The sequence below is a fragment of the Aromatoleum evansii genome, assembly GCF_045689615.1.
Taxonomy (GTDB): domain Bacteria; phylum Pseudomonadota; class Gammaproteobacteria; order Burkholderiales; family Rhodocyclaceae; genus Aromatoleum; species Aromatoleum evansii.
Genome location: NZ_CP141259.1, coordinates 4,544,998 through 4,657,786, shown reverse-complemented (window position 1 = coordinate 4,657,786; position 112,789 = coordinate 4,544,998). Strand labels below are relative to the sequence as shown.

Sequence of the window (112,789 nt, the reverse complement as noted above, 5' to 3'; positions counted from 1 at the left end):
GCGCGTAGCGCGTCTCCTTGGTGCCCGGTGCGCGCGGCAGGGCGTCGGCCATCGGCGGGTATTTCTCCGCGAGATGCTCCAGGACCGCCTCGACTGCAGCGATGTCGTCGAAGCGGTGCATGCGTTCGGCACGCTGGCGGATCTCCCCCGCCGTCTGGGCGCCGCGCAGCAGCAGCACGGCGAGGACGGCCTGTTCGGCCGGCGGCAGGGAGTGGCGCAGGCGCACGAGGTGCTCGTACTTCGATACGCGTCCGCTCGCCTGGTCGCGCCGCGATACCAGCTTGCGCGCCATCAGGCTGTCGACCGCGCTCTGGACTTCGCCGTCCGACAGGCTCATCACGGGCTCGCGCCCCGTCAGCTGGTTGCAGCCGGTGACGATGCCATTCAGCGAGAGGGGATAGGCGTCCGGCGTCACGAAGGCTTTTTCGATCAGCACGCCCAGCACGCGGGTCTCTATCGGATCGAGGTCGAAGCCGTCGGTGGCGGAGTCGGGGGCGCTTTGCTCGGTCATGGTTATCGTTGGTGTCGGGAGCTCGGGTGGGCAATGATAGCCGAGCGCCGTTTGCCTTCGGTTAGAATTCCAAGACTTGCTTCCGCGTGACGCACTGCCGATGCAGCGTGCGCCCGAACCCTGAGCCGAGGACACCATGCCCCAATACCGTTCCCGTACCTCCACCGCCGGCCGCAACATGGCGGGCGCCCGCGCATTGTGGCGCGCCACCGGCATGAAGGACGGCGACTTCGAAAAGCCGATCATCGCCGTCGTCAACAGCTTCACGCAGTTCGTGCCGGGGCACGTGCACCTCAAGGACCTCGGCCAGCTCGTCGCGCGCGAGATCGAAGCCGCGGGCGGCGTCGCCAAGGAGTTCAACACCATCGCCGTCGATGACGGCATCGCGATGGGCCACGGTGGCATGCTGTATTCGCTGCCTTCACGCGAGCTGATCGCCGACAGCGTCGAATACATGGTGAATGCGCACACCGCCGATGCGATGGTGTGCATCTCCAACTGCGACAAGATCACCCCGGGCATGCTGATGGCCGCGCTGCGCCTCAACATCCCTGCGATCTTCGTCTCCGGCGGGCCGATGGAGGCCGGCAAGGTCAAGTGGGAAGCCAAGGTCATCTCGCTCGACCTCGTCGATGCGATGGTCAAGGCCGCCGACAGCCACTGCTCGGACGAAGAGGTCGACGCCGTCGAGCGCTCCGCCTGTCCGACCTGCGGTTCGTGCTCCGGCATGTTCACCGCCAACTCGATGAACTGCCTCACCGAGGCGCTGGGCCTGTCGCTGCCAGGCAACGGCACCGTGCTCGCGACCCACGCCGACCGCGAACAGCTCTTCCGCAAGGCCGGCCGCACCATCGTCGACATGGCGCGCCGCTGGTACGAGCAGGAGGACGCGGCGGTCCTGCCGCGCTCGATCGCGAGCTTCAAGGCCTTCGAGAACGCGATCAGCCTCGACGTCGCGATGGGCGGCTCCACGAACACCGTGCTGCACCTGCTGGCCGCCGCCCGCGAGGCGCAGGTCGATTTCACGATGGCCGACATCGATCGCGTCTCGCGCAAAGTGCCCTGCCTGTGCAAGGTCGCGCCCGCGGTGGCCGACGTGCATATCGAGGACGTGCATCGCGCCGGCGGCATCATGGGCATCCTCGGCGAGCTCAACCGCGCCGGGCTGCTGCACGCCGAAGTGCCGACCGTGCATAGCAAGACCCTGGGCGAAGCGATTGCGCGCTGGGACATCATGCAGGCGCACGACAACGCCGTGTTCGAGTTCTACAAGGCTGCGCCGGGCGGCGTGCCGACCCAGGTCGCCTTCTCGCAGAACCGCCGCTGGAACGAGCTCGACATGGACCGCTCCAAGGGCATCATCCGCGACCGCGCCAACGCCTTCACGCAAGACGGCGGCCTCGCCGTGCTGTACGGCAACATTGCCGAGAAGGGCTGCATCGTGAAGACGGCCGGTGTCGACGAGTCGATCTGGAAATTCACCGGCAAGGCGCGCGTGTTCGAGAGCCAGGAAGCCGCGGTCGAAGGCATCCTCGGTGACAAGGTCGCGGCGGGCGACGTCGTGATCATCCGCTACGAAGGCCCGAAGGGCGGCCCCGGCATGCAGGAGATGCTGTACCCGACCAGCTACCTGAAGTCCAAGGGGTTGGGCAAGGAGTGCGCGCTGCTCACCGACGGCCGCTTCTCTGGCGGCACCTCGGGCCTCTCGATCGGCCACGCCTCGCCGGAAGCCGCATGCGGCGGCGCCATCGCGCTGGTCGAGGAGGACGACACGATCGAGATCGACATCCCCAACCGCAGCATCCGCCTCGCGGTGAGCGACGAGGAGCTCGCCCGGCGCCGTGCCGCGATGGAGGCGAAGGGTAGCCAGGCATGGAAGCCGGCCAATCGGCAGCGTGTCGTGTCGGCGGCGCTGCAGGCCTATGCGGCGCTCACGACCAGCGCCGATACCGGCGCCGTGCGCGACGTCACCCAGGTGCAGCGCTGACGCGATGACCCGGCGCGCGGCTGGCGACGGCGGCAGGCACTGACATGCTGGGCTGGCTGAAGCGCCTCTTCGGCAGCGAGCCCGCCCGGCCGGCGTTTTCGCCGGCCATTCCCCCTTCGCCGCGCGAGCCGCAGCCGCCGCCGCCCGCAGTCCCACCCGAGCCTCCGCCCCCGGCGGCCGTGCACGGCGTTCCGCCCGCCATCGACGAGGAACTCCGCAGCGCGGACGCCTCGCTGTCGCTGCTGTGTCGCAGCGAGGTACTCGACCGCGAGCAGAACCTCACCGGCTACGCCTTCGAACTGCGCGAAGACGTCGCCGGGCGCGTCCGCGCCACCGGGCGTCGCGCGCGCGATTTCATGGATGGCCTGCTGGTCGAGCAGATCGACCGCTATGGACACGGTGCGGCGCTGAAGGCCCGCCGGCTGTGCCTGAGGGTTTGGGAGGGATTCCTCGCGCATCCTGCGCTGGCGCGGCTGCAGGGGCTCGATGCGACCCTGCTGGTGCGCCCCGAATTGCCCGTGCGCGCAGCTTCTGCCGAAACGCTGGCGTGCGCCGCCCGCCTGCGCGAGGCCGGGGTGCACATCGTGATCGATCACGGCGAACCCGGGCCGTGGCTCGACAGCGTGTTGCCGCAGGCCGATGCGGCGCTGTTCCGCATGGGATTCTGCCTCCCCGAGGACCTCGGTCTTTACATTCGTGCGGTGCGGCAGCGGCGTGCCGATCTGCCCGTGTGGGCCTGGGAGGTGGGCACGCCGGACGAGTTCGAACTCGCGGCCAGGCTCGGCTGCGCGGCGTTCTCCGGCGGATTCGTGACGCGTCGCGAGGACTGGAAGGGAAACTCCCTGTCGCCGCACGGCATGCGCCTTGCATCCCTGCTGCAGCGCCTGCGCAGCGGCGTCGATACGCAGGAGATCGCCGTCATTCTCAAGCACGACCTCGCGCTGGCGTATCGCTTGCTGCGTTACGTGAATGCCGCCGCGTGGGGGCTGAACCACCACATCAGCTCGGTCGAGCAGGCCATCCTCGTGCTCGGTCAACAGCCGCTGCAGCGCTGGGTGTCGATGATGCTGCTGGGTAGTGCGCGCAGCGCGCCGGGCGCCGCGGTGGTGATGGAGGATGCGCTCGTGCGCGGCCGCATGCTCGAACTCCTGGGCGGGCTGCGCGGTGAACGCGATCCGGCCGCCCAGCTCTTCGTGCTGGGGCTGTTCTCGCTGCTCGACGTCGCGCTGAAGGTGCCGCTGGAGGACGCGATCAGGCCCCTGAAGTTGCCCGATGCGATGCAGGATGCGCTGTTGCACCAGCGCGGGCCGATGGCGCCTTACCTCGAGCTGGTGCTCGCATTCGAGCGCGGCGATGCACAGCGCGTGACGTCGTTTGCCGATGTGCTGGGCATCGATGTCGGCGAACTGAACCGGCTGCAGTTCGAGGCGCTCGACTGGGTGCATTCGGCCGAAGCCTGATCGCATACCTTTTGCCTTGACCGTCCCGCGGTCGGCCTCTACCATCCCGCCGATGGACGCAGAACTGAACAAGCTCGAGAATCAGGTCGAACAGATCGTCGGCCTGCTCGAATCGTGCCGCGCGGAAGGGCGCGAGCTGCGCACGCGCGTCGTGCGCCTGGAGGCGGAAAACCGTGTGCTGGCGGACAAGGTCCGGCTCGCAACGGAAAAGCTCGAAGCCCTGCTCGCGCAGTTGCCGGAATCCTGACATGGCCACCGACACCCTCGACATCTCCCTGCTCGGGAAGACCTATTCCGTCGCCTGCCGGCCGGAGGACCGCGAAGGGCTGATCGCGGCCGTCGCCTTCCTCGAGGAAAAACTCAACAGCCTTGCGGCGCGCACCAATGCGTCCGGCGAGAAGCTGGCTGTCATGACCGCGCTGAATATCGCGCACGAATTTTTGCAGTTTCAGCGCTCCGGCGGGTTTGACATGCAGGCCGCAAAGCGTAGAATCGGTCTCGTGAATGCGCGGCTCGATGGAGTCATCGCGCAGCAGGAAAAGCTTTTCTAACAGGTAGTTAGCGCGGGTTGGCGCGTATGTAAGGTCAATCCCCGCTGTGTCGTCGAAGTCGTAGATTCCTTGGACCAATGTCGAGAGACTTGGTCGCGGACCATGGACACCGCAGGTGTGCACGCCCCTAGCCGGGTGAGCCTGATGCGGAAGGAAAGCGACCTCCCTGAACCCCAGGTTCAGGATGCCGGCGGAGGCGACACTGCGGGGGCCAAACGAGAGAGGCGCGGATTTCGATCCGCGCCTCTTTTTTGCTTTTGTTTGTCGAGCAGTGCCCTGCGACAATCCTGTCCTGAGCGAAGTCGAAGGGTTCAGGGCGAACAGGCTTGTTTCAGTGCCGGCTTGTTCAGGGGCCGGGACGCCGCGGAGCGGATTCCGCGCAGCTTGTGAAAGGGAACTAATGGAATTCGATGTGTGGTGGCTGAGCTACCTCGCGCTGGGCGCCTTCGTGGGATTCTTCGCCGGCCTGCTGGGGGTGGGCGGCGGGGGCATCATGGTGCCGGTCCTGGCTTCGCTGTTCGTCGCGCAGGGGATGCCGCGGGACAATGTCGTGCATCTGGCGCTCGGCACCTCGATGGCGGCGATCGTGATGACCTCCATCGCCAGCCTGCGCGCGCACCACAGGCACGGCGCGGTGCGCTGGGACATCGTGCGCTTCATCGCGCCGGGGATCCTCGCCGGCACCTTCGCGGCGACCTTCGTCGCCTCGCGGATCGAGTCCAAGCCGCTGGCGATCTTCTTTGCCTGCTTCATGGCCTACGTGTCGTTGCAGATGCTCGCCAACGTCAAGCCCAAGCCCTCGCGCGAGCTGCCGGGGCCGGTCGGGATGAGCGCGGTGGGGGCCGGCATCGGCGGAATTTCCGCGCTGGTGGCGATCGGCGGCGGTTCCCTGTCGGTGCCCTTCATGACCTGGTGCAACGTGAAGGTGCATCACGCGATCGGCACCTCGGCGGCAATCGGTCTCCCGATTGCGCTGGCGGGCACGGTCGGCTATCTGGTAAACGGCTGGGGCAGCACGGGAATGCCCGCATACAGCCTCGGTTTCATCTACCTTCCGGCGCTGGTGCTGATCAGCGTCGTGAGCACCTGGACCGCGCCGCTGGGCGCACGGCTCGCGCACCGGCTGCCGGTCGCGGTGTTGAAGAAGATCTTCGCCGGCGTGCTGATGCTGCTGTCGGCGAAGATGTTGCACGCGCTGTTCTTCTGAACGGCGACGTGGAAACCATGGAGCGGATGCAATGAGCTGGAACATGTGGCTGGCGTTTCTTGCCGCGGCGGTCGTGATCGCCGTGTCGCCGGGACCCGGCGCGGTGCTGAGCATGGCGACGGGCCTGCGTCACGGTTATGCGGTGGCGTTGCGCGCGATCCTGGGGCTGCAGACGGCGCTGCTGATCCAGCTTGCGATCGTCGTGCTCGGCCTCGGGGCGGTGCTGGCGGCGTCGGCGACGGCCTTCCTGGCGGTCAAGATCGCCGGGGCTGCCTACCTGATCTGGCTGGGCGTGCGCAAATGGCGCGCGCCGGCGGAGCTGCTCGACGACGGCGCCGAGGCGCGCGAGGCCCGCGGCATGTTCCTGCAGGGGCTGCTCGTGAATCTCACCAACCCCAAGGCAATCGTCTTCATGGTCGCGCTGGTGCCGCAGTTCATCGATCCGCAGCTGCCGCAGTGGCCGCAGTTCTTCATCATCGCGGCGACGATGGTCGGCACCGACATGGTGGTGATGTCCTGCTATGCGCTGCTCGCCGGACGCTGCCGGCGCTGGCTGAGCAGCCCGCGCATGATGAAGGCGCAGAACCGCGTGTTCGGCGGGATGTTCGTTGCGGCGGGTTCGCTGCTCGCCGCATCGTCGCGCTGAGCACTAGCCTGATTACCTGCTGCCGGGAGTCATCCCGTCCAGCAGCGTGCGCAGGTTGTGGCGCATCATCGCCACGTAGGTCGGCGCCGGTCCGTCGGCTGCCGACAGCGCATCCGAGTACAGCGTTCCGCCGAGGCGCGCGCCGCTCTCCTTGCGGATGCGCTCGATCAGTCGCGGGTCGCTGACGCTCTCGACGAAGACGGCGGGCACCTTCTCGCGCCGGAGCTGGCGGATGAGCTGGGCGACGCCGGCCGCCGAGGGTTCCGACTGGTTGCTGATGCCCGCCGGGGCGAGGAAGCGTACGCCGTAGGCGTGGGCGAAGTAGCCGAAGGCATCGTGGGCGCTGACGACCTTGCGCCGCTCGGCGGGGACCGCGAAAAGGGCGCTGCGGATTTCCGCATCCAGCGCCTTCAGTTCCGCCGCATAGCGGATGGCGTTGTCCCGGTAAGCCTTGGCGTTGGGTGGGTCGGTCTGTGCGAGGGCGTCGGCAATGTTGGCGACATAGCGCTGCGCACGCGCGACATCCTGCCATGCATGGGGATCGACGGCGTCCTGGTGGGACCCCTTGCCGTGACCGTGCGCGTCGTCGTGCCCGTCGTCGGCTGCGATGGGCTCCACGCCCTGGCTGGCGACGAGGAGGGGGCCCTTGTAGCCGGCGGTCTGGGCGAGCCGTTCGAGCCAGGGGTCGAAGCCGAGGCCGCTGACGACCACCAGTTGCGCGGCGCCGATGCGGCGGGCGTCGGAGGGGCGTGGCTGGAAGTTGTGCGCGTCCTGGTCCGCAGCGACGAGCGTCGTGACCTTGACCCGATCTCCTCCGACCTGGCGGATGAAATCGCCGACGATGCTGAAGCTCGTGACCACCTCGAGGGGGGCTGCCTGGGCGGGGAGGGCTGCGATGCCGAACAGTACGAGGAGTGACGCAACGAGGGGGGCAAGCAGGCGCTGCAGGAGGTGGCGCATGGGCGGCGTGCGGAAGGTCAGGATTCGAGGTGGGGGCGGCGGTCGAGGCGTGCGCCCAGCATGCCGCCGGGGGCGAGGATGAGCGAAATCACGTACACGATGCCGGTCACGAGGATGATGGCCGGGCCGGCCGGTACGTCGGCGTGAAAGGAGGCGAGTAGCCCGCCGATGCCGCTGGCGAAGGCGATGACGACGGCGAGGCCGAGCATCGTGGGCAGGCGCTTGACCCACAGGCGCGCCGCGGCCGAAGGCAGGATCATGATGCCGACCGCCATCAACGTGCCCAGCGCGTGGAAACCGGCGACGAGGTTCAGCACCACGAGCACGAGGAAGCCGTAGTGCGCGATCGGGCTGGCTGCGCTGACGCCGCGCAGGAAGGCGGCATCGAAGCATTCGAGCACCAGCGGGCGGTACAGCAGCGCGAGCGCGACGAGGGTCGTCGTGGTGATCGCGCTGATGAGCAGCAGCGAGGCGTCGTCGAGCGCCAGCACCGAGCCGAACAGCACGTGCAGCAGGTCGAGGTTGCGTCCGCGCAGCGACACGATCATCACGCCGGTGGCGATGGATAGCAGGTAGAAGGCGGCGAGGCTGGCGTCCTCCTTCAGGATAGAGGAGCGCGCGACAAGTCCCGCCGCGAGCGCGACGACGATGCCGGCGATGATGCCGCCGACCGTCATCGCCCCCAGCGACAGGCCGAAGGCGAGGTAGCCGAGCGCCGCGCCGGGCAGGATCGCGTGCGCCATCGCGTCGCCCATCAGGCTCATGCGCCGCAGCAGCAGGAACACGCCGACGGGCGTCGCGCCCAGTGCGAGCGCGAGGCAGCCCGCGAGCGCGCGGCGCATGAATTCGAAATCGGCGAAGGGGCTGAACAGGATTTCCGCGATCATGCGGCCTCCGCTTCCGGGCGGTGGCACACCGGAGCGGTGGCGTCGAACTCGCCGGCGAGGCGGCGAGCGGTGGCGAGGCGTTCGGGGGTGAGGATCTCGCCGGTCGGGCCGAAGCCGAGGCATTCGCGCGCCAGCAGCAGGGTTTCGGGGAAGTGCTGCCGCACCAGCGTGAGATCATGCAGGACGGCGAGGATGGTCCGCCCTTCGGAATGCCACTGCAGGATCAGCGCGATGAGATCCTCGATCGTGCGTGCGTCGATGGCGTTGAAGGGCTCGTCGAGCAGCAGGAGGTTGGCGTCCTGCAGCATCATCCGCGCAAAGCGTGCGCGCTGCAGCTGGCCGCCCGACAGCGTGCCGATCTGCCGCGCCTCGAAGCCGGACAGCCCCACCGCGGCGAGCGCTGCGCGTACGCGTTCCGCCTGGCTGCGCCCAAGGCCGCGGAAGGGGCCGATCTCGCGCCACAGTCCCATCGCCACCATGTCGAACACGGACACCGGAAAGCTGCGATCGAGTTCGCTCTGTTGCGGCAGGTAGGCGATGCCTTCCTTGCCCGCGTGCACGAGGAACTGTCCCTGCAGGGGCTTCAGTTCGCCGGTCAGTGCCTTGAAGAGGGTGGACTTCCCGGCGCCGTTGGGGCCGACGATCGCGACCAGCGCGCCGCGGGCAACGCGGCAGCGGAGGTGGTGGATGGCCGGGTGGCGGTCGTAGCCGAGGGTCAGGTTGTCGAGTTCGAGGATGGTGTCACGCGGGTTCATGCGAGCGCCCATCCTACGGTGAGCCACAGCACGGCCGCGGCAGCGGCCGCCAGGGTGATGCGCGCGCCCACGCCGAGCTGCAGCGCGGTGCCGGGGAATGCGGCGGTCGGTGCGGCGCCGTGCGCGTGGTCGCCGTCGTGCTCATGATGGTGATGCGCATGCGCCAGCGCGCTGCTCGATGGGGAGGACATGTTCTCTTCTTGTCGGGGCATTGTTGTCTTGAGGGGCGAAGGCCTGTTGGGCTCAGGCCTTCGCCCCGCGCTGGCGTCCGCAGTCGGCACAGGTGCCGTGGAACACCAGTTCGGCGCGGTCCGGCTCGAATCCGGCGGGCAGCGTGAATTGTTCTTCGGGGCGGATCGATTCGAGGCACAGCACGTGCCCGCAGCGGTCGCAGTGAAAGTGCGCGTGTTGGCTGCGCGTCTCGCCGCCCGCCTTGAAGCGGCGCGCGCGGTCGGGGCCGATGACGCGATGCGCGAGCCCCTGCTCGACGAGCCAGTCGAGCGTGCGGTACAGCGTCACGCGGTCGTGTGGCATGCCGTCCGCGGCGAGCTGTGCGGCGATGTCGTCGTGGTTCAGGGAACGCGGACTGTCCTGCAGGATCTCGAGCACGGCGATGCGCGTGCGCGTGACGCGGCCGCCGCTGGCGGCGATCAGATGGGCGGCAGGGGAAACGTCCGGGCTGGGCATCGCGGGCGGAGAACGGGTTGGCTAATGCAACATTGTAGCATTAGCCGTCGGCGAGCCGCCGATGCGCCGCTCAGCTTTCCTGCAGTGCGCCGAGCTCGCGCTGCAGCAGCTCCGCGTCGCCGAGATTGAGTTCGAGCAGCCGGCGCAGGTGGGTGACGCTGTCCAGGTCGATCTCGCGGCACGCCATCCCGATGCAGCCGTTCGCGGTGTGCGCGACGTCGCCCTCCATGCGGATCGTGGCGCCTTCGTCGTCGAGGGCGATCTCGAGCAGGCAGCGTTCGCCGGGGCTCGGGAGCGGGTCGCTGGCGCTCCGGATCAGCGCCCCCTTGAGCGACAGATCGCTGACTTCGCATTGAAGCTCGCGGTCGCCGACCAGCAAGCGGGCGCCGGAGTTGAAACGGATGCGGGAAAAATGCCGGCGTTGCGCTTGCGCCATGGCAGGATCCTGGAAAGTGGGATGACGGGGGCACGGTGACAAGTGCCGATGCCCGATTCTGGGACGGAGTCGTCCTCCTCGCAAGCATGCGCTGCGGCGGACCGATCCGCTGCGGGATTTCGCAGCGCAGTGCGAAGTCTGCGCAGCCTGTCACGTACCGGATTCCGGGGAGGTGGGAGAATTTACCCGAATGAAGCATCTTGTTACGCTTGCACAGAAAATTGCCGGCGTGACCCGGTGCGGGGCGTCGTGATCACAGGGCGGGAAATTGCGTGGCAGAAGTGTTTGAACTCAATGGCGTGTTCGCACGCGCGGAAAGCGATGCGAAAGAGATGCATGCGGACGCCGATGCGCTGCTCGATTGTCTCCTGCTGATCGCCAGGGCGCACGGCGCGGCGACGACGCGGGATGCCGCGCTGGCCGGGCTCCCGCTGGAAGACGGGAGGCTCAATCCAGCGTTGTTCGCACGTGCTGCGAGGCGTGCCGGGCTGAGCACCAAGCTTGTTCGCTGCGCGCCCGAAAAGCTGAACCCTTCTCTGCTGCCCGCCGTGCTCCTGCTCAAGGGCGAGAAAGCGTGCCTGCTGCTCGGTTGGAGCGAGGACGGCGAGCGTGCCCGGGTGGTGTTCCCCGAACTGGGCGAAGCCGCGGTGGAGATGTCGCGCGCGGAGCTCGCCGCGCGGCACGAGGGGCATGCGATCTACGCCCGTCCGACGTTCCGCTTCGACGCGCGCACGCCGGAGGTGAAGCCGGTCAGGCGCCAGCACTGGTTCTGGGGGGTGATCGCGGAGAACGGGCCACTGTACCGCGACGTGCTGCTGGCGGCGTTCATGATCAACCTGTTCGCCATCGCGATGCCCTTGTTCGTGATGAACGTGTACGACAGGGTGGTTCCGAACCACGCGATCGAGACCCTGTGGGTCCTCGGCCTCGGCGTGCTCATCGTGCTCGCCGGCGATCTCATCCTGCGCACGATGCGCGGCTACTTCGTCGACCTCGCGAGCAGTCGTGCCGACGTGAAGCTGTCGGCCGCGATCATGGAGCGTGTGCTCGGACTGCGCATGGAGCAGCGGCCCGAGTCGGCCGGCTCCTTCGCCGCCAACCTGCGGGCCTTCGAGTCGGTCCGTGACTTCATCAGCTCCGCCACCGTGGTGGCCTTCATCGACGTGCCATTCGCGCTGGTCTTCCTGCTCGTCATCGGCTGGATCGCCTGGCCGCTGATGCTGCCATTCCTCGTCGGCGTCGTCCTCCTGCTCGTGTACGCGATGACCGTGCAGGGGCGCATGCACGAGCTTGCGGAGACGACCTACCGCGCGGGCGCGCAGCGCAACGCGACCCTGGTCGAAGGGCTCGTGGCAATGGAGACGGTGAAGGCGGTGTGCGCAGAAGGGCCGATTCAGCGCAAGTGGGAGAAGAGCGCGGCCCTGTTGGCGCGCGTCGGCACCCAATTGCGCCTGCTGTCGTCGAGCGCGATGAATGGCGCCGCGTGGGTGCAGCAGGCGGTCAGCGTCGCGATCATCATCCTCGGCGTCTATCTGATCCGCGACAGCGAGCTCAGCATGGGTGGCCTGATCGCGTGCTACATGCTGTCGTCGCGCGCGATGGCGCCGATCGGCCAGGTTGCAGGCCTGCTCGTCCAGTACCACAACGCGTCGACCGCGCTGAGCTCCCTCGACAAGCTGATGAACCAGGAGGTGGAGCGCCCGGACGACACCAGCTTCATCAGTCGCAAGAGCTTCAGCGGCGAGATCGAATTCCGCAACGTCGGTTTCCAGTATCCCGGCCAGGAAAACCCGGCCCTGTCCGACATCTCGCTGCGCATCCGTGCGGGTGAGCACGTGGGCATCATCGGTCGCGTCGGTTCGGGCAAGACGACGCTGGAAAAGCTCATCCTCGGGCTGTACCGTCCGACTTCCGGCGCGATCCTGATCGACGGCATCGACCAGCGCCAGCTCGATCCGGCCGAATTGCGCCGCCACATCGGCTACGTGCCGCAGGACGTGACCCTGTTCTACGGCACGCTGCGCGAGAACATCACGCTGGCCAGCCCGCTCGCGGACGATGCCGACGTCTTGCGCGCGGCGGAGACCGCGGGCGTCACGGAATTCGCCAACACCCATCCGCAGGGGTTCGACATGCAGGTCGGCGAGCGCGGCGCCTCGCTCTCCGGCGGGCAGCGCCAGTGCGTGGCGATCGCGCGGGCGGTGATCCACCAGCCGCCGATGCTGCTGCTGGACGAGCCGACTGCGTCGATGGACTTCACCAGCGAGGAGGAGCTCAAGCGTCGTCTGCGCGGCTTTGCGCAGGGGCGGACGATGATCGTCGTCACCCACCGAACCTCCCTGCTGGAGCTGGTCGAGCGCATCATCGTCATCGACGGCGGGCGGATCGTCGCCGACGGCCCCAAGGATCAGGTCGTCGATGCCCTGCGCCAGGGGCGGGTCGGGAGGGCCAAGTGATGAGCGAGATCGGTCAGCAATCCTTCGAGCGCATCGGGAATGTATCGGAGCGCGTCGGCAAGCCCCTGAGGCCGTGGTTCGATCGGCTGTTCGCGCGCTTCCTTCCCGAGACTTCGGCGAACGGACGCCTCGACTGGGCGGCGGACGCCGATTGGGCCCTCATCCAGGAGGAGCCGCTGCGCGCGCGCATGCTGCTGCGTGTTGTCGCCGTCGTGTTGCTCCTGCTGCTGCTGTGGTCCGCGTTCGCGCCCGTCGACGAGGTCACGCGTGGCGAGGCGAAGGTGATTCCTTCCTCGCAGGTGCAGATCATCCAGAGCGTGGACGGCGGGGTGGTCGAGGAGATGCTGGTGCGCGAGGGGCAGACGGTCGAGGCCGGGGACCTGCTGCTGCGCATCGATTCGACGCGTTTCGTCGCCTCTTTCGCGGAGAACCGCTCGCAGTACTTCGCCTTGCGCGCCAAGACCGCGCGGCTGGAGGCCCTGACCTCGGGCTCTCCCTTGAACATGCCCCCCGACGTCTTGCGTGAAGCGCCCGAGATCGCGGACCACGAGCGGCGCCTGTACGAATCAACGGTCGCGGAACTCGACGCTCAGCTGTCGATCGCGCGACAGCAGCTCACGCAACGCCAGCAGGAACTCAACGAAGTGCGTGCGCGCCACGCGCAGAGCAGCAGCGGCCTCGAACTGGTGCAACAGGAGTTGAACGTCACGCGGCCGCTGATGAATTCCGGGGCGGTATCCGAGGTCGAGATCCTGCGCCTGCAGCGCGACGTTGCACGCCTGCGGGGCGAGCGCGATCAGGCTGCGGCGCAGATGTCGCGCATCCATTCCGCGATCTCCGAGGCCACGCGCAAGATCCAGGAGGTGGAGCTGAACGTGCGCAACGTGCAGCGCAATGAACTTTCCGACACGATGGCCAAGCTCGGCGCCCTTACCGAGGGCGGGCGCGCGCTGGAGGATCGCGTCAAGCACGCGGAGGTGCGTTCGCCGGTGCGCGGCACGGTCAAGCGCCTGCTGGTGAACACGGTCGGCGGCGTCGTGCAGCCGGGCAAGGAGGTCGTCGAGATCGTGCCGCTGGACGACGCGCTGATCCTCGAAGCGCAGGTCAAGCCCAAGGACATCGCCTTCCTGCGACCGGGACAGAAAGCCCTGGTCAAGTTCACCGCCTACGATTTCGCGATCTACGGCGGCCTCGATGCAGTCGTCGAGCATATCGGCGCGGATACCGTCACCGACGAGAAGGGCAATGCCTTTTACACTGTACGCGTGAGAACCCTGGAGTCGAGCCTGGGCGAGAGCCTGCCGATCATTCCGGGCATGGTGGCGGAAATCGACATCCTCACCGGCAAGAAGACGATTCTTTCCTATCTGCTGAAGCCCGTCCTGCGGGCCAAGGCGAATGCACTGTCCGAACGATGAGTCAGAACCTCTTTCTCTGCTCCGGAACGGCCCGCCCGTCGGCGCGATGGCTGGACGCGTTTCCCGAAGGCGTCTGCCACGAGCAGGCGGGCGTGCTTGCCTCCGCCCGCCCGGGTGATGTCGTCTGGGTCGAGGCTGCTCACGACGACTGGCTGGACAGGCTCGGCGCCCTGGTGAAGCGGCTGCCCGGCTGTCACCTCGTCGTCGTCAGCATGACGCCCGACAGCACCGAGGCGCTGGCGGCTCTCGACCGCGGTGCGCGCGGGTACTGTCATGCGCTGGCGGTCCCATCCATGTTCCGGGACGTCGAACTGGTCGTCCGCCACGGCGGCCTGTGGGTCGGTCCCGACCTGATGGCCCGCGTCGTCGGCGCTGCCGGGCGTGCGCTCGCGCCGCAGGCGGAGGTGCAACCGCCGTCCTTGTCCGAGCGCGAGGCCGAAGTGGCCCGCGAGGTGGTCAACGGCTTGAGCAACAAGGAGATCGCAGCGAAGCTCGGCATCACCGAGCGCACCGTGAAGGCCCACATGGGCGCGATCTTCGAAAAGCTCGGGGTGCGCGACCGGCTGCAGCTCGTGCTGCGCCTGTCCGAGCATCACGACCTTTCACTGCCGGTGCATTGATGATGTATATACGACGTGACCCCGAGGGGAAGATCATCGCCGTCAGCCGCGAAGCGGTCGATGGTGACGGCTGGAGCGCCGCAGGGGCGGACGACGCCGACCTGCTCGGGTTCGGGCGCGACATCATCGAGGGTACGAACCCGATGGGCGCCACCGACCTCGGCCTCGTGCGCGTCCTCGAGGATCTGATCGAACTCCTCGTCGAGCGCTCGCTGATCCGTTTTACCGACCTGCCGGTGCCCGCGCAACGCAAGCTCATGGAGCGCCGCGGCGCCCGCGAGGCGATGCAGCATCTGAGCCTGCTCGACGATGACGGCGTGATCTGAACCGCCGCCCCGTGGTCGGTGGGCGGGCTGCGCTACGCCGACTATCCTTCGCGCACCGCCGGTCCCGTCATGCCGTCGATACCGAGGCCCGGCAAGGCCTCCTGTTCCGCTGCGGACGCCACGCCTTCGGCAATCGTCATCAGTCCGAGCGAGTGCGCGATCATGCACAGCCCGCGCAGGAAGGCCTGGTTGCCGGCATTCGTGTCGATGCCGCGGATGATGGCCGAGTCGATCTTCACATAGTCGAGCCCGAGTTCGTGCAGGTCGCCGAGTTCGCCGAAATGCGCGCCCACGTGCTCGATGCCCACGCGGCAGCCCAGGGGTTGCAGGGCCACGCACATGGTGCGGAACTCCGCCAGATGGCGCAGCGCACCGTACTCCGGCACCTCGATCCACAACAATTTGGCCGTTGCCGGATCGGCCTGCAGCAGGGAGAACAGCTCCCCGCGGAAGTTCGCGTCGCGCAGTGATTCGGCCGATACGTTGATGCCGCGCTCCCGGCCGTCGTGCGCGATGGCGCGCAAGGCCGCGCGCACGACGGCGATGTCGAAGCGCGGCATCAGCCCCAGGCGCGCGGCGTGCGGCATGAAATGACCCGCAGGCTGCCAGGTGTCGTCGAGCTGGATGCGGATCGGCGCTTCGTCGTGCAGCAGGCGCCCGCCGTTGGTCACTACCGGATAGGCGCCCAGGCGCACGCGGTCGTGCTCGAGTGCCGACAACAGGGCCGCCCGCCAGGACTGGAGATCCGGGTAGGGAGCAGGGGCGCCGCCGCTTTCCACGCGCAGGCTGCGATCCCCGGTCTGTTCGGCCGTCGCGAGTGCGCCGTCCGCACGCGCGAGCACTTGGGAGCGGGCTTCGCCGGCGGCGTAGTTCGTCGCCGCCACAGGCAGGCCGACCAGCACATCCTTCAGGTGCGCGTCGAGCGTGTCGTGAAGCGCGCGCGCCAGTTCGCGTGCCAGCACGTCCGCATCCTCGCGGCCGGGCGCCAGCAAGGCGAAGTCGCTGCCGTTCATGCGCCCGGCTTCCCAGTTGCCGTTTGCGGAAGTGAAATCGGCAAACCGCTCCCCCAGGTCGCGCAGCAGCCGGTCGGTCGCCTCCCGACCGATGCGCTGGTTCAGTCCCGCCAGGTCGCCCACGCGCGCAAGCAGCAGCGTTCCGGCCGCATGCGCGTCGTCGCGGGCAAGCGCGGAATCCAGCTGGTTGAGGAACTGGCTGCGGTTCAGCAGCCCGGTCATCTCGTCGTGCTGCGTCTGGCGCCGCAGCTGTTCGAGGCGCCGCGCCTCCTCCGCAAGGATGGTGCGCACGCGATCCGACAGCGTGTTCATCGCGCGCACCACGCTGCGGAACTCCCGCGTGCTGGGTTCGGGGGTCGTGACGAAGCGCCGTCCGCCGATCGCTTCGGCCTGCTCGACGACGCGGCCGAGGGGGCGGGTGATGTGCTTGATGATCAGGGTGCCGATCAGGCCGGTGAGCACTCCGCCCAGCGCGAACCATCCCAGCAGCTGCAGCGTCCCTTGCCACAGGGCGGTATAGGCGTAGCGCTTGTGGCTTTCCAGCGTCAGTGTGCCGAACTGGCGCCAGCCATCCTGCACCTGCGCAACACCGGCATGCGCCTCGATCGGGATGAGTCGGATGAACCACTCGGGTGCGCCGTCGAGGACGCCTGCATATTCGCGTTCCGCGAGAACCTCGCCCGTCGGGCTGGTCAGCCGGATCAGGCGGTAGTGTCCGGCGTCGAACTGCGCCGAGATCTGCAACTCCACGGTCACCGCGTCCTTGGGCATCTGCGACAGCGACAAGGCGAGCGAGGTGGCGTTGTCGAGGTTCTTCACCTGCAGTTGCTGCTCCAGGTAGTGCCGCGCGGACAGCGTGCTCACCACCAGGCTGCCGCCCAGGGCGATGAGGGTCACGATCGCGATGGCGATCCACAGCTGCTTGATCAGGGACATGACATGGGTTCTCCGGAAATCCTGGCCGTGGCGGCAATCATGGCAAACCGTCCTCGCGCATGCGTTCGAGCACGCTGCGCCAGCGCGACAGCCGCGTCGTCGGGTCGGCGGACGAGCTGGTCGCGCCGCTCACCCACAGGCCCTCGGCATTGAAACTGAAGATCGGGAAAAGGTCCGGCCGGCGCGACGCGGTGCGGATGTCGCCGATGAGGTTGTCGAGCACCAGCGGTTCGTCCGCGGGCGAGGGGTAATAGCCGAGCACCATGTGCGCCTGCGAGATGCCGCTGCCCGGTGCGCCCATGCTGGCGCGGACATAAATCAGGCGCAGCTTGTCGGCCGGGATGCCCAGCAGGCGCAGGCTCATGTATTTGGCGATCGAGAAGTCCTCGCAGTCACCGGCCCTGCGGCCGAGCGTCTCCAGGGGCGTGGCCCAGTAATCCTTCTGCTGCCAGATCACGCTGTCGTCGTCGAACGCGGTGCGGCGATTGAAGAAGGTGTTCACCCGCTGCAGCTTTTCCTGCTCGTCGAGCGCGGCCGCGTCGCCGAGCATCTGGCGCCATGCGCCGACCGACTCCACCGCTTCGGCACCATAGCGTTCACGCGCCAGGCGCAGCATGCGGTCCAGGTCCGGTGCGGCGAACGACAGGCCGAACAGCAGGCTCGCGATTGCCGCGAGGCTGATCACGACTGCAGACAGCGCACCCGGAAAAGCGTGCTGTCTGCGCGGGCAAGGGGCTCCTGTCATCGCGTCGGGGGGCATGGTGTCATGCCCATTATCAGCCACCAACGTCATCCGAGGCGTCGTCCTGCGCCCGCTTTCGGTATTTTCGCCTCGCCAGTGTTGCGTAGTTGGCGTTCTCGGGTTGGTGGCCGACTGTAATATTCATTTACAACATCAATTATGCAGTGCACGCCGCACAGGATGGCGAAGGAATCGCGTATATTCCGAGTGCATAGGCGTGGCGCTAACTGGAGAAAATATGAAAACGTGTCGATCCGTGATTGCGATGGCCGTGCTGGCCGCGCTTCCGTTGCTTGCAACGGGGGCCGGGCCGGATGCCCTGCGCGATGCGGCGCGCAAGGCGGTAGTGGCCAATCCCGAAGTCCAGGCGACCTGGAACGCGTTCCGTGCGGCACGCGAGGATCAGGAGGTTGCACGTGCGGGCTACCTGCCGCAGGTCGATGCCGTCGGCAGTATCGGCCGCGAGCAGCAGCATCGCTCAGGCGAAGGTGCCGATGGCACCGACACCTTCACCCACCGCAACCTCACCCTGTCGCTCAACCAGATGGTGTATGACGGCTTCTTCACCCGCAGCGAGGTCGCCCGCTTCGGGTTTGCGAAGCTGACGCGCTACTACGAACTGGTGGACGCCTCCGAAGGGGCCGCACTGGAAGCGGTGCGGGCCTATGGAGATGTCATGCGCTACCGCGAGCTCACACGCCTCGCGCAAGCCAATTACGTCCAGCACAAGCAGATCTACGACCAGATCGCCGAGCGCGCCGGTGCCGGAGTCGGCCGCCGCGTCGACCTCGAGCAGGCGACCGGACGCCTTGCGCTCGCCGAATCCAACCTGCTCACCGAAGTGTCGAACCTGCACGACGTGAGCGCGCGCTACCAGCGCATCGTCGGCGAGGTGCCGCAGGACGCCATGCCCGGCCTGCCGGTCGGGACGGCGCTCGGGCAGATCCCGCCGACCGCCAAGGACGCCCTGCGCACCGCCTTCAACACCAGCCCGGCCCTGAATGCCGCCGTCGAGAACGTGCGCGCCAGCCAGGCCCTCATCGATTCGCGCCGTGCCGCCTTCCATCCGCGCCTCGACCTGCGCGCGCGTCAGGCGCTCGACTACAAGCTCGACGGCTTCGATGGTCATTCGCGCGAAGCGGTCGTCGAACTGGTGCTCAGCTACAACATCTTCCGCGGCGGCGCCGACGACGCCCGGCTGCGCCAGGCCGGCGACCTGAGCAATCAGGCCAAGGATCTGCGCGAGAAAGCCTGCCGCGACCTGCGCCAGACCCTCGCGATCGCCTACAACGACGTGCAGCGCCTGCAGGAACAGATGCGCTACCTCGACCAGCATCAACTGTCGATCGAGAAGGCCCGTGAAGCCTATCGCCGTCAGTTCGATATCGGCCAGCGCACGCTGCTCGACCTGCTGGACACCGAGAACGAGTACTTCCAGGCCCGGCGTGCCTACGTGAATGCGAGCTACGACCAGATCATCGCCCAAGCGCGTGCGCTGTCGGGCATGGGCCAGCTGATGGGCACGCTCGGCGTCGCACGCGAGGACCTGCCGACACCGGCCGAGCTTGGGCAAGACCGCAGCGGCATCGACCCCGAGACGATGTGCCCGCCCGACGCCCCGGTGCCGATGAACATCGACAAGGCTGCGCTGCTGTCTGAGGCAATGAAGGCCGTGGGTTCGGTGCCTCCGGCCGGCACCACGGGCAAGTAAAGAAGCGGGTAAGGGCCGACCGTTGTCACCTTGCCGCCGGCCTCCTCACGGGGGCTGGCGGTTCTGTGTCCGGGAGAAGCATTCGGTACGGTGGAACCCTCTGTTGCGGCCTCGGTCCATCGGACGCGATCCCGTACAATCCGCCGCATGAATCCAACAGTTTCCCCCGCGCATGGCGCCGAGTCTTCGCCCTTGGGCAAGCCGGCAGACTATTGCGACACCTATTCTCCCGGTCTACTGTTCCCGATTGCACGTCAGATCAAGCGCGACGAGATCGGCATCCTTCCCGGAAGGCTGCCCTTCGTCGGCGAGGACCTGTGGAACGCATACGAACTGTCGTGGCTCAATCCGCGCGGCAAACCCGTCGTTGCGCTCGCAAGCTTCCGCGTGCCGGCCGATTCGCCACGCCTGATCGAGTCGAAATCGCTCAAGCTCTACCTAAACTCCTGCAACCAGACGCGCTTCGACAGCGTCGATGTCGTCCGGGCGACCTTCGTGCGCGATCTCTCCGAAGCCGCGGGCGCGCCGGTCGCAGTCGAGATCCAGCCGCTGGGCGCGGGGCCCGTGCGTGTGATCGCTCCGCCGCCGGGCGAGTCGCTCGATGGCCTCGATATCGACATCGACACCTACCAGCCTTGCGCGGACTTCCTGTCGGCGGCCAGCGGCGGCGTCGAGGTCAGCGAAACCCTGCACTCGCACCTGCTCAAGTCCAACTGCCTGGTGACCGGCCAGCCCGACTGGGGCTGCATCGTGGTGCGCTATACCGGGCCGGCGATCGATCGTGCCGGCCTGTTGCGCTACATCGTCTCGTTCCGCAAGCACAACGAGTTCCACGAGCAATGCGTCGAGCGCGTCTTCTGCGACATCATGCAGCGCTGCAAACCCCGGGACCTGGCTGTGTGGGCGCGCTACACGCGCCGCGGCGGTCTCGACATCAATCCGTTCCGCTCGACCGGACGCTTCCTCGCACCGGAAAACGACGCCGAAGTCCGCCAATGACCCCTTGACCGTCGGTTTGTCGCGGCTGCATGCGTCGGCGTCGCAGGAGTGCGTTAGCATCGCGTTTTCACACAAGGGGAAGGGTATGGTCGGGGAGCAGAATAATGGACCCAAGCGTGCAGGCCTGCGGCAAGCCGCACTGATCGGGGCCGCGTTCATCTTGGCCTGTGCAGCCGCTCCTGCGCTGGCCGAGCGGCCGATGGCGGTGGATGATGCGGCCACCGGCGAGAAGGGCAGCGCAGAGCTGGAATTCGGCTGGGTGCGTGACGACAAGGAACGCGGCGGCGAGGCGTCGATCGCCTACATCCCGGTCGACAAGCTCAAAATCGAACTCGGTTATTCGCACACGCGCGACCACCAGCCGGGACCGTCGCTGTGGGCGCACGGAGTGGGCGTGGCGGTGAAATGGGTGCCCCTGCAGGCCGAAACGGGCCTGTCGGCCGGCCTCAAGTACGACTACGAGCGGGCCCGCGTCGACCTCCGCGGCGAACCGGATGAGGTCGCCCGCGCAAACACGCTTACCGCCTTGTCGAGCTGGGGCTTCGCGTCGGGCCAGCGCGTGCACCTGAACCTCGGTCGGGAATGGGTGCGGGTCAGCGGCACGAACGAGGTCGTCAACATCTGGGGTATCGGCTTCGAGCAGCCGCTGGGCGACCGGCTGACCCTGGGCGCCGAAGTGTTCGGTGCGGAGGACGCACGCCCGGACCGCCAGATCGGCCTGCGTTACGAAGTCGTCGACGGCTTCACCGTGTCCGCAGCGATCGGGCGGGGCAGCGACCGCAATATCGCCAATGTGGGGTGTGCCTGGGAGTTCTGACGCGCGCATTCGTGTCAACGCTCCTCCGGTGAGGGGCGTTAATTGCATGGGTCGGACGATCCGGCGAGGCTGCAGGGGACGCCAAATTGCAAGACGCGTTTTCCGGGTAGTCAAGGCGGGGATGCTTGGTTTAATATCCGGCCGGTTTCACACCACCATCTAAAGGAAAAGAGCATGAAAGTTTTCGTTGCTGCCGCGGTTGCCGCGGGCCTTCTCTCCGCCGCTCCGGCTTTCGCTTCCGCTGACCTGGCCAAGGCCAAGAACTGCCTCGCCTGTCACGCCGTAGACAAGAAGCTGGTCGGCCCGTCCTACCAGGACGTCGCCAAGAAGTACGCTGGCGACGCTGGTGCGGCTGCCAAGCTGGCCGAGAAGATCCAGAAGGGTGGTTCGGGTGTCTGGGGCACGATGCCGATGCCGGCCAACCCGCAGGTCAACGCCGAAGAAGCCAAGACCCTGGCTGCCTGGGTCCTGTCGCAGAAGTAATCGGCTCCGGTCGATGCAAAAAAGCCAGCCCGCGGGCTGGCTTTTTTTCGTCTGCCAGTCGGGCGCTCAGGACTGCAGGCTGTCGGCGAAGCCGAGCGCGCCGACGATCGCGCGGTTGATCTGCTCGGGCGCGAGCTGCAGCTCGGCCGCCTGCTTCTGCAGTTCCGTCGCGTCGAAGGACTCGCACAGGCGCGCAAGCTTGAGGAAGGGGGCGTAGGGGCCCTGCTCGAGCAGCAGCGCATCGGTGATCGCCGAGGGTAGGTGCATCTCCTCGAGTACGCTCTGCATCGACGTGCCCAGCAGGGCGTTGAGCAGCGAGAAGGCGCCTGTGATGAACAGGTTGTCGAGCTCCGACTTGTCGAAGAAGGATGCGCCGATCTGCTCCATGAAGCGCCCGCGCGCGATCGAGGTCTGCATCATCGCCGGCGCCCCCGGATCGCGGCTCGCGCTGACCAGCAGCAGCGACAGCCACTTGTTCAGGTTGGTGTAGCCGAGGATGCTCACCGCGTGGCGGAAGGACTGGATCTCGCAGCTCAGGCCGAAACCCGCCGAGTTGATGTAGCGCAGCAGCTTGTACGACACAGCGACGTCCTGCCGCAGCACCGCCTCGATCTCCTTGATGTCGGCATTGTTGCGCACGAGGTTAAGGAGTCGCACGATCTGCGCGTGCGCGGGTGACAGCTCCTTGGCTGCCGGGTTGCCGTACAGGAAGAACCAACCCGAGGCGCCGTCGAAGCCCGCCTGGACGGATTCCTGGAAGGCGTTCACGTTGGGTAGCCCCCAGGCGAGCGTGATGCCGGGCGAGCCGGCCGGTGTCGCGTGCCGGCGGCGGTCCATCAGCACGAAGCGCCAGTCGATGTCCGGCGGCAGGGCGGTGCCCGGGGCGAACCAGCTCAGGCACATGCTGATCCCGGCGTCGCGCAGCTGCGGCAGCAGCGCCTGCGCCTGCGGATGCGCGAGTGCCTGCGCGGGGATCTCCACCATCGCGTTGGGGGGAGCCTGCCAGTTCATCAGCTCGGGTGTCGGCACCAGCCGGCCGAGGCAGACGAACACCGTGTGGTGGGTCGGCCAGATGTCCGCGAGGCTGTTCAGCGTCTCGACCACCGCGCCGATGTTGGGCCCGTGGGCGACGAGCCGGTTCGCCGTGATCGCACGATTCCGGTTGACGACGGGTTCGCGGGTAAGGATCGTGGTCTGGGTCATGAGCTCAGCGTGCGTCGGTGGCGAAGGTAAAGGCGTCGGCGAAGAACGCGTCCGGCGGCAGCCCGCACTGTGCGGCAAGTTCGTCGCGCGCGGCGTCGATCATGGCCGGTGATCCGCAGGCATAGACTTCGTGCGCCGACAGGTCGGGCAGGTCCTCGATCACTGCGCGGTGCACGAGCCCGGTGCGCCCGTGCCAGTCGTCCGCGGCTGCCGCTTCGGACAATACCGGAATGTAGCGGAAGCCGGGCAGGGATTGTTCCCACGAGCGCGCGAGCTCGTCCATGTAGAGACCGGGACGATTGCGCGAGCCCCAGTAAAGCGTCATCGGTCGCGCAATGCCGGCATGGATCGCGTACTCGACGATGCTCTTGATCGGTGCGAAACCGGTTCCGCCAGCAATCAGCACGACTGGCGCCCGCGACTCCTCGTGCAGGCCGAAGCTGCCGAGCGGTCCCTCGAAACGCAGGATGTCGCGCTCCTTCATGCCGTTGAAGACGTGTTCGGTGAACGCGCCGCCGGGCACGAGGCGCACGTGCAGTTCCATGGCGTCCTCGCGATGCGGGGCGTTCGCGATCGAGAAGCTGCGACGGCGGCCGTCGGCGAGCAGGAAATCGACGTACTGGCCGGCGCGGAAGCGGAAGGGCTCGCTCGCGGGGAGCTTCAGTTCGATCACCATCACGTCCGGCGCGGCACGGGTCAGGCGCTGCACGCGACACGGGAGCTTCTTGATCGGGATGTCGCCGGCGCGGCTCACGTTGCGCGCCTCGAGGGTCAGGTCCGAATGCGCATGGGCGCTGCAGAAGAGCGTCATGCCGGCGGCGCGGTCCGCGTCGCTGAGCGCGGTCGCCGCGCCGGTGAGGGTGACCTCGCCGCGGATGACCTTGCCCTTGCACGCGCCGCAGGCGCCGTCGCGGCAGCCGTAGGGAAGTACGAGGCCTGCGGCGAGGGCTGCCTCGAGGATGGTCTGGTCCGCATCGGCCTGGAATTGCTGGCCACCTGGCTCGAGTGAAATCTGGAACGACATCGGGCGTGAGATAATCCGTCGATGAAAAGAATATTGATCGTCGGCAGCGGTGACGTGGCCCGGCGCGCGATTCCGTGGCTCGTGCAGCGCTTCAGGGTGTTCGCCCTGGTGCGCGATGCAGGCGGGCTCGCCGGATTGCGTGCGCTCGGCGTGACGCCGGTGTTCGCGGATCTCGACGACCGGCGCAGCCTGCGGCGCTTGGCCGGGATCGCGGATGCTGTCATGCATTTCGCGCCTCCCCCCGACCGCGGCACGCGGGATACCCGTACGGCAAGACTGCTGGCGGCACTTGCGTGCGGGTCGAGTCTACCACAGCGCCTCGTCTATATAAGTACGACGGGCGTGTATGGCGATTGCGGCGGTCGGTATATCGACGAGAGCCAGCCCTGCCATCCGCAGACCGCGCGGGCACAGCGTCGCGTCGATGCGGAGCGTCGGCTGCGCGGTTTTGGCGCGCGCAACGGCGTGCGGGTGAGCGTGCTGCGTGCGCCGGGCATCTATGCCGGCGATCGTCTGCCGGTGGCTCGCCTGGAGCGTGGCGAGCCGGTGCTGCGCGCGGAAGAGGACGTCCACACCAATCACATCCACGCCGACGATCTCGCGCGCCTGGCATGCCTCGCGCTTTTTCGCGCCGGGGCGGGACGCGTCTACAATGCCGTCGATGATACCCGCATGAAGATGGGCGAGTATTTCGACTTCGCCGCCGATACCTTCGGCCTGCCGCGGCCGCAGCGTCTCTCCCGCGCGGAACTTGCGTCACGCCTTTCGCCGATGGCCTTGTCCTTCATGGGCGAGTCGCGCCAGCTGGACAATCGCCGCATCCGGCGGGAGCTGCGGGCGCGCCTGCTGTACCCGACCGTGCGCGAAGGCTTCGCCGCGGCGCTCAATCGCAAACAATCAAGTTAGGAGTAGTCGATGCTGGTAGTGAAAGCCCTGCACATTTCCTTCGTCGTCGCCTGGTTCGCCGGCCTGTTCTACCTGCCGCGCCTGTTTGTGAACCACGCGATGGTGGATGATGCAGCGACGCGCGAGCGGCTCGCGCTGATGGAGCACAAGCTCTATCGCTTCATGACGCCGCTGGGCATCCTCGCGGTCGTGCTCGGCTTCTGGCTGTGGTTCGGCTATGGATTCTCGGGCGGCTGGCTGCACGCCAAGACCGCGCTGGTGAGCTTCCTGATCGTCTACCACCTGTACTGCGGCAGGCTCGTGCGCGATTTCGCCGCCGGGCGCAACACGCGCAGCCACAAGTGGTACCGCGTGTTCAACGAGGTGCCGGTGCTGGTGTTGTTCACGGTCGTGTTCCTGGTCGTGCTGAAGCCGTTCTGATCGGCCTCGTCCGCGCGCTGTTTCCATTTTCGTCCGCTCTGAATTTCTCTGGTCCTCATGTCCGAATCCTTCTTTTCCCCCTGTCCGCGCGGTCTCGAGCCGATGCTTGCCGAGGAACTTGCCGCGCTCGGGGCGCGGGACGTCGAGGCAACCCATGGCGGCGTCGGCTTCTCCGGCGACTGGCAGACCTGCTATCGCGCCAATCTCGAGAGTCGGCTCGCCACCCGCGTGATGTGGCGCCTCGCGCAGGGACGCTACCAGTCCGAAGAGGACATCTACCGGCTCGCCTATGGCGCGACCTGGGCGAAATGGTTCACCGTCGACGACACGATCCGCATCTACGTGACGGCGAAGCAGTCGCCCCTGAAGAGCCTCGAGTTCATCACGCTGAAGATCAAGGATGCGGTGTGCGATCACTTTCGCACCGTGACCGGCAAGCGCCCCAGCGTCGATACCGCGGACCCGGCGGTGCGCATCCACGCCTTCCTGACGCGCGACCGTGTCACGCTGTATCTCGATACCTCCGGCGAGCCGCTGTACAAGCGCGGTTACAAGCCCGCCGCCGTCGAGGCGCCGCTGAAGGAGAACCTCGCTGCGGGCATCCTGCGCATCAGCGGTTGGCAACCCGGTGAGGCGCTGATCGACCCGATGTGCGGCAGCGGCACTTTCCTCATCGAGGCGGCGCAGATTGCGCTCGACATCGCGCCCGGTCTCGGGCGCAGCTTCGCGTTCGAGCGTTTCCGCCATTTCGACCGCGCAGCCTGGGCGGCCATACGCAAGGCCGCGGAGGGGCGGCGCAAGCCGGTGCGGCCGCTGCGGATCTATGGCTCGGACGTGGTCGGCGAACAGGTGCGGCGCACGCGCGTGAATCTGCAGTCGGCCGGGCTGGCCGACTGCGTGACGCTCGACCGCGCGGACTTCCTGACGCGCGAGGCGCCCGCTCCCGAAGGCGTGATGGTGACGAATCCGCCCTACGGCGTGCGCATCGGCGAGGCGGAGGAGCTGGCGGCGCTGTATCCACAGTTCGGCGACGCGCTGAAGAAGCGCTGGAGTGGGTGGCGCTGCTATTTCTTGAGTGCGGATGCGGCGCTACCCAAGCTGATCGGCCTGAAGGCGAGCAAGCGCACGCCGCTGTTCAACGGCGCGCTCGAGTGCCGCGTGTTCGAGTACAAGATGATTGCCGGTAGCAATCGGCGCAAGGCGGCGGAAGAGGGCTGACGACCGAGAAGTCCCGTGGGAGCGGCTTCAGCCGCGAATCGGCCCGTTCGCGGCTGAAGCCGCTCCCACGAAGTCGGTTGCCGGATTCGACATGAGCGGAATCCGGCCGCGCAGTAGATTTATTCGCAAACTCAAACGATGTCGAGGTGCTGGATCCCTGATACGAGATCCTTCTCGCCGAGCTTGCTGTTGAGCTTGATCTGCAGGCGCAAGTCGTTCACCGAGTCGGCGTTGCGCAGGGCGTCCTCGTAGGTGATCCGCTCCTCCTCGTAGAGGTCGAAGAGCGCCTGGTCGAAGGTCTGCATCCCGAGTTCGCGCGAGCGCTTCATCACTTCCTTGATGCCGGGCACCTCGCCCTTGAAGATCAGGTCGGAGATCAGCGGCGAGTTGAGCAGCACCTCGACGGCCGGCACGCGTCCCTTCTCGCCCTTCTTCGGCAGCAGGCGCTGCGAGATCAGCGCGCGCAGGTTGAGCGAGAGGTCCATCAGCAGCTGCTGGCGGCGGTCTTCCGGGAAGAAGTTGATGATGCGGTCGAGCGCCTGGTTGGCGCTGTTCGCGTGCAGCGTGGCGAGGCACAGGTGGCCGGTCTCGGCGAAAGCGATCGCGTAGTCCATCGTTTCGCGGTCGCGGATTTCGCCCATCAGGATCACGTCGGGGGCCTGGCGCAGGGTGTTCTTCAGCGCCGCTTCCCAGGTGTCGGTGTCGATGCCGATCTCGCGCTGCGTGACGATGCAGTTCTTGTGCAGATGCACGTATTCGATCGGGTCCTCGACGGTGATGATGTGGCCGTAGGAGTGCTCGTTGCGGAAGTCCACCATCGCGGCGAGCGAGGTCGTCTTGCCGGTACCGGTGCCGCCGACGAAGATCACGAGACCGCGCTTGGCCATCGCGACGTCGCGCAGCACCGCGGGCATGCCCAGATCGTCGAAGGTCGGGATCTTCTGCGCGATCGTGCGCAGCACGAGGCCGACCTTGCCCTGCTGGATGAAGGCGTTGGCGCGGAAACGGCCGATGCCCGCGGGCGAGATCGCGAAGTTGCATTCCTTGGTCGATTCGAACTCCGCGGCCTGGCGGTCGTTCATGACCGCGCGCGCGAGCTCGGCGGTGTGCTGCTGCGTGAGCGACTGGTTGGACTGCGGGATGACGCGTCCGTCGACCTTGATCGCGGGCGGGAAGCCGGCGGTGATGAAGAGGTCGGAGCCGTTCTTCTGCACCATCAGCCTGAGCAGGTCGTGCATGAACTTGAGGGCCTGATCGCGTTCCATGTGTTGCGCTCCAGCGGAATTTCGGGGTGCCGCAAAAAAGAATTATGTTCCTCGCGCGCGCCGGAGGGAACGGCGCGGCTGGCGGGACGCGACGGCGGGTGTGACGTGGTGGTCGTCCCGCTGCGCGGGGCAGAGATCAGCCGAAGTTGTCCTTGTTCTGCGCCTTCATCTTGGCTTCGGCGGGCGACACGATGTTGCGGCGCACGAGATCGAGCAGGCACTGGTCCAGCGTCTGCATGCCGACGTTCTGGCCGGTCTGGATCGACGAGTACATCTGGGCGATCTTGTTCTCGCGGATCAGGTTGCGGATGGCGGGGGTGCCGATCATGATCTCGTGGGCGGCGACGCGACCCTGGCCGTCCTTGGTCTTCAGCAGGGTCTGCGAGATGACGGCGCGCAGCGACTCGGACAGCATCGAGCGCACCATCTCCTTCTCGGCGGCCGGGAAGACGTCGACGATACGGTCGATGGTCTTGGCGGCCGAGGAGGTGTGCAGGGTGCCGAACACCAGGTGGCCCGTCTCGGCGCCGGTGAGTGCGAGGCGGATGGTTTCGAGGTCGCGCATTTCGCCGACCAGGATCACGTCCGGGTCCTCGCGTAGCGCCGAACGCAGCGCGTTGTTGAAGGACAGCGTGTCGCGCGCGACTTCGCGCTGGTTGATCAGGCAACGCTTCGACTCATGCACGAATTCGATCGGGTCCTCGATGGTGAGGATGTGGCCGTATTCGTTGTCGTTGATGTGGTCGACCATTGCCGCGAGCGTCGTCGACTTGCCCGAGCCGGTCGGCCCGGTGACGAGCACGATGCCACGCGGCTGGTTGGAGATGTCCTTGAAGATCTTCGGGCAGTTGAGCTCCTCGAGCGTCAGCACCTTGGACGGAATGGTCCGGAACACGGCGGCCGCGCCACGGTTCTGGTTGAAGGCGTTGACGCGGAAGCGCGCGAGGTTGGGCACCGCGAACGAGAAGTCGCACTCCAGCACTTCCTCGTACTGCTTGCGCTGCTGGTCGTTCATGATGTCGTACACCATGGAGTGCACGTCCTTGTGCTCCATCGGCGGCAGGTTGATGCGCCGCACGTCGCCATGCACGCGGATCATGGGCGGCAGGCCGGATGAGAGATGGAGGTCGGAGGCCTTGTTCTTGACCGCAAAGGCCAGCAGTTCGGTGATGTCCATGGATTCTTCGACGGAATTCGGAAGGGTGCGCGCGGAAAGGCCGGCTGCGGCGCGATGCTATACTCGCCCGGGCCGGATTTTCGAGACCAGTGCCGCCGCTATATGACAACAATCGCCGCCAACTTGCAAGCCGTGCGCGAGCGCGTCGCCAATGCCGCGATCGCCGCGGGGCGCCGGCCCGGGGAGGTCGCGCTGCTGGCCGTCAGCAAAACCTGGCCGGCATATTGCGTGGCCGAGGCGGCCGATGCCGGGCAGCGCCTGTTCGGCGAGAACTACGTGCAGGAAGGGGTGGCGAAGGTCGCCGAACTGAAGGCGCGTGGATTGGAATGGCACTTCATCGGGCCGCTGCAGAGCAACAAGACGCGCCCCGTTGCGGCGCACTTCGACTGGGTGCATTCGGTCGACCGCCTGAAGCTCGCCGAGCGCCTGTCCGAGCAGCGCGACGCGGAGACGGCGCCGCTGAACGTGTGCATCCAGGTGAACGTGAGCGGCGAGGCGAGCAAGAGCGGGGTGGCGCCGGACGAGGTGCCCGGACTTGCGCGGCAGGTGGCGGCCTTGCCGCGGCTGCGCCTGCGCGGACTGATGGCGATTCCCGAGCCCGACGGCGACGAGGCGCTGCTGCGCAGCCGCTTCGCGACGCTGCGTCGGCTGCGCGACGAACTCAATGCTGCAGGTTTGGCGCTCGACACGTTGTCGATGGGGATGTCGCACGATCTCGAACTGGCGATCGCCGAAGGGGCGACCATGGTGCGGGTGGGCACCGCGATTTTCGGAACACGCAAGGCGCGTGAGGAACGGACATGACGGGAAAGGACGTGGCGGAACGGATCAGGATCAGTTTCCTGGGGGGCGGCAACATGGCGTCGGCGCTGATCGGCGGCATGCTGGAGCGCGGCTTCGCTGCGGCCGACATCCAGGTGGTGGAGTTGCAGGAAGAAGGGCGCAAGCGCCTGGAGGAGCGTTTCGGCGTGCGCGCGGTGGGCGCGGTCGATGACGCGCTGCTCGATTGCGACGTGCTGGTGCTGGCGGTGAAGCCGCAGCAGATGAAGGCGGCGCTCGCGCCGCTGGCGGGCCGGCTGGCGCGCCAAGTGGTGGTGAGCATCGCCGCCGGACTGCGGCTGGCGGACATCGGCCGCTGGTTGGGCGGCTACGCGCGGCTCGTGCGGGTGATGCCGAACACGCCGGCGCTGATCGGCGCGGGGGTGTCGGGGCTGTATGCGGACCCGTCGGTGGACGCCGCCGGGCGCGCCGCGACCGAGCGCGTGCTGGCCGCGGTCGGCAGTACGGCGTGGATCGCCGATGAGGCGCAGATGGATGCGGTGACGGCGGTGTCGGGCAGCGGTCCGGCCTATGTCTTCCACTTCATCGAGGCGCTGGAGGCGGCCGGCGCGTCGCTCGGCTTCGATGCGGCGACGGCACGCAAGCTCGCGATCGACACGGTGCTGGGCGCGGCGAAGCTCGCGGCCGGCTCAGACGAGGCGCCGGGCGTGCTGCGCGAGCGCGTCACCTCGAAGGGCGGCACGACCGAGGCGGCACTCGCGAGCATGAAGGCATCGGGCTTCTTTGACGCGATCGCCGCCGCGGTGAAGGCCGCCGAGGTGCGCGGGCGCGAACTCGGCGAACAACTGGGCAAGGACTGACGCGATGCTGGGCAACGTACTGCTGCTGGTCCTCGACACGGCCTTCGGCTTCATCACCCTGATGCTGCTGGCACGCTTCTTCATGCAGTGGCAGCGCGTGTCCTTCCGCAACCAGGTGGGAGCCTTCGTCGTTGCGACCACCGACTGGATCGTGCGGCCGCTGCGCCGCGTGATCCCGGGCGTGATGGGGCTCGATCTCGCGAGCCTGCTGCCGGCGTGGGTGCTGCAGACGCTGTTCGTGTTCATCGAACTGTCGCTGCGCGGCGCAGCGCTCAACGGCAATCCCGGTGGCCTGATCCTCGGCCTGTGGGGGCTGGGGCTGCTGGAAGTCGCCCGCATGGCGATCTACCTGGTGTTCGGCGTGGTGCTGATGTCGGCGATCCTGTCGTGGGTGAGCCCGCATGCGCCGGCCGCGCCCGTCTTCCACAATCTCTCCGCGCCCTTCCTGCGTCCGTTCCGGCGCATCCTCCCGCCGATCGCCAATGTGGACCTGTCGCCGCTGGTGTTGCTGCTGGTGCTGCAGATCGTGCTGATGCTGCTGGGCGGGCTGCGCGGGAATTTCGCGTCGCTGCTGGTCGGGTGAGCATGGAATGGCTGCGCGAGGCGGCCGACGGCGGCCTCGTGCTGACGCTGCACATCCAGCCGGGCGCGAAGAAGACCGAATTCGTCGGCCTGCATGGCGAGGCGATGAAGATCCGCCTGGCCGCGCCGCCCGTGGACGGTAAGGCGAATGCGGCGCTGTGCGCCTTTCTCGCCGACTTCTGCAAGCTTCCGAAATCTGCCGTGACGCTGCTCAGCGGTGAGACTTCGCGAGCCAAGCGGGTGCGCATAGCGGGCGGCGACGCAGGGCTCGCAGCACGACTCCGCCTCCTCGGCTAGACTGCCTCTACGGCCTCGGGAGGGCGGCGCGCCCGCGACCGTTCCCCCTGCCTGCCGGCAGCCGTCGGCGGGCGCGCAGACGCGACGGAGGTGCGCGATGTCCGATGATGGCCGGGCGGCACTGGAGAGGGCATATGCGCATGCCCTCGGATTCGACGAGGCGCGACGGTCGCGTTCCCCGAACGTGCTAGCCGGCGTCGAGGCCCTGCGCGCCGCGCTCGACGGGCCGACGCCGGAGCAGGGTACATCCGCCGCGGTCGTCATCGACAATCTGATACGCGGTGCCGAACCGGGCGTGATGGGGACGACCGGCGGGCGATTCTTCGGCTGGGTCATCGGCGCCTCGCATCCGGCGGGGGTTGCCGCCGACTGGCTCACCAGCCTCTGGGGACAGAACGGCGGCAGTTTCTACGCGGCGCCCGCGAACGCCGTCGCCGAGCAGGTCGCGGCGCGCTGGTTACTCGATCTGCTGGGGCTGCCGCCCGAGTCGTCGGTCGGCTTCACGACCGGCGCGACGATGGCAAATTTCGTCTGTCTCGCGGCGGCGCGCAACAAGCTGCTGCGCGAGGCGGGCTGGGACGTCGAGGCGGACGGCCTGCATGGCGCCCCGCCTTTGCGCGTGTGCATCGGGGACGACGCGCATGCGACGGTTTTTTCGGCGTTGCGTTATCTGGGCTTGGGATATCGGCGCGTGACGCGGGTCGCGACGGACGCCGCCGGCCGGATGGACGCGTCGGCCTTGAGCGATGCGCTGTCGGGCGAGCTCGGGCCGCTGGTCGTAATCGCGCAGGCAGGGCAGATCAACACCGGCGCGTTCGATCCGTTCGACGAGATCGCCGAACTCACGCACGAGTGTGGCGGGTGGGTGCATGTGGACGGGGCCTTCGGCCTTTGGGCTCGGACCTGTCCGGAGCGTGCGGCGCTCGCCGCGGGCGCGGAGAAGGCGGATTCCTGGGCGACCGACGGCCACAAGTGGCTTCAGACGCCCTACGACTGTGGCTATGCAATCGTGCGCGACGCGCAGGCGCATCGCGAGGCGATGACGGTCGGGGCGAGCTATTTGCCGACGACGGGCGAGGATATCCGCGATCCGCTGCATTTCGCGCCCGAGCTATCGCGCCGGGCTCGTGGCTTCGCAACCTGGACGATGCTGCGCGTGCTGGGGCGTGAGGGGATCGCGGCGATGGTCGGACGGCATTGTGCGCTCGCGCGGCGCATGGCCGACCGCTTGGCGGCTGAGTCGGGGATCGAAGTGCTTAACGACGTGGAACTGAATCAGTTCGTCGTGCGCTTCGGCGCAGCGGCTGGGTCGCCGGAGGAGGGCGATGCGCTGACGAAGGCGGTGATTGCGCGCACCCAGGCGGCGGGCGTGTGCTATGTCGGCGGCGGAAGCTGGCGAGAGCGCTGGGTGATGCGGGTGTCGGTGATCTCATGGCCGACGACGGAGGCCGATGTAGATATGTCGACCGACTCGATCATCGCGGCGTGGCGCGAGGTGAACGAGAGGGGCGTGGGTTGAAACGGGCGCCCGCAGCCGGGCGCCCGTGCGGCACGCGCAGCGATCTCAGCCCAGTTCGTGCATGACCTGGCCTTCGACCAGGGTGTAGTGCACGCGGCCGGGCAGTTCCAGGCCGAGGAAGGGCGTGTTCTTGCCCTGGCTGCGCAGGTTGTCGCGGCTCACGGTGGTGTGGGCGGCGGGGTCGAACAGGCACAGGTCGGCACGCGCGCCGGGCGTCAGGTGGCCGGCCTTGGTGATGCCGACGATGCGCGCGGCATCCGAGGTCACGCGCGCCAGCGCCTTCACCAGCGGCAGGCCCGTCTCCTGCGCCCACTTGAGGGTGAGCGGCAGCAGCAGTTCGAGGCCGGTCGCGCCGGGTTCCGATTCGCTGAAGGGGGTGAGCTTGCCGTCGTCGTCCACCGGCGTGTGGTCCGAGCACAGCGCGTTGATCCGGCCGTCGGCGAGCCCCTGGCGCAGCGCGTCGCGGTCGCGCTGGCTGCGCAGCGGCGGCACGAGGTGGCAGTTGCTGTTGAAGTAGCCGATGTCCATGTCGGACAGGTGCAGGTGGTTGATCGACACGTCGCAGGTGATGTCCATGCCGTCGGCGCGGGCCTGCTCGACCAGCGCGAGGCCTTCGGCGCTGGACAGGCGTGTGACGTGCAGCCGCGCGCCGGTGGCGCGGGCGAGCTGGATGTAGGTGTACAGCGCGATCGTCTCAGCGGCGACGGGAATGCCGGGCAGGCCCAGGCGCGAGGCGACCTCGCCGTCGTGCGCGACGCCATTGCGGCCGAGGAAGGGCGCGAGCGGTTGCAGCCAGACGCGGAAACCGAAGGTCGCGGCGTACTGCATCGCGCGCATCAGCACGTTGTTGTCGACGATGGGCACGTTGGCCTGGCTGAAGGCGACGCAGCCGGCTTCCACCAGTTCGGCCATCTCGGACAGGCGCTCGCCCTTGAGACCGATGGTCAGCGCCCCGACCGGGTAGACGTGGGCGCGATTGAGCTTCTTCGCGCGGTAGCACAGCATCTCGACGAGACCGGGTTCGTCGAGTGCGGGGTCGGTGTCGGGCGGGATCGCGAGGCTGGTGACGCCGCCGGCCATCGCCGCGTCCATCTCGGATTCGAGCGTCGCGCGGTATTCGAAGCCGGGCTCGCGCAGGCGCGCCGCGAGATCGATGAGGCCCGGGGCGACGACGAGATTGGCGGCGTCGATCGTGCGCTCCGCGGCGAAACCGTCCGGCGCCGCGCCGGTCGCGACGATCTTGCCGTCGGCGAGATACAGGTCGCGCTGGTCGTCGAGGCCGTTCGCGGGGTCGATGACGCGGCCGTTGGTGATGCGGATCTTCATTACTTGTTGCTCCCTTGCTGGCCGGCCAGCATGCTCATGACGGCCATGCGGACCGCGATGCCGAAGGTGACCTGGGGCAGGATCACGGCCTGCGCGCCGTCGGCGACGGAGGAATCGATCTCGACGCCGCGGTTCATCGGTCCCGGGTGCATGACGATGGCGTCGGGCTTGGCGAGCGCCAGCTTCTCGGCGGTGAGACCCCACACCTTGTAGTATTCCTGCGGGGTCGGCAGCAGCGCGCCGTTCATCCGCTCGTTCTGCAGGCGCAGCATCATGACGACGTCGACGCCCTTGAGGCCCTCGCGGATGTCGTGGAAGACGCGCACGCCCATGCGCTCGACCTCGGTCGGCAGCAGCGTCTTGGGGCCGATGACGCGTACCTCGGGCACGCCCAGCGTGGTCAGCGCGGCGATCTGCGAGCGCGCCACGCGCGAGTGCAGCACGTCGCCGACGATCGCGACGGTGAGGTTCGTGAAGTCCTTCTTGTAGTGCCGGATGGTGTACATGTCGAGCAGGCCCTGCGTCGGATGCGCATGGCGTCCGTCGCCGGCATTGACGACGTGGATGTGGTCGCGCCCGGTCGCGAGGAGATGCTGCGCGATCAGGAAGGGCGCGCCGCTCGCGGCATGGCGCACGACGAACATGTCGGCCTGCATCGCGCACAGGTTGTCGACCGTATCGAGCAGGCTCTCGCCCTTGGCCGTGGAGCTGGTCGATACGTTGAGGTTGACGACGTCGGCCGACAGGCGCTTCGCGGCGATCTCGAAGGTCGTGCGGGTGCGCGTGGAGTTCTCGAAGAACAGGTTGAAGATGCTCTTGCCGCGCAAGAGCGGCAGCTTCTTGACTTCGCGTTCGGCGACTTCGGTGAACGGGGCGGCGGTGTCGAGGATCGCGGTGATGACGTCGCGCGGCAGGCCGTCGATCGTCAGCAGGTGCTGCAGTTCGCCGTGTTTGTTGAGCTGGGGGTTATGCATCGATCAGCCTCAGGGTGAGCGCGCCGGCAGCGTCGGTCTCGAGCTGCAGGTTCTGGCTTGCGGGCAGGGGTTGGGGCAGGGTGAGGGCGCAGTAGCGCGCGGCAATCGGCAACTCGCGGCCGCCGCGGTCGACGAGCACGGCAAGGTCGACGCGCGCGGGGCGGCCGAAGTCGAACAATTCGTTGATCGCGGCGCGCGTCGTGCGCCCGGTGTAGAGCACGTCATCGACGATGATGACGTGGGCGGCTTCGACGTCGAACGGGATCTCGGTGCGCTTGGGCTGGGGATGCAGGCCCTTGGAGCCGAAGTCGTCGCGATAGAAGGACACGTCGATCGAGCCGGTCGGGTGCTTCAGGCCGAGGGCCTGGTGCAGGCGTTCGGCCAGCCACACGCCGCCCGTGTGGATGCCCACCAGTGCGGTGTCGGGCGTCACGTGCGGCCGCATCTGCTCGACCAGGGTCTGGAAGAGCGCTTCGGCATCAAGCTTTTGCATGTTGGAGGGTGTCCAGGAAGTGTTGCAGGATGATCTGGGCGGCGACTGCGTCGAGCACCGGCTTGCGTGCTTGCCAACTGCGCTGCCCCGCTTCCTCCAACGCGGCTTCGGCCGCGGCGGAGGACAGGCGTTCGTCGCTTTCCATGACCGGCAGGCGATAGCGGCCGTGCAGCTGGTTTGCGAAGCGGCGGCAGCGGGCGGTCATTTCGTGCGGAGTGCCGTCGAGGTGGCAGGGGATGCCGACGACGAGGCCGACGGGGCGCCACTCGGCGATGAGTTTTTCGATGGCGGCGAAGCGCGGCGCGTTGGCCTCGCCGCTGATGGTCACGAGTGCGCTGGCCCGGCCGGTCTCGAGTTCGCCGACGGCGACGCCGAGGCGCACGAGACCGAAGTCGAAGCCGAGCAGGGTGCCGCGCGCGGGGAGGTCCGGGGTTGGCCGAGGTTCGGGCGCGGCCGCCTCAGGCATGCCCGGCCGTCTCGCTGAGGTTCGTGAAGTCGATGCCGAGCTTCTGCATGGCGGCGGCGAGGCGCTCCTCGGGCGGCAGGTCGAAGACGATGGAGAGATCGGCGCGCACGGTCAGCCACGCGTTGTCGGCGATCTCCTGTTCGAGCTGGCCGGCGGTCCAGCCGGCGTAGCCCAGCGTCACGAGCACGTCGGCGGGCTGGCCGGTGCTGCCGATGGCCTGCAGGATGTCGCGTGAGCTGGTCAGGCCGGCTTCGTCATTCACGTTCAGGGTGGAGTGCCATTCGCCCGCGGGCCGATGCAGCACGAAGCCGCGGTCGGTCTGCACCGGGCCGCCGAAGTACACCGGCTGGTCGGCGAAGCCCGCGGCGTCGAGCGGCAGTTCGACGCGCTCGAAGAGCGTGGCGAGCGTCATGTCGATCGGCCGGTTGACGATGATCCCGAGCGCGCCCTGGTCGTTGTGCTCGGCGATGTAGGTCAGCGTGCGCGAGAAATTCGGATCGGCCATGCTGGGCATGGCGATCAGGAAATGATGCGTGAGGTTCGACATGATTTCGCTCATGGCTGCATTTTAGCCTCTCGCGCGCGGCATGGAGCAGGAACCTGTGCGGCATGGGTGCGTCAGAATGCGACTTTCCGAATTCCCGGGTTTCTTCATGTCCTCAGCTCTCGTGTGGTTTCGCCGCGACCTGCGCAGTTTCGATCACGCTGCGCTGTATCACGCGCTGCGTCGCTTCGGGCGGGTCCATTGCGTCTTCGTGTTCGATACGGAGATTCTCGACGCACTGCCGAGCCGCAGCGACCGGCGCGTCGAGTTCATCTGGCGCAGCGTGCAGGAGCTCGACGCTGCGCTCGACGCCCTGTCGCGCCGGGCGGGCGGGAGCGGATCGGGCCTGATCGTGCGACACGGGCGCGCCGATGAGCTGATCCCGGCCCTGGCGGCGCAACTCGGCGTGGAGGCGGTGCTGAGCAATCGCGACTACGAACCGGCGGCGATCGCGCGCGACCGGCGCGTGGCGGAGCGGCTTGCGGAAGCGCGGATCGGCTTCGAGGACTTCAAGGACCAGGTGATCTTCGAGCGAGACGAGATCCTGACCCAGGGCGGCCAGCCGTACAGCGTATTCACGCCCTACCGCAACGCGTGGCTGAAGAAGCTCGACGGCTTTTATGTGCAGGCCTACCCGGTGGAGCGCTACGCCGCGCAGCTCGCGCCCAAGGCCGCGGGCGAGCGCGTGCCCGGCCTCGAGGAGCTGGGGTTCGTGCCGACCAACCTCGCCGGGCTGCGCATGCCGACCGGCATGAACGGCGGCCGGGCGCTGTTCGCGGACTTCGCCGGGCGCATCGGGCGCTATCGCGAGGCGCGCGACTTTCCCGCCGTCAAGGGCGTGTCCTACCTGTCCACGCACCTGCGCTTCGGCACCGTGTCCGTCCGCGAACTGGCGGCGTTCGCATGGGCCGACGGCGGCGCCGGGGCGCAGAGCTGGCTCGGCGAACTGGTGTGGCGCGACTTCTACCACATGATCCTGTGGCACCACCCACGCGTCGTGACGGGGAGCTTCAGGCCCGAGTACGACCGGATCGCGTGGGACGCGGCGCCGGAGCTGTTTGCGGCGTGGTGCGAGGGACGCACCGGGTATCCGCTGGTCGATGCGGCGATGCGCCAGCTCGACGCCACGGGCTACATGCACAACCGGCTGCGCATGATCGTGGCGTCCTTCCTCACCAAGGACTTGGGCGTCGACTGGCGGCGCGGCGAGCGCCATTTCGCCGACCATCTGCTGGACTACGACCTCGCGGCCAACAACGGCGGATGGCAGTGGGCGGCGTCGACGGGCTGCGACGCGCAGCCGTATTTCCGCATCTTCAATCCGGTCACGCAGTCGCTGCGCTTCGATCCGGAGGGGCGCTTCGTCCGTCGCTACCTGCCGGAACTCGCGCGCGTGCCGGACAAGTACGTCCATGCGCCGTGGAAGATGGGCGCGGCGGACCAGACGGCTGCGGGCGTGCGTATCGGCCGGGACTACCCGGTGCCGGTGGTCGATCACGCCACGGCGCGCGAGCGTACGCTCGCGCGCTTTGCCGTGGCGCGGGACTGAGCCGGGCGGCGCGATCAGGCCTCCGCGCGCGCCTTCCCGGTGTAGTGCTGCAGCAGGGCCAGCAGCTCGCCTTCCTCGTAGGGTTTGCCGAGATACTCGCTGGCGCCGATCTTCTCGGCCAACTGGCGATGCTTGTCCGCCAGGCGCGAGGTGATCATGATCACCGGCACGTCGCGCGTGCGCTCATCGGCGCGGATGTTGCGCAGCAGGTCGAAGCCGTCCATGCGCGGCATCTCGATGTCCGACAGGATGACGTCGGGCACCGACTCGATCAGGCGCTCCAGCGCCTCGACGCCGTCCTTGGCGGTGATCACGCGATAGCCTTCGCGTTCGAGCAGGCGGCCGGTGATCTTGCGCACCGTCAGCGAGTCGTCGACGACCATCACGGTCGGCTGGACGACCTGCGTCGCCTCGACCGGCGCGGCGGCACCCGGCGCCTGCGCCGCGCTTTCCGCCTCCGCGAGGCTGCGGCTGGCGAGCGCGACCGGGTTGAGGATCAGCACGATCTCGCCGTCGCCCAGCACCGTCGCGCCGGAAATGCCGACCACGCGAGCGAGCTGCGGGCCGGCGTTCTTGACGACGATTTCCTGGTTGCCGCGCAGCGCATCGACGTGCAGCGCGAGCGTCTGGGCGCCGGCGCGCAGCAGCAGCACCCAGTTGAAGCGCTGCTCCTCGGGCTGGCTCGCCGCGTCGCCGAGCAGGCGCGGCAGGTAGCGATAGTTGAAGTGCATGTCCTGCCAGTCCGTGCCGCCGGCGGCGCGCAGCTCCCGCAGCGCCCCGGCCTTCAGCTCCATGACCTGCGCGACCATGCTCGAGGGGATGGCGTAGGTACGCCCGCCCGCGCTGACCAGCAGGGCCTGCGTCACGGCCAGCGTGAGCGGCAGGTAGATGCGGAATTCCGTGCCGGCGCCGCGCGTCGAGCGGATGTCGATGCGCCCGCCCACCGCCGCGGTCTCGGACTTCACGACGTCCATGCCGACGCCGCGGCCGGACACCGTGGATACGTTGCTGGCGGTGGAGAAGCCGGGGAGGAAGATCAGGTTCGTCAGGCGGCGCTCGTCGGCGATCTCGGCCGGCCCGAGCAGGCCGTTAGCACGTGCCCGCTCGGCGATGCGTTCGTAATCGAGGCCGGCGCCGTCGTCGGCGAGGCTGATCGCGATTTCGTTGCCTTCCTGGCTGACGCTCAGCGTGATCTGGCCGATCTCGTTCTTGCCGGCGGCGCTGCGCGTCTCCGGGGCCTCGAGGCCGTGTGCGATGGCGTTGCGCAGCAGGTGTTCGAGCGGTGCGGTGATATGTTCCAGCACGCTGCGGTCGATCTCGATGCGACCGCCGCGCAGGTCGAGGTTGGCGCGCTTGCCGAGATCCTTGGCCGTCTGGCGCGTGACACGATAGAGGCGGTCGGCGAGGCTGTCGAAGGGCACCATGCGCACCTGCATCAGCGCCTGCTGCAGGTCGCGCGACAGGCGGGCCTGGCTGTTCAGCGCGAGTTCGGCGCCGTCGAGGTTGCGCAGCAGGCTCTGTTGCACGGTCGTGACGTCGCCGACGCTCTCCGCCATCATCCGCGTGAGCTCCTGCAGGCGGGTGTAGCGGTCCATCTCCAGCGGATCGAAGTCCCCCTCGCTGGTGCCGGTATGGGCGATGCGCGACTGCATCTGCACGTCGGCCTGGATCTCGACCTCGCGCAGCTGGTTGCGCAGGCGGATGACGTTTTCGGTCAGGTCCAGCAGCGAGCGGCGCAGCGTGCGCAGTTCGCCGGCGATGCGGGTGCGGGCGATGCCGATCTCGCCGGCTTCATTGACGAAGCGGTCGACGGTGTCGGCGCGCACGCGCAGCGTCGCCGTCGCGCTGGTTTCGCCCTCGGTCGGCGCGGCTTCGGGCGCAGCCACGGAGACCGCGACTTCGGTCGCGCCAGCGGCCGCCGGCGTTGCCGGGGCGGGTGTGCCGGTGAGCGCGCCCATCATCTGCTCGGTGCGGTCCAGTCCGCCGACGAGCTCGTCGATCATCTCGGCGGCGTCGCGCCCCGCTTCGCGGCCGGCTTCGAGCTGCGATTCGAGCTGGTGCACGTGCTCGCCGAGGCTCATCGCGCCGGCCATGCGCGCGCTGCCCTTGAGCGTGTGCAGCAGGCGGGCTGTCGCCTTGGCGTGATCGGCCGAGGGGTCGCCACTGCTCCAGCGTCGCAGCGTCGCGTGCAGATCGGCAAGCAGTTCCGCGCCTTCCTCGAGGAAGACCGGCAGGAGCTGCTCGTCGAGATCGTCGGCGACGGTCGCCGCGGGGGCTGCGGCCTCGGGGGCTTGCACAGCGGCGGACGGCTGTTCGGGAACCTCCTCCTCGATGACTGCGCCTTCCGGCTCGAAGCCGACGTCGAGGGCGAGCGTGCGGCCGATGCCGTCGAGCTGCTCGATCAGTTCGGGCACCTCGATCGGCATCTGGCGCAATGCAACCTGCGCGACCATCGCCTCGAGGGTGTCGTTGGAGCTCTTCATGACCGCGGACTGCTCGGCGGTCGGCGGGTGGGCGCCCTCTCGCAGGCGCTCGATCGCGTGCTCGAGCGCGCGTGCGAGACCTTGCACGCTCATCAGGCGCGTGGTGCCCGAGATGCCGGCAAGCGTGTGCGCGGCGCGCAGGGCGGCTTCGGCCGGGATCAGGGTGGGGTTGGCCGCGAGGCGGCCAAGTTCGTCGCGCAGGGTGCCCAGATGGTGCCGCGCCTCTCCGAGGTACAGGTCGTAGAGCGGGCGGCTGATCTCGTTGTCGCCGACGTGGACGACGTCGCGCTCGATCGGCACCTCGAGTTCCTCGAGGTCGACGGTCGCCTCCTCGATCTCCTGCGGTGCTTCGCTTGCGGCAGGGGTTTCCTCGGCAAAGGGCGTTGCGAGTGCGCCGGTCTCTTCCAGCTCGAGAGGCTCGATGGCGGCGGGGGGCTCCTCCTCGAGGGGCTCTTCCAGTTCCACCGCCTCTTCGAGATCGATGCTGTCCTCGAGATCGAGCACCTCCTCGAGTTCGGCCAGTTCCTCGAGTTCCTGTGCCTCGGCGGCGTCGGCCGCCTCCGCCTCTGTCAGCGGGATGGGCTCCTCGATTCCGGTCGTCCGTTCCAGCGCGACGTTCGTCTCGAAGCCGGGCCGCTCCCCGGTCGCCGGCGGAAGTTCGAGTTCGGGCAGGGCTTCGAGCGTGATCGCTTCTTCGGGTTCGGCGGTGAAATCGAGCGCTGGCGGCTGTTCCGCTTCCGCGGCGGGGGGCGTTGCGCCCGAGGGCTCGCCGGTTGCCAGGTCGCCGGTTTCGAGGGGGAACAGGAGCTCTTCGCCGATTACTGCCGACGGCGCTTCTTCCAGTTCCTCGAGTACGAAGGTCTCTTCAGCGGCGGGCTCGAGGGATATTTCCTCGAATGTCGCCGTCTCTTCCGGCTGTGCGATTGCACCGCTCGTCCGGAACTCGTCGAGCTGGCTCGTCTTCGGTGCGTACTCGCTCCCGGCCGCAGCTTCGAAGCCTTCGCCGGCCTCTTCCTCGTCGAGCGCGATTTCCTCGCCCGGCGCCTCGAGTTCGAGCGCCTCGAGGGATTCCTCGACGACGATCTCTTCCTCTTCGGCCGCCGGGGCTGTGACCGGCAGGATCTCGCCGCTTGCGGCCTGTTCGAGCGTCGCGAAGGCGAGGGCGGCCTCAGCGGCTGCCGCGGGTTCGGCGGCAGGCGTCGCCGCACCCTGGGGCGCCGGCTCGCTGATCGGCGTGTCGCTGCTGCGCAGGCGCTCGGCTTCCGCCATCAGGGCGGCGACGTCGCGTGCCTGGCTGCCTCCCGCCTCCAGATCGGAGACCCACGCGGAGAAGCTCTCGCAGGCATCCCCGATGAGATGGTGAAGGGCCGGGGTCGGCGGCCATTCGAGCTGGAGCCAGCGGTTGAGGGTCTGCTCCAGCCCCCAGGCAGCCTCGCCGAGATCGCGTAGGCCGACCATGCGGCCGCTGCCCTTGAGTGTGTGGAAGCCGCGCCGGATCGACGTGAGGTGCTCGGCGTTGCCCGGTGCCGTGCGCGACAGCTCGACCTGCTCGGCGATGTTGGCGAGAACCTCGTGGGCTTCCTCGATGAAGATCTCGAGCAGTTCGGCGTCGATTTCCGCGGCACTGGGCGCCGCTGCGGGCGGTGTCGTCGGGGTTGGCGCCGGAGCAAGCGCAGGTGCCGGTGTCTCGGGCGGCAACTCGATCGGAGCGAAGTCGACGTGGATCTGGGGCGGGCTCGGCTCGGCCGGTTCGAGCGGCGGCTGGAAGTTGAGGTCGGTTTCGACTTCCTCGATCGGGAGCGGAGCCTCGAGCGCTGCCTCCTCGACGGCCGGCGCTGCGGGCGCGGGAGCTTCAGCGGGCGCCGCAGCGGCGAGTTCCTCCACTTCAGCCGCGGGCGTCGCAGCGGCAGGGGGCTGCTCGGCCGCGGAGGGCGCTGCCGCTACGCCGGCTGTTGTTGCCGTGGTGGCCGGCTGAACCACTTCGGCGAAGCGCGGCAGCTCGATCGTCAGGGCGGCCGCTTCGGCGCTTGCCTGCGCGCGCCGGGCGCTCGGGTCGAGGAAGGCCTGCAGGTTCGCCGGGCCGTGCTGCAGGGCCTGGACGTAGAAACCGAGGGCCGACAGGCGCTGCGCGAGTCCTTCGAACTGGCCTGCTTCCGGCTCTGCGTCGCTCGCTGCGAGCCGGGCAACGGTGCCTGCGGCGTCGTGCACGAGCGCGATCGCGTCGGGGTCGCCGATCAGGGTCAGCGCCCCTTCCACCTGCTTGAGCGGCGTCGCGAGATTCTCGAGCGGTGCGCGCTTCTGCTGGTTGCGGAAGAAGTCGTCGAGGATCTGTTCGACCTGCGCGAGGCTCGAGAGGATCTCCCGGGCCAGCTGGCCGACCGCTTCGCGTTCCTGCAGGCGGCGTGCCGTCTCGACCGTCGGCGAGTGCTCGGCAGGTTCGACCGACTCGCCGCGCGTCACCGCGCCCAGGCGGCTGACGGTGTCAGCGACCTGCGTCGAGAAGCCCGCGTCGGGCACGACGCGGTCGAGCGCTCCTTCCGCGAGCAGTAGCGCGGTGGCGACCTCGATGGCGACCTTGTCGGTGTTCTGCAGCGGGTCCTTGCGCAGCCAGCGGACGAACTCGATCAGGGCTTCGAGCAGGCGATCGAGTGCGGGCCGCCCGAGCTGAGGCGCCTGGGCCGCGACATCGGCGAGGCCGCCGGCGAAGCGCGGCAGGGCGGCGGCATGGCCTTCCGAGAACTCGTCCCACGCGTGTTTGGTGGCGGACATCGAGGTCTGCAGCGACTTGAGCAGCGGCGCAAGCGGCGTGACGCTGACGGTCGAGCCGGCCTCGGGAATCAGGGCATGGGGGTGCCAGGTGTCGCGCACGGCCTGCTGCTGGGCGGTGCGGGCGGGGGCTTGTGCGACCCAGTACAGCAGTTCGCGGATGAAGCGATCCGGTATCGCGACGGGCGCATCGGCAAGCCGTTTGAGCTGCGCATCGAGCTGCGAGCACAGACGCTTGACCTCGGGCTGAGCCGGCAGGTCGCCGTGCGCCAGCGCTTCGAGGAAGGCCTGCGCGGCGTACCACAGGTTGGTGACGGGGGCGCCGGTATGCAGTACCTCCATGCCCTTGACGGCGTCCAGCATGGCCGAAGGGCCGGCCGAGTCGTTGGGCGTGCGTAGCCACTGCAGCAGGCCGCGCTGGAACAGGGCGCGCTGCGCCCGCAGCTGCGCCTGACGGGCTTCGTCGGTCAGCGTGACGCTGGCGATCTGGCGGCGTGGCGGACGTTGCGTGAGGTCGGGGAAGAACAGTTCGGCCGGCGTGACCGGGTCCGCGCTGCGGATGGCGTTGATTTCGCGGTACAGCGGCAGCAGGCGCAGCGGCTGATCGGCCGTGCCATGCACCAGCTCTTCGATGTAGTTGCCCATCGTCGCGAGCGCGCGCCGCGCCAGGGCGATGGTCGCTGCATCGATGGGGCGTTCGCCGCGGGCAAGCAGCCCGAGCGACTGGTCGAGCGAGGAGGCGAACTGGGTGAGGCCGTCCAGGCCGACGATCGAGAGCGCGCCGCGCACCTGATGCAGGTGGGTCTGCGCGAACTGCAGGCGGCCCGGGGCGTCGGATGCGGATAGCGCCTGTTCGAGCGACTCGTCGGCCCGCGCGAGGGCGAGGTCGATTTCGTTCTTGACCCAGGTGAGCGGGCCCAGATCCAGTTCAGAGGGGTGCGTCATGGCCGGTTCCCGAGCGAGGGGCGAGTGCGTCAGACCTTGAAGCCCGACACCGAACCCTTGAGTTCGACGGCGAGGTCGGCGAGCTGGCCGACCGACACGGCGGTCTGGCGCGTGCCGGTCGCGGTCTGTTCGGTGATCGCGAGAATTTCCTTCATGGTTTCGGCGACGCGGGTCGCGGTGGCTGCCTGGTGCTGCGTGTCACTGGAAATCTGTTCGATGAGGCGCGCGGCCTCGGTCGACACCTCGCCGATCTCGGCCAGCGCCTGGCCGGCAGCATCGGACAGCTGCGCGCCTTCGACCACGTCGCGGGTGGCGTTTTCCATCGAGCCGACGGCGTCCTTGGTGTCGGTCTGAATCGTCTTCACGATCGCCGCGATCTGCTTGGTCGCCTCGGCGGAGCGCTCCGCGAGGCGCTGCACTTCTTCCGCGACGACGGTGAAGCCGCGGCCCGCTTCGCCTGCCGAGGCGGCCTGGATGGCCGCGTTCAGCGCGAGGACGTTGGTCTGTTCGGTAATGTCGGAAATCAGTTCGACGATCTCGCCGATCTCCTGCGAGGATTCGCCGAGGCGTTTGATCCGCTTCGAGGTTTCCTGGATCTGCTCGCGGATGCCGTTCATGCCCTTGATGGTGTTTTCCACGGCGCCCGCGCCCTTGCGTGCCGATTCCAGCGAGCGCCGCGCGACCTGGGCGGAGCGCAGGGCACGTTCGGACGATTCCGTCATGGTCTTGGCCATCTGCTCGACGGTTGCGCCGACTTCCTCGATCTCGCGCGATTGCCGTTCGGTCGCGCCGAGGAGCTCGGTGGAGGTCTTCTGCGCGGATTCGGTCGCCTGCGTCACGCGCGTTGCGGCGTCGTTGATGCGGCGCACCAGCACCGAGAGTTCCTCGATGGTGTAGTTGACCGAGTCGGCGATCGCGCCGGTGATGTCTTCGGAAACGGTGGTGCGTACGGTGAGGTCGCCGTCGGCGAGATCGCCCATCTCGTTCATCAGGCGCAGGATCGCCTGCTGCGCCATGTTGCGCTCGTTCTCCGCGGTGCGCTGGTGCTGTTCGGCTTCGTGCTGGCGCGCGGCGAGTTCGCGGTTGTTCACCTGCGCCATGCGGCTCAGGGCCATGAGGCCGACAATCGCGGCGAGCGCGACGCCGAGCGTCGCCGGCGACAGGCCGCCGGTGGCGCCGGACAGCGCCGCGGAGAGTTCGCTAGCGCTGCTCGACAGCGGCTCGGACGCGCCGAAGATGTCGCTGCCGGCCTTCTTCGCCTGCACGAGCGTCTGGATGTGCTGCAGGATGTCGTCGACGGCGTCGAGGGTCTCGGTGGCGCCGGTCGCGAATTCATTTACGCGTCGCCGCCCTTCGGGATCGGTGGTGGTCGCGCGCAGCTCGTTGATCACCTCGGTCAGCGACTTGGCATCCTTGCCCAGCGCGAAGGCCGTTTCCGGGTCGATCGCGTTCGCGACCAGCAGCGCGTTGGCGTTCTTGGCGATGCGCTGCGTCAGCACGACGCTGTTCGTGGCGGCCGTGACGTCGCGCGCATTGCTGCCGACGCGCGCCTGTACGATCTGCCGCGCCTGTTCATACAGGGACTCGTTCTGCTGGTTGATCGTGGCGACCGAGCGGTTGAGCACGAGGAGATTGCTTTCCTGGGCGATCAGCTGGTTGGCGAGCTCCGCGGTGGGGCGCCATTTTGCCGCGAGGTCTTCCACCCGCGGCTGTACGTCCGCGGGCGCGGCCGGGAGGCTGCGGCCTTCGATGTCGCCGCCGTTCGCCAGGGCGTCCAGCAGCGCGGTGAAGCGGTTCGTGCTCGTGCGCAGCTCGGCGAAGGCCTGCGTGTTGCCTTGCAGGGAGAGCTGGGCGGCCTTGGCGATGCGCTGCGCGGTGGTTTCCATCTCGCCTGCCGCGGCGATGTAGGCCGTCGCGTTGCCCGACTGGCGGTACTGGTAGTAGAGCAGGCCCAGACCCACCATGGACGCTGCGGCGAAGACCGTGGCGAGCATGCCGAAGCGGTTGGCAGCGTTGCCTGCCCGCTTGCCGCCGCCCTTCGCTGCTGCCGGTTCGGGGCTGCGCCGCGGCGGGACCGCCTCCATGATGGTGGTGGCGAGGGGCGCGCCTTCCGGGTCGGCCTTCTTCTTTTTCTTGAAGTTCAGCGTCGGAAGCTTGAGGGCCATGGTGTGTGCTCCGCGAGATCGGATGATGGGTTGCCGTGAAGGTTTGGGAAATGGGGCGCGTGCGTGCTCACTCGAGTCCGGCCTGCAGGAAGCCGCGTTGTGCGAGCAGCGTCGGCACGTCCAGCCGCAGCCAGTGCTGGTCGCGGGTGTCGAGCAGGCGCTCGGCGACCCAGGGGCGATCGTCCGCGCCGCCATCGGGATCGACATGGAAGTCGTCCGGGTTGCGCAGTCCGAGGGCGCTCGAGATCAGCAGCGCGCAGTTCGTGCCGTGGCGTGCGCCGACCAGCAGCAGGCGCGCAGATCCGCCGGGCGGGGTGAGCGGTCCGTCATGAAAGGCGGAGAAATCGACCACGCTGAACAGCGTGCCGCGCACGTTCGCGAGGCCGCGAAACCAGTCGTGCGTGAGCGGCACGGGCGCGAGCGGCGGGGCGGGCAGTATCTCGCCGCTGTCGGTGAGGTTGATCAGCCAGTTTTCGCGCCCCGCCCGCACGCCCAGCAATGCGCGGCGGTTGCCGCTCTGTGCTTCGGCAAAGCGCTTCACCAGGTCTTCCTGGAATTCGCGCAGGCTGAGTCGCTTGGTCATCGAGCGTCAGCCCAGCGCCTGGATGCGTGCGAGGAGATCCGCGGGGTTGACGGGCTTGACGAGGTAGTCGTGCGCGCCCTGACGCATCCCCCAGATGCGGTCGGTCTCGAGACCCTTGCTGGTGCACATGATGATCGGGATGGCGCTCGTGGCCTCGTCGCGCGAGATGGTGCGCGTGGCCTGGTAGCCGTTCATGCCGGGCATGACGACGTCCATCAGGATGAGATCGGGCTTTTCGCTCTTGCTGCGCGCAATGGCGTCTTCGCCGCTTTCGGCGGTGACGACCTGGTAGCCTTTCGCAGTCAGCAGCTCGGTCAGGGCGAGGCGTTCGGTCGGGGAATCGTCGACCACCAGAATCTTCTTGATCGGCATTGCGATGAGTCTCCAGTCAAAGGCCCGTGCCGGCCTTGCGCGCGGCATGGGTGGCGACCGCCTTGAGCAGGCTGTCCTTGGTGAAGGGCTTGGTGAGGTATTCGTCGGATCCGACCATGCGGCCGCGCGCGCGGTCGAACAGGCCGTCCTTGGACGACAGCATGATCACCGGGGTCGCGGCGAGCTGCGGATTTTTCTTGATCAGCGCGCAGGTCTGGTAGCCGTCGAGCCGCGGCATCATGATGTCTACGAAGATCACGTCGGGATGGTGGTCGGCGATTTTCGCGAGGGCGTCGAAGCCGTCTTCCGCCAGCAGCACCTGGCAGCCCGAGTTGGTGAGAAAAATCTCGGCGCTGCGGCGGATGGTGTTGCTGTCGTCGATCACCATCACCTTGAGTCCGGTCAGATCCATGGCTTCAATCCTTGCTGGCGTGGCCGGCGTGGTGGCTGCGCGCGCGCTCCGGCGTCGCGCACGTGCTGCGAGATGCCGCTTGTGCCGGTGCGGCGATGCATCCACATGTCTTCGGGAGCATGCGGCGAAGGCACTGCTTCGCGCCGGCGGCATGCGGGCCGCATCCCCGTGTCCCGTCCGATGGCCGCGGCGTTGTCGCAAGCGCCCCCGTCAGGGTGGCCGATGAGCGCGCGCGCCGGATGCTTCCGGTATGGGGGCGCGTATTGGCCATCTGTAAGCATGCTCCGGGCAAATTGGCTGTAAAATCCGCCGCATCTTACCGCATTTTTCATGCCGTGCCAGAACAGGCGTCTGGCGTAACCGGCAGATTCCGTCATGCCCCTCGGATTCACCGCAGTTCCCCCTGTCGTGCTGTGCTTCGCCACCAGCGACGCGACCGCCGGTGCCGGCCTCCAGTCGGATGTCCTGACGCTGGCGAGCATGGGATGTCATCCCCTGTCCGTCGTGGCCGCGATCGCGGTGCGCGACACGCGCGGCGTCGAGGAGCTGCTCGCGCTGGATGCCGATGCGGTCGATTCGCAGGCGCGGGCCTTGCTTGAGGATATTCCGGTGCAGGCCTTCAAGCTGGGCCTGCTCGGCAGTGTCGAGAATGTCGCGGCGATCGCCGAGATCCTTTCCGATTATCCCGATGTCCCGCTGGTGCTGGAGCCGGCGCTGTCCATCGTCGATGGCGAGGAAGCCGCGGGCGAGGACATGCTGGCGGCGCTCGCGGAGCTGGTGCTGCCGCAGGTGACGGTGCTGGTCGCCAGCCGCAGCGAGGTGTTGCAGCTTGCGGCCCTGACGCCGGAAGGCGACGACGGCGACGATGAGGACGGCGAATTCGTCGATGCCGACGAATTCGATGCGCTCGGCGAGATCTTCGAGGGCGGCGAAGCGGACGACACGGACGACACGGACGACGACGACAGCGAGGAGGACGAGGCCCTGTCGCTGGCGGATGCGATTGCGCGCGTGCTCGGGCGCGGCGTGCAATATGTGTTGCTGACCGGTGCCGGTGAGCCCGGGCCGCAGCTCGTGAACGTGCTGGTGGGCCGCGAGGGCGTCGTGCGGACGGATGCGTGGGAGCGACTGCCGGGGCCCTTCCTCGGGGCCGGGGCGACGCTGGCGGCGGCACTCGTGGGCGCGCTGGCGCAAGGCATGGCGGTGGCCGAGGCGGTGCGCGAGGCGCAGGAATTCACCGTGCAGGCGCTGACGAGCGCGTATCGGCCCGGCATGGGCATGGCAATCCCGGATCGCTTCTTCTGGGCGCGGGCAAACGAGGATGAAGATGGCAAAGCGTGACTTCGCCCTGCGCGGTCTCTATCTGATCACCCCCGACACCGCCGACAGCGCGGCCTTGTTGGCGGGAGTCCGCCGGGCGCTCGCGGGGCGGCCGGCCCTCGTGCAGTACCGCAGCAAGCATGCCGATGCGGCGTTGCGGCGCGAGCAGGCGGCGGGCGTTGCCGCGCTGTGCCGGGAGGCCGGCGTGCCCTTCATCGTGAACGACAGCCTCGAGCTGGCCCTCGCGCTCGAAGCGGACGGCGTGCATCTCGGGCGCGACGACGGCGACCTGCGCGCGGCGCGCGCGGCGCTGGGACCGGGGCGCATCCTCGGCGTGACCTGTTACAACGAATGGGAGCGGGCCGAGGAGGGTGCCGCGGCGGGGGCCGACTACATGGCTTTCGGCGCGGTGTTCGCGTCCTCGACCAAGCCCGCGGCGGTACATGCGCCGCTCGATCTGCTGACGCGCGCGCGGCGCGAGCTTGAGCTGCCGGTCGCGGCGATCGGCGGCATCACGCTGGACAATGCGCCGCAGGCGATCGCCGCAGGGGCGGACCTGCTGGCGGTGATCGCCGACGTGTTCGACTATCCCGATCCGGGCGCCCGCGCGGCCGCATATCGTGCGGCCTTCGGCCTGCCCGGCTGAATTCTCCGCGCCCGGCGCGGTCCTTCTTCCACCATTGCCAATAGACGAGTGCACACCGACATGACGAGCAAGAACGAAATCCTCTTCCAGCGAGCCCAGGCAACCATCCCGGGCGGCGTCAATTCGCCCGTGCGGGCCTTCCGCTCGGTGGGCGGTTCGCCGCGCTTCATCGAGCGCGCGCAGGGCGCGCGCGTGTGGGATGCGGACGGCAAGGACTATATCGACTACGTCGGTTCGTGGGGCCCGGCGATCACCGGCCACGCCCATCCGGCCATCGTCGAGGCGGTGCGCGAGGCGGCGCTGCGCGGCTTGTCCTTCGGGGCGCCGACCGAGGCCGAGGTGGAGATGGCGGAGCTCATCTGCGAGCTGATGCCGTCGATCGACATGGTGCGGCTGGTGAGCTCCGGCACCGAGGCGACGATGAGCGCGATCCGTCTCGCGCGTGGCTTCACCGGGCGCGATGCGATCATCAAGTTCGAGGGCTGCTACCACGGCCACGCCGACAGCCTGCTGGTGAAGGCGGGCTCGGGCCTGCTGACCTTCGGCAATCCGTCCTCCGGCGGCGTGCCGGCGGACTTCGCGAAGCACACGATCGTGCTCGACTACAACGACCTGGGGCAGGTCGAGGACGCGTTCAAGGCGCGCGGTGGCGAGATCGCCGCGGTGATCGTCGAAGCGGTGGCCGGCAACATGAACCTGATCAAGCCGCTGCCGGGTTTCCTCGAGGGGCTGCGCGAGCTGTGCACCAAGTACGGCGCCGTGCTGATCTTCGACGAGGTCATGACCGGCTTCCGCGTCGGAGCGCAGGGCGTGCAGGGGCTCTACGGCATCACGCCCGATCTGACGACGCTGGGCAAGGTGATCGGCGGCGGCATGCCGGTGGGCGCCTTCGGTGGGCGTCGCGACATCATGAACCACATTGCGCCGCTGGGCTCGGTGTATCAGGCCGGCACGCTGTCGGGCAGCCCGGTCGCGGTCGCGGCCGGTCTCGCGTCCCTGAAGCTCGTGCGCGAGCCGGGCTTCTACGACGCGCTCGCCGTGCGGGCGACGCAACTCGTGGACGGCCTGTCGGCCGCCGCGCGTGATGCCGGCGTGAGCTTCTGCGCCGATTCGGTGGGCGGCATGTTCGGCCTTTACTTCGCCGAGCGCGTGCCGCGTTCCTTCACCGAGGTGATGGCCTCCGACCGCGACACCTTCAACCGCTTCTTCCACGCGATGCTGGAGGCGGGCCACTACTTCGCGCCCTCGGCCTTCGAGGCGGGCTTCGTGTCGGCGGCGCACACCGCGGCGGATATCGACGCGACGATTGCGGCGGCGCGCGAGGTGTTCGCACAGCTGGACTGAGGGGCGCACGTCTATGTGGGAGCGGCTTCAGCCGCGAATGGGCGGTATCGCACGCTGCCGGGCTGATTCGCGGCTGAAGCCGCTCCCACAGGAAAATTGGCGCCCTACAGCAGGAACAGCGTCGCCAGCCCGAGGAAAATGAAGAAGCCGCCCGAGTCGGTCAGCGCGGTGATCAGCACCGAACCGCCCATCGCCGGGTCGGCGCCGAAGCGCAGGCGCACCATCGGGATCAGCACGCCGGCGCAGGCGGCGAGCAGCAGGTTGAGCGTCATCGCGGCGGTCATCACGGCGCCCAGCGAGGCGCTGCCGTAGAGGACCCACGCGAGGATCCCGAGCAGCCCGCCCCATACCAGGCCGTTGACGACGGCAACACCCATCTCCTTGCGCATCAGGCGCTGCATCGCGGACTGCTCGACCTGCCCCATCGCGATTGCGCGCACGATCATCGTCACCGTCTGGTTGCCGGAGTTGCCGCCGATGCCGGCGACGATGGGCATCAGCGCGGCCAGCGCGACGAGCTTCTCGATCGAGCCTTCGAAGGCGCCGATCACGCGTGAGGCGATGAAGGCGGTGACGAGGTTGATCGCCAGCCACGCCCAGCGGTTCTTCACCGAGTCCCACACCGAGGCGAAGATGTCTTCCTCCTCGCGCAGACCGGCGTGGCTGAGGATCTCGTGCTCGGACTCCTCGCGGATGTAGTCGACCACGTCGGCGACGGTCAGGCGCCCGATGACGCGCTTCTCGGCGTCGATCACCGGCGCGGACACGAGGTCGTAGCGCTCGAAGGCCTGGGCGGCGTCGTCGGCTTCGTCCTCGGGCTCGAAACTGATGACGTTTTCCTTGTGCATGACCGCGCCGACCACCATCTCGGGGTCGTTGATGAGCAGCGATTCGAGCGTCAGGATGCCTTTCAGGTGGTCTTCGCGGTCGATCACGAAGAGCTTGTCGGTGTGGTCCGGCAGCTCGTCGAAGCGGCGCAGGTAGCGCAGCACGACCTCGAGCGTGACGTCCTCGCGGACGGTCACCATGTCGAAGTCCATCAGCGCGCCGACCGAGTCCTCGGGGAAGGACATCGCTGCGCGCAGCTGTTCGCGTTCCTCGCTGTCGAGCGACTGGAACACGTCCAGCATGACCTCGGGCGGCAGGTCGGGGGCGAGGTCGGCGAGCTCGTCGGCATCGAGGGTTTCCGCCGCGGCCTTGAGCTCGTGCGGGTCCATCGTCTCGATGAGGGACTCGCGCACCGCGTCGGAGACTTCGAGCAGGATGTCGCCGTCGCGCTCGGCCTTGACCAGGTCCCACACGAACAGGCGGTCCTGGAGGGGAAGTGCCTCGAGGATGTAGGCGATGTCCGCGGGGTGCAGCGTGTCGAGCTTGGTCTGGAGTTCGGCGACGTGCTGCTTGTGGACGAGGTTCTCCACCAGCTCGTGGCGGGGCATGTCCTGCCGATGGACGAGATCCTCCACCACCTTGTGGCGTGCGAGCAGCTCCTGGACTTCGCGCAGGTGCTGCTGAACGTCGTCCGGGTGGCGTTCGTCCTGCTCGCTCATCGGCGCCTCCGGGTGGTGTGTGGGCTTCGGTCGTAAGGCGCGAATTCTACGGATTTCGCGGTGCTCTTGCGACCCCGGAAAACCGAAAATGTTGCATCGCGGCAGGCGTGCGGTGCCGCGCTGCCGCCGGGGGCGCGTTCAGGGCACCTGCGCGTAGGCCATGCGCCCGCGGATGCGCGCGGCGTGGGCGGCCAGCCGCGGGCCGAACTGCTTCTCGTACTTGCGCGGATTGGGCAGCATCACCGCGAGGCGGGCGGCCTGGTCGGGGCCCAGCCGGCCGGCGGGCACCCCGTAGTAGCGCCGCGCGGCCGCCTCGCAGCCGAAGATGCCGGTGCCCCATTCGACCACGTTGAGGTACACCTCGAGGATGCGGCGCTTGCTCCACACGGTTTCGATCATCACGGTGATGACCGCCTCCTGCGCCTTGCGGAAGTAACTGCGTGTGGGAGACAGGAACAGGTTCTTGGCGAGCTGCTGGCTGATCGTGGAGCCGCCCGCGACGGCGCGGCCCTTGCGCTGGTTCTTTTCCATCGCGCGCTGGATGCCTTCCCAGTCGAAGCCTTCGTGGTCGACGAAGCTGTCGTCTTCCGCGGCGATCACGGCGCGCTTGAGATGGATGGAGATGCGTTCGTAGGGCACCCACTCGTGGCGCAGCTCGGCGTTGGGGCGCTTTTCCTGCAGCTCGTCGAGACGGATGTCCATGAAGCTGGTGCTGGACGGGTTGAAGTGGCTCCACCACAGCACCAGCAGGAAGATCCACAGCTGGTACAGCACGAGTAGCGCCAGGAGCGCCACGCCCACCCAGCCGGCGCGCCGCAGGAGTGCCTTCATCGGCCTTCGATCTGGCGCCGCAGCTCGGTGAGGACCGGTGCGGTCTCGGGCCGCACGTCGCGCCACAGCAGGAAGCTCTCGGCGGCCTGTTCGACGAGCATGCCGAGGCCGTCGGCAAGCCGCGCCGCGCCGTCGCGGCGGGCCGCGGCGAGGAAGGCGGTGTCGCCGCGGCCGTACATCATGTCGTAGGCCAGCGCGCCGGGCGCGTACAGGCCGGGAGGCAGCGGCGGGGCCTCGTCGGCGAGGCTCGCCGCGGTTGCGTTGATGACGACGTCGAACTGCGCGCCGGCCAGGTCGGTGAAGCCGCCGGCGGCGAGCGGCGTGTTGCCGGCGCCGGCGGCGAACTCCGCGACCAGCGCCTCGGCGCGTGCGACCGTACGGTTGGCGAGCGTGAGGCGGGCGGGGGCCGCGGCCAGCAGCGGCAGCATCACGCCGCGCGCAGCGCCGCCGGCGCCCAGCAGCAGGATGCGGCGGCCGGCGAGCGGGCAGTCGAGGTTGTGCGTGAGGTCGCGCACGAGGCCGGCACCGTCGGTGTTGTCGCCGTAGATGCCGTCCGCGTCGAACTTGAGGGTGTTCACGGCGCCGGCGGCCTGCGCGCGCGGCGAGCGGCGCTCCGCCAGCGCGAAGGCCTCGAGCTTGAACGGCACAGTGACGTTGCAGCCGCGCCCGCCGGCAGCGCGGAAGGCCGCGACCGTCGCGGCGAAGCCGTCCAGCGGCGCGAGCAGGGCCTCGTAGGCGAGCGTCTGGCCGGTCTGTGCGGCGAAGGCCGCGTGGATCGTCGGGGACTTGCTGTGGGCGACGGGGTTTCCGATGACGGCGTAGCGGTCCATGGACGGCTCTAGTGGGCGGTGAGGCGGTCGGCGTTGGTGAAGGTCCAGGTCCTGACGATCTCGATGATGTCGGTGTCGGCACGGACGTCGTTCGGGAAACTCGAAAAGGGGGCCGCGAGCGTGACGATGCGTTTGGCGGCTTCGTCGAGGACGGGTTCGCCCGACGAGCGCTGCACCTCGACGCGCTCCACCGAGCCGTCGGCGCGGATCGCGACGAGCAGCAGCAGGCTGCCGTACAGGCGGCCGCGAGCGGCATCGGGGTAGTTGAGGGTGCCGACGCGTTCGATCTTCTGGCGCCAGTCTTCCACGTACTGGGCGAGGCGGTACTCCTTCGCCTTCGCGCCGACGAACTTCCTGCGCGGGCGCTTGGCGTATTCGTCGAGCTTGCGGTCGATCTCGGCCTCGAGGCGCGCGGCGGCGGCAACGCTGTCGAGGAGATCGAGGCCGGACGGCTTGGGCTCGACGGCGGCGGGGTCGGGCTGCTGCACCGCGGCCTGGGTCTGTGCGGCCGATTTCTGGGTCGTCATGACCTCGGGCCGTGCGGCGCTGCGATCCGAGGTGCGCTTGCGGGATTCGGCGAGGGCGTCGCCGTCGCGCTGCGTCGGTTGCGGCGGCAGGGGCGACTTCGGCCGCGCGTTCTGTTCGCTGTTCCCGCCGCCGTCGAGGTTGGCCTGAGCGAGCACATCGGCCTTCTCGGGGGCGCGGGCGTGGCGTGCGTTCACCAGCACCACTTCCAGGCCGCGATCGAGTTCGCGCGGGCGCGGACCACTGTCCATCGTGAAGCCGACGGACAGCGCCAGCGCATGGATCGCGAGGGATAGCAGGAAGGCGATCGCGAGCAAGGGGTCGCCCTGCAGGATGCCGCCGCCGGAGGCGCGGGCGGCAGGCGCGCTGCGCGCCGGGGCGCCGTTCATGTGCGGGGAACGAAGGTCCTGGTTGCGAGCCATGCCGTGCGGTTTTCAGTTGCCTTCGAGCGCCGCGTCGGCCGCGTCGGCGGGGTCGGGTTCGGCGAGCATCTCGACGAAGCGCGCGCTGATGTCGACGTCGAGCAGGTCGCTGTGCTCGACCGTCAGGCGCACACGCGTGCCGGGCAGCATGACCGGCAGCGAGGGCACCTTGACCATCAGCGGGATCGCGTCGAGGCGCACGAGGTTGTCGCGCAGCACCTTGCCGTCGACCGCGATTCCGGGCTGCTGGCGCAGCCAGCGCAGGCACCAGTAGCGCTCCATCTGGCGCTGGAAGTCGGCGTAGGCGGCGTAGGTGACGTCGAAGTCGCGCATCGCGGCCATCAGGTCGGCGGACTTGGGCGCGAACGCGGGCGCCTCGTCGCGCAGCACCGAGACGATCTGCCACTGGTTGACCATGTCGACGTAGCGGCGCAGCGGCGAGCTCGACCACGCATAGCAGTCCACGCCCAGGCCGTCGTGCGGGCCGGCGGCGGTTGACATGCGCACCTTGCCGCCGCTCTGCACGCGATACAAGCCGGGGATGCCGGCCTCGTCGAGGAGCTTGCCCCAGGTGGAGTTGGCGAGAATCATCATCTCGGCCACCAGCTTGTCGAGCGGCGAACCGCGCTTCCTCTGGGTGATGGTGACGTAGCCCGGACCGTCCGCGGTGTGCGTCTGCCAGTCCACGTAGAAATTGAAGTCGACCTGGTTGCGGTTGTCCTCGGCCTTGCCGCGGCCGGCCTCGAGCACGTTGGCGAGGTCCCACAGCAGCGTGAGCTCGCGCTTCCATTCGAAGTCGGGGCCGCCGGAGTGGTCGTGCAGCACCTGCTCGTTGAAGAGCGGCTCGATGTCGTGGTGGCGCAGGTTGGCGACGATGGGCACGCGCTCGACGACGGTCTCGTGGCGCTGGACGGCGAGCGCCGCGGTGACGTCGAGGTACAGCGACACGGCCGGGCAGTCGCGGCCGGCGGCGAGCGTGAAGCTCTCGACGACCGCGTCGGGCAGCATTGTGATCTTGTTGCCCGGCATGTAGACGGTCGACAGGCGCCGGCGCGCGATCGCGTCGAGCGAGGAGCCGCGCTCGAAGCCGAGGGCAGGTGCGGCGATGTGGATGCCGATGCGCCAGCCGCCGCCTTCGCGCGGAGTGACCGAGAAGGCGTCGTCGATCTCGGTGGTGGTGGCGTCGTCGATCGAGAACGCGGCGACTTGTGCGAGCGGCAGATCCGCCGGGTCGGCCGGGGCTTCGAAGGCCGGGAAGGCGGTGCCTTCCTCGAAGTATTCGAACAGGAAGCGGTTGTAGTGGAAGTCGTAGCTCGACTCCAGCGCGCCGCATTGCAGCAGCAGGCGCGGCGCCGACAGCCCGGTGTCGACGCAGGCGGCCTCGAAGGCCTTCGTCTCGACGCGGTTGCGGTCCGGGCGGTAGAGCAGTTGCGGCAGCATGCCGGCGATCTCGGGCGGCATGTGGCCCTCGACCAGTTCGGCGCGCATGCGCTCGATCGCCTCGGCCTGCTGGCGCTTCTTCTCCAGGCCGGCGAGCGCGGCCTGCAGGATGTCGGCGGGCGCCTTGCGGAAGCGGCCGCGGCCCTTGCGGTGGAAGTAGATCGGCGCCGAGTGCAGGCGCAGCAGGATGCTCGCCGACTCGACCGCGTTCGGGGCGTGCCCGTGGTATTCGGCGGCGAACGCGTCGAAGGCGAATTCGTCGTCGCCGCACACTTCCCACAGGAAGGCGGTGTCCAGCTCCTCGGCGCCGGCCTCGGCGCGGTTGAGCAGTTCGGCCGGCGCGGGCTCGCGGAAGCGCATCAGCACGTGGTTGCTTTTCAGCTTCACGCGCTTGCCGTGGGACGTCTCGACCTGCAGCGAGGAATCGTTATCAGCGAGGACGGTACCGGCCTTGAAGGCCCCATCCTCTTCGAACAGCACGAACATCGGAACCGCCATACTTGAGCAAGCCCGACAGTTTAAAGGATTCGACCGTCGGGCGCAGAGGGGGCGGGGACTATCGGGCTGCCCGGTTCGCCCGCAGCATGTCGACCGAATAGACCGCGAGCGCGGCCCAGATCAGCGCGAAGCCGGCGAACTGGCCGGCGTCGAAGGGTTCGTGGAAGACGAACACGGCGAGCAGGAAGTTGAGGCTGGGCGCGAGGTACTGCAGGAAGCCGATCGTCGACAGCGGCAGGCGCTGGGCGCCGATCGCGAACAGCATCAGCGGCACGGCCGTGAGCACGCCGGCGAGGGGCAGCAGCGCGTCGGTCGCGAACGCCTGGCCGAATTGCAGCGTGCCGCGGCTGGCGAGCCAGGCCAGCCACCCGAGCGCGAGCGGTGCCGTGACCAGGGTTTCGACGAACAGGCCGTTGATCGCATCGACCGGGGCGCGCTTGCGCAGCAGGCCGTACAGGCCGAAGGTGCCGGCGAGGAAGAGTGCGATCCACGGCAGCGTGCCGACCTGCCACACGCGCCAGGCGACGCCGGCGCAGGCGAGCGCGACGGCCGCCTGCTGCAGCGGGCGCATGCGCTCGCCGAGCACGAGGCGGCCGAGGAGGATGCTTACCAGGGGGTTGATGAAGTAACCCAGGCTCGCTTCGAGCAGCTTGTCGGCAGAGATCGCCCACACGAAGACCAGCCAGTTGCTGCCGGTGAGCGAGGCCGACAGCGCGAGCAGGCCGATCAGGCGCGGCTGGGCCGCGACGCGGCGCAGGCCGTCGAAGCCGCGCCACAGCGCGAGCAGGGCGAGGAGGAAGACGACGGACCACAACACGCGATGCGCGACGATCTCGCCGGGCGACACGCTGCCGACCGCCTTGAAGTAGAGCGGCATCAGCCCCCACATCGTGAAGGCGATCAGCGTCGCGATGACGCCCTGGCGGCGCCGGTGCGACTCGGCCGCGGCGTCCCTCATGCGGCGGCGGTGGCGACGAGCGCGAGGGCTTCGACGGTGTAGCCGCCGTCCGCGCCGCGGTGGCCTTCGAGGTCGGCCGCGACCGCCGCGCGCAGGGTCGCCTGGGTGGTCTCGGGCAGGCGCGACAGGGCCTCGGCCGCTCCGCCGGCGAGATCGAGGAAGGCCTGCCAGTAGCCTTCGGCGTCGGCAAAGTGGCAGCGGAAGGGGCAGGGGGCGATGCGCACGTCCGCGAAGCCCGCGTCTTCGAGGATGGCCGTCAGGGCCGCGGCATCGCCGAAGCGGAACACCGAGGGACGTGCGACCTTGGGCGGCGGCAGCAGCCGCGCGATGCAGTCCTGCGCACGCGCGATCAGCGGCACGGACTCGCGCTGGCCCCACACCGACAGCGCAATGCGCCCGCCGGGGCGCAGCACGCGGCGCATCTCGGCGAGCGCCTGCTGCGGGTGCGGGAACATGAAGAGCGCGAGGCCCGCGAGCACGCGGTCGAAGCTCGCGTCGGGCAGGCACAGGTGTTCGGCGTCGGCGGCGGCGAAGGCGAGCGCGTCGGCCTTGCCCTCTGCGGCGGTGCGGCGGGCGCCCTCGGCGAGCATGCCCTCGGCGATGTCGCTCGCGAGCACCCAGCCGCCCGGTGCGATGCGGGCGGCAGCGTCGCGGGCGAGGAGGCCCGGCCCGCTCGCGAGATCGAGCACCCGCTGGCCGGGCGCGAGGTCGGCCGCGTCGAGCAGGGCTTGTGCGAGGTCGGCGCGCAGGTGAGCGCCTTCCGCGTAGCGCGCGGCGATGCGGTTGAAACCGGCGCGCTCCTGCGCCTTGAAGCGGCGCACGTCGAAGCCTGGGTGCGTGCTCATCGGGTGAGTCCGGCGAAGGCGATCACCTCGTCGAGGTAGTCGGTCCAGCGCGAGAAGCCGTGGTCGCCGCCTTCGAGCACGGTCTGGCGCGCACCGGCGTATTTCGCGACGGCATCGCGGTAGTCCAGTACCTCGTCGCCGGTCTCGACCAGCAGCCAGAAGTCCTGCGGGCGGGTGATCGTCGCGACATCCATGGCACGCAGTTGCGCGATGTACTCGTGCTTGAAGTCGAAGGATTCGCCGGTGTACAGGTTGGTCTGCATGCCGACGTAGGCCTCCAGCGACAGCGGCGCGACGACCGCCGGGTTGACGAGCGCGGCCCTGAGGCCGTGCTTTTCGGCGAGGTGCGTCGCGTAGTAGCCGCCCAGCGAGCTGCCGACCAGTGTGGGCGGGAGCTCGGGGCGCTCTGCACGGCAGCGCGCGATGCGGCGCTCGATCAGCGCAATCGCGGCGTCCGGCTCGTGCGGCAGCTGCTCGCACCAGAATTGGTCGGCGAGCCCCTTTTCGGCCATGTGGCGTTGCAGCGCCTGTGCCTTGATCGACGCGGGAGCGGAGCGGAAACCGTGCAGGTAGATGATCATCGCGTATGCAGGGGCTGGGGCGGAACCCCTAGTTTAACCACGTCCGGCGGCTTCCCGGTCGCTCAGATCTCGCTCCACGCGACCAGCCCGAACTTCCATGTCGCCAGCACGATGAGGCCGAAGACGATGCGGTACCACGCGAAGACGATGAAGGTGTGGTTGGAGACGAAGCGGATGAAGGTCTTAACCGCCCACATCGCGGCGACGAAGGAGGCGACGAAGCCTACGGCGAACACCGGCAGGTCGCCGGCGTGGAGCATGTCGCGCGCCTTGTAGAGGTCGTACGCGGTGGCGGCGAACATCGTCGGGATCGCGAGGAAGAAGGAGAACTCCGCCGCCGTCTTGCGCGACAGGCCGAACACCAGCCCGCCCATGATGGTTGCGCCCGAGCGCGAGGTGCCGGGAATCATCGCCAGCGCCTGCGCGAAGCCGACCTTGAGTGCGTCGGGCCAGCGCATCTCGTCGACGGCATTGATGAGCGGATGGTAGCTGCGCTTTTCCAGCCACAGGATCACGAGGCCGCCCACGATCAGCGCGGTGGCGACGGTGAGGGGGTTGAAGAGCAGAGCCTTGATCTTCGAGTGGAACATCACTCCCAGCACCGCCGCGGGCAGGAAGCCGACGATCAGCAGGCCCACGAAGCGTTGTGCGGCGCGATCGCTGGCGACGCCTGCTGCGACGCGCGCGAGGCGTTCGCGGTAGTCCCAGCACACGGCGAGGATCGCCGCGAGCTGGATCACGATCTTGAACACCTTGCTCGCCTCGTCGTTGTAGCCGAGCAGGTCGCCGAAGATGATCAGGTGGCCGGTCGAGGAGACCGGCAGGAATTCGGTGAGGCCTTCGATGATGCCGAGAATCAGGGCGACGAACAGCTGGGCGAGATCCATGAGGCGTGACGGCGTGTGCCGGGGCAATGATGAACGAAAGGCGCGATGATACCCCTCGTCATGTTGCAGGGCCGCACAAATCGTCCCTCAGTCGCAACGGGAAGTAAGCGTCAGGCCGGGGCGGTGAGCCGCTCGAGATCGCCGAGCCACCGCATCGCGGCCTCGCGATGCGTGCCGCACATCTGCGGGCTGGGCGCGAGGCTGCCGCACACGGCCGGACGGCGCGGGTCGCCGAACAGGCGGCAACGGTCGGCCTCGTCGAGCTGCACGCAGCGCACGCCCGCAGGCTTGCCGCCTTCCATGCCGGGGATGGGGCTGGAGATGGACGGCGCAATGCAGCAGGCCGCGCAGGCCGGGCGGCACTCCATCGTTCAGGTGCGCGCGGGTAGTGCGCGCCACCATGCGAGGATGTCGGCGACCTTCGGTTCGAGCAGCGTGGAGTGGCCGCCGGTAAAGTGCTGCCATTCGGCGAGGAAGCGCTCCCCGACCGCGGTGATGACCGGCACGCCGCTCGTCACTGCCATCGCCATCTCGGAACGCAGGCCCGATCCGCTCGCTTCCTGTGCGCCGAACTTGTTGATGAACACCACCTGCGTCCCGCGCTCCAGCGCGCCGCGCACCGCGACCGCCGCGTGCGCGAGCGCGTTCGGGTCGAGACGGCACGCTTCCGAACCGCTGCCGAGATCCTGCGACAGGGGGAAGCGCTCGCCGGTCGCGAGGTCCTCGAGCTCCATGCCGCAGGGATCGTTGATGGTCGTCGCGATGTCGTGTTGCAGGATGCCGCCGAGCCGCACCCCCAGTTCGGCCAGTGCGCGTGCAGCCTCCAGGAGCACCGGCTCGATATGGTCGGTGGGGCGATAGACGATGGCAGCGATCTGCAGGGACTGGTCGGTGGTCATGGCGGCGGCACGCGTGGGTGATCCGCCATTGTCGCACCGCGAGGCGCCCGGACGAAACTGTCGGCGGCCCGGTCAGTAGCCCCCGCCGCCGCCGCGCATGCTGTCGCGCGATGGCGCGGGCGACTGCGTGCCGTCCTTTGCCGCCGTCGCGCATCCGGCGGCCGGCACGAGAACGGCTGCAACGAGCGCCGTGAATACCGCTGCAAGCAATTTGCGCATGGTGGAATCCTCCATTGCGGGTGCGCCGCGGCTGCGCACGGCTGCAGCGGCGCACTCACATTGGAGGGGGTGATGGGGGCGAAGTTCGCCCCCGCGGCCTGAACTCAGCGGCTCGCCGCTGCCTCGCGCGCGGCCTTCAACGCTTCGGCGCGCTGTTTTGCAAGCTCCGTCAGGGGCGGATAGGGGCCGTAGCGATGCTGCTCGGCCGAGGCACCGTCGACGTAGGGCGGGAAGGCAGCGTCCACCGGCTTGTTCCAGCGCGCCGGGAAGTCCTTGTCGAGACCGGCCTTGATCGGGCGCGGCTGCGACAGCACGTAGCCGGCGACGTCGAAGGCTTCATCGTCGCTCAGGACCGGGGCCGCGTGCGTCGTGCCCTGCGGCATGTTGTGCTTGATGAAGGCGGCTGCGGTGAGCATGCGGTTCATGCCGGCGCCGTTGTTGAAGGTGTCCTTGCCCCACAGCGGCGGGAATACGTAGCCCTCGGCGTCGCCGGCCTTGCCGCGGCGCTGGCCCTGTCCGTCGGCGCCGTGGCAGGCCGCGCACTTGGCCCCGTACACGGCCTCGCCGGCGGCGAGGTCGGCGCGGCGGTTGGGCACAGTGATCGGCTTCGTGCCGGCGCCCTCGACGCGCGCGCCGATCGGGACCCCGCGCGACACGTAGTGGATGTAGGCCGCGAAGGCCTTCATCTCATGCGAATCCAGCGGCAGCGGCTTGCCGTTCATGCTGCGCTCCATGCAGCCGTTCACGCGCTCCTCGACCGTGCTGATCGCGTCTTCGCGTGCGCGGTACTGCGGGAAGGTCGCGGAGACGCCGACCCACGGCATTGCGAAGGGCTTGGTGGCGTCGTTCTGGTGGCAGGACGTGCAGGCGAGGTTGTTGCCTGCGAAGCGCATCTTGCGATTCTGCACCTCCGGTCCGATGAACGCGAAGGTGCGCGTCGACAGCTCGTAGCCGTAGCGCACGAGCTCGCCGTAGGCGTCTTTCGGCAGCTTGTCGAGGGCGGGGGCGGGACGGTCGATCAGGCTGACCCTGGAGGCGTCCTGGGCGAGCGCAGGCGCCGCCGCGAGCAGGAGCGCAAGGCTCCCTGCCGCAATACGTGCATCCATGAATTTCTCTCTCTATTGATGTAAGTAAATTATTAAGTGCTTATGTAAAAACTTTACCCAGTCCGGCGGGCCTGTGCAACAGCTCAGACGCCGCGGCTGCCCGGATTGGGCTCGGGGTTTACCTTGATCCCGCGGAAAGACGTGCAAAAGAAACGGGCCGCACTGGGCGGCCCGTTGTCACCTGCCTGCGTTGCGACGCGGCATCAGAGCTTCTTGTACACCTCGGCGCCGGCCTTCACGAACTCGACCGACTTCACCTCCATGCCCTTCGCGAGGGCTTCCTCTTCCTTGAGGCCTTCCTTCGCGGCGAAGTCGCGCACGTCCTGCGTGATCTTCATCGAGCAGAAGTGCGGGCCGCACATCGAGCAGAAGTGGGCGACCTTGGCGGACTCCTTGGGCAGGGTCTCGTCGTGGAATTCGCGCGCCTTGTCCGGGTCGAGGCCGAGGTTGAACTGGTCTTCCCAGCGGAACTCGAAGCGCGCCTTGGAGAGCGCGTTGTCGCGGATCTGCGCGCCGGGATGACCCTTGGCGAGGTCGGCGGCGTGGGCGGCGAGCTTGTAGGTGATGATGCCTTCCTTGACGTCGTTCTTGTCCGGCAGGCCCAGGTGCTCCTTGGGCGTCACGTAACACAGCATTGCCGTGCCGTACCAGCCGATCTGCGCGGCGCCGATGCCGCTGGTGATGTGGTCGTAGCCGGGGGCGATGTCGGTCGTGAGCGGCCCCAGCGTATAGAAGGGCGCTTCCTTGCAGTACTCGAGCTGGAGATCCATGTTCTCCTTGATGAGGTGCATCGGCACGTGGCCCGGACCTTCGATGATGGTCTGCACGTCGTGCTTCCACGCGATGTCGGTGAGCTCGCCCAGCGTCTTCAGCTCGCCCAGCTGCGCCTCGTCGTTGGCGTCGTAGATCGAACCGGGGCGCAGGCCGTCGCCGAGCGAGAAGGCCACGTCGTAGGCCTTCATGATCTCGCAGATGTCCTCGAAGTGCGTGTAGAGGAAGCTTTCCTTGTGGTGCGCGAGACACCACTTCGCCATGATCGAGCCGCCGCGCGAGACGATGCCGGTCATGCGGTTGGCGGTCATCGGCACGTAGCGCAGCAGCACGCCGGCGTGGATCGTGAAGTAGTCGACGCCTTGTTCGGCCTGCTCGATCAGCGTGTCGCGGAAGATCTCCCAGGTGAGGTCCTCGGCCTTGCCGTTCACCTTCTCGAGCGCCTGGTAGATCGGCACCGTGCCGATCGGCACCGGGCTATTGCGGATGATCCACTCGCGCGTCTCGTGGATGTTCTTGCCGGTGGACAGATCCATCACCGTGTCGCCGCCCCAGCGGATCGACCAGGTCATCTTGTCGACCTCTTCCGAGATCGACGAGCCGAGCGCCGAGTTGCCGATGTTGGCGTTGATCTTCACGAGGAAGTTGCGGCCGATGATCATCGGCTCGCTTTCCGGGTGGTTGATGTTGTTGGGGATGATCGCGCGGCCGCGCGCGACCTCGGAGCGCACGAACTCCGGTGTGATCTCCTCGGGGATCGAGGCGCCGAAATGCTGGCCCGGGTGCTGGCGGGTCAGCAGCTTGGCCATCTTCTCGCCGGTCGGGCCCGTGGCGCGCAGCGTCTCTATGTAGGCGCGGCGGTTCATGTTCTCGCGGATCGCGACGTATTCCATCTCGGGCGTGATGATGCCCTTGCGCGCGTAGTGCATCTGCGAGACGTTCGCGCCGGCCTTGGCGCGGCGCGGATGGCGGTGCAGGCCGGGGAAGCGCAGCTCGTCCAGGCTCTTGTCGGCGGCGCGCATGCGGCCGAACTCGGACGACAGGTCGGCGAGCACTTCGGTGTCGCCACGCTCCTCGATCCACTGCTGGCGCAGCGCGGGCAGGCCGGAGCGGATGTCGATCTTGGCCGTCGGGTCGGTGTAGATCCCGGACGTGTCATAGACGAAGATCGGCGGGTTCTTCTCGCCGCCGAACGCGGTCGGGGTGTCGGCCTGCGAGATCTCGCGCATCGGCACCTGGATGTCCGGGCGCGAGCCCTCGACGTAGACCTTGCGGGAATTGGGCAGCGGCGCGATCGCGGCCTCGTCGACGTGGGCCTGCGCGGCGATGAATTTTTCGGTGGCGTTCATGCGTTCTCCTCGGTGGGGCAGGGCCGGGCGGACGACCGGAAGGAGGAGGCGCAAGACTGCACCTACGCTTCCCTTCGCCGGAATTACCCGGATCAGGTTCAAAGGGTTTTTCTCACCCGGCAGCCGCAACGAAGGCGGATGCAAGGACCCCTAGGTAAGTTGCGACACGTTACGCCAAACTTTGGCGCATGTAAATCACCAAAAATCGGAACGAAACATTCTATTACGTGGAATTCTGCGGAGAGGCGCGCCCTGGCGTGCCTGCGGCTTTCGCGCCGGTAATGTCGGAGGCGCCGCACTCCGCGTGGCCGCCGACGAACAGCGAGGCGAGCCATCCTGCGAACAGCAGCACGGCGAGCTTCACCATCAGCCAGCCGGCGCTCTCCTGCTGGTCGACCAGATAGCTGTTGCACACCCGTACCGGCGCGGCGATATAGAGCCAGCCGAGCACGGCGAGCATGCTGATGAAGTTGGTCCAGAGGAAGCCGCGGCCGATCGAACCGAGCCGGCGCCATGCGAGCGCGAGCGGCAGCCCGACGAGCAGGGGCAGGCTGACGAATTTGGCCGCTTCGACCGGCAAGTGCGCGAGCGCCTCGTCGAGCGCCCGCGGCAGCATCCACCAGGTCGATGCGAACAGCGCGACGACGACGTGCGGGACCGGGCCGCCCGCGGCGGCGAGCAGCGTTTCCTGCCAGGCCTCCGGCAACAGGCGGCAGGCGATAAAGCCGAGGGCCGCGAGCAGCGGGATCTGCACGAGCATGTGGCCGCTCATCGTCGCTTCGAGCCATGCGCGCGCTGCCGGCGTCGCGAGCAGCAGGTACAGGGCGACGAGGATGCGCGGGCCGATGCCGGCGCGCGTGGCGGCGTTGATCACAGCACCTCCCTGAGTCTGTCGGCGAAGCGCAGCGGGGCGTCGAGGTCGGCGATCTCCGCGAGCCGGCCGTCGCGGCCGACGAGGTGGATCGCGGCGTTGTGTTCGAATCCGCCGAAGCGGTCGGCAATCACGACGATGCCGAAGGCGCCGAGCAGCGCCTGCAGCTGATCTGCGTCGCGCACGCGCACGATCCGCCAGTGCTCGCCGTCGGCGCCGTGGCGGGTCCCGTAGGCCTTCAGGTTCGCAGGATCGTCGTGCCCGGGATCGAAACTGATGCTCAGCAGCGCGACGTCGCGCCCGAGCGCGTCGGCCGGCACGCGGTCGCGGATCTGCTTGAACGCCGCGCCAAGGCTGTTGCAGATTGTCGTGCAGCGGGTATAGATGAATTCCACCGCGAGCAGCCGTCCGCGGTAGTCGTCGAGGCGGAAGACGCGGCCGTCCTGGTCTTCGAGGATGGCCGCGGGCAAGGGGCGCGGCGTGCGCAGGATGTCGGCCCGGCGTGCGGTCTCGGCGGTGAAGGCCTTGAAACCGTCGGTGCCGCACCAGAAGGCGCCGGTGCCGAGGACGGTCACCAGGGCCGTGACGGTGACGCTGCGCGCGACCGCTTTCATTGTTTGCAGCTCACGCGGTCGCGGCGCGCGCGAGCGGCGCACGCTGGTAGTCGTGCCGCGCCAGGCCGATGCGGGCGAAGAAGCGGCCGACGAACAGCAGCGCCGAGGCGATCACCAGCACCGCGAACACGGACGCGATGCGGTCGTACGGCACCCATTCGGGCAGGTGGGCGGCGTAGCGGCGCGCGACGCTTTCCTTGCCGGAATACAGGAAGCTCAGCGTGAAGCCGAGCACCGACGACGTGAACAGCCAGAACGCGATGCGGTCGATCGGGCGGTCGTCGGTCTCGTGGTCCGGCTTGCCGAGGTAGTACATGAAGCCGAACACCATCGTCACCATGCCCAGCAGCAGGTAGGTGTGGAAGTGCCCGGGCACCCACAGCGTGTTGTGCATCACGTAATTGACGGTGATCGTGCCGTCGATGAAGGCCGGCATCGCGCCCGCGGCCCAGCCGAACAAGGACAGGAACAGCAGCTTCGACGCCATGTCCCAGCGGATGCCGGAGCGATAGACGATCATCAGCGCGCCATAGCCGGTGACGACGAGAATGGGCACGGTGTTCAGGTAGCCGATTATGTGGCCCATGATTAGCATCCACTTCGGGAACGCGAAGTCCATCAGCAGGTGATGCGGGAAGATGAACAGCACCATCAGCGTCGACGCGGTCCACGAGGCGAGGAACACCTTGTTCGACTTCCACGGCCGCTGCGTGTAGCGCGGCAGGATCTCGTACACCGCGATCACCGCCATGTAGATCGTCGCGTTGATGAAGACGTGGCCGAAGAAGTAGATCATCCCCTTGGCGAGCAGCGGGTCGATGTCGAAGCCGGGCACGTAGAGATTCACCAGCATCATCGTCAGGATGCTCGCGCCGACGACCAGGCCGATGACGTTGACGATGGTGACCATCGCGCTCGCGACCACCGTCGGCGGCGGTGCCTTGCCGTCGTCGTGGCCGAAGAGCTGCGGCCAGCCGAGCGCGCGCGCGAAGTTGCCGTAGCGCGCGACGATCGCGCGGGCGACGTCGAGGTGCAGCAGCAGGAAGCCGACGCCGATCACGAGCAGCCCGCCCATGAAGAGCGCCGCCGCGTCCGCGCTCCACATGCCCATCGACTTGCCGGGAAGCGGGAACAGGAAGGTCCATGCGCCGTGGAAGCGGCCGAGCAGCACGCTCGCGAGAATCATCACGACGCCGGCGAGAAACAGTACGAGGTTCGCGATGAAGATGCGCGACGACAGGGCGACGTACTGGCGCAGGAAGTGCCACATCACCGACGCGCCCGCGATCGCCGCGATGCCGACCATGCCGGCGCCGTGCAGCGTCATCAGCTGGTAGAAACGGTCGGCGCCGATCGAGATCCATTGCGCCTGCTCGAGGCGCATCAGCAGGCCGAAGACCATCATCAGCAGCAACACCGCCGCCGAGGTCGCCAGATAGGCCAGCACGCCGGCCTTCGCCCCGTGGTCGGGGCGGTGTTCGTATGCGTAGGTCGCCATGTTCGAGTCCTCCCTTACCGAGCGTCGACGCGGATTTCGGTCATCATGTTGTGGTGTGCGACGCCGCAGTACTCCATGCACAGGATCCGGTACGTCCCCGGTTCCTCGAAGGTGTGGCGCAGCGTGTTGGTGTAGCCGGGCATCCCCTGTGTCTGCGCGACCAGATGCAGGTTCGCGTCGTAGATGCCGAAGCCGTGGTTGACGTCCGCGCTGGTGACGCGGAATTCGACCGGCTGGCCGGCGGTGACGTGGTCCTGGCTCAGTTCCCAGCGCCACTGGTAGCCGGTGGCGTCGATGACCTGCACGGGGCCCGAGCCGGTCCGGGCACGCGCGGCGCCATAGGGCAGATCCGTGAGCGTGTAGATCATGGCCGGTCCGAACACCAGCACGAGCCCCCAGAAGAGACGGGTGCGCAGGCGGTAGGCGCGTTTCTGCAGCGGCGCATAGTCGTCCTGCCGCCGGCCGGAATTGATGGCGACAAAGGCGAAGCCGAACGCCACGAGCGTCATCAAGAGGAGTGATAGTTGCCAGGCAATGGGTTGCACGATGGGTTCTCCTGTCCATGTGTTCGTGGTCGGGACATGGGTGTCCCCCTGAACTGCACATAGCCAGTGCCGTGCCACGTTCGCCAACCGCTTGATGTCAATCATTTTTTCGTCGCGGCGTGGATGTTCAAATGCGTTCATCGATCCACACTGGACGTTCATCGCGAACGTTCAATCTGAACGGAAGGGCGATCTCCATGCCGAGCCTGGCTACCTTGCGCGTGTTTCTCGACAGCCTCGAAGAGGGCGTCCTGTTTCTCGACGCCGACCGGCGCGTGCTCGAAATGAACAGCGCGGCCGGCCGCATGATCGGGCGCGACAATCAGCGCGTCATCGATGGGCTGTGCCCGACGCTGTTCTCCGGCACCGAATGCGCGCGCGCGTGCGAAGACCGCGGCCGATGTTCGCTGACGCCGGCGAAGGGCGAGGACGACAAGGTCCAGGACATCGTCCTCCGGACGCCCGCCGGCCTCGACATGCCGCTGCGCATGTGGGCGATGCTGCTGCCGCCGAATGATTCCGGCCTGTACTGCGCAATCATCCTGCGCGACCGCTCCCGCGAGGTCGAACTCGAAGCCGAGGTGCGCGACCGCTGGCAGCTCGGCGGACTCACCGGCCGCAGCCGCGCGATGCAGGAGCTCTACCAGAAGGTGCTGCGCATCGCCGCGAGCGACGCCAACGTGCTGATCACCGGCGAAAGCGGTGTCGGCAAGGAGCTCGTCGCCCGTGCGCTGCACGACAACTCGGCGCGCGCAAGGGGGCCGTACGTCGCCGTGCATTGCGCTTCGCTGCCGGAGAGCCTGCAGGAGTCCGAACTGTTCGGTCACGCGAAGGGCTCCTTCTCGGGCGCCACCTGCATGCGGGTCGGCCGTTTCGAAGCGGCCAATGGCGGCACGCTGCTGCTCGACGAGATCGGCGAGATCTCGCCCGCGACGCAGACGCGGCTGCTGCGCGTGCTGCAGGAGCGCGAGGTCGTTCGTGTCGGCGAGAACCACCCGCGCAAGGTCGACGTCCGCGTCGTCGCCGCAACGCATCGCGACCTGGCCGCGATGGTCGCCCGCGGCGAGTTCCGCGAGGACCTGTACTACCGGCTGCACGTGCTGCCGCTGCATGTGCCGGCCTTGCGCGAGCGTCGAGAGGACATCCCCCTGCTCGCGGGCAGGCTGCTCGGCGAGCTGGGCGAGCGCTACCGGCGGCCCGACCTGCGCCTGTCGCCGGAGGCCATCGGCATGATGGAAGCCTTCGCCTGGCCGGGCAACGTGCGCCAGCTCTTCAACGCGCTGGAATACGCCGTGGTGAACGCCGACGGCCCGACGATCCTGCCGCGGCACCTGCAGCGGGAACTGGCGGTATCCGTTGCAGCGCCGCCCCCTGCTGGCGTCCCGCTGACGCACTACTACACGTCAGGGCTGACCGAAGACGAGGAGCGTGCGCAGATTCTGCGCGTCGTCGAGGAATCGGGGGGCAACAAGGCGGAGGCGGCGCGACGTCTCGGGATGTCGCGCACGACCCTGTGGAAGCGGCTCAAGTCGGCGTGAGGGAGATGGCCGCGGCTTGAGGCCTTGGCGCATCGGCGCCGACCGGCGCGCCGTGGTGTGCCCGTCGCTTCAGGCGGACGGCCACCAGCGGTGGAAGTGGAGCACGGGACCGTGCCCCTTGCCGACTGACAGCGCGCCGGAAGCGGTGATCGCGTGCAGCAGGTAATCGCGCGCATCCCGCACAGCCGCTTCGACCGGACGGAAGCCGCCGGCGCGCTGCGGCAGCAGGGCGGCGATCGCCGACGACAGCGTGCAGCCGGTGCCGTGCGTGTTCTTCGTCTCGATGCGCGGCGCGGGCAGTTCGATCATGCGGTCGCCGTCGAACAAGAGGTCCACGACATCGCTGCCGGGGAGGTGACCGCCCTTGAGCAGCACCCAGCGCTCGGACGAGAGCGGCAGCATCTCGCGCAGGCGCTCGGCGGCGCGGTACATCTCCTTCACGGTCTCGGGCGGGCGCTGCTCCAGCAGCACGCCGGCTTCGGGGAGGTTCGGCGTGATCATGAAGCTGCGCGGCAGCAGGGCTTCGATCAGCATCGCCACCGCGTTGCGTGCGAGCAGATGGTCGCCGCTCTTCGCGACCATCACCGGGTCGCACACGACGAAGGGCGCGTCGAAGTGTGCGAGGCGGTCCGCGACCGTCGCGACGATCTCGGCACTGCCCAACATGCCGAGCTTGACCGCGTGGATCGCGACGTCGGCGAACAGCGTGTCGATCTGCAGGCGCAGGAAGTCGGTCGGCGGCGTATGCACGCCGGTGACGGCCTGCGTGTTCTGCGCGGTGAGCGCGGCGACGACGCCGCAGCCGTAGGCGCCGAGCGCGGAAAAGGTCTTGATGTCGGCGAACACGCCGGCCCCGCCGCTGGGATCGACCCCGGCGATGCTGACGACGTTGGGAATCTGGCGCTGCACGGTCTTACCTCGAAATGGGAGAGCAGGCGGGCGACGCTACCGAAACGTCCCCGAACTGACAAGTCGCCAGGCTAATCGCGAACTCGTGTAGCCGACCGCCTGCTTCTGCGACAGATGTTTCGTTCGTCTCACCCGCGTATCGAGACGGCTGTCTCGCGGCGGGCCATCGGTGTCCCGCAAGTCATTGAAGAAAAAGAAAACCGGTCGTGGCACGGGATTCGCGTGAGCTGCAGGGGGCGGGCAGCGATCGGTGCGCTCGTCTCCTGTGCAAGCACTACACAACGAGGAGACATTCAATGCACAAGAAACAATCCGGCCGCGCCGTCGCCGCGTCGCGGCCCTGGCGGGCGGCACTCGTCGCCGCTGCCCTCGGCGCGGTCGTGCCGGCCCAGGCGCAGGTCACGCTCGACGTGATCGGCCCGCACGAGTATGACCTGCCGGTCGATTTCAAGCCCTTCAACGTGTTCGTGCAGTACGCGACCTTCCAGGACGGTGATCGCCAGTGGGACGCCGACGGCGACCGCCGGCGCGCGGCGAGGACGCGCACGATCGTCGGCCTTTCGAAGTACGTGCGTTTCTGGACGCCGGAGTCGAATCCGAAGGTCGGGCTCGCGTACGAGATCATCGTGCCTGAAGTCGGGATGCGGAACTCGGACACGCGCAGTTCCGCGAGCGGCATCGGCGACCCGATCACCGGCTTCGCGGCCTGGTACAAGCCGAGCGCGAACTCGACGCTGGGCTTCCAGACCTTCATGCAGGTGCCGGTCGGTGATCAGGATATCGGCGGCGGCGACGTGTGGAAGAACCTGTCGAGCCTGTTCTGGGACGTGCAGTTGGGCAGGCTGACCTATACGGCGGATGCGGGCTTCGTGTTCTTCGGCGAATCGACCGCGGCGGATGCAACGCCGGGAACGCTGTTCCACACCAATCACCGCCTCGGTTACCAGATCAACGACGCGATCGAGCCCTTCCTCGCGCTCGACTACGAGCGTCAGGAAGGCTGGCGGGACCGCGCCGCCGGCGTGAAGCGGCCCGCAAGCCACGAGACGACCGCCGGTATCGGCGTGATGTTCAAGTACTACGGCAACCAGTCGATCACCCTGCGCTACTCGCGCGGCATCGCGGGCGAAAGCCACGGGGCGACCGACAGCCTCAATCTCAAGTACGCCTGCGCCTGGTAAGCGCGATCGATCGCGGAGGAACACACCATGAAGATGAAGAAACTGGTCGTCGCGCTCGCCTGTGCGGGGGCGCTGTCGGGAAGCGTCGGAGCCGCGAGCGGCCCGGGTTACGACGACCCGGACAACTGGCCGCAGTACCACCGCAGCTTCAACGCGTGGCGCTTCAGCCCGCTGGCGCAGATCAACCGCGACAACGTGGCGCGGCTGAAGGTCGCGTGGATCCACCAGCCAGGCAACATCACCCACGGCATCCAGGCCACGCCTATCGTGGTCGATGGCGTGCTGTACTACGTGTCGGCGAACAACAACGTGTGGGCCGTCGATGCGGCGAGCGGGCGCACGCTGTGGCGCTACGAGCCGAAGCTCGACCCGCTGTCGAAGCAGACTTTCTATGCGGCCGCGAGCCGCGGCGTGACGGTGGGGCGCGGCAAGGTGTTCCTCGGCACGCTCGATGGGCGCTTCGTCGCGCTCGACCAGAAGACCGGCAAGGAGGTCTGGTCGACGCAGCTCACGGACCTCAAGTCGCAGTACGGGGCGCTCTTCTCGGCGCCGCCGCAGCTCGCCGGCGACGTCCTCTTCGGCGGCACGACCGGGGGTGACCAGCCGATCAGCGGCAAGATCCATGCGGTGAATGCCGACACCGGCAAGCCTGCCTGGACCTTCGAGATCCTGCGCGACGACCCCGAGAGCTGGCCGGGCGACTCGCGCCAGCGCGGCGGCGGCAGCGCGTGGATGCCGGGGACCTACGACCCGCGCACGGACACGATCTACATCGGCACCTCGAACGCCGCGCCGGACTACTTCAACGCCGACCGCAAGGGCGACAACAAGTGGACCGCGAGCCTGCTCGCGCTCGATCCGAAGACCGGCAAGCTGAAGTGGGCGCGGCAGGAGATCCCGCACGACTCCTGGGACTTCGACTCGGCCTACGAGGCGCTGATGGTGAAGGGCGCGGACGGCAAGGACGTGATCGTGCATCTGAACAAGAGCGGCTTCGTGTTCGTGATGGACAAGGACGACGGCAAGCTCGAGAACGTGTGGCAATTCGCGCAGCACGTGAACTGGGTGAAGGGCATCGAGCCGAAGACCGGGCGGCTGATCGACCCGGTGTATCCGGAGGAGGGCAAGCGCAAGCTGTTCTGCCCGAACCTCCTCGGCGCGCGCAGCTGGAACCACGGCGCGTTCAACCCGCAGACGGGGCTGTGGTATTCGCACGCGATGGAGGTGTGCAACGAGGTCGTCGCCGGGCGCGACGATCCGGCGAACCTCACCGCGATCTCCTCGCTGTCGCTCGGCATCGACGAGATCAAGCTCGTGCCGCCGCCGGCCGACAAGCCGCATGGGCGCCTGGATGCGCGCGATCCGCTGACGGGCAAGGTGAAGTGGAGCATCCGTTATGACATGCCGCCGCTCTCCAGCGTGCTGACCACGGCCGGCGGGCTGGTGTTCACGGGCGACATGGAAGGGCGCATCTACGCCTACGACGCCGACGACGGCAAGGAATTGTGGCGCTTCAACGCCGGCTCCGGGCTGCGTGGCGGGCCGGTGAGCTATGCGACCGGCGGGCGCCAGTACGTCGTCGTGCCGACGGGGCTGGGCTCGCATGCGCCGGGCTTCCTCGCCGGGGCCTATCCGCAGATCAAGGACTTGCCGGGCGGGGCGGCACTGATCGCCTTCACGGTGGATTGAGCGCGTCCCGTCCGCCTTGCCTTCTTCCTCCTTGGGCGGGTTTGCCTCCCGCCCATTTTCGCGGGGCGGCCGCAGGTCGCCGCCCCGTCCTTTCTGCACCCGTCTTGCCATGGATGGAACGATCATGCTTGTGCGCACGCTCTCCCTGTTGGGCCTTCTCGCGGGCTTGTCCTTCAATTGTGTCGCGGTCGGCCCCGCGGCCGTCGAACCGGCACGCGAGGCAGCGTCGGCCGGCGGCCCGGTCGCCGCGCCCTTCGATCTCGCCGATCCGGCGCGCATTGAGGCGGGCCGCAAGCGCTTCAACAAGACTTGCGCGGGCTACTGCCACGGTTTCGAGGGCGTCGGCGGACGCGCGCCGGATTTCAAGGGGCGCAAGGATCTGCCGGTGGCGCTGATGTTCGAGACGATCACGCACGGGCGCGTCGGCGCGGACGTCATGCCGCCGTGGGGCGCGGCGTTCAGCGCGGAGCAGATCTGGGAGCTGGTGGCCTACCTGCGGTTTCTCGGGACGCAGTCCTAGGTCGCTGGCATGGAGGACGGGGCCGGATGGCTGTCGACAAGGTCGACGTCAGCCGCCTCGGTGTCAGCTCACGTGCCGCAACTCCGCCGTGAGGCGATCCAGATTCTGCTCGTTGGCTTCGGTCACGAAGGCGGCGATGCGTTGCCGTTCTTCTGCCGTATCGAAGACCTGCCGCCAGCCGACCAGCGTCTGCTCGCCCTGTGCCGTGAGCGTGATGGTCAGTTCGAAGTGATGACCGGAAAAGTGTTCCAGGACGATCCGCTCCGGCGCGACGATTTCGGTGAAGACGCTCTCGTTCGTGTAGTTCGTGCCATCCGGGCCGTGCATCACGAATCGCCAGGCGCCGCCGGTGCGGAAGTCGAATTCGTCGAAGGTGTTGCTGAAGCCCTTGGGGCCCCACCAACGGGCAAGGTGCGACGGATTGCTGAACGCCTTGAAGACGCGCTCCCGCGAGGCATCGATCAGGCGCGAATGGACGAATTGGCGGTCGGCGGTGGAGCCGGTGCCGGGGGATCTCTCGTTCATCTGCAGTCTCCGGGGCGCATCCTCACGCGTCGAATTCCCGCCGGTTCGGGCTGACGATCTGCAGCCGCGCCATCTTGCGGTAGAACGTGGCGCGCGACATGCCGAGTTCGCGGGCGGTCACCGTGACTTGCCACTGATGTCGGCGCAATGCGGCGAGCATCAGGGCGCGGAGTTCCGCCTCGGCGTTCGACAGCGGCCGGCGCGGGGCCTCGGCGTGGCACGGCAGGCGCAGCGGCGGGGCGTCGTCGAAGGCGTCGGAGCGCGGCGACGCGGCGTGACCGCCGGGGCGAGCGCGGAACAGATCGGGCGGCAGATGCTCGAGTTCGACGGCGTCGCCGTCGGCGATCGCGCAGGCGTAGCGCATCGCGTGGCGCAACTGGCGGATGTTGCCCGGCCAGTCGTGGCGGGCCAGCGCGTCGAGCGTCGTCGCGGCGAGACGCAGGTCGGAACGCTCCATCGCCGCGGCTTCCTCGCGCGTGACCTTGTCGATCACGCTGCGGATGTCGTCGCGCTCACGCAGCGGGGGCAGCAGGAAGACCGCACCGTTGAGGCGGTAGTAGAGGTCTTCGCGGAAGCGCCCCTGCTGCACGAGTTCGGGCAGGTCCTGGTGGGTCGCACAGATCACGTGCAGGCGCACCGGCGTCGGCGATTCGGCGCCCAGCGGCAGCACTTCGCCTTCGGCGAGCACGCGCAGCAGCCGGCTTTGCAGTTGCAGCGGCATGTCGCCGATCTCGTCGAGGAAGAGCGTGCCGCCGTCGGACTGCAGGATCTTGCCGCGCACGCCCTTGCTGCGTGCGCCGGTGAAGGCGCCGTCACGATAGCCGAAAAGCTCGCTCTCGATCAGCGTCTCGGGGATCGCGGCGCAGTTGAGCGCGACGAAGGGCTTGTCGCGCCGCTCGCTGTAGTCGTGGATCGCGCGCGCGAAGGCTTCCTTGCCGGTGCCGGTCTCGCCCAGCAGCATGACCGGGATGTCGCGGTTGGCGACCTTCAGCGCGCGTTCGACGTTGCCGCGCAGGCGCGCGTCGTCGAGCGCGAGGTGCGAGAAGCCGGGGATCTGCGCGCGCACGCCGTCGTCGGCCGATTCGTCCTCGCTCGGCGACGGCGCGAGTCCGCTGCGGCTGCGCGTCGCCGGGGCGCGCAGGATCGCGAAGAGGCGTTCGCCGTTCGCGGTGACGCGCAACGGGAAGGCCTGTCCGGGGTGCGCGTGCGCGGCGGCGAGGATCTCGTTCGTCGTGCATTCGAAGAGGTCGTCGATGAAGGCCGGCGCAGGCCCGCCGTCGCCGTCGAGGAGTTCCAGCCGTGCGCGGCGGTTGCCGCCGACGATGTGGCCGCTGTCGTCGAAGGCGACGAGGTAGTCGGTCTGCACGCTGAGGTATTCGGCCAGCCGCCCGAGCTGCAGCACCCAGTAGGGGCGCAGGTTGTACCAGGCGAAGGCGTTCTCGATCTGCTGCGCGCGGTCGAGCACGAGGCGATAGACGAGGAGCTGGCTTTCGCGCTGCGCCGGGGCGTGCAGGGCGGTGGCGTCGAGCACGGCGACGGGGTGGTCGTCGGGGCCGAAGATCGGCACCGAGCTGCAGCTGAAGGCGATGTTGTGCGAACGGAAGTGCTCGTCGCGATGCACGAGCATCGGCTGGCCGTCCATCAGTGCCGTGCCGACGCCGCAGGTCCCTTCGAGCGCCTCCGACCAGCAGGTGCCGACGCGGAAGCCTTCCGCCTTGAATTCCTTGTCGAGTTCCGGGACGGTGCGGAAATCCACCGTCACGCCGTCGGCGTCGGTGAGCAGGACGCAGTAGTTCACCGGCCGCAGCTGCGCGTGCAGGCGGTCCATGCCTTCGCGCGCGATGCGCATGAAGGCGTCGATGCGGTCGCGATGCTCGCGCAGCTCCTGGGCGGTGACGACGCGCGGCGTGGTCGCGAGCGCCGGGTCGACCTGATGGGTACTGAGCGACCGCCGCCACGAGCGCGCGAGGCGCTCGAAAGTGCTGTCGCGTCCGAGCGGCAGGCCGCGTTCGACGACGTCGATCACGCGTCCGACGTGCTGGACGATCTCCTGAGGTCTCCTCATTGCCTTCCTCTCGTCTCCGGCGTCCCGCGCCGGATGTATTGGATAGAAGTGCTTTTTCCTTTGCTTTCAGCCTATTCCCGGACCGGCGTGAAATCAATGCGGACAGGTGTCTCACTCGCCTGAGACGGCTGTCCCGCGATTCCCGGGCCGGGTGTCTCAGCGGATGTGGCGGACGACGTGGATTTGGGGCCCCTCCGAAGTCGATCGCGGGGATCCGGTGCGACAGCATGTCTGCGGTTTCATCTGTCTTTTCATGTGCTTGCGTAGTGGTGCAGGCAGTCGGCGAGGCGTGTGGGCGGGGAGGTGGCACGCCCCGTGCGGAAGGAAGTCCAGGTCCGCGGCAATCGGTGCAGGCGCCGCGGCACTCGACACCTTCAACCAAGCGAGGAGCAATGATGAGCGAGACACTGAACCGCGAGAGCCTGCTCAAGGCTTACCGGATCATGCGTACGATCCGCGAGTTCGAGGAACGCGTGCATGCCGACTTCGCCACCGGCGAGATTCCCGGCTTCGTGCATCTCTATGCCGGCGAGGAAGCCTCGGCGACCGGCGTGTGCATGCACCTGAGCGGCGCCGACTACATCGCCAGCACCCACCGCGGCCACGGCCACTGCATCGCGAAGGGCGTGGATCCGGTCGGCATGATGGCCGAGATCTGGGGCAAGGCCACCGGCACCTGCAAGGGCAAGGGCGGCTCGATGCACATCGCGGACCTGTCGGTCGGCATGCTCGGCGCCAATGGCATCGTCGGCGGCGGTGGCCCGCTGATCTGCGGCACTGCGCTCGCTGCGAAGATCCGTGGCACGCAGGATGTCGGCGTGTGCTTCTTCGGCGACGGCGCGTCGAACCAGGGGACGATCTTCGAGGCGATGAACCTGGCGGCGGTGTGGAAGCTGCCGGCGATCTTCGTCGCGGAGAACAACGGCTACGCCGAGGCGACCTCGTCGAAGTACTCGGTGCCCTGCGAGAACATCGCCGACCGTGCGCCCGCCTTCGGCATGCCCGGCGTGATCGTCGACGGCTTCGACTTCTTCGCCGTGCACAAGGCGGCGGGCGAGGCGATCAGGCGCGCGCGCGAAGGCGGCGGTCCGACCCTGCTGGAGGTGAAGCTGTCGCGCTACTACGGCCACTTCGAGGGCGACCAGCAGACCTACCGCGCGCCCGGCGAAGTGCAGAAGTTGCGCGAGACGAAGGACTGCCTGCTGCAGTTCCGCCGCCGCGTCACCGCCGACGGCGAGATCACCAACGAGCAGCTCGATGCGATCGATCGCGAGGTGAAGACGCTGATCGACGACTCGGTCGTGCGCGCGAAGGCCGATCCCAAGCCCGCGCCGGCCGACCTGCTGACCGACGTCTACGTATCGTACTGAGTGACCTCGAAGAAATCGAAGGAGACATCCAAATGGCAAGAAAGATCACCTACCAGCAGGCCATCAACGAGGCGCTGGACCAGGAAATGGCGCGCGATCCGCGCGTCATCATCATGGGCGAGGACAACGCCGGTGGCGCCGGTGCTCCGGGCGAGGAGGATGCCTGGGGCGGCGTGCTGGGCGTCACGAAGGGCCTCTTCCACAAGTACCCGGGCCGCGTGCTCGACACCCCGATCTCCGAATCCGGCTACGTCGGGGCGGCGGTCGGCGCGGCCTGCAACGGACTGCGTCCGGTCGCCGAGTTGATGTTCGTCGATTTCATTGGCGTGTGCTTCGACCAGATCTACAACCAGGCGGCGAAATTCCGCTACATGTTCGGCGGCAAGGCCGAGACGCCGGTCGTGATCCGCGCGATGTACGGCGCGGGCTTCCGGGCGGCCGCGCAGCACTCGCAGTGCCTGTACAACATGTTCACGCACATCCCGGGGCTGAAGGTCGTCGTGCCGTCGAACCCGTACGACGCGAAGGGCCTGCTGATCCAGTCGATCCGCGACAACGACCCGGTGATCTTCCTCGAGCACAAGGTGTTGTACACGATGGAGGGCGAGGTGCCCGAGGAAAGCTACACCGTGCCCTTCGGCGAGGCCAACGTCGCGCGCGAGGGGGATGACGTGACCATCGTCGCCTTCGGACGCATGGTGAACCAGGCGCTCACCGCGGCCGCGGCGCTGCAGAACCAGGGCATCCACTGCGAAGTGATCGACCCGCGCACGACCTCGCCGCTCGACGAGGACACCATTCTCGAGAGCGTCGAGAAGACCGGGCGCCTCGTAATCGTCGATGAATCGACGCCCCGCTGCAGCATGGCCTCCGACATCGCCGGCATCGTCGCGCAGAAGGCTTTCGGCGCGCTCAAGGCGCCGATCGAGCAGGTCACCGCGCCGCACGTGCCCGTGCCCTTCAGCGACGCGCTGGAAGATCTTTACGTTCCGAGTCCGGCCCGCATCGAAGCGGCCGTCACCCGAGTCAAGGAGTACCGCTGATGTCCGCGATTCACAAGCTGACCATGCCCAAATGGGGCCTCTCGATGCAGGAGGGGAAGGTCAACGGCTGGTTGAAGGAGGTCGGCGACGCGATCGCCGTCGGTGACGAGATCGTCGAGGTCGAGAGCGAGAAGATCGCCGGCGCGGTGGAAGCCTCGGTCGCGGGCGTGCTGCGTCGGCAGCTCGCGTCGGCCGAGGATGTGCTGCCGGTCGGCGGGCTCCTCGGCGTCGTCGCGGATGCCGAAGTGCCCGACGCCGAGATCGACGCGGCCGTCGCGGACTTCCTCGCGAACTTTACGCCGGATTCGGGTGAAGACGAGGACGCCGGGCCGAAGCCCGAGAAGATCGAGGTTGGCGGCCGCAAGCTGCGCTACCTGAAACGTGGGGAGGGCGGCGAGCCGATGATCCTGGTTCACGGCTTCGGCGGCGACCTCAACAACTGGCTTTTCAACCACGAGGCGCTCGCGGCCGATCGCGCGGTGTACGCGCTCGACCTGCCAGGCCACGGCGAATCGGCGAAGCAAGTCGGCGACGGCTCGCTCGCGACGCTCGCCGCCGCGGTGACCGGATTCATGGAGGCGGTCGGAATCGAGTCGGCACACTTCGTCGGCCACTCCATGGGCGGCGCGGTGTCGCTCGCTGTCGCCCAGGCGGCGCCCGCGCGCGTGAAATCGCTGACGCTGATCGCGAGCGCCGCGCTCGGTGACGAGATCAACGGCGCCTACCTCGACGGCTTCGTCGCCGCGGGCGATCGCCGCGCGCTCAAGCCCGTGCTGACCGAGCTGTTCTCGGACGCCGGCCTCGTCACGCGCCAGCTCATCGACGACATGCTGAAGTACAAGCGCCTCGAAGGCGTCGATGCCGCGCTGCGCACGATCAGCGGCACGCTGTTCGGGAACGGCCGGCAGGCGACGGTGCTCGCCTCGGTGGCGGGCGGCCTTGGCAAGCCGGTGCTGGTGATCTGGGGCGAGAACGACCGGATCATCCCGGTCGCGCACGCGCGGGCCGCAGGCAAGGATGCGCTCGTCGAAGTGCTGGCGGGGCAGGGGCACATGGTGCAGATGGAGGCGGCGAACGAGGTGAACCGACTCGTCAAGCGCTTCCTCGGCTAGCAACTGGCGATCAAATTTATACAGCCCGTTCGGGTATGGTTCCTCCCCCTTCAAGGGGGAGGTTAGGAGGGGGATGGGTTTCGGCCGCGTCTGATGAACCCATCCCAACCCCAACCCGGGAGTCTCCGCTTCGCTCCGCCGCTCCGGCGGCGCAGAGCAGTGCTCTGCAAAACCCCGCCTTCGCCCCCTTGAAGGGAGGGAGGTCCAACTAATTGCTTTACGGGTAAATAAAGCCCGCGCGGACCGGGCGGACAACTTGCGGTCATCCACAGGAGAAATCCTCATGCAAACCACTCTCGTCGCCACCGGCGCGCGCGGCGCGGAAAAGCTCGCGCGCATCCCGGTCCGCATCGACCCGGCCGTCGCGTCCGAGCCGCGTCCCCCGTGGCTGCGCGCCCGCGATCCCGGCACGCCCGAAGTGCTGCGCCTGCAATCCGTGCTGCGCGAGCACAATCTCCATACGGTGTGTGAGGAGGCCGCCTGCCCGAACATCGGCGAATGCTTCGGCAATGGCACGGCGACCTTCATGATCCTCGGCAGCCTGTGCACGCGGCGCTGCCCCTACTGCGACGTCGCGCACGGCCGGCCGCTGCCGCCTGATCCGGACGAGCCGCGCGAGCTCGCGGCGGTCGTCGCCGCGATGCGCCTGCGCTACGTCGTGATCACCTCGGTCGATCGTGACGACCTGCGCGACGGCGGCGCCGGCCATTTCGCCGACTGCATCACCGCCGTCCGGGACGCGGTGCCCGGCATCCGCATCGAAATCCTGACGCCGGACTTCCGCGGCCGCGAGGCCGTCGCGCTCGACCGCCTCGCCGCGTCGCCCCCCGACGTCTTCAACCACAACATCGAGACCGTGCCGCGCCTCTTCCGTGCCGCACGCCCCGGCGGCGACTATGCCGGTTCGCTCGCGCTGATCCAGGCCGTGAAGCGCCGGCTGCCGCAGGTGCCGACGAAGTCCGGCCTGATGCTGGGCCTGGGCGAGACCGACGCCGAGGTGCTCGCGACGCTGCGCGACCTGCGCGCGCACGGCTGCGACATCGTCACGCTCGGCCAGTACCTGCGCCCGTCGAGCGCGCATCTGCCGGTGGACCGCTACGTGTCGCCGGCGGAGTTCGAACGCCTGCGCGATGCGGCGCTCGCGCTGGGTTTTGCCGAAGTCGCCGCGGGGCCGCTCGTGCGCTCGTCCTATCGCGCCGACGAGGTGGCGCGCGCAGCGACCGACAGAGCGGCGACATGAGCGCCATCGTCGTCAACGGCCGGCCGATGCCGATCCCGGCGGGCGGGCGCGTCGTCGACCTCGTCAACGCGCTCGGTCACGCGGGCAAGCGCATCGCGGTCGAGCTCAACGGCGACATCGTGCCGCGCGGACGCCATCACGAGATCGCGCTCAACGCCGGCGACCGCATCGAGATCGTCATCGCAGTCGGGGGAGGCTGAAGGATGCACGCAAAGGAACAGCACGCCTTGTCCGCGGGCGACGACCCGCTCGTGATCGGCGGTCGCGCCTATCGCTCGCGCCTGCTCGTCGGCACCGGCAAGTACCGCGACTTCGCGCACACGCGCGCGGCGCTCGACGCGAGTGGTGCCGAGATCGTCACCGTCGCAATCCGCCGCACCAACCTCGGACAGCATCCAGGCGAGCCGAATCTGCTCGACGTGCTGCCGCCGGACCGTTTCACGATCCTGCCCAACACCGCCGGCTGCTATACCGCCGAGGACGCCGTGCGCACGCTGCGCCTCGCGCGCGAACTCCTCGACGGTCACGATCTCGTCAAGCTCGAAGTGCTCGGCGACCGCGACACGCTGTACCCGAACATGCCCGAGACGCTGCGCGCGGCCGAGCGTCTCGTGCGGGACGGCTTCCGCGTGATGGTCTATTGCGCCGACGACCCGGTGCAGGCTCGCATCCTCGAGGAACTCGGCTGCGTCGCGATCATGCCGCTGGCGTCCCTGATCGGCTCCGGCATGGGCATCCTGAATCCGTGGAACCTGAATCTCATCATCGACCGCGCGAGAGTGCCGGTGATCGTCGACGCCGGCGTCGGCACCGCGTCCGACGCCGCGATCGCGATGGAACTGGGTTGCGACGGCGTGCTGATGAACACCGCGATCGCCGCCGCGGGCGATCCGGTCAGGATGGCCGATGCGATGGGCAAGGCGGTCGCCGCGGGCCGCGAGGCCTTCCTCGCCGGCCGCATGCCGCGCAAGTTCTACGGCGCGTCGCCCAGTTCGCCAACGAGCGGCCTCATCGGGCGCGCCGACGGGGGCGCCGGCTGAACCGGCCGCCTCCGGCCGGGCGCGGCCTCACGCCATCCCGAACCCCAGCAGCGCGGCGATGCCCAGCACGGCGAAGATCGACGCCGCCACGCCGTGGATCAGCCGCACCGGCAGGCGCTGCGCGATGCCGTTGCCCGCGAGCACGGCCGGCACGTTCGCGATCATCATCCCCAGCGTCGTGCCGGTGACCACCGCGGCGAAGGCGCCGTACTGCGCCGCCAGCGCGACGGTGGCGATCTGTGTCTTGTCGCCCATCTCGGCGAGGAAGAAGGCGACGACGGTGGTCGCGAACACGCCGAACTTCGGCACCGTGATCTCGTCCTCGTCGAGTTTGTCCGGGATCATCATCCACACCGCCATCGCGATGAACGAAAGGCCCAGCACCCAGCGCAGCACGTCGGGTCCGAGCACCGTCGTGACCCAGGTGCCGACTGCACCGGCGAAGGCGTGGTTCGCGATCGTCGCGACGAAGATGCCGGCGATGATCGGCCACGGCTTGCGGAAGCGCGCAGCAAGCATGAAGGCGAGCAACTGCGTCTTGTCGCCGATTTCAGCGAGCGCGACGATGCCGGTGGATACGGAAAAAGCTTCGAGAGGCAGGTTCATCAGGTTCTCCGGGCCGGCGCATGACCGATGACCGCACGCCTCCCCGGCCCGAACAATCGGAGAGCATGCGGTCAAAAGTCTCGCCAGGTCCGAGGACTGAACACGCCATGCCCGGACGGGCAAGTTTGTTGACGTGGTCCCTCCGATGGGTTCGGAGGCGGCTACTCCCTAATGACGGCGCGGATTGTAACCGCTGGCCGGTGGCAAAGGGAAGGGTGGGGAGAAGATCGTGCTAAAGATTCGCGGATTGCGGCCGAAGATCTTTGCATGGAGGATCCGGCCATCGCCGGGTCTGTTTGTGAATCCCGACGAATTTCCGTTCGGGCTGAGCCCTTCGACAGGCTCGGGGCGAACGGGGGTACCTGACCGTAAGGTCGATGCGTTGCGTTGTCCGTCTTCCTGCCCGCCATGATCGTTCGCCTTCCCGTCCGCTACGCACTGCTCGCGGCCCTGCTGCTGCCGGGCCTCGTCTCGGCCGAGCAGACCTGGGACATGGTCGTGCGCGATCGTGAGCGCACGGTCGAGATCGACCGTTCCAGCGTGATCCAGTCCGACGGTGGGCAGAAGGTCGCGTGGGCGCGCATCGTGCTCTCGCCCGAGCGTGCCGCGATCGAGGGCTACGCTTCGGTGAAGGCGATGAACCGCTACGACTGCTACAACCGTAGTTTCTTCACCCTCAAACGCGTCTATCTGGACGAACGCCACGTGGTCCTCCGCGAGGAGGGCGGTCTCGACGAGAGCCCGGTGCTCGCGGCACGCAACAGCGTGGACGAGCGCCTATGGCAGGAAGTGTGCAAACCGCCTTCGGTCTCCGATCTCAAGAAAATTGCGCGCGACGTGACGGCGATCGCCGAGGCCGCGAATGCCGACGCGGGCATCACCCCACTGGTGCCGCTCAGCCGTTCGGCGGCCGTGCCGGCCGATACCCCGGCGCGCGAGACCGAGCGCATCGCGCGCCACGCGCGGAGCCGGGCGCCGGCGACCGAGACCAAAACCGCGTCCGCGGAATCCTCGCCACCTGCGAAGCACGCGCCGTCGTCGCGACGCAACGCGGCACCTGCCAGCGAGGCCGTCGCTGCCCTCGCGCCCACGGCATCGCGGCCGCCGCTTGCCCCCGACTTTGCATTTCGGCGTCCCGAGTGGAGCTACGAAGGCGACACCGGCCCCGACAAATGGTCGGCGCTGCGCCCGGAGTGGGCCGTCTGCGCGCAGGGCAAGCGCCAGTCGCCGATCGACCTGCGCAACGGCATCAAGGTTGACCTAGAAGCGCCGCGCTTCGACTACCGCGAAACCGGCTTCCGTATCGCCGACACCGGCCGCACGCTGCGCGTGCACGTCGGAGCCGGCATGGGCGTGGTGCTGCGCGGCCAGCGCTACGAGCTGGAATCCTTCGAATTCCACCGCCCCTCCGTCGAGCGCATCGGCGGCCAGGCCTCCGACATGGTCGTCCATTTCCATCACCGCAACGCCGCCGGCCACATCGCGATCGTCGCCGTACTGCTCGAAAGCGGCGAACGCCCGCATCCGCTGATCCAGACCCTGTGGAACAACCTGCCGCTCGAGCGCGGCACGGACTACACGCCGACGGTCACGATAGACCCCGCCCAGTTGCTGCCTGCAAGCGCGTCGCATTACCTCTTCATGGGCTCGCTCGAATCCCCGCCCTGCACCGAAGGCGTGCTGTGGGCGGTGATGAAGGAACCGCTATACCTCTCGCCCGAGCAACTCGCGATCTTCGCCCGCCTCTATGCGCGCAACGGGCGCCCGATCCAGCCGCACAACGGCCGGCTGATTCTCGAGTCGCGCTGACGGGCGAGCACGGCGGTCGCGCCAGCCCGGTAGGTGGCGTCGCGCACCCCGCAGCGCGTGCGGTCGTGGGGACGCTCCCGGATCTGCTGATCGCTCAACCGATCGCTCAACCGATCGCTCGTGCGATCAACGTGACCGGCAGCGCGACGCTGCGGCCCAGGAGGTCGAGCACTTCGCCTTGCAGGCGATTCCAGCGCACACCGGGCGTCACGATCGGCTCGCCTTCGAGATCAGGATCGCAGTGCATCTCGGTCCAGCCGGTGTAGTTCTTCACTTCGGGGATTTTCCGGGGGAGGTTCTGGAATTCGGGCAGGCGATCGAAAACGTGTGTGGGGAGTTCGTTGACGGGATCGATGACGTTCCGCCCCCAGCCTTCGCCGAAGGGCTTTGAGGTCATGAACAGGCGGCCGTCCTTGGTTTCGATGAAGGCCTGTTGATTGACGACGGTGATGGCGGAGATATTCTCGGCCCCGAAATAACGTGTGCCGACCCACGACCCTTCCTCAAAGGTCTTGCCATAGTCCTTGGAGACGGCAAAACCGGAAACATCCGAATACGGCATGAAGATGAAATCCCCGTCATTGTCGGCGTGGACAATACGCGGAAGGAACAGTCGGGCGAATTGATCCATATAGGAACTACGGATGCCGCGCTTTATATCGACGTAGTAAACCGCCCCTTCGCAGGCGTAGCCGACGATCTCAAGGTGGCGATGGTCGTCGAAGCGATAAATAACTTGAGTGGCTGGCTTTCGGGGCGGTTGCGCGTGGTTCGATGGCAATATGGGAACCAGACCGCCAAGCGCGAGGGCCGCGGCAGATAGCTGTGCGGCGCGTCTGAGCTTGCCGCGGGCGAGCCGGGCACAGCCCGCGGCAAGTAACAGGGTCCAGGCAGAAATGAGCCAGAGTAGCGGAGTACTCATTTTGAGTTCCCTATTGTCCGTGCACGACGGGGAAGGCAGCGGGCTTATTTCGGGAGACCCTGTGTAGGTGATCTACGGTCTGCCGTTCGCGCTGCAGATCGCGCATCCGCTCCTCCCATTCGCGCTGAGGCCATTTGTGGCGTTCGCTTTGTAGACGGGCGATGCGCTCGTCAATCTTCTGCAACTCCTGGAAATAGTGTTCCGTGGCGGTACGCTCATTCACGATGCCTGACATTATGGGAGGCCTGTTCATCTGCTTCTTGATGCCATCCGGCAAGAGACCGCGAGCGTAATATTCGTGGTCTTCCTTTGCCTGGCTGAACCGCCAGTCCGCCTGCCGCAGCAACTCCTGCCAGAATGCCCCGCCGTCTACCTTGGTCTCGTCATAGCTACGGCAGCGCCCGATGGCCAGATCGAAGGCCGCTGCGCAGCGAGCGGCGTTGTCGTCCAGGACGATGGCGGAGTGATTCGAGATTTCGGTTTCGGTATTGCGCGCCTTGGCGCGCAGCTCGTCTGAAGTCATGGCGCGCGTAATACGCAGATTGCCGTCCGACGTCTTTACCGCGCGGACGATTTGCCAGCGCTTGCCTTGCGCGTCGAAAGCCGCCTCGACGGCCGCGAGGTCGCTCGGCGGGAGTTCCAGGATTTGGCCGGGTCGCAACGGGGGGGCGTTCGGGCGCGGATCGGGCATCGGGCGGGGGTCAGTAATCAGATTGTTGCCAGTTTCGGCGGCCGCAGCCGCGAAAACGTCCCAGTCGGAGGGGCCGAGCGTTGTGCAGCCGGCCGGCAGGGCGAACGTATAGCCGAGATCCGGAAGTGCCGGGGCGTTGATGTTGCGCGGGGCGCCGGTAGGAATATCGGCGTTGGTGGCTACCGGCTTGGCCCCCTTGCGCTGCAGATCCGGCAGATCGATCCGTCCCGGCGGGGCGTGAAGCGGGCGGCCATGCAGGAAGGCGCGCTGCGCGAAGGCGGGGCCGAGCCGTTCGGCGACCCCCGGGGGGACTCCCTGCCAGCCGATGCCCTGAACGTTCCGCAGCGACACGGTCATGTCGTGTGGGCAGAAGTAGTTGAATACCTTGCCGTGGTTGTCGCGCATGTGGGCGACGATCGAGGCGGCGTCGCGGCTGGCGATGCCGCTTGCGGCGAGTTGCGTGGCGGCAGGGCCGGGCATGCGCTGCGCGTCGATGAGCCGGCACAGATTGGCGAGGGTCTCCGTGCGTGCGCGCTGCGACTGCTGCGGGCCGAAGGACTGCATCCCCTCGAGGCGGGGCGTCTCCAGGCTGTAGGGCGAATGATTGAGGATCAGGCAATCGGCGGGGCGTCTCGCCGGAGTCGCCTGCGTCACGAGGAAATTGGCGAGCAGCGCCACCAGCGTGCCCTGACTGTGGGCGACGATGTTGATGGAATCGTTCTCTGTCTGCTGCTCACCACGAATCTTAGCGACAAGGTTTGCCAGTCGTTGCGCTGCGTGGACGAAGTAGATGCGGTGCGGATTCTCATACACGGGGTGGCTGAGATCCTCGCCAACATGGCGGGAGGCCCAGCGGGCGAGGCCGAGAATGTCGCCGCCCGGCCCCCACATATCGATGAGGGTGGTCGTGGCGTTGGCGAAGACTCCGCCGTTCTTGGCGAAGTGCTCGTCGAGGCGGTTGTTGAAGCAATCGACATTTTCGAAGCCGCGCTTCGGATCGCTCTTGCCGTCGATGTAGTATGCGTCGTAGGGTGCTTCGGCGCCCGCCGGACCGCGGCGATTGAGCTCTTCGCGATAACGCGCCTGGTCGGCGTCGTAGGTCACCTTGTCCACCGGCCGGTAACCCCAGTAGAACGGGATGATGGGGTTGTAGCCTTGTGCGTCGGCACGGCGCTGGTAACTTGCGATGCGGTTGTCCTTGCAGGCTTTGGGGATGTCCCAGTCTCCCGGGGTAAGATCCTTGCGCCCGAGGCGGATATTGAGTCCCGCGCATAAGCCGCGTGCCTGAGTGGCATAGGCTTCGCCGATGTCATTGACTCCGTGTACCAGAATGACGACGCCGGGCATGGGGCGAGGCATCCGGACGCGCGCCTCGGCCGCGGCGGCCTTCGGGACCGTGGTGGCTGTGCGCACTACGTCGCCGTTGCGGCGAGCTTCTTCGATGCGTCGATTGGGCGAGTAATTCTTCATGGCGGGGCGGGTTCAGGCAGAAGCGGAGGTGTCTTCAGGTAGGATTTCGATGGCGATATGCTGGAAGTGGGCGGCATCGGCAGTGTCGGCGTAACCTTGCGCATCGGTCCGCCCTTCGATTACGCGGCCGTCCTCCAGAGTCATGCGGAACCGGCGATTGACGATCGGATCGTCGCTGCCGTCCCAGGTCAGGGCCGGACGGCGGTGGAAGGCGTCCGGCGGCATGAAGGCCGGGGCGTCGTAACTCAGGCTAGTCGGTCCCCCAAAACTCTTCTTCGACGCATGCACCGTGATCGTCCCGGGGCACGCCACAGTGATGCCGCCGTCGATCGTGATGCTGGCGCCGCCTTCCACGCTCAACACGATCTTCTTCGCCGCGGCGAAGTCGATGTTCGCGCCGGCGCTGACGAGCTTCATTCCGTCGCGGGCGAGGAGCTTGAGTTCGTCGCTTTGCGCCTGCAGCGCGATGTCGTCCCTGGCGGCGATGAGGCGGATGCCGGTGTGGTCGTCGCCGGGCCGGATGGCGCCGGCGACGAGGCCGATCGCCTGGCCGGCGTGGACGCGCGCGGCTCCGGCCACGGCGAGGTTCGTGTCGGCGCCGCTCATGAGGGTGGCCGTGTCGCCGGCGGCGATCTGAACGCTCTGGCCGGCGACCAGGCCGATGCCGGCACGGGCGGCCTGAAGGATCGCGGGGGCGGTGAGGTGGGGGATGCGGTGGCCGGTGACGGCGGTGTTGCCGGCATCCGCGTCGGCGATGGCCTCGGCCGGATCGCGCTCCGAGACCATCCCAGCAGCGATCCGGCGCAACGCCTCGAGGGGTGGGTGGTCCGGGGCGGCGGCGCTGGCGCGGGCAGCGGTGCTGCCGATTGCTGCCGCGAGTTTGACGGTCTGGTGTGTCGCGGCCGCGTGCGACAGGGTGTCGGCGAGCGTGCAGGCTTGTTTGAGCAACGCCATGCCGGGAGCGAAATCGCCGGCCGGTTCGCCCGCGTGACGCGCGGGCCAGGTGCTCATGACGATGCCGCGGCCCGCACGTAGCGCCCCCCAGGCGTCCGTGCGCAGCTCGGCGCCGGTGCCGCGGAACGATCCGCGGTAGTTGCCGGTCTGGTGGATGAGGTGGCCGAGGTTGAGCTCCGAGGCATGCTGCGTCGACTTGAGCTGTACGCGCAATTGCTGGTCGCTGTCGTCGAAGACGAGCTGGTTGTGACCCGCATTGGGGCCGTGGGCGCCGAATTCCCTGGTCTTGAAGCCGCTCAGCGCGTCCGCGTGGCGGTGGCTCGCCGCCGCGGCGCCGTGCCAGGCGGGGCTGCTGCCTCCAGCGAGGTTGCCCTGTCCGGCCGGGTGGTGGTCGGTCGCGCCGTCGAACACGCCGGTGTCGGAGGCCGGCCCGGGGCGGCCGCCCGGCGTGGGGGCGACGCCGCCTTCGCCGCGGCCGTTGTAGAGCGCGCCGAGCACGACGGGGCGGTCGATGTCGCCGCCGAGGAAGCCCACCAGCACTTCCTGGCCGATGCGCGGCAGCCACTGCCAGCCCATGCCCGCGCCGGCCTGCCGGCTGGCGACGCGCACCCAGCAGCTCGAACGGTCGTCCGGGGTGTCGCCCGCCTGCCAGTGAAAGCGCACCTTGATGCGGCCGAGCGCATCGCACCACAGCTCGTCGGCGCCGTTGGGCACGTTCTCGCCCTGCGGGCCGACGACGATGGCGCTCATCGGACCGGGCGCGGTGGGCCGCGGGTTGATGCGCAGGCCAGTGTCGTCGGCGAGCGCCGGGCGCCACGGCCGCTCCGCGCGCAGCGCGTCGAAGGCGTTGCCGTAGCCGCGGCTGCGCGCGAGGTCAATGAGGGCGGCGGGGAGTTCCGACGGGGCCTTCACCGGCTCGAGCGTGTCGCCGGTCGCGAGCGCGGCGTCGTCCTCGTCTGCATCGCCTTGTGCCAGCCGCGCCGCGATCGCGTCGATGCGCTCGGCGTCGAGGTTGTTGATGCCGACGTGCAGGACGTCGAGCACGGCGTAGCGTTCGCCGGCGGGGGCGGGCGCTGCCGCGGGGTCGAGCGGCAGCCCATTCACCGCGACGAAGCAGCCGGGGCGCAGGCTGCGCACGGTGCCGCGGCCGAGGCAGGTGCTCGCGCGCGCCTCCGCGGCCTCCATCGCGAGGCGCTGGTAGCGCTCGGCTTCGGCCACGCTCGCATGGGCGTACTGGCCGGCGAAGTCGTAGTGCTCGAGCGGTGGCAGGTCGGCACTGCCGACGCGATGCGCCGTCGGCACGCTCGCCGCGATCGAGCGCTTGGCGCGGTAGTCGTAGCCGAGCACGGTGCCGAGGGTGGGTGCGAGGCGGTGCTGCGCGCCGAAGGCGACGATGCTGTCCTGGTCTTCCTGCGAATCGGCGCGGTGGAAGCGGATGCCGCGACCGCCGAGCGCGTGCGCCGAGAGAGGGTCTTCCGGGAAGCGCGTGCTGTCGGCGAAGAGGCGCATGCGGTGGCGCGCCGGGGCGTCCGCATCCTCCTCGATGCACCAGCCCAGGCCTTCCTCGGCGAGCAGGCGCGACACGAAGGCGTAGTCGGATTCGCGGTATTGCACGCAGTAGCTGCGCGGGCGGGCGCTCGCGAGGAAAGGGGCGACGTCCTCGTGCCAGTGCCACGCGGCGTGTTCGCGGTAGTCGGCGAACACGGCGTCGAGGATCTCGGGGACGGACTTGTCCTGGAACACGCGGTTGTGGCGACCGCGCGTGAGAAGCCAGGTCCACGGCACCACGGTGAGCCGGTAGCGGCTCCAGCCGCCGTCGCTGCCGATATGCGCGGCGGCCCGCACGAGGCCCGAACGTTCGCTGCGACTGCCGTCGGAGAGCGCGGTGCGCAGCGTCATCGCCTGTCCGAGCAGGGGCTCGAGGGCGAGGAAGGCATCTTGCGACAGGGCGTCGATGTGGAACTCGAAGCCGCCCGACAGGCTTTCGCGTCCCCACCAGGCTTCGACCGCGAGCGGCGGGCCGTCCGTGTGCCAGTGCAGGTCGTACAGGCGGGAGTGGGCGGCGAGCGGGTGCATGTCGTCGAGCGTGAAGTCGGTGGAGGTTTGAAAAGACCAAAAGCATAACATTTTGACATGTCGCGCGTGTTCGATGTGGTAATGGACGCTAGCGACCGAACGCGTGCCCGTCAGCGTCGCGGCAATGAGATGAATCCGGCGCACCTTGTATTTGCTCGCGAGACAGCCTAAATTACTGACCGGTTAGTCATTAAGTCGGCGCCGCGCGCCGGTTTCCCGCCCCCATGTCCGACTCCATCCGCCCGCCCGCACGCCAACGCCGCAAGGAGGCGCGTCCGCAGGAACTCACCGCTGCCGCGCTGTCGCTCTTCGTCGAGAAGGGTTTCGCCGCGACGCGGCTCGATGACATCGCCGAGCGCGCAGGCGTCTCCAAGGGCACCCTGTACCTCTACTTCGAAAGCAAGGACGCGCTGTTCAAGGCCGTGATCCAGGAAGGCATCGTCTCCGCGCTGCATGCGGGCGAGGCGCTATTCGATGAGTACGACGATCCGCTGGAACTGCTGCGCACCATCCTGCAGGGCTGGTGGGAACGCATCGGCAATACCGAACTGGGTGGCATCCCGAAGCTGATGATGTCCGAAGCGCGCAATTTCCCCGACGTTGCCGCCTACTACCAGCAGGAAGTCCTGCAGCGCGGCACCGCGTTGCTGCGCAAGGCCGTCATGCGCGGCATCGAGCGCGGCGTGTTCCGGCAGGTCGACACCGACGCGATCTGCAGCGTCCTGATCGCGCCGCTCGTCTACCGGGCGATGTGGCGACAGTCCTTCGGCCCTGCCTGCGGACAGGAAACCGATACGGCGCAGTACCTGCGCACCTATTTCGACCTGATCCTGAACGGCCTCCTGACCGGGGCGCCCGGGGGAACTGCACGATGAAGACAATACTGACGAGCACCGTCCTGCTTACCCTGCTTGCCGGATGCTCCGGCCCCGCACCGGTCGACAAGCCTCCGCGCGCCGTCCTGGTGCGCACCATCGGGACTGCCGCCTCGGAGCCGCAACTGCGCGTCTATACCGGCGAGGTGCGCGCGCGCCATGAGGCCGACATCGGCTTTCGCATCGGCGGCAAGCTGATCGAGCGCAGCGTGGACGCCGGCGCGCGCGTGCGCTCAGGGCAGGTGCTCGCCCGCCTCGATCCGCAGGACGTGAAGCTCGCCGAGCAGGCCGCAGCGGCGCAGGTGTCGGCGGCGGAGGCAGATGTGGCGCTGGCCCGCGCGGAATTCGAGCGAGTGCAGAATCTGCACGCACGCAACTTCATCAGCGCCTCCGCGCTGGACAGCCGACGCACCGCCCTGCAGGCCGCCGAAGCGCGTCTGCGCCAGGTCCGCGCGCAACTCGCCGCGGCAGGCAACCAGGCCGGTTACGCCGCCCTGACGGTTGCCGACGAGGGGGTGGTTACAGCGGTCATTGCGGAAGCCGGGCAGGTGGTCGCGGCGGGCCAGCCCGTGCTGCGCGTCGCGCGCCCCGGCGAACGCGAGGTGTTGATCCACGTGCCGGAAAGCCGCATCGCGGAACTGCGGCCGGGTTTGCCCGCCGCCGCGCGCGCCTGGGCGAACCCTGCACATGCCTATGTGGCTGCGGTGCGCGAGATCGCCCCCGCGGCCGACGCGGCGACCCGCTCCTACGCCGTGCGCGTCAGCGTGGTCGGTGCAGATGATGCGCTGCCGCTCGGTGCCACGGCGAGCGTTGCGTTTGCGCAGTCCCCCGATGCGGCGCAGGCGATCCTGCCATTGACCGCGGTGACCCGCATGGATGGACGCGCAACCGTCTGGGTCGTCGACGAGGCTTCGAAACTCGTCCCGCACGCCGTGGACACGGGGGCGTTCCGCGAAGACGGCGTCGTGGTCGCAAGCGGCCTGCCAGCCGGTGCGCGCGTGGTGGTCACGGGCGTGCATCGCCTCGTCGCGGGCGAAGTGGTGCGCGCGGTCGATGAAGCCGCCCCGGTCGCGCTGGATGCTCGCAAATGACGACCCCGCGCGATTTCCACGAAGGGCGATTCAACATCTCCGCCTGGGGCCTGCGCCACCAGACCCTGGTGCTCTACTTCATGGCCGTGCTCGCCGTGATCGGGCTGTATTCCTACTCGCGCCTGGGGCAGTCGGAGGATCCGCCCTTCACCTTCAAGGTGATGGTGATCCGCACCGAGTGGCCCGGCACCACCGCCGAGGAGGTCGCGCGCCAGGTCACCGACAAGATCGAGAAGAAGCTGCAGGAAGTCGCCCAGGTCGACGTGCTGCGCAGCTTCTCGCGTCCCGGCGAGTCGATGGTGTTCTTCGTTGCAAAGGATTCGACCCCGCCGCGCGAGATGCCCGAAGTCTGGTATCAGGTGCGCAAGAAGGTCGGCGACATCCGCCACACCCTGCCGCAGGGCATCGTCGGCCCGACCTTCAATGACGAATTCGGCGACACCTACGGCAACATCTTCGCGCTGGTCGGCGAGGGGCTCGACTATGCCGAACTCAAGCGCTACGCCGAGGCGATTCGCAGCGAACTGCTGCGCGTGCCGGACGTCGCCAAGGTGAGCTTCTTCGGCGAGCAGCCCGAACGCATATATATCGAACTCTCGAACACCAAGCTCGCGACCTTCGGCCTCTCGGTGCGCGACATTGCCGGCGCACTCGCCGGCCAGAACGCGACCACCGGTGCCGGCTTCTTCGATACCGCCGACGAGCGCGTGTGGCTGCGCCCGAGCGGTGCCTTCGAGGATCTCGATGCCATCCGCGACACCGTCATCCGCGCCCAGGGGCGCAGCTTCCGTCTCGGCGACGTCGCCGAGGTGCGCCGCGGCTTCGCAGATCCGCCGCGCGAGCGCATGCGCTTCAGGGGCGAGGACGCGCTCGGCATCGGCGTGTCGATGCGCGCCGGCGGCGACATCATCGCGCTCGGCCGCCACCTCGACGAGGCTACCGCCCGCATCGACGCCCAGCTCCCCGTCGGCGTGCGCCTCGAGCGCGTCGCCGACCAGCCGCGCGCGGTCGCGCGCTCGGTCGGCGAGTTCGTCCGCGTGCTCGCAGAGGCGGTCGTCATCGTCATGGCGGTGAGCCTGCTCTCGCTCGGCCTGCGCACCGGCGTCGTCGTGCTCGTGATCATTCCGGTCGTGCTCGCGATCACCTTCCTCTTCATGAACCTTCTGGGCATCGGCTTGCACAAGATTTCGCTCGGTGCCCTGATCCTCGCGCTGGGCCTGCTCGTCGACGATGCGATCATCGCGGTCGAGATGATGGCCACAAAGATGGAACAGGGCTGGGAGCGCGCAAAGGCCGCGAGTGCTGCCTACGTCTCCACCGCGATGCCCATGCTCTCCGGCACGCTCGTGACCGCGGCGGGCTTCCTGCCGATCGCGACCGCGGCGTCGGCAACGGGCGAATACACGCGCTCCATCTTCCAGGTCACGGTCATCGCGCTGCTGGTGTCCTGGATCGCGGCGGTGCTGTTCGTACCCTGGCTCGGCTACCACATCCTGCCCGACTTCCGTGCGCAGCGCGGCAAGCAGTCAGTGTTCGCGCGTCTCCTCGGTCGCCTGTCGCCGCGGCTCGGAGCGAAACTCGCCGAGCGCGACGCCCGCGCCCACGAGCTGCACGACGAATACGCCATCTACCACACGGCCTTCTATACGCGCCTGCGTGCCCTCGTCGATGCCTGCGTCGCCCATCGCTGGCTCGTGATCCTCGTGACCCTGTTCGTCTTCGCCGGCTCGCTGTTCGTGTTCGCCCGCTTCGTGCCGCAGCAGTTCTTCCCGGAATCCACTCGCCCGGAACTGCTCGTCGACCTGCGCCTGCCCGAAGGCGCCTCGCATCAGGCCACAGAACGCGCGGTCAGGCGCCTGGAAACCTTCCTCGATGCGCAAACCGGCATCGAGAACTACGTCGCCTGGGTCGGTGGCGGCAGCCCGCGCTTCTACCTTCCGCTCGACCAGCAGCTGCCGCAGACCAGCTTCGCCCAATTCGTGATCCTCACCGAAGGCCCTGAGGCGCGCGAGGCCCTGCGCGCGAAACTGATCGGGCTATTCGAGCAGGCCCCGGCCGAGCTCATCGGTGTCGTCAATCGGCTCGAAAACGGCCCGCCGGTCGGTTTTCCCGTCCAGTACCGCGTCAGCGGCCAGGATCTCGACGAACTGCGGCGCATCGCCCACGAGGTCGCCGCGAAGATGCGCGCCCACCCGCAGCTCTCCAACGTGCATCTCGACTGGGAAGAGCCGTCCAAGCGCGTGCGTCTCAAGGTCGATCAGGACAAGGCGCGCCTCCTCGGCCTCACGACGCAGGACGTCGCGACCCTGCTCAACACCTCGGTGCAAGGCTTTGCCGTCACCCAGTTCCGCGAAGGCACCGAAACGATCGACGTGATGCTGCGCGGTGCCGAATCCGAGCGCGTGCATCTGGGCCTGCTGCCGGACCTCGCAATCCCCGTCGGCGGCGGCCGCAGCGTGTCGCTCGCCCAGGTCGCAACGGCCGAATACGGATTCGAGCAGGGCGTTGTCTGGCGCCGTAACCGCATCCCTACCGTCACGGTGCGCGCCAACCTGTACGGCGGCGTGCAACCTGCCGTCGTCGTTGCCGATCTCGCCCCGCAGATGGCGTCCATCGAAGCCGCGCTGCCGCTGGGCTGCCGCGTCGAGGTCGGCGGAGCCGTCGAGGAGAGCGCCAAGGGCGGCACGTCTGTCGCCGCGGGCATGCCGCTCTTCCTCATCGCCGTGCTCACGGTGCTCATGCTGCAGTTGCAGAGCTTCTCGCTCGTCGCAATGGTGGTGCTCACTGCGCCGTTGGGGTTGATCGGCGTGACCGCCTTCCTGCTCGCCTTCGGCAAGCCCTTCGGCTTCGTCGCGATGCTCGGCACGATCGCGCTCTCAGGCATGATCATGCGCAACTCCGTGATCCTGGTCGACCAGATCCGGCAGGACCGCGAACACGGCCGCAGCGCGTGGGACGCCATCGTCGAATCGACCGTGCGGCGCTTCCGCCCCATCATGCTCACCGCCGCCGCGGCGATCCTCGCGATGATCCCGCTCTCGCGCAGCGCCTTCTTCGGCCCCATGGCAGTCGCCATCATGGGCGGCCTCACCGTCGCCACCGTGCTGACCCTGATCTTCCTGCCCGCGCTGTATGCGGCGTGGTACCGCGTGCGCCGTCCCATGTGAGGCCATGTGGAAACCTTCCTTATGGAAACCTTCGCTGTGGGAGCGGCTTCAGCCGCGAATGGGCTTTCCGACATGGCATAGTCCCGATTCGCGGCTGAAGCCGCTCCCACAAGGCCGTCTTCCCCCGCCCCGCTTGCGATTCCCTTGCGAATGCATCGCGCCCCAGTGCAGCAAGTACGCTAAAATGCACAAGTTTACTTATCGCGCACTAAATTAGCGTGTGCTAATATTTGCACAGGAAGCCAATGCCATGAACTTCGAACGCGCCCGCTTCAACATGGTCGAGCAGCAGATCCGCCCCTGGGATGTGCTGGATATGGACGTTCTCGACCTCCTGATGACGGTCAAGCGCGAGGAATTCGTTCCTCCCGCCCACAAGACGCTTGCCTTCGCGGACGTCGAGATTCCCATCGGCTGCGGCCAGACCATGCTCAAGCCCGTCATCGAGGGCCGCATCCTGCAGGCGCTGCCGCTCAAGCGTTCCGACTCCGTGCTCGAGATCGGCACCGGCTCCGGCTACTTCGCAGCGCTGCTTGCCGCGCGCACCGACTGGGTCCGCTCGATCGAGATCGAGCCCGAACTCGCCCGCTTCGCGACCGACAACCTCAATCGCGCGGGTGTCGAGAACGTCATCGTCGAGGAAGGCGACGCCGCGCGTGGCTGGAGCAGCCGCGCGCCCTACGACGTCATCGTCGTCACGGGCGGCCTGCCGATGATGCCGCAGAGCCTGCTCGACCAGCTCAAGGTTGGCGGCCGCATGTTCGCCTTCGTCGGCGAGGCGCCCGTCATGGAAGCCCGCCTCATCACCCGCGTCTCGGAAGACCAGTACCAGACCGAAGACGTGTTCGAAACCGTCGTCCCGATGCTGAAGAACGCCCAGCGCAAGGACGAATTCCGCTTCTGAGGAACCCCCGCATGCGACAGATCACCGCCACCGAACTCGCCGAACGGCTCGCGTCCCCCCAGGGCGACAAGCCATTCCTGCTCGACGTGCGCGAGCCGATCGAGTTCGAGATCTGTCGCATCGAAGGCTCCCTGCTGATGCCGATGGCCTCCGTGCCGGCGCGCCAGACCGAACTCGATCCCGACGACGAGATCGTCGTCATCTGCCACCACGGTGGCCGCAGCGCGCAGGTGTGCATGTTTCTCGAGCGTCAGGGCTTCTCCCGAGTCATCAATCTTGCCGGCGGGGTCGCCGCCTGGGCTGCCCAGGTCGACCCGACCATGCCGCAGTACTGACCTTACAGCGAATTGAGCACGGAGAAGTCAATGAAGCGCGCAATCGCCCTGAGTCTCGTCACCTTCTTTTCGGCCAGCGCCTGGTCGGCCGACCTCCTGCAGGTCTATCGCGACGCGCTCGCCAACGACGCGCGCTTCGCCGCCGCCCGCGCCCAGTACGAGGCGGGGCAGGAACGGGTCGTGCAGGGTCGCGCCGGGCTCCTGCCGACCATCGGCGCCAATGCCAACACCACCTGGAACGACGTCGATACGCACACCCGCGTCTTCGGCACGCGCGAATACAACAGCAACGGTTACGGCGTGCAACTCACGCAGCCGCTGTTCCGCTGGCAGAACTGGATCCAGTACAAGCAGGGCGAACTCCAGACCGCGCTCGCCGAAGTCCAGCTCGGGCAGGCGCGCCACGACCTCATCCTGCGCGTCTCGCAAGCCTATTTCGACGTCCTCAACGCCCAGGACGCCCTTGCCGCACAGTCGCAGCTCAAGAAGGCCGCGTCCGAGCAACTCGAACTCGCCAAGGCCAGCTTCGAGGTCGGCACCGTCACGATCACCGACGTGCATGAAGCGCAATCGCGCTTCGACCTCGCCTCGGCGCAGGAAATCGCCGCGCAGAACGACCTGGATGTGCGCCGCCAGGCCCTCGTCCAGATCGTTGGTCTGGATCCGTCGCCGCTCGCCGGCCTGCGACAGGGCGTCTCCCTGGCCCGCCCCCAGCCCGACAGCATCGCCGAATGGGCAAGCGCGGCAGAGCAGGGTAGCTATGCCGTTCAGGCGCAGCAGATCGCGCGCGAAATCGCCGCGCGCGAAGTCGAACGCAACCGCGCCGGCCACTACCCGACCCTCGATGTCGTCGCCGCCCGCAGCCACAGCAGTGCAGGCTTCAGCTCCAGCGCCGCAGGCGGCTCGACGCGCACCGACGCCAACACCGTCGGCCTGCAGCTCAACGTCCCGATCTTCGCCGGTGGCGCCGTCTCGTCGCGCGAACGTGAAGCCGCGGCGCTCAAGATCAAGGCCGACGCCGACCTCGACGACGCCCGCCGTTCATCCGTGCTCGCCGCACGCCAGGCCTACCTCGGCGTCACGAGCGGCATGGCGCAGGTCAAGGCTCTTGAGGCTGCCCAGGTCTCGTCGACATCCGCCCTCGAAGCCAATCGCCTCGGCTACGAAGTCGGTGTGCGCATCAACATCGACGTCCTCAACGCCCAGTCTCAACTCGCCGACACCCAGCGCCAGCTAGCCCGCGCCCGCTACGACACCATCCTCGCCCAGCTGCGCCTCAAGGCCGCTGCCGGCACGCTTGGCGAAGAAGACGTCCAGCTCATCGACGCGTTGCTGGTAGAGTGATTGGCTCCGATTTCTCCGTGGGAGCGGCTTCAGCCGCGAATTGGCCGTTCAGAGTGTGATATCGCCAATTCGCGGCTGAAGCCGCTCCCACAGAGTTCAGCTCCCACAGAGTTCAGCTCCCACAGAGTTCAGCTCCCACAGAGTTCAGCTCCCACAGAGTTCAGCTCCCACAGAGTTCAGCTCCCACAGAGTTCAGCTCCCACAGAGTTCAGCTCCCACAGAGTTCAAGTCCTATAGAGTCCCGCCCCGTCCGCCGCTGCTGCGCGCGTCCACCACGATGGGCGGTTTACAAGCTGAGATAGACCGAATCCCACAAGGGATAGTCGCCCAGCCTTGCCACAATACCCGCGCGCAAAGGATTCGCGACCACATATCGGGCAAGCGCGTGGAGATCCTCCTCGCTCCTCGTCGCGCGATCATGAAAGCCCGTTTGCCAGATTCCCGTCAGCCCAGCCATAAGCCCGATTCGCCGCGCGGAAACCCCTTTCACCCAGCCGACGATGCCCAAGAGGTTTTCGCCTTCCCCGAGCATCAATAGCCAGTGCAGGTGGTCGGGCATCAGCACATATGCCAACGTGTTCGTGCGCTGAGCGTTATCGGCCGCCTTCAATGTCTGCACTACCGCGAGTCCGAGCCGCAGGTCGTGAAAAACAGGGCGACGGGCGCGTGTTGTCGTAGTGATGAGATATGCCCGACCGCTCTCGGAAAATCTTCCTGACCGCAATGAGGAGCTGTGAAATCGGCAAGAGTCGGTCATAAAAGACCATCAGAAGCTGGTGGTCAATAAATGATAAATCAATTTTAATGTGGGAGCGGCTTCAGCCGCGAAAGGGCGGTACTACAGTCTAAACGGCCCATTCGCGGCTGAAGCCGCTCCCACAGAAGGGCATCCGCGAGCAGTGACACAGTGAACACACATCATCGGCGGTGCTCTCCCGCAAAAGCGACCGGCCTCGCTCTTGTGGGAGCGGCTTCAGCCGCGAAACAGACTCTCCACCATCGCCATCGTCCTCGCCGTCGCCCCGCGATGAGTCGCGGCAAAACTCAGTCCCGCATCGCCCGCCGCAATGCGAGCCTGCCTGTCACCAAGCAACGTCACCGCGATCCGCATCCCCTGATCGACGTCCGCCGCGCGTCGCGCCGCCCCGGCCGCAATTGCCAGCTCCGCAACCTGCGCGAAGTTGAAGGTATGCGGTCCCAGCACCACCGGCGTTCCCACCGCGCACGCCTCGATCAGATTCTGCCCGCCGAAAGGCAACCAACTGCCGCCGATCAGCGCCACGTCAGCTGCCGCGTAATACGCAAACATCTCGCCCATCGAATCGCCCAGCCACACGCGCGTGTCGGCCGCGACCGCCGTCTCGTCCGAACGCCGCTGCAGCTTGAACCCGCGGGCTTCGACCAGCCGTGCGACCTCATCGAAACGCTGCGGATGCCGCGGCACAAGCGCGAGCAGCGCGTCGTCCGGCGCCTGCGCCCGGAACGCATCGAGAATCAGCGTCTCCTCCCCCTCGCGGGTGCTTGCCGCGAGAAGGACCGGGCGCCGGCCAAAGCGTTCGCGGAAACTCGCCCCAAGCGTGATCAGCGCATCCGGCGGTGAGATGTCGAACTTGATGTTCCCCGTCACTGCAACCCCGCTCGCTCCCAACTCCCCCAGTCGCCGTGCGTCCGCCTCGGTTTGCGCGCCAACCGCGGCAAGCGCACCCACGGTCATGCGCGTCAGGGTCGGCCAGCGTGCATAGCGCCGCGCCGAACGCACCGAAAGCCGCGCATTCGCGAGCAGCACCGGCACCCGGCTGGCACGACAGCTCGCCAACAGCGTCGGCCAAAGCTCTGTCTCCATCACAATGCCCACACGCGGCCGGAAGTGAGCGAGGAAGCGCCGGCACGGCCAGCCCAGGTCGTACGGCAGATAGCAGCGCATCACGCGCGGCTCCGCGCCGAACAGGCTCTCGGACGTCTCCCGCCCCGTCGGCGTCATGTGCGTCAGCAGCACCATGTGATCCGGCCAACGCGCCAGCAGCGCCCGCACCAGCGGTTCCGCCGCGCGCGTCTCCCCCACCGACACCGCATGCACCCAGATCACCGACAGCGGCGCGCGGTCCGCGTAATGCCCGAAGCGCTCGCCCAGATGCTTCAGGTAGGCAGGTTGCCGCCGCGCGCGCCACACCAGGCGCAGCAGCACGAAAGGCAGGGCGCACAACCACAACAAGGCATAGGACAATCTGGCAAGCATCGGGCGTCCGGTTCTGGCGAGCCGCCAAGTATATCGTCGCCTGCCGCCACGACCGGCCGGGAGTAGGGCAGGGCGGGTGAAAACGGTAGCGATGCGCTAAGCTATCCGGTGTCCGCATCGACGATGATTTCCATGGAGCGTCCCATTCCGCATCTCAGGCAGCGCCTTTCCGACCTGCAGCGCTGCGGTCGTGTGCGGCTCGACCGCGAGGAGATCGACGCGCTCGCCTATGCCCTCGACGGGGTGTCCGCTGCAAGCGTGGCGCTCTTCGGGTCCCGCACGCAAGCCGAGCGTCGCGGCGGCGATATCGATCTCCTGGTGCTCACCGAAGCGCCGGCCTTCGAGACATCGCGCCGCGTCGCCACGCGATTCTTCGAGCGCTGCGAGGAAAAGATCGATGTCGTCGTGCTCCCCCCCGACGGCGGGGTCCCCGAGCAACGCGCCTTCCTTGCATCAATCAACCGGGTGGATCTGGCATGAATGACGAAGTCCTGCTGCAGGGCGCCGGCCGCAAGCTGCCGGCTTCGCTCGACATCTTCTTCGCCTCGATCGATGCCTACATCGACTTCGATCCTGCCCGCGCCTACACGCCAAAGGAACTCGAGCCCTACGACGCGCTGAGCGACCGCTTCCTGCGTGCATTCGAGTCGAGCATCCGCTACTTCCGCACGCTGGAGGGTGTTCGCGAGGTCGCTCCCTCGGAATCTTTTCGCGACCTGCTGAATCGCAGGGAAAAGTATCGGGCGATCACCTCGACCGGGGCGTGGCTCGAGATGCGCGACACGCGCAATCGCATCGCCCACGAATACCTGCCCGAAGAGCAGGCCAAACTCTATCGCGCAATTGTCGGGCCTGCCGCAACCGAGCTACTCCACGTTCGGAGCACGATAGGTGGAGCCGCCGCGTAACGGTACGTAGGGCGGGAGGAGCCAAAGGCGTATCCCGCCGTGCGGCCCTTGGGCCGCTTCCGCCCCCTGGACTGCATGGTAGGGACCGTCGGGCCGAAAAGCGAAGCACCTTCCGCCGCATGTCGGGCGCAATCGAGCCCCATAACCCACGAGCATGATCCGCCGTCGGCACTAAAGCGATTCTCATCATCCGATAGCCCTGCCCGGATAACGTCCTGTAACGAAAGCGCCCCTCGGGCATGAGATAATCCGCGGACAAATTTCCCACGAACGGTCGTAACGCGTATGAAGATCCTCGTAACCGGCGCCGCCGGCTTCATCGGCATGCACACCAGCGAGGCGCTCCTCGCCCGCGGCGACGAAGTCGTCGGCCTCGACAACCTCAACGACTACTACGACCCGCAGCTCAAGCTCGACCGCCTCGCCCGCCTCACTCCGCACCCCGCCTTCCACTTCGTCAAACTCGACGTCGCCGACCGCGCCGCCATGGAGCGCCTCTTCGCCGAGGAAAAGTTCGACCGCGTCATCCACCTCGCCGCCCAGGCCGGCGTGCGCTACTCGCTGCAGAACCCGCACGCCTACGTCGACAGCAACCTCGTCGGCTTCATCAACATCCTCGAAGGCTGCCGCCACAACAGGGTGCGGCACCTCGTGTACGCCAGCAGCTCCAGCGTGTACGGCGGCAACGCCAAGATGCCCTTCTCCGAGCACGACAGCGTCGACCACCCCGTCAGCCTCTACGCCGCGACGAAGAAGGCCAACGAGCTGATGGCCCACACCTACAGCCACCTCTACGGCCTTCCGACCACCGGCCTGCGCTTCTTCACGGTGTACGGCCCTTGGGGGCGCCCCGACATGGCGCTCTTCCTCTTCACGAAAGCGATCCTCGAAGGCCGTCCGATCGACGTCTTCAATCACGGCAAGATGAAGCGCGACTTCACCTACATCGACGACATCGTCCAGGGTGTCATCCGTACCCTCGACCATGTTGCCGAACCCGATCCCGCCTTCAATCCTCTCCAGCCCGATCCCGGCCGCAGCGCCGCCCCCTACCGGGTCTTCAACATCGGCAACCACGACCCCGTAGAGCTCATGAGCTTCATCGAAGCCGTCGAAGATGCTGTTGGGGCGAAGGCGGAAAAGAACTTTCTGCCGATGCAGGACGGCGACGTGCCGGCGACGTACGCCGACACAGCGGAACTCAATGCCTGGACGGGATTTGCGCCGGCCACGAGCGTGCGCGAAGGCGTGGGGCGGTTCGTGGCATGGTACCGCCGGTACTACGGAATGTAACTGAATATTACTTTCGTTGAATGGCAGTTGGCCTTCCGCAGTGCAATAATTCAAACTTTTGCTCTCGGGTATCGCGCGTGCAAACGCGCGACCAACTCAGTTCTTGCCAAGTGCCCTTTTCAGGGATGGCAATGCTGAAAAATACTCATTTAGTGTAAATCAAATACTGACGCGGTAGAACATGATAACTCCTGTGATCCTCTCTGGCGGTTCGGGGACTCGGCTTTGGCCGTTGTCCCGTGAAATGCAACCCAAGCAGCTTCTCGCTCTGGCTGGCGATCGCACCATGCTGCAGGAAACCGCCTTACGTCTCGAGGGGTTCATGCAAGTTCAGGGTTCTGGTTCGACCATCGTGGTGTGCAACAACGAACATCGCTTCATGGCGGCCGAGCAACTTCGTTCGGTGGGTATTGCGGACTCGCGCATTGTGCTCGAGCCGGTGGGACGGAATACTGCGCCTGCGCTGACCCTAGCGGCGCTGGCCGCATCCAGGGCGGGTGACGAGGATCCGATCCTCCTCGTGATGCCCGCGGATCATGTCGTCATCGATCGCGATGCCTTTCAGTCTGCCGTCGCAAGCGGCCTTCCCGCGGCTGGCAATGGTGCAATCGTCACCTTCGGAATCGTCCCGGTGCGTCCCGAGACCGGGTATGGCTACATCCGCACCGGCGTTCGCCGTGACGATGGTGCCCTCAAATTGGTCGCCTTCGTCGAAAAACCGAACCTGGACCGTGCAGCCGAGTACGTCGCTTCGGGCGAGTATCTGTGGAATAGCGGTCTCTTCATGATGCGGGCCAGTGTCTGGCTGAGAGCGCTGGAGGCGCTGAATCCGTCCATGTCCGCTGCCTGCACGCAGGCCTTCGATGCAGCAGCCCAGGACGCCGACTTCCTGCGTATCGATCCGCAATCCTTTGCGGCCTGTCCGTCAGACTCCATCGACTATGCAGTGATGGAAAAGCTTGCGAGTCAGAAGAGTCTCGGTATCGACGGAGTGGTTGTCCCGATGTCTGCTGGCTGGTCGGACGTGGGGGCATGGGACGCTCTTTGGGATGTCATGGAGAAGGACGCAGCTGGAAATGCGCACTTCGGCGAAACCATCGCTGAAGGCTGCGAGGGGAGCTTGCTGTACGGTGGCGGGCGCCTCGTTGCCGGCGTCGGTCTTAAAGACGTCATCGTGGTGGAAACCCCCGACGCGGTCCTGGTTGCCGACAAGTCTTGCACTCAGGACGTCAAGAAGATCGTCACCCGCCTCAAGGCCGAAGGCCGTACGCTTGCCGACTCACATCGCAAGATCTATCGCCCTTGGGGCTGGTACGACTCGATCGACTTCGGCGACCGTTTCCAGGTCAAGCGCATCGTCGTGAATCCCGGCGCCAAGCTCAGCCTGCAGATGCACCACCACCGTGCCGAGCACTGGATCGTCGTCAAGGGCACGGCGGAAGTCACCAACGGGGAAAAGGTGTTTCTGCTGTCGGAAAACGAATCGACCTACATCCCGCTCGGTCATGTGCACCGCCTCGCAAACCCAGGCAAGGTGCCGCTCGAAATCATCGAGGTGCAGTCGGGTAGTTACCTCGGTGAGGACGACATCGTCCGCTTCGAAGACACCTACGGTCGTGCCCCGAACTGATGCGGACCCCCACGATGAGTGAAATTTGTTCCGATCCGACGCGTGCGCAGGTCGCCGTCAATTGCTTCAAGGCCTACGACATCCGCGGCAAGGTTCCCGATGAACTCAACGCCGACATCGCCTACCGTATTGGCCGCGCCCTCGTGGTCGAGCTGGGCGCCGGGACGATCGTCGTAGGCCGCGACATGCGCCTCGAAAGCCCGATGCTGGCCGAGGCGCTGACGTTGGGCCTCACCGAAGCGGGAGCCGACGTCATCGACATCGGCCTCTGCGGCACCGAAGAGGTCTATTTCGCCACCAGCCACGAGCGCGCCGACGGCGGCGTGATGGTCACCGCCAGCCACAACCCCAAGGGCTACAATGGCATGAAGCTGGTGCGCGAAGAATCGAAGCCCATCAGCGGTGATTCCGGCCTCGACGCCATCCGCGAGCGTGTCGCATCGGGCAACCTCGGCGCGGCCGCCGCGAAACCCGGCACCGTGCAGCGCAAGGCAGACAAATCTGCATACATTCAGCACCTGCTGAGTTACGTCGATGTCGCCGCGTTGAAGTCCTTCACGATCCTTGCCGACCCGGGCAACGGTGCGGCCGGCCCCGTCGTCGAGGAACTCGCCAGGCACCTGCCGTTCCGCTGGATCTTTATCAACCGCGAACCCAACGGCCACTTTCCCAACGGCGTCCCCAACCCCCTGCTGCCGGAAAATCGCGACCTCACGCGCAGGGAACTGCTCGCCAACCGGTGCGACTTTGGTCTCGCTTGGGATGGCGACTTCGATCGTTGCTTCTTCTTCGATGCCGAAGGGCGCTTCATCGAGGGCTACTACCTCGTCGGCCTGCTGGGCGAGATGATGCTCAAGCGTCACCCCGGCGCAAAGATCATCCACGACCCGCGGCTCACCTGGAACACGCAGGCGCAGGTTGCCGAGGCGGGCGGCATCGCCATCCAGTCCAAGACGGGCCACGCCTTTATCAAGGAGCGCATGCGCCTCGAAGATGCCATCTACGGCGGCGAGATGAGCGCCCACCACTACTTCCGCGATTTCGCCTATTGCGATAGCGGCATGATTCCGTGGCTCCTCGTGGCCGCGCTGATGTCCGAAACCGACAAGACGCTGGACCAACTCGTCGATGAACGCATCGCTGCGTTCCCTTGCAGCGGCGAGATCAACTACCGCGTCGAGAATATCCCCGCCGCGATCGACCGCGTCCGCGCGCACTTTGCGCCGCAGAGTCCTACGGTCGACACGACGGACGGCCTCAGCATGGAATTCGCGCACTGGCGCTTCAACCTGCGCGGGTCCAACACCGAACCGCTGCTGCGTCTCAACGTCGAGGCCCGCGGCGATGTCGGCGCCGTCCAGCGGCATGTCGCAGCGCTCGAAACCCTGATCCAGGGGGCGAATCGATGAGCGCAATGCTCAGAGCGCTATGGAACTACCGGGGTTTCATCCTCGGCAGCGTCAAGCGCGAGTTCCAGTCGAAATACCGCAACTCGCTGCTGGGCGCCTCATGGACCGTGCTCAACCCGCTGGCGATGATCCTCGTCTACACCGTGATCTTCGCCGAGGTCATGCGCGCCCGGCTCCCCGGTGTCGACAACGGTTTTGCCTACAGCATTTACCTGTGCGCAGGCCTTCTCACCTGGGGTCTGTTCGCCGAGATCATCGGACGCGGTCAGAACGTCTTTCTCGAGAACGCGAACCTCCTGAAGAAGCTCAGCTTCCCGCGCATGTGCCTGCCGGTGGTCATCATCCTGAGCGCACTGCTTAATTTCGCCATCGTCTTCGGCCTGTTCACCGTCTTCCTGCTGGTCTCCGGTAACTTTCCGGGCGATGCCTTCCTGGCGATGCTGCCCCTTCTGGCGATCCTCGTCCTGTTTGCGATCGGACTCGGGATTACGTTGGGCGTGCTCAACGTGTTTTTTCGCGACATCGGCCAGTTTTTCGGAATCTTCATCACCTTCTGGTTCTGGCTCACCCCCATCGTCTATCCCGTGGCGGTGCTGTCGGACGGAATTCGCGACGCCATGGTATGGAATCCGATGGCCGCGCTGATGGACGGCTTTCAGCAGATATTCATTGCCAACCGCTGGCCGCAGTGGGAAAACCTGTGGCCCATATTCCTGCTGGCGCTCCTTCTCTGCGTGACCGGGCTGGGGCTCTTCCGCCGCCATGTCGGTGAAATGGTGGACGAACTCTGATGGGTAGCATCTCCGTAAGCAATCTCGGCAAGGCATACAAGCAGTACCCCACACGCTGGTCCCGTCTGCTGGAATGGATCACCCCAGGCCACAAGCGGCACCACACCCTGCGGTGGGTGCTGCAGGACGTCTCCTTCTCGGTTGAACCGGGCGAGTCGGTGGGTATAGTCGGCGTGAATGGTGCGGGCAAGAGCACGCTGCTGAAGATGATCACTGGTACCACGCAACCCACCACCGGGAGCGTCCACGTCAACGGACGAGTCGCTGCGTTGCTCGAACTCGGCATGGGGTTTCATCCCGATTTCACGGGCAGGCAGAACGTGTTCATGGCCGGGCAACTGCAGGGGCTGACGGTGGATCAGTTGACCGAGCTGATGCCTGGGATAGAGCGGTTTGCCGATATCGGTGATTATATCGACCAGCCCGTTCGTACCTACTCAAGCGGCATGCAGGTCAGGTTGGCCTTTGCAGTAGCTACGGCGGTTCGGCCGGATATCCTTATCGTTGATGAAGCCCTTGCTGTTGGCGATATTTTCTTTCAGCAGAAGTGTTTTGAACGCATCCGATCGTATCGGGAACAAGGAACAACCCTTCTATTTGTGTCGCATTCGGCGGGCGCAATCTACGCTTTGTGTGACAGGGCATTGCTGTTGTCGGGCGGGCGGCTGGTGCTGAACGACTCCCCGCAAATCGTCATCGACCACTATAACGCTCTTACGACGACTGTTCGTCCAAGGCAAGAGGTGGCGCAGGAAATCGCGGAGGCGGACGAAGCCGATGTCGATGTGCCGCTTCTGCAGCCGGGTAACGACGACGTTCAGGCCGTCTGGCGCCATCCGGGCGTGCGGGTGCGCTCTATATCCATTTTGCATGAAATGGAAATCGTAAACGTAGTTACGTGCGGTGACCGTGTCACGTTAAGGGTCGATTTGGCCTTTGCACATGAATTTGACGATCCTCACGTTGGATTCCGCATTCACGACAACCGCGGTGAGCCCGTGTTCATGACCAATTCCTTGTGCATGAAGAGGACCATTGGCGCCGTCAAGCCCGGGGATCGTGTCACGGCAGATTTTGAATTCCAGGCCAATATCGCTCCCGGTGAATACACACTGACGGTCGGGATTGCGAACGGGGCTGTCGGGGATCGCGACTTCCGGGAGCAGTTGGCGAGGTTAATGCATATACGCGCCTTTACAGTAGCCTCTGACCCGACGGGCATCGTTTGGGGAGGTCATACATATGTGCACCCGATTTTTGGGGTTCACTACGCACGATCCGTTTGAAGTTGCTGAGGTCTAATGAAAGTAGTTGTCACAACGTCGTATTCCATTCTCTGCGTGGATCTGCAGACCGGGGAATATCGCCCAATGCATCGAGGTAGCGGGCTGTACTACGGGCTTGCGAATAGCGGCTCTGGGATCATGGTTGGTGCACGGAATCGCATGGTTTCATCCGAAGAGTTGTCGGCGGACGAACAAGGCACAATTCTTGTCCTGGACAAGGATTTCTCCGTATTGTCACGGATCCAGCCTCACGAGTTTGCATTGCGTGATATTCATGACATTGCATGGCGCGACGGTCGCCTGTGGGTGACCTGCTCCTACGACAACATGGTCGCGATATGGGACGGCTCCACTTGGGAACAGTGGTACCCGCTTGGAAAGACGGACGCCGAACCGTGGGATCGGAATCACTTTAATACCTTCTTCTTTGAAACGGAATCCGTGTGGCTGGTTGCACATAACAAAGGTCCGAGCGAAATGCTGCAGTTCAACAGACGTTCGCTGGAGCTCGAGTCGCGGATATTACTGGGTCATCAGGCGCACAACCTTTGGCGCGAAAACGGCGACCTCTATACCTGTTCATCGGCAGAAGGCGCGGTTGTAGGAACCGACGGACTCCGCGTTGAAACGGGGGGGTTTCCGCGTGGAGTTGCGTTCGGAAACGGATTTAGATGTGTAGGCGTGTCGGAGTTGGCCGAGCGTAAGGCGCGAGACCTCACGACCGCACGGATTATGGTCTTTGATGAAAATTGGAAGTCGGTTTCGGAGATTCGACTACCCGAGGAGGGATTGATTCTCGACATCAAGATGCTGGACGAACTGAGAGCCTGAGATGAGCGACAACGGTTTCTATCGCGCCTTTGAAGACCGGCATCGTGGTTCTCGCGACTCCATCATGGATCGACTTGAAGTTTATCTGCCGTTTGTTGAGCCTCTTCGGGTGGTTTATCCCGAGTCGGCCACCGTTGACCTTGGTTGCGGTCGCGGCGAGTGGCTCCAATTGATGATGCAAAAGGGGTTCGATGCCGTCGGCGTCGATATCGATGAGGGTATGCTGTCGGCGTGTTCCGGCCTAGGCTTGAAGACGGTCAAACAGGACGCGATCGCCTTCCTAAGAGCGCTCGCGGACGAGTCGCAGTGCGTCGTTTCTGGCTTTCATATCGTCGAGCACTTACCGTTTGCCGACCTCCAGGTCTTGGTCGAGGAGGCTCTGCGTGTGCTGAAACCCGGCGGGCTTTTGATACTTGAAACGCCGAACCCCGAGAATGTCGCTGTAGGGACGACAAACTTTTACCTTGATCCTACCCATCAGCGGCCGATACCTCCCCTTTTGCTTGAATTCCTGCCCGAACATTACGGCTTTGCGCGCATCAAAATACTGCGTCTTCAGGAGCAGGACGCGTTGGTCGGCAAGGAAAGCGTAGACCTGATTGACGTGTTCTGCGGTGCAAGCCCGGATTATTCGGTCGTGGCACAAAAGTCCGCAGCGCCGTCGATTATGGCCGTCTTCGACGAACCCTTTGCGCAATCGTACGGAATCGAACTCGGCCAACTGGCGAATCGGTTCGATGCAAAGTTGGATCGCCGGTTTGACGCGGTTGAACGACGGATCTCCGGCGCCGAAAAAACGGCGAATCAGGCGGAGCACGTGCTGGACAGGTTTGTCGTCCTCCACGAAAAGCTATTGGCAGAGGCGGTGCGCGCAGAACGAAACGGCGCGAAGACCGCATTGCTCGCCGAGCAACTGTGTGGCGCGAACCTTCGGCTCCGTGCGGTGGAGGGCGAGTTGGCAGCGGTTAGAGGCCGTGCGGCGCAGTTTGAAGCACGCGCGGTTGCTGCGGAAAACTTTGTCGGTGAGTTGGAGGTTCGTATAGAGGCGGCTGAGCAGCGGGCGGAGGACCTAGAGCGGCGCGCCGTTTCCGCGGAAAGTGAGGCTGCTGAGCAGGAGTACCGCGCGGGCCGGGCGTACGCCTTCATCGAGGATCTCGAGCTGCGCGTCGTGGAAGCTGAAACCAGAGCAGTGGGGCTGGAGGTGCATGCAGACGAGCGTCAATTCGGCGCCGGCGAAGGCGACTGCACGGAGCCTGCATGCGAGATCCAACTGAATGAGCTGAAGCGCAAAGTCGTGGCGGCCCTGATGCAGCTCCAGGAATTCGAACGCCGAGCCATCGCTGCCGAGACGAGGGTTGGCGAACTCGAATATCAGGTGTTTGAGGCCGAGGGCAAAGCGGAAGCGTTGGAGCGCCGCGCGGTGTTGGCCGACGAGAAGGCAGCGGCGGACGAAGGACGAATTGCGTTCTTGGAGAGTCGCCTGTTAGAGCTAACTGATCAGGCGACAGAGACCTCATCGCATATCGAAGAACTCCAATATCGCCTTGCCGATACGGAAGCTCAGGCAAGGCAGGTGGAGCTGCGGTGCATGGAACTGGAAGGTCTGGTTTCAGAGGCCGAACTCAGGGCCGGCGAGTTGGGGCAAAGGGCTGCCGTGGCCGAAGCGGAGGCAGGCGAGCAAGCGAAGCGTGCTGTTGGGGCTGAAGTACGCGCAACACAATTCGCGGATCGGGCTGCATCGGCTAATCTCAAGATCGAAGAATTGGAACGCCGTCTCTCAGCGGCCGAGACCGATGCGCGTAATGGCCGGTCTGAAGCCGATCGCTGGCACGAACGAATACTCTCAATTTATCAAAGCAGCTCTTGGCGGATCACTGCGCCAATGCGTGGCGTACGCAAAGTCGCGCGTGGCGACTTTACCCCAATACAGCGTATCGGCGGCGCTGCGAACGACGCAATTAAGGCCGTTCTGCGGCCGCCCGTACTGATGGTCGCGCGCTCGGTTATGAATCGCCCGTATCTACGCGTGCGGATGAGCAAAACGCTTCATCGCTACCCTACGCTGCGTCAGCATTTGGTCCTTTTTACGCGTAATGCCGGACTTTTAGCAGTCTCGGAACCCGTGGGTGAAGATCAAGAGGAATGTCCCTCTTCGCATCCTCCTGCTTCGCTGCTCATGAGCCGGAATCCTGACGTTGACCTTTCTAATCTGTCGGCTAAATCGCGACGTGCCTATCTCGACTTGCAGGCCGCGATCGAGCGCCGCAGCGGGAGTGAAATTTGATGCGAATCGTCATCGATATGCAGGGTGCTCAGACCGAGAGCCGGTATCGGGGGATAGGTCGTTATTCCCTCTCGCACGCACAGGCAATTGTGCGGAACCGCGGTGAGCACGAGGTCGTCCTGGTCCTGAACGGACAGTTCGTTGACACCATCGAACCCATTCGCGCAGCGTTTCACAACCTGCTGCCGCAAGAGAATATTCGAGTCTGGTATGCGCCGGGTCCCGTCCGGGGATGTGATCCAACTAATGCCGTACAAAGGGATGCAGCAGAGCTAATCCGCGAGGCGTTTCTCGCGAGTCTTCAACCCGACTTGATTCATCTTACGAGCTTGTTCGAGGGGTATGGCGACGACGCTGTTGTCAGCATTGGCATGTTCGACCAGAATACGCCCGTCAGCGTATCGCTTTACGATCTTATTCCTTTGATGAACGCGGAGCACTACTTGCGGCCAAACCCGCTTTATGAGGAATTCTATTTTCGAAAGCTCGAAAGCTTGAAACGGGCGTCATTGCTTCTGGCAATTTCAGAGTCGTCGAGAAAGGAAGGAGTCGACCATCTAGGGGTGTCGGAAGATCAAGTGATCAACGTTTCTACTGCCGCAGAATCGTGCTTCGAATCAGTCGAGATCAGTTGCGGAGAAGTACTGGCCCTGCGCGACAAGTTTCACTTGTTACGCCCATTTGTTCTATACACGGGGGGGGCAGACGAGCGGAAGAATCTCCCGCGACTCCTCGGTGCCTATGCAAGCCTGCCTCCTGATGTACGTGAGGCTCATCAGCTGGTGTTTGCAGGCAGAATGCCGCAAGGTGCCGTGGATCATCTCCGCAGCGAAGCACAGCGTGTCGGGCTGGGGACTGATGAGCTGGTCTTCACGGGTTATGTATCAGATGACGAACTGTTGAAGCTGTATAACCTATGCAAGGTCTTTGCGTTTCCATCGTGGCATGAGGGCTTCGGTCTTCCTGCGCTGGAGGCGATGGCCTGCGGCGCCGCGGTAATTGCAGCCGATACTTCCAGTCTTCCCGAGGTTGTTGGCTGTTCGGATGGTCTGTTCGATCCGTTTGATTCACAGGCGCTTTGCGGGAAATTGACGAGGGTGCTCGTAGATGAGGATTTCAGGGCGAGCCTCAAGAGTCACGGGCTCGTGCAGGCAAGTAAATT

At 67.2% G+C, this 112,789-nt stretch carries 103 protein-coding genes and 2 riboswitches (2 of these 105 running past the window's edge); of the genes, 53 read left to right on the top strand and 50 right to left on the bottom strand.

The window, feature by feature from the left end:
* Nucleotides 1-511, bottom strand: partial view of a YceH family protein gene (locus tag U5817_RS21795; RefSeq protein ID WP_169132445.1) — the 5' portion only. The gene continues 176 nt to the left of window position 1, outside the view; the window shows 511 of its 687 coding nt (coding positions 1-511); it begins with the start codon at nt 509-511; its stop codon lies beyond the left edge, outside the window.
* Nucleotides 512-647: 136 nt separating this feature from the next.
* On the opposite strand from U5817_RS21795, the gene ilvD reads away from it, so the two are divergent.
* The 6 genes from ilvD (at nt 648) to rhtB (ending at nt 6,362) form a co-directional block, all read left to right on the top strand.
* Nucleotides 648-2,498, top strand: coding sequence for a dihydroxy-acid dehydratase (ilvD, locus tag U5817_RS21790; RefSeq protein ID WP_407278790.1), 1,851 nt, complete (start codon nt 648-650; stop codon nt 2,496-2,498).
* 44 nt (nt 2,499-2,542) lie between these two features.
* Complete coding sequence (locus U5817_RS21785; protein ID WP_407278789.1) at nt 2,543-3,958, top strand: EAL and HDOD domain-containing protein; 1,416 nt, start codon at nt 2,543-2,545, stop codon at nt 3,956-3,958.
* A 52-nt stretch (nt 3,959-4,010) separates the two neighbouring features.
* Entirely contained in the window at nt 4,011-4,205 is a 195-nt protein-coding gene (locus U5817_RS21780) for a hypothetical protein (protein WP_076603233.1), read from the top strand.
* A gap of 1 nt (nt 4,206) precedes the next feature.
* The gene (locus tag U5817_RS21775) at nt 4,207-4,509 is read left to right on the top strand and encodes a cell division protein ZapA (protein ID WP_169132441.1); all 303 of its coding nucleotides are present in this window, start codon (nt 4,207-4,209) and stop codon (nt 4,507-4,509) included.
* A gap of 400 nt (nt 4,510-4,909) precedes the next feature.
* On the top strand, nt 4,910-5,716 hold the full coding sequence (locus U5817_RS21770; protein WP_169132440.1) for a sulfite exporter TauE/SafE family protein: 807 nt from the start codon (nt 4,910-4,912) through the stop codon (nt 5,714-5,716).
* A gap of 31 nt (nt 5,717-5,747) precedes the next feature.
* On the top strand, nt 5,748-6,362 hold the full coding sequence (rhtB, locus tag U5817_RS21765; RefSeq protein WP_169132439.1) for a homoserine/homoserine lactone efflux protein: 615 nt from the start codon (nt 5,748-5,750) through the stop codon (nt 6,360-6,362).
* Nucleotides 6,363-6,374: 12 nt separating this feature from the next.
* Here the strand turns inward: rhtB and U5817_RS21760 are convergent, their stop codons facing one another.
* The 6 genes from U5817_RS21760 to U5817_RS21735 all read right to left on the bottom strand — a co-directional run bounded on the left by U5817_RS21760 (nt 6,375) and on the right by U5817_RS21735 (nt 10,087).
* On the bottom strand, nt 6,375-7,322 hold the full coding sequence (locus U5817_RS21760; RefSeq protein WP_407278788.1) for a metal ABC transporter substrate-binding protein: 948 nt from the start codon (nt 7,320-7,322) through the stop codon (nt 6,375-6,377).
* Between the two features lie 17 nt (nt 7,323-7,339).
* On the bottom strand, nt 7,340-8,209 hold the full coding sequence (locus U5817_RS21755; protein ID WP_169132437.1) for a metal ABC transporter permease: 870 nt from the start codon (nt 8,207-8,209) through the stop codon (nt 7,340-7,342).
* Nucleotides 8,206-8,964: a zinc ABC transporter ATP-binding protein AztA gene (gene aztA, locus U5817_RS21750; RefSeq protein ID WP_169132436.1), complete on the bottom strand. Its 759-nt coding sequence runs from the start codon at nt 8,962-8,964 to the stop codon at nt 8,206-8,208. The genes U5817_RS21755 and aztA overlap by 4 nt, the downstream gene beginning before the upstream one ends.
* Nucleotides 8,961-9,155 (bottom strand): hypothetical protein, encoded by a 195-nt coding sequence (locus tag U5817_RS21745; protein WP_169132435.1) that lies wholly within the window; start codon nt 9,153-9,155, stop codon nt 8,961-8,963. Before U5817_RS21745 ends, aztA begins: the two co-directional genes overlap by 4 nt.
* Before the next feature lie 52 nt (nt 9,156-9,207).
* Nucleotides 9,208-9,651 (bottom strand): Fur family transcriptional regulator, encoded by a 444-nt coding sequence (locus tag U5817_RS21740; RefSeq protein ID WP_169132434.1) that lies wholly within the window; start codon nt 9,649-9,651, stop codon nt 9,208-9,210.
* A gap of 70 nt (nt 9,652-9,721) precedes the next feature.
* Nucleotides 9,722-10,087 carry a PilZ domain-containing protein gene (locus U5817_RS21735; RefSeq protein ID WP_169132433.1) on the bottom strand — a complete coding sequence of 122 codons (366 nt, stop codon included), beginning with the start codon at nt 10,085-10,087 and terminating at the stop codon, nt 9,722-9,724.
* A 332-nt stretch (nt 10,088-10,419) separates the two neighbouring features.
* Between U5817_RS21735 and U5817_RS21730 the strand changes: the two genes are divergently transcribed.
* Genes U5817_RS21730 through U5817_RS21715 form a run of 4 tightly spaced genes read left to right on the top strand, consistent with a single transcriptional unit; the run spans nt 10,420 to nt 14,907 of the window.
* A complete protein-coding gene (locus U5817_RS21730) occupies nt 10,420-12,543 on the top strand; it encodes a type I secretion system permease/ATPase (protein ID WP_407281121.1) in 2,124 nt (707 codons plus the stop codon).
* Nucleotides 12,543-13,961: an HlyD family type I secretion periplasmic adaptor subunit gene (locus tag U5817_RS21725; protein WP_407278787.1), complete on the top strand. Its 1,419-nt coding sequence runs from the start codon at nt 12,543-12,545 to the stop codon at nt 13,959-13,961. The genes U5817_RS21730 and U5817_RS21725 overlap by 1 nt, the downstream gene beginning before the upstream one ends.
* Nucleotides 13,958-14,581 (top strand): LuxR C-terminal-related transcriptional regulator, encoded by a 624-nt coding sequence (locus U5817_RS21720; RefSeq protein WP_407278786.1) that lies wholly within the window; start codon nt 13,958-13,960, stop codon nt 14,579-14,581. Before U5817_RS21725 ends, U5817_RS21720 begins: the two co-directional genes overlap by 4 nt.
* Nucleotides 14,581-14,907 (top strand): hypothetical protein, encoded by a 327-nt coding sequence (locus U5817_RS21715; protein ID WP_169127454.1) that lies wholly within the window; start codon nt 14,581-14,583, stop codon nt 14,905-14,907. The genes U5817_RS21720 and U5817_RS21715 overlap by 1 nt, the downstream gene beginning before the upstream one ends.
* Nucleotides 14,908-14,948: 41 nt before the next feature.
* Here U5817_RS21715 and U5817_RS21710 read toward each other — a convergent pair whose 3' ends face one another.
* Complete coding sequence (locus U5817_RS21710; RefSeq protein ID WP_407278785.1) at nt 14,949-16,856, bottom strand: LapD/MoxY N-terminal periplasmic domain-containing protein; 1,908 nt, start codon at nt 16,854-16,856, stop codon at nt 14,949-14,951.
* 37 nt (nt 16,857-16,893) lie between these two features.
* Complete coding sequence (locus tag U5817_RS21705) at nt 16,894-17,541, bottom strand: transglutaminase-like cysteine peptidase (RefSeq protein WP_407278784.1); 648 nt, start codon at nt 17,539-17,541, stop codon at nt 16,894-16,896.
* Between the two features lie 295 nt (nt 17,542-17,836).
* Between U5817_RS21705 and U5817_RS21700 the strand changes: the two genes are divergently transcribed.
* From U5817_RS21700 to U5817_RS21685, 4 genes are all read left to right on the top strand, one after another.
* Nucleotides 17,837-19,309, top strand: coding sequence for a TolC family outer membrane protein (locus U5817_RS21700; protein ID WP_169127448.1), 1,473 nt, complete (start codon nt 17,837-17,839; stop codon nt 19,307-19,309).
* 147 nt (nt 19,310-19,456) lie between these two features.
* Nucleotides 19,457-20,308 (top strand): NADPH-dependent 7-cyano-7-deazaguanine reductase QueF, encoded by an 852-nt coding sequence (gene queF / locus U5817_RS21695; RefSeq protein ID WP_169127446.1) that lies wholly within the window; start codon nt 19,457-19,459, stop codon nt 20,306-20,308.
* Nucleotides 20,309-20,468: 160 nt separating this feature from the next.
* The gene (locus tag U5817_RS21690; RefSeq protein WP_407278783.1) at nt 20,469-21,125 is read left to right on the top strand and encodes a hypothetical protein; all 657 of its coding nucleotides are present in this window, start codon (nt 20,469-20,471) and stop codon (nt 21,123-21,125) included.
* A 174-nt stretch (nt 21,126-21,299) separates the two neighbouring features.
* Nucleotides 21,300-21,608 (top strand): c-type cytochrome, encoded by a 309-nt coding sequence (locus tag U5817_RS21685; RefSeq protein WP_169127444.1) that lies wholly within the window; start codon nt 21,300-21,302, stop codon nt 21,606-21,608.
* Nucleotides 21,609-21,674: 66 nt separating this feature from the next.
* On the opposite strand, the gene U5817_RS21680 is transcribed toward U5817_RS21685, so the two are convergent.
* Both U5817_RS21680 and U5817_RS21675 read right to left on the bottom strand, forming a co-directional pair.
* Entirely contained in the window at nt 21,675-22,811 is a 1,137-nt protein-coding gene (locus U5817_RS21680; protein WP_169127442.1) for an EAL and HDOD domain-containing protein, read from the bottom strand.
* Between the two features lie 4 nt (nt 22,812-22,815).
* Complete coding sequence (locus U5817_RS21675; protein WP_407278782.1) at nt 22,816-23,835, bottom strand: CDP-6-deoxy-delta-3,4-glucoseen reductase; 1,020 nt, start codon at nt 23,833-23,835, stop codon at nt 22,816-22,818.
* A gap of 21 nt (nt 23,836-23,856) precedes the next feature.
* Between U5817_RS21675 and U5817_RS21670 the strand changes: the two genes are divergently transcribed.
* Genes U5817_RS21670 through U5817_RS21660 form a run of 3 tightly spaced genes read left to right on the top strand, consistent with a single transcriptional unit; the run spans nt 23,857 to nt 26,379 of the window.
* Nucleotides 23,857-24,741 (top strand): SDR family oxidoreductase, encoded by an 885-nt coding sequence (locus tag U5817_RS21670; protein ID WP_169127438.1) that lies wholly within the window; start codon nt 23,857-23,859, stop codon nt 24,739-24,741.
* Between the two features lie 9 nt (nt 24,742-24,750).
* Nucleotides 24,751-25,161, top strand: a complete 411-nt coding sequence (locus U5817_RS21665) for a CopD family protein (RefSeq protein ID WP_169127436.1) — start codon at nt 24,751-24,753, stop codon at nt 25,159-25,161.
* A gap of 57 nt (nt 25,162-25,218) precedes the next feature.
* Complete coding sequence (locus U5817_RS21660; protein ID WP_407278780.1) at nt 25,219-26,379, top strand: class I SAM-dependent RNA methyltransferase; 1,161 nt, start codon at nt 25,219-25,221, stop codon at nt 26,377-26,379.
* Nucleotides 26,380-26,510: 131 nt separating this feature from the next.
* Here U5817_RS21660 and U5817_RS21655 read toward each other — a convergent pair whose 3' ends face one another.
* Nucleotides 26,511-27,644, bottom strand: coding sequence for a PilT/PilU family type 4a pilus ATPase (locus U5817_RS21655; RefSeq protein ID WP_169127432.1), 1,134 nt, complete (start codon nt 27,642-27,644; stop codon nt 26,511-26,513).
* Nucleotides 27,645-27,780: 136 nt separating this feature from the next.
* Nucleotides 27,781-28,821, bottom strand: coding sequence for a type IV pilus twitching motility protein PilT (locus tag U5817_RS21650; protein WP_169127430.1), 1,041 nt, complete (start codon nt 28,819-28,821; stop codon nt 27,781-27,783).
* 102 nt (nt 28,822-28,923) lie between these two features.
* Between U5817_RS21650 and U5817_RS21645 the strand changes: the two genes are divergently transcribed.
* The 5 genes from U5817_RS21645 (at nt 28,924) to U5817_RS21625 (ending at nt 32,859) form a co-directional block, all read left to right on the top strand.
* A complete protein-coding gene (locus U5817_RS21645) occupies nt 28,924-29,625 on the top strand; it encodes a YggS family pyridoxal phosphate-dependent enzyme (protein ID WP_407278779.1) in 702 nt (233 codons plus the stop codon).
* Nucleotides 29,626-29,648: 23 nt separating this feature from the next.
* A complete protein-coding gene (proC, locus tag U5817_RS21640) occupies nt 29,649-30,461 on the top strand; it encodes a pyrroline-5-carboxylate reductase (RefSeq protein ID WP_169127462.1) in 813 nt (270 codons plus the stop codon).
* 4 nt (nt 30,462-30,465) lie between these two features.
* A complete protein-coding gene (locus U5817_RS21635; protein ID WP_169127426.1) occupies nt 30,466-31,044 on the top strand; it encodes a YggT family protein in 579 nt (192 codons plus the stop codon).
* 2 nt (nt 31,045-31,046) lie between these two features.
* Complete coding sequence (locus tag U5817_RS21630; RefSeq protein WP_169127424.1) at nt 31,047-31,340, top strand: DUF167 family protein; 294 nt, start codon at nt 31,047-31,049, stop codon at nt 31,338-31,340.
* A 97-nt stretch (nt 31,341-31,437) separates the two neighbouring features.
* Nucleotides 31,438-32,859 carry a pyridoxal phosphate-dependent decarboxylase family protein gene (locus U5817_RS21625; RefSeq protein ID WP_407278778.1) on the top strand — a complete coding sequence of 474 codons (1,422 nt, stop codon included), beginning with the start codon at nt 31,438-31,440 and terminating at the stop codon, nt 32,857-32,859.
* Between the two features lie 45 nt (nt 32,860-32,904).
* Here U5817_RS21625 and U5817_RS21620 read toward each other — a convergent pair whose 3' ends face one another.
* Genes U5817_RS21620 through U5817_RS21600 form a run of 5 tightly spaced genes read right to left on the bottom strand, consistent with a single transcriptional unit; the run spans nt 32,905 to nt 36,677 of the window.
* Complete coding sequence (locus U5817_RS21620; RefSeq protein ID WP_169127420.1) at nt 32,905-34,185, bottom strand: dihydroorotase; 1,281 nt, start codon at nt 34,183-34,185, stop codon at nt 32,905-32,907.
* Nucleotides 34,185-35,159: an aspartate carbamoyltransferase catalytic subunit gene (locus U5817_RS21615; RefSeq protein ID WP_169127418.1), complete on the bottom strand. Its 975-nt coding sequence runs from the start codon at nt 35,157-35,159 to the stop codon at nt 34,185-34,187. Before U5817_RS21615 ends, U5817_RS21620 begins: the two co-directional genes overlap by 1 nt.
* Entirely contained in the window at nt 35,152-35,652 is a 501-nt protein-coding gene (gene pyrR / locus U5817_RS21610; RefSeq protein ID WP_169127416.1) for a bifunctional pyr operon transcriptional regulator/uracil phosphoribosyltransferase PyrR, read from the bottom strand. Before pyrR ends, U5817_RS21615 begins: the two co-directional genes overlap by 8 nt.
* Nucleotides 35,639-36,118 carry a Holliday junction resolvase RuvX gene (gene ruvX / locus U5817_RS21605; protein WP_169127414.1) on the bottom strand — a complete coding sequence of 160 codons (480 nt, stop codon included), beginning with the start codon at nt 36,116-36,118 and terminating at the stop codon, nt 35,639-35,641. Before ruvX ends, pyrR begins: the two co-directional genes overlap by 14 nt.
* Nucleotides 36,111-36,677, bottom strand: coding sequence for a YqgE/AlgH family protein (locus tag U5817_RS21600; protein WP_169127412.1), 567 nt, complete (start codon nt 36,675-36,677; stop codon nt 36,111-36,113). The genes ruvX and U5817_RS21600 overlap by 8 nt, the downstream gene beginning before the upstream one ends.
* Nucleotides 36,678-36,771: 94 nt before the next feature.
* Here U5817_RS21600 and U5817_RS21595 point away from each other — a divergent pair, with 94 nt between their 5' ends.
* Nucleotides 36,772-38,211, top strand: coding sequence for a cryptochrome/photolyase family protein (locus tag U5817_RS21595; protein WP_407278777.1), 1,440 nt, complete (start codon nt 36,772-36,774; stop codon nt 38,209-38,211).
* A 14-nt stretch (nt 38,212-38,225) separates the two neighbouring features.
* Here the strand turns inward: U5817_RS21595 and U5817_RS21590 are convergent, their stop codons facing one another.
* The 5 genes from U5817_RS21590 to U5817_RS21570 form a co-directional block, all read right to left on the bottom strand.
* Nucleotides 38,226-44,405 carry an Hpt domain-containing protein gene (locus tag U5817_RS21590; protein WP_407278776.1) on the bottom strand — a complete coding sequence of 2,060 codons (6,180 nt, stop codon included), beginning with the start codon at nt 44,403-44,405 and terminating at the stop codon, nt 38,226-38,228.
* A gap of 29 nt (nt 44,406-44,434) precedes the next feature.
* On the bottom strand, nt 44,435-46,570 hold the full coding sequence (locus U5817_RS21585; RefSeq protein WP_169127406.1) for a methyl-accepting chemotaxis protein: 2,136 nt from the start codon (nt 46,568-46,570) through the stop codon (nt 44,435-44,437).
* Between the two features lie 67 nt (nt 46,571-46,637).
* Nucleotides 46,638-47,153, bottom strand: coding sequence for a chemotaxis protein CheW (locus U5817_RS21580; protein ID WP_169127404.1), 516 nt, complete (start codon nt 47,151-47,153; stop codon nt 46,638-46,640).
* A 6-nt stretch (nt 47,154-47,159) separates the two neighbouring features.
* Entirely contained in the window at nt 47,160-47,525 is a 366-nt protein-coding gene (locus U5817_RS21575; protein ID WP_169127403.1) for a PleD family two-component system response regulator, read from the bottom strand.
* 16 nt (nt 47,526-47,541) lie between these two features.
* Nucleotides 47,542-47,937 (bottom strand): PleD family two-component system response regulator, encoded by a 396-nt coding sequence (locus tag U5817_RS21570; protein ID WP_169127401.1) that lies wholly within the window; start codon nt 47,935-47,937, stop codon nt 47,542-47,544.
* A 375-nt stretch (nt 47,938-48,312) separates the two neighbouring features.
* On the opposite strand from U5817_RS21570, the gene U5817_RS21565 reads away from it, so the two are divergent.
* Genes U5817_RS21565 through hemL form a run of 3 tightly spaced genes read left to right on the top strand, consistent with a single transcriptional unit; the run spans nt 48,313 to nt 51,247 of the window.
* Nucleotides 48,313-49,278 (top strand): bifunctional hydroxymethylpyrimidine kinase/phosphomethylpyrimidine kinase, encoded by a 966-nt coding sequence (locus tag U5817_RS21565; protein WP_169127399.1) that lies wholly within the window; start codon nt 48,313-48,315, stop codon nt 49,276-49,278.
* Nucleotides 49,259-49,903 carry a thiamine phosphate synthase gene (gene thiE / locus U5817_RS21560; RefSeq protein ID WP_407278775.1) on the top strand — a complete coding sequence of 215 codons (645 nt, stop codon included), beginning with the start codon at nt 49,259-49,261 and terminating at the stop codon, nt 49,901-49,903. Before U5817_RS21565 ends, thiE begins: the two co-directional genes overlap by 20 nt.
* A gap of 60 nt (nt 49,904-49,963) precedes the next feature.
* Nucleotides 49,964-51,247 carry a glutamate-1-semialdehyde 2,1-aminomutase gene (gene hemL, locus U5817_RS21555; protein ID WP_407278774.1) on the top strand — a complete coding sequence of 428 codons (1,284 nt, stop codon included), beginning with the start codon at nt 49,964-49,966 and terminating at the stop codon, nt 51,245-51,247.
* A gap of 104 nt (nt 51,248-51,351) precedes the next feature.
* Here hemL and mgtE read toward each other — a convergent pair whose 3' ends face one another.
* The 18 genes from mgtE to U5817_RS21465 form a co-directional block, all read right to left on the bottom strand.
* Nucleotides 51,352-52,794 (bottom strand): magnesium transporter, encoded by a 1,443-nt coding sequence (mgtE, locus tag U5817_RS21550; RefSeq protein ID WP_407278773.1) that lies wholly within the window; start codon nt 52,792-52,794, stop codon nt 51,352-51,354.
* A 138-nt stretch (nt 52,795-52,932) separates the two neighbouring features.
* Nucleotides 52,933-53,625, bottom strand: a complete 693-nt coding sequence (gene mtgA / locus U5817_RS21545) for a monofunctional biosynthetic peptidoglycan transglycosylase (RefSeq protein ID WP_407278772.1) — start codon at nt 53,623-53,625, stop codon at nt 52,933-52,935.
* The gene (gene aroE, locus U5817_RS21540; protein WP_407278771.1) at nt 53,622-54,455 is read right to left on the bottom strand and encodes a shikimate dehydrogenase; all 834 of its coding nucleotides are present in this window, start codon (nt 54,453-54,455) and stop codon (nt 53,622-53,624) included. The genes mtgA and aroE overlap by 4 nt, the downstream gene beginning before the upstream one ends.
* Nucleotides 54,456-54,463: 8 nt before the next feature.
* Complete coding sequence (locus U5817_RS21535; protein WP_169127387.1) at nt 54,464-55,402, bottom strand: energy transducer TonB; 939 nt, start codon at nt 55,400-55,402, stop codon at nt 54,464-54,466.
* Between the two features lie 12 nt (nt 55,403-55,414).
* Nucleotides 55,415-57,328 carry a ribonuclease catalytic domain-containing protein gene (locus U5817_RS21530; RefSeq protein WP_407278770.1) on the bottom strand — a complete coding sequence of 638 codons (1,914 nt, stop codon included), beginning with the start codon at nt 57,326-57,328 and terminating at the stop codon, nt 55,415-55,417.
* A 70-nt stretch (nt 57,329-57,398) separates the two neighbouring features.
* Nucleotides 57,399-58,298 (bottom strand): EamA family transporter RarD, encoded by a 900-nt coding sequence (gene rarD, locus U5817_RS21525; protein ID WP_407278769.1) that lies wholly within the window; start codon nt 58,296-58,298, stop codon nt 57,399-57,401.
* The gene (locus U5817_RS21520; protein ID WP_407278768.1) at nt 58,295-59,143 is read right to left on the bottom strand and encodes a methyltransferase domain-containing protein; all 849 of its coding nucleotides are present in this window, start codon (nt 59,141-59,143) and stop codon (nt 58,295-58,297) included. The genes rarD and U5817_RS21520 overlap by 4 nt, the downstream gene beginning before the upstream one ends.
* Nucleotides 59,140-59,724, bottom strand: a complete 585-nt coding sequence (locus U5817_RS21515; protein WP_407278767.1) for a YqiA/YcfP family alpha/beta fold hydrolase — start codon at nt 59,722-59,724, stop codon at nt 59,140-59,142. Before U5817_RS21515 ends, U5817_RS21520 begins: the two co-directional genes overlap by 4 nt.
* A 62-nt stretch (nt 59,725-59,786) precedes the next feature.
* The gene (locus U5817_RS21510; protein ID WP_407278766.1) at nt 59,787-60,611 is read right to left on the bottom strand and encodes an undecaprenyl-diphosphate phosphatase; all 825 of its coding nucleotides are present in this window, start codon (nt 60,609-60,611) and stop codon (nt 59,787-59,789) included.
* Between the two features lie 110 nt (nt 60,612-60,721).
* A complete protein-coding gene (locus U5817_RS21505; RefSeq protein ID WP_407278765.1) occupies nt 60,722-60,979 on the bottom strand; it encodes a YkgJ family cysteine cluster protein in 258 nt (85 codons plus the stop codon).
* A gap of 3 nt (nt 60,980-60,982) precedes the next feature.
* The gene (locus tag U5817_RS21500) at nt 60,983-61,510 is read right to left on the bottom strand and encodes a DUF2478 domain-containing protein (protein ID WP_407278764.1); all 528 of its coding nucleotides are present in this window, start codon (nt 61,508-61,510) and stop codon (nt 60,983-60,985) included.
* 72 nt (nt 61,511-61,582) lie between these two features.
* Nucleotides 61,583-61,729: a hypothetical protein gene (locus U5817_RS21495; RefSeq protein ID WP_407278763.1), complete on the bottom strand. Its 147-nt coding sequence runs from the start codon at nt 61,727-61,729 to the stop codon at nt 61,583-61,585.
* Between the two features lie 104 nt (nt 61,730-61,833).
* Nucleotides 61,834-62,835, bottom strand: a complete 1,002-nt coding sequence (locus U5817_RS21490) for a c-type cytochrome (protein WP_407278762.1) — start codon at nt 62,833-62,835, stop codon at nt 61,834-61,836.
* 203 nt (nt 62,836-63,038) lie between these two features.
* Entirely contained in the window at nt 63,039-64,835 is a 1,797-nt protein-coding gene (gene thiC / locus U5817_RS21485) for a phosphomethylpyrimidine synthase ThiC (RefSeq protein WP_407281119.1), read from the bottom strand.
* Between the two features lie 171 nt (nt 64,836-65,006).
* Nucleotides 65,007-65,117, bottom strand: a riboswitch (TPP riboswitch).
* Nucleotides 65,118-65,178: 61 nt separating this feature from the next.
* Entirely contained in the window at nt 65,179-65,829 is a 651-nt protein-coding gene (locus U5817_RS21480) for a hypothetical protein (RefSeq protein WP_407278761.1), read from the bottom strand.
* Nucleotides 65,826-66,440, bottom strand: coding sequence for an SCO family protein (locus tag U5817_RS21475; protein ID WP_407278760.1), 615 nt, complete (start codon nt 66,438-66,440; stop codon nt 65,826-65,828). Before U5817_RS21475 ends, U5817_RS21480 begins: the two co-directional genes overlap by 4 nt.
* A gap of 10 nt (nt 66,441-66,450) precedes the next feature.
* Nucleotides 66,451-67,938, bottom strand: a complete 1,488-nt coding sequence (locus U5817_RS21470) for a cbb3-type cytochrome c oxidase subunit I (protein ID WP_407278759.1) — start codon at nt 67,936-67,938, stop codon at nt 66,451-66,453.
* Nucleotides 67,939-67,952: 14 nt separating this feature from the next.
* Nucleotides 67,953-68,483 (bottom strand): cytochrome C oxidase subunit II, encoded by a 531-nt coding sequence (locus U5817_RS21465; protein WP_407278758.1) that lies wholly within the window; start codon nt 68,481-68,483, stop codon nt 67,953-67,955.
* Nucleotides 68,484-68,680: 197 nt separating this feature from the next.
* Between U5817_RS21465 and U5817_RS21460 the strand changes: the two genes are divergently transcribed.
* Nucleotides 68,681-70,021: a sigma-54 interaction domain-containing protein gene (locus U5817_RS21460; RefSeq protein WP_407278757.1), complete on the top strand. Its 1,341-nt coding sequence runs from the start codon at nt 68,681-68,683 to the stop codon at nt 70,019-70,021.
* A 69-nt stretch (nt 70,022-70,090) separates the two neighbouring features.
* Here U5817_RS21460 and thiD read toward each other — a convergent pair whose 3' ends face one another.
* Entirely contained in the window at nt 70,091-70,930 is an 840-nt protein-coding gene (gene thiD, locus U5817_RS21455; protein WP_407278756.1) for a bifunctional hydroxymethylpyrimidine kinase/phosphomethylpyrimidine kinase, read from the bottom strand.
* 296 nt (nt 70,931-71,226) lie between these two features.
* Here thiD and U5817_RS21450 point away from each other — a divergent pair, with 296 nt between their 5' ends.
* The 3 genes from U5817_RS21450 to U5817_RS21440 all read left to right on the top strand — a co-directional run bounded on the left by U5817_RS21450 (nt 71,227) and on the right by U5817_RS21440 (nt 74,320).
* The gene (locus tag U5817_RS21450; RefSeq protein WP_407278755.1) at nt 71,227-72,111 is read left to right on the top strand and encodes a transporter; all 885 of its coding nucleotides are present in this window, start codon (nt 71,227-71,229) and stop codon (nt 72,109-72,111) included.
* Between the two features lie 27 nt (nt 72,112-72,138).
* Entirely contained in the window at nt 72,139-73,800 is a 1,662-nt protein-coding gene (locus tag U5817_RS21445) for a pyrroloquinoline quinone-dependent dehydrogenase (RefSeq protein ID WP_407278754.1), read from the top strand.
* Between the two features lie 124 nt (nt 73,801-73,924).
* Entirely contained in the window at nt 73,925-74,320 is a 396-nt protein-coding gene (locus tag U5817_RS21440; RefSeq protein WP_407278753.1) for a c-type cytochrome, read from the top strand.
* A gap of 63 nt (nt 74,321-74,383) precedes the next feature.
* Here the strand turns inward: U5817_RS21440 and U5817_RS21435 are convergent, their stop codons facing one another.
* Both U5817_RS21435 and U5817_RS21430 read right to left on the bottom strand, forming a co-directional pair.
* On the bottom strand, nt 74,384-74,845 hold the full coding sequence (locus U5817_RS21435; RefSeq protein ID WP_407278752.1) for an SRPBCC family protein: 462 nt from the start codon (nt 74,843-74,845) through the stop codon (nt 74,384-74,386).
* A gap of 22 nt (nt 74,846-74,867) precedes the next feature.
* Nucleotides 74,868-76,910: a sigma-54-dependent Fis family transcriptional regulator gene (locus U5817_RS21430; RefSeq protein WP_407278751.1), complete on the bottom strand. Its 2,043-nt coding sequence runs from the start codon at nt 76,908-76,910 to the stop codon at nt 74,868-74,870.
* Nucleotides 76,911-77,305: 395 nt separating this feature from the next.
* Here U5817_RS21430 and U5817_RS21425 point away from each other — a divergent pair, with 395 nt between their 5' ends.
* From U5817_RS21425 to U5817_RS21400, 6 genes are all read left to right on the top strand, one after another.
* A complete protein-coding gene (locus U5817_RS21425) occupies nt 77,306-78,280 on the top strand; it encodes a thiamine pyrophosphate-dependent dehydrogenase E1 component subunit alpha (RefSeq protein ID WP_407278750.1) in 975 nt (324 codons plus the stop codon).
* 32 nt (nt 78,281-78,312) lie between these two features.
* Nucleotides 78,313-79,323 (top strand): alpha-ketoacid dehydrogenase subunit beta, encoded by a 1,011-nt coding sequence (locus tag U5817_RS21420; protein WP_407278749.1) that lies wholly within the window; start codon nt 78,313-78,315, stop codon nt 79,321-79,323.
* A complete protein-coding gene (locus U5817_RS21415; RefSeq protein WP_407278748.1) occupies nt 79,323-80,435 on the top strand; it encodes an acetoin dehydrogenase dihydrolipoyllysine-residue acetyltransferase subunit in 1,113 nt (370 codons plus the stop codon). The genes U5817_RS21420 and U5817_RS21415 overlap by 1 nt, the downstream gene beginning before the upstream one ends.
* Before the next feature lie 283 nt (nt 80,436-80,718).
* On the top strand, nt 80,719-81,675 hold the full coding sequence (lipA, locus tag U5817_RS21410; RefSeq protein ID WP_407278747.1) for a lipoyl synthase: 957 nt from the start codon (nt 80,719-80,721) through the stop codon (nt 81,673-81,675).
* Complete coding sequence (gene thiS, locus U5817_RS21405) at nt 81,672-81,875, top strand: sulfur carrier protein ThiS (protein ID WP_169127339.1); 204 nt, start codon at nt 81,672-81,674, stop codon at nt 81,873-81,875. The genes lipA and thiS overlap by 4 nt, the downstream gene beginning before the upstream one ends.
* A gap of 3 nt (nt 81,876-81,878) precedes the next feature.
* On the top strand, nt 81,879-82,715 hold the full coding sequence (locus tag U5817_RS21400; protein ID WP_169127337.1) for a thiazole synthase: 837 nt from the start codon (nt 81,879-81,881) through the stop codon (nt 82,713-82,715).
* A gap of 27 nt (nt 82,716-82,742) precedes the next feature.
* Here the strand turns inward: U5817_RS21400 and U5817_RS21395 are convergent, their stop codons facing one another.
* Nucleotides 82,743-83,321: a TMEM165/GDT1 family protein gene (locus U5817_RS21395; protein ID WP_169127335.1), complete on the bottom strand. Its 579-nt coding sequence runs from the start codon at nt 83,319-83,321 to the stop codon at nt 82,743-82,745.
* Between the two features lie 2 nt (nt 83,322-83,323).
* Nucleotides 83,324-83,503: riboswitch (yybP-ykoY riboswitch) on the bottom strand.
* A gap of 226 nt (nt 83,504-83,729) precedes the next feature.
* Here U5817_RS21395 and U5817_RS21390 point away from each other — a divergent pair.
* Nucleotides 83,730-85,130 carry a carbonic anhydrase gene (locus tag U5817_RS21390; RefSeq protein ID WP_407278746.1) on the top strand — a complete coding sequence of 467 codons (1,401 nt, stop codon included), beginning with the start codon at nt 83,730-83,732 and terminating at the stop codon, nt 85,128-85,130.
* A gap of 106 nt (nt 85,131-85,236) precedes the next feature.
* On the opposite strand, the gene U5817_RS21385 is transcribed toward U5817_RS21390, so the two are convergent.
* Genes U5817_RS21385 through U5817_RS21375 form a run of 3 tightly spaced genes read right to left on the bottom strand, consistent with a single transcriptional unit; the run spans nt 85,237 to nt 91,243 of the window.
* Entirely contained in the window at nt 85,237-86,052 is an 816-nt protein-coding gene (locus tag U5817_RS21385; protein ID WP_169127331.1) for a hypothetical protein, read from the bottom strand.
* Between the two features lie 10 nt (nt 86,053-86,062).
* Nucleotides 86,063-88,213: a DUF3274 domain-containing protein gene (locus U5817_RS21380; RefSeq protein ID WP_407278745.1), complete on the bottom strand. Its 2,151-nt coding sequence runs from the start codon at nt 88,211-88,213 to the stop codon at nt 86,063-86,065.
* A 12-nt stretch (nt 88,214-88,225) separates the two neighbouring features.
* Nucleotides 88,226-91,243, bottom strand: coding sequence for a type VI secretion system Vgr family protein (locus U5817_RS21375; protein WP_407278744.1), 3,018 nt, complete (start codon nt 91,241-91,243; stop codon nt 88,226-88,228).
* 224 nt (nt 91,244-91,467) lie between these two features.
* On the opposite strand from U5817_RS21375, the gene U5817_RS21370 reads away from it, so the two are divergent.
* The 6 genes from U5817_RS21370 (at nt 91,468) to U5817_RS21345 (ending at nt 98,959) form a co-directional block, all read left to right on the top strand.
* Complete coding sequence (locus tag U5817_RS21370) at nt 91,468-92,118, top strand: TetR/AcrR family transcriptional regulator (protein ID WP_407278743.1); 651 nt, start codon at nt 91,468-91,470, stop codon at nt 92,116-92,118.
* Nucleotides 92,115-93,209: an efflux RND transporter periplasmic adaptor subunit gene (locus U5817_RS21365; RefSeq protein WP_407278742.1), complete on the top strand. Its 1,095-nt coding sequence runs from the start codon at nt 92,115-92,117 to the stop codon at nt 93,207-93,209. The genes U5817_RS21370 and U5817_RS21365 overlap by 4 nt, the downstream gene beginning before the upstream one ends.
* A complete protein-coding gene (locus U5817_RS21360) occupies nt 93,206-96,376 on the top strand; it encodes an efflux RND transporter permease subunit (protein WP_407278741.1) in 3,171 nt (1,056 codons plus the stop codon). Before U5817_RS21365 ends, U5817_RS21360 begins: the two co-directional genes overlap by 4 nt.
* A 250-nt stretch (nt 96,377-96,626) precedes the next feature.
* Nucleotides 96,627-97,280, top strand: a complete 654-nt coding sequence (locus U5817_RS21355; RefSeq protein ID WP_169127321.1) for a protein-L-isoaspartate O-methyltransferase — start codon at nt 96,627-96,629, stop codon at nt 97,278-97,280.
* 11 nt (nt 97,281-97,291) lie between these two features.
* Nucleotides 97,292-97,615 (top strand): rhodanese-like domain-containing protein, encoded by a 324-nt coding sequence (locus U5817_RS21350; RefSeq protein ID WP_169127319.1) that lies wholly within the window; start codon nt 97,292-97,294, stop codon nt 97,613-97,615.
* 30 nt (nt 97,616-97,645) lie between these two features.
* Nucleotides 97,646-98,959: a TolC family outer membrane protein gene (locus U5817_RS21345; RefSeq protein WP_407278739.1), complete on the top strand. Its 1,314-nt coding sequence runs from the start codon at nt 97,646-97,648 to the stop codon at nt 98,957-98,959.
* A 286-nt stretch (nt 98,960-99,245) separates the two neighbouring features.
* Here the strand turns inward: U5817_RS21345 and U5817_RS21340 are convergent, their stop codons facing one another.
* Entirely contained in the window at nt 99,246-99,716 is a 471-nt protein-coding gene (locus U5817_RS21340) for an REP-associated tyrosine transposase (protein WP_407278738.1), read from the bottom strand.
* A 216-nt stretch (nt 99,717-99,932) separates the two neighbouring features.
* The gene (waaA, locus tag U5817_RS21335; RefSeq protein WP_407278737.1) at nt 99,933-101,195 is read right to left on the bottom strand and encodes a lipid IV(A) 3-deoxy-D-manno-octulosonic acid transferase; all 1,263 of its coding nucleotides are present in this window, start codon (nt 101,193-101,195) and stop codon (nt 99,933-99,935) included.
* Between the two features lie 132 nt (nt 101,196-101,327).
* On the opposite strand from waaA, the gene U5817_RS21330 reads away from it, so the two are divergent.
* The 10 genes from U5817_RS21330 to U5817_RS21285 all read left to right on the top strand — a co-directional run.
* Nucleotides 101,328-101,675 carry a hypothetical protein gene (locus U5817_RS21330; protein ID WP_407278736.1) on the top strand — a complete coding sequence of 116 codons (348 nt, stop codon included), beginning with the start codon at nt 101,328-101,330 and terminating at the stop codon, nt 101,673-101,675.
* Entirely contained in the window at nt 101,672-102,103 is a 432-nt protein-coding gene (locus U5817_RS21325) for a hypothetical protein (RefSeq protein ID WP_407278735.1), read from the top strand. The genes U5817_RS21330 and U5817_RS21325 overlap by 4 nt, the downstream gene beginning before the upstream one ends.
* A 285-nt stretch (nt 102,104-102,388) precedes the next feature.
* Nucleotides 102,389-103,396, top strand: a complete 1,008-nt coding sequence (locus U5817_RS21320; RefSeq protein ID WP_407278734.1) for an NAD-dependent epimerase — start codon at nt 102,389-102,391, stop codon at nt 103,394-103,396.
* A 181-nt stretch (nt 103,397-103,577) separates the two neighbouring features.
* Nucleotides 103,578-105,026 carry a mannose-1-phosphate guanylyltransferase/mannose-6-phosphate isomerase gene (locus tag U5817_RS21315; RefSeq protein WP_407278733.1) on the top strand — a complete coding sequence of 483 codons (1,449 nt, stop codon included), beginning with the start codon at nt 103,578-103,580 and terminating at the stop codon, nt 105,024-105,026.
* Nucleotides 105,027-105,040: 14 nt separating this feature from the next.
* On the top strand, nt 105,041-106,435 hold the full coding sequence (locus tag U5817_RS21310; protein ID WP_407278732.1) for a phosphomannomutase: 1,395 nt from the start codon (nt 105,041-105,043) through the stop codon (nt 106,433-106,435).
* Nucleotides 106,432-107,226, top strand: coding sequence for an ABC transporter permease (locus U5817_RS21305; protein WP_407278731.1), 795 nt, complete (start codon nt 106,432-106,434; stop codon nt 107,224-107,226). The genes U5817_RS21310 and U5817_RS21305 overlap by 4 nt, the downstream gene beginning before the upstream one ends.
* The gene (locus U5817_RS21300; protein ID WP_407278730.1) at nt 107,226-108,512 is read left to right on the top strand and encodes an ABC transporter ATP-binding protein; all 1,287 of its coding nucleotides are present in this window, start codon (nt 107,226-107,228) and stop codon (nt 108,510-108,512) included. Before U5817_RS21305 ends, U5817_RS21300 begins: the two co-directional genes overlap by 1 nt.
* A gap of 159 nt (nt 108,513-108,671) precedes the next feature.
* A complete protein-coding gene (locus U5817_RS21295; RefSeq protein ID WP_407278729.1) occupies nt 108,672-109,343 on the top strand; it encodes a hypothetical protein in 672 nt (223 codons plus the stop codon).
* Between the two features lies 1 nt (nt 109,344).
* Nucleotides 109,345-111,627: a methyltransferase domain-containing protein gene (locus U5817_RS21290; RefSeq protein WP_407278728.1), complete on the top strand. Its 2,283-nt coding sequence runs from the start codon at nt 109,345-109,347 to the stop codon at nt 111,625-111,627.
* Nucleotides 111,627-112,789, top strand: the beginning of a protein-coding gene (locus U5817_RS21285; RefSeq protein ID WP_407278727.1) for a glycosyltransferase family 4 protein. Its footprint extends 1,393 nt past the window's final position; 1,163 of the gene's 2,556 nt are visible here — the first part of the coding sequence; its start codon is at nt 111,627-111,629; the stop codon falls past the right edge of the window. The genes U5817_RS21290 and U5817_RS21285 overlap by 1 nt, the downstream gene beginning before the upstream one ends.

Coding starts and splice junctions, on each gene's coding strand:
- ilvD (WP_407278790.1), top strand. CDS start 648: ATGCCCCAATACCGTTCCCGTACCTCCACCGCCGGCCGCAACATGGCG.
- U5817_RS21785 (WP_407278789.1), top strand. CDS start 2,543: ATGCTGGGCTGGCTGAAGCGCCTCTTCGGCAGCGAGCCCGCCCGGCCG.
- U5817_RS21780 (WP_076603233.1), top strand. CDS start 4,011: ATGGACGCAGAACTGAACAAGCTCGAGAATCAGGTCGAACAGATCGTC.
- U5817_RS21775 (WP_169132441.1), top strand. CDS start 4,207: ATGGCCACCGACACCCTCGACATCTCCCTGCTCGGGAAGACCTATTCC.
- U5817_RS21770 (WP_169132440.1), top strand. CDS start 4,910: ATGGAATTCGATGTGTGGTGGCTGAGCTACCTCGCGCTGGGCGCCTTC.
- rhtB (WP_169132439.1), top strand. CDS start 5,748: ATGAGCTGGAACATGTGGCTGGCGTTTCTTGCCGCGGCGGTCGTGATC.
- U5817_RS21760 (WP_407278788.1), bottom strand. CDS start 7,322: ATGCGCCACCTCCTGCAGCGCCTGCTTGCCCCCCTCGTTGCGTCACTC.
- U5817_RS21755 (WP_169132437.1), bottom strand. CDS start 8,209: ATGATCGCGGAAATCCTGTTCAGCCCCTTCGCCGATTTCGAATTCATG.
- aztA (WP_169132436.1), bottom strand. CDS start 8,964: ATGAACCCGCGTGACACCATCCTCGAACTCGACAACCTGACCCTCGGC.
- U5817_RS21745 (WP_169132435.1), bottom strand. CDS start 9,155: ATGTCCTCCCCATCGAGCAGCGCGCTGGCGCATGCGCATCACCATCAT.
- U5817_RS21740 (WP_169132434.1), bottom strand. CDS start 9,651: ATGCCCAGCCCGGACGTTTCCCCTGCCGCCCATCTGATCGCCGCCAGC.
- U5817_RS21735 (WP_169132433.1), bottom strand. CDS start 10,087: ATGGCGCAAGCGCAACGCCGGCATTTTTCCCGCATCCGTTTCAACTCC.
- U5817_RS21730 (WP_407281121.1), top strand. CDS start 10,420: ATGCATGCGGACGCCGATGCGCTGCTCGATTGTCTCCTGCTGATCGCC.
- U5817_RS21725 (WP_407278787.1), top strand. CDS start 12,543: ATGAGCGAGATCGGTCAGCAATCCTTCGAGCGCATCGGGAATGTATCG.
- U5817_RS21720 (WP_407278786.1), top strand. CDS start 13,958: ATGAGTCAGAACCTCTTTCTCTGCTCCGGAACGGCCCGCCCGTCGGCG.
- U5817_RS21715 (WP_169127454.1), top strand. CDS start 14,581: ATGATGTATATACGACGTGACCCCGAGGGGAAGATCATCGCCGTCAGC.
- U5817_RS21710 (WP_407278785.1), bottom strand. CDS start 16,856: ATGTCCCTGATCAAGCAGCTGTGGATCGCCATCGCGATCGTGACCCTC.
- U5817_RS21700 (WP_169127448.1), top strand. CDS start 17,837: ATGAAAACGTGTCGATCCGTGATTGCGATGGCCGTGCTGGCCGCGCTT.
- queF (WP_169127446.1), top strand. CDS start 19,457: ATGAATCCAACAGTTTCCCCCGCGCATGGCGCCGAGTCTTCGCCCTTG.
- U5817_RS21685 (WP_169127444.1), top strand. CDS start 21,300: ATGAAAGTTTTCGTTGCTGCCGCGGTTGCCGCGGGCCTTCTCTCCGCC.
- U5817_RS21680 (WP_169127442.1), bottom strand. CDS start 22,811: ATGACCCAGACCACGATCCTTACCCGCGAACCCGTCGTCAACCGGAAT.
- U5817_RS21675 (WP_407278782.1), bottom strand. CDS start 23,835: ATGTCGTTCCAGATTTCACTCGAGCCAGGTGGCCAGCAATTCCAGGCC.
- U5817_RS21670 (WP_169127438.1), top strand. CDS start 23,857: ATGAAAAGAATATTGATCGTCGGCAGCGGTGACGTGGCCCGGCGCGCG.
- U5817_RS21665 (WP_169127436.1), top strand. CDS start 24,751: ATGCTGGTAGTGAAAGCCCTGCACATTTCCTTCGTCGTCGCCTGGTTC.
- U5817_RS21660 (WP_407278780.1), top strand. CDS start 25,219: ATGTCCGAATCCTTCTTTTCCCCCTGTCCGCGCGGTCTCGAGCCGATG.
- U5817_RS21655 (WP_169127432.1), bottom strand. CDS start 27,644: ATGGAACGCGATCAGGCCCTCAAGTTCATGCACGACCTGCTCAGGCTG.
- U5817_RS21650 (WP_169127430.1), bottom strand. CDS start 28,821: ATGGACATCACCGAACTGCTGGCCTTTGCGGTCAAGAACAAGGCCTCC.
- U5817_RS21645 (WP_407278779.1), top strand. CDS start 28,924: ATGACAACAATCGCCGCCAACTTGCAAGCCGTGCGCGAGCGCGTCGCC.
- U5817_RS21635 (WP_169127426.1), top strand. CDS start 30,466: ATGCTGGGCAACGTACTGCTGCTGGTCCTCGACACGGCCTTCGGCTTC.
- U5817_RS21630 (WP_169127424.1), top strand. CDS start 31,047: ATGGAATGGCTGCGCGAGGCGGCCGACGGCGGCCTCGTGCTGACGCTG.
- U5817_RS21625 (WP_407278778.1), top strand. CDS start 31,438: ATGTCCGATGATGGCCGGGCGGCACTGGAGAGGGCATATGCGCATGCC.
- U5817_RS21620 (WP_169127420.1), bottom strand. CDS start 34,185: ATGAAGATCCGCATCACCAACGGCCGCGTCATCGACCCCGCGAACGGC.
- U5817_RS21615 (WP_169127418.1), bottom strand. CDS start 35,159: ATGCATAACCCCCAGCTCAACAAACACGGCGAACTGCAGCACCTGCTG.
- pyrR (WP_169127416.1), bottom strand. CDS start 35,652: ATGCAAAAGCTTGATGCCGAAGCGCTCTTCCAGACCCTGGTCGAGCAG.
- ruvX (WP_169127414.1), bottom strand. CDS start 36,118: ATGCCTGAGGCGGCCGCGCCCGAACCTCGGCCAACCCCGGACCTCCCC.
- U5817_RS21600 (WP_169127412.1), bottom strand. CDS start 36,677: ATGAGCGAAATCATGTCGAACCTCACGCATCATTTCCTGATCGCCATG.
- U5817_RS21595 (WP_407278777.1), top strand. CDS start 36,772: ATGTCCTCAGCTCTCGTGTGGTTTCGCCGCGACCTGCGCAGTTTCGAT.
- U5817_RS21590 (WP_407278776.1), bottom strand. CDS start 44,405: ATGACGCACCCCTCTGAACTGGATCTGGGCCCGCTCACCTGGGTCAAG.
- U5817_RS21585 (WP_169127406.1), bottom strand. CDS start 46,570: ATGGCCCTCAAGCTTCCGACGCTGAACTTCAAGAAAAAGAAGAAGGCC.
- U5817_RS21580 (WP_169127404.1), bottom strand. CDS start 47,153: ATGACCAAGCGACTCAGCCTGCGCGAATTCCAGGAAGACCTGGTGAAG.
- U5817_RS21575 (WP_169127403.1), bottom strand. CDS start 47,525: ATGCCGATCAAGAAGATTCTGGTGGTCGACGATTCCCCGACCGAACGC.
- U5817_RS21570 (WP_169127401.1), bottom strand. CDS start 47,937: ATGGATCTGACCGGACTCAAGGTGATGGTGATCGACGACAGCAACACC.
- U5817_RS21565 (WP_169127399.1), top strand. CDS start 48,313: ATGCCCCTCGGATTCACCGCAGTTCCCCCTGTCGTGCTGTGCTTCGCC.
- thiE (WP_407278775.1), top strand. CDS start 49,259: ATGAAGATGGCAAAGCGTGACTTCGCCCTGCGCGGTCTCTATCTGATC.
- hemL (WP_407278774.1), top strand. CDS start 49,964: ATGACGAGCAAGAACGAAATCCTCTTCCAGCGAGCCCAGGCAACCATC.
- mgtE (WP_407278773.1), bottom strand. CDS start 52,794: ATGAGCGAGCAGGACGAACGCCACCCGGACGACGTTCAGCAGCACCTG.
- mtgA (WP_407278772.1), bottom strand. CDS start 53,625: ATGAAGGCACTCCTGCGGCGCGCCGGCTGGGTGGGCGTGGCGCTCCTG.
- aroE (WP_407278771.1), bottom strand. CDS start 54,455: ATGGACCGCTACGCCGTCATCGGAAACCCCGTCGCCCACAGCAAGTCC.
- U5817_RS21535 (WP_169127387.1), bottom strand. CDS start 55,402: ATGGCTCGCAACCAGGACCTTCGTTCCCCGCACATGAACGGCGCCCCG.
- U5817_RS21530 (WP_407278770.1), bottom strand. CDS start 57,328: ATGTTCGTGCTGTTCGAAGAGGATGGGGCCTTCAAGGCCGGTACCGTC.
- rarD (WP_407278769.1), bottom strand. CDS start 58,298: ATGAGGGACGCCGCGGCCGAGTCGCACCGGCGCCGCCAGGGCGTCATC.
- U5817_RS21520 (WP_407278768.1), bottom strand. CDS start 59,143: ATGAGCACGCACCCAGGCTTCGACGTGCGCCGCTTCAAGGCGCAGGAG.
- U5817_RS21515 (WP_407278767.1), bottom strand. CDS start 59,724: ATGATCATCTACCTGCACGGTTTCCGCTCCGCTCCCGCGTCGATCAAG.
- U5817_RS21510 (WP_407278766.1), bottom strand. CDS start 60,611: ATGGATCTCGCCCAGCTGTTCGTCGCCCTGATTCTCGGCATCATCGAA.
- U5817_RS21505 (WP_407278765.1), bottom strand. CDS start 60,979: ATGGAGTGCCGCCCGGCCTGCGCGGCCTGCTGCATTGCGCCGTCCATC.
- U5817_RS21500 (WP_407278764.1), bottom strand. CDS start 61,510: ATGACCACCGACCAGTCCCTGCAGATCGCTGCCATCGTCTATCGCCCC.
- U5817_RS21495 (WP_407278763.1), bottom strand. CDS start 61,729: ATGCGCAAATTGCTTGCAGCGGTATTCACGGCGCTCGTTGCAGCCGTT.
- U5817_RS21490 (WP_407278762.1), bottom strand. CDS start 62,835: ATGGATGCACGTATTGCGGCAGGGAGCCTTGCGCTCCTGCTCGCGGCG.
- thiC (WP_407281119.1), bottom strand. CDS start 64,835: ATGCGCGAGATCTCGCAGGCCGACACCCCGACCGCGTTCGGCGGCGAG.
- U5817_RS21475 (WP_407278760.1), bottom strand. CDS start 66,440: ATGAAAGCGGTCGCGCGCAGCGTCACCGTCACGGCCCTGGTGACCGTC.
- U5817_RS21470 (WP_407278759.1), bottom strand. CDS start 67,938: ATGGCGACCTACGCATACGAACACCGCCCCGACCACGGGGCGAAGGCC.
- U5817_RS21460 (WP_407278757.1), top strand. CDS start 68,681: ATGCCGAGCCTGGCTACCTTGCGCGTGTTTCTCGACAGCCTCGAAGAG.
- U5817_RS21450 (WP_407278755.1), top strand. CDS start 71,227: ATGCACAAGAAACAATCCGGCCGCGCCGTCGCCGCGTCGCGGCCCTGG.
- U5817_RS21445 (WP_407278754.1), top strand. CDS start 72,139: ATGAAGATGAAGAAACTGGTCGTCGCGCTCGCCTGTGCGGGGGCGCTG.
- U5817_RS21440 (WP_407278753.1), top strand. CDS start 73,925: ATGCTTGTGCGCACGCTCTCCCTGTTGGGCCTTCTCGCGGGCTTGTCC.
- U5817_RS21435 (WP_407278752.1), bottom strand. CDS start 74,845: ATGAACGAGAGATCCCCCGGCACCGGCTCCACCGCCGACCGCCAATTC.
- U5817_RS21430 (WP_407278751.1), bottom strand. CDS start 76,910: ATGAGGAGACCTCAGGAGATCGTCCAGCACGTCGGACGCGTGATCGAC.
- U5817_RS21425 (WP_407278750.1), top strand. CDS start 77,306: ATGAGCGAGACACTGAACCGCGAGAGCCTGCTCAAGGCTTACCGGATC.
- U5817_RS21420 (WP_407278749.1), top strand. CDS start 78,313: ATGGCAAGAAAGATCACCTACCAGCAGGCCATCAACGAGGCGCTGGAC.
- U5817_RS21415 (WP_407278748.1), top strand. CDS start 79,323: ATGTCCGCGATTCACAAGCTGACCATGCCCAAATGGGGCCTCTCGATG.
- lipA (WP_407278747.1), top strand. CDS start 80,719: ATGCAAACCACTCTCGTCGCCACCGGCGCGCGCGGCGCGGAAAAGCTC.
- thiS (WP_169127339.1), top strand. CDS start 81,672: ATGAGCGCCATCGTCGTCAACGGCCGGCCGATGCCGATCCCGGCGGGC.
- U5817_RS21400 (WP_169127337.1), top strand. CDS start 81,879: ATGCACGCAAAGGAACAGCACGCCTTGTCCGCGGGCGACGACCCGCTC.
- U5817_RS21395 (WP_169127335.1), bottom strand. CDS start 83,321: ATGAACCTGCCTCTCGAAGCTTTTTCCGTATCCACCGGCATCGTCGCG.
- U5817_RS21390 (WP_407278746.1), top strand. CDS start 83,730: ATGATCGTTCGCCTTCCCGTCCGCTACGCACTGCTCGCGGCCCTGCTG.
- U5817_RS21385 (WP_169127331.1), bottom strand. CDS start 86,052: ATGAGTACTCCGCTACTCTGGCTCATTTCTGCCTGGACCCTGTTACTT.
- U5817_RS21380 (WP_407278745.1), bottom strand. CDS start 88,213: ATGAAGAATTACTCGCCCAATCGACGCATCGAAGAAGCTCGCCGCAAC.
- U5817_RS21375 (WP_407278744.1), bottom strand. CDS start 91,243: ATGCACCCGCTCGCCGCCCACTCCCGCCTGTACGACCTGCACTGGCAC.
- U5817_RS21370 (WP_407278743.1), top strand. CDS start 91,468: ATGTCCGACTCCATCCGCCCGCCCGCACGCCAACGCCGCAAGGAGGCG.
- U5817_RS21365 (WP_407278742.1), top strand. CDS start 92,115: ATGAAGACAATACTGACGAGCACCGTCCTGCTTACCCTGCTTGCCGGA.
- U5817_RS21360 (WP_407278741.1), top strand. CDS start 93,206: ATGACGACCCCGCGCGATTTCCACGAAGGGCGATTCAACATCTCCGCC.
- U5817_RS21355 (WP_169127321.1), top strand. CDS start 96,627: ATGAACTTCGAACGCGCCCGCTTCAACATGGTCGAGCAGCAGATCCGC.
- U5817_RS21350 (WP_169127319.1), top strand. CDS start 97,292: ATGCGACAGATCACCGCCACCGAACTCGCCGAACGGCTCGCGTCCCCC.
- U5817_RS21345 (WP_407278739.1), top strand. CDS start 97,646: ATGAAGCGCGCAATCGCCCTGAGTCTCGTCACCTTCTTTTCGGCCAGC.
- U5817_RS21340 (WP_407278738.1), bottom strand. CDS start 99,716: ATGACCGACTCTTGCCGATTTCACAGCTCCTCATTGCGGTCAGGAAGA.
- waaA (WP_407278737.1), bottom strand. CDS start 101,195: ATGCTTGCCAGATTGTCCTATGCCTTGTTGTGGTTGTGCGCCCTGCCT.
- U5817_RS21330 (WP_407278736.1), top strand. CDS start 101,328: ATGGAGCGTCCCATTCCGCATCTCAGGCAGCGCCTTTCCGACCTGCAG.
- U5817_RS21325 (WP_407278735.1), top strand. CDS start 101,672: ATGAATGACGAAGTCCTGCTGCAGGGCGCCGGCCGCAAGCTGCCGGCT.
- U5817_RS21320 (WP_407278734.1), top strand. CDS start 102,389: ATGAAGATCCTCGTAACCGGCGCCGCCGGCTTCATCGGCATGCACACC.
- U5817_RS21315 (WP_407278733.1), top strand. CDS start 103,578: ATGATAACTCCTGTGATCCTCTCTGGCGGTTCGGGGACTCGGCTTTGG.
- U5817_RS21310 (WP_407278732.1), top strand. CDS start 105,041: ATGAGTGAAATTTGTTCCGATCCGACGCGTGCGCAGGTCGCCGTCAAT.
- U5817_RS21305 (WP_407278731.1), top strand. CDS start 106,432: ATGAGCGCAATGCTCAGAGCGCTATGGAACTACCGGGGTTTCATCCTC.
- U5817_RS21300 (WP_407278730.1), top strand. CDS start 107,226: ATGGGTAGCATCTCCGTAAGCAATCTCGGCAAGGCATACAAGCAGTAC.
- U5817_RS21295 (WP_407278729.1), top strand. CDS start 108,672: ATGGTTTCATCCGAAGAGTTGTCGGCGGACGAACAAGGCACAATTCTT.
- U5817_RS21290 (WP_407278728.1), top strand. CDS start 109,345: ATGAGCGACAACGGTTTCTATCGCGCCTTTGAAGACCGGCATCGTGGT.